Consider the following 113,649-nt stretch of genomic DNA (forward strand, 5'->3'; position numbering starts at 1 on the left):
GATGGGGTTGTCGTCGCTCATTCTGTCCTCCTGATGACTGCACTATACCCTGTGCAGCTATGGAGGGGGTCACTTCACCAACCCACTCACCCGCATCACACGCCGCTGCGCCGCGTCCATCAGTTGTCCGCGGCCGGTTTCCACCAGCGTCAGCCAGTGGCGGGCGCGGGTGATGCCGGTGTAGACCAGCTCTCGGGTGAGAATGGGGTTCGGCGCGTCGGGCAGCACCAGGGCGGCGTGGGTGAACTCCGAGCCCTGGGATTTGTGCACGGTCATGGCGAAGACGGTTTCTACGGCTTGCAGACGCGAGGGCAGTACCCACTTGATGCGGTCGGTGCCGTCGCCGGCGGGGAAGGCCACCCGCAGCAGGCGGGGGTTATTATCACTTGTCTCGGGGCCTGGGCGCGGCATATCCAGGGTGATGCCGATATCGCCGTTCATCAGCCCGAGGCCGTAGTCGTTCTTCGTCACCAGCACCGGGCGGCCGGGGTACCAGCGCTGGCGGCCGTCCTGGCTGTCGATCAGCTTTTCCCGCTCCAATGCCTGTCGCACCCGCTCGTTCAGGCCTTCCACGCCCCAGGGGCCGCGGCGCAGCGCGCACAGCAGCTGGAAGTCGCCGTGGGCCGCCAGCACCGCTCGGGCCCAATTATCGAAGTGTTCCTGCTCCGCGTCGTCGGCCGGGCGCCGCTCGGCCATCACGCTCAGGAAGTGGCGATAGCCCACCGGCGGCGCGTCGGCGTTGTGGGCTCCGGGAAAGCGCTCGGGGCAGCCGGTCACCGCCAGGCGGGCCAGGCCGCGCTCGTCGTCGGCGGAAAGCTTGTGGTGCGAGAGGTCCGCGAAGCCGGCGCCCAGCGCGTCACCGATCGCTTTGCACTTGGCGGCGGGCTCGGCCTCCAGGTTGATCGCCGCGGCCAGTTGGCCGATGCCGCTGTCGGCGGTGAAGCGGTGGCTGACGCGCAGCATGGCGATGGCCTGGTCGAGGGGCTGGCCGTCGGCGTCCCGCGTCTCCGCGGGCAGCGGCTGGCCGGTGGCCTCAGCCAGCCACTCGGCGGTGGCCGGGGTGTAGTGGCCGCCCTCGGCCCGGGCGCACAGGTTGCCGAGCACCGAGCCGGCCTCCACCGAGGCGAGCTGGTCCTTGTCGCCGAGCAGCACTAGTCGCGCCCGGGGCGGCAATGCCTCGAGCATCGCGGCCATCATGCCCACGTCCACCATCGAGGCCTCGTCCACTACCAGCACGTCCAGCGGCAGCGGGTGGTGGCGGTCGTGGCGGAAGCGGCGGGTGTCGGGGCGCGAGCCCAGCAATCTATGTAGCGTCGAGACGTCCTTGGGGATCATGTTGCGCAGCCGCTCGGGATCGTCGGCCAGGCCGTCGAGGGCGAGCTTCGCCACCTGGCCGGCGATGGACTCGTTGAGCCGGGCGGCGGCCTTGCCGGTGGGGGCGGCCAGCCGGATGCGTAGGGCGTCTGTGCCTTCACCGAGTGCCTGAGCCTGGAGCAGGGCGAGCAGGCGCACCACGGTGGTGGTCTTGCCGGTGCCGGGGCCGCCGGTGATCACCGCGAAGCGCGAGCGACCGGCCAGGGCGCAGGCGGCCTTCTGCCAGTCGATAGTCGCGGTCTGGGGGGGGCCATCCAGAGCTGCGGTCGCCTTCGGGTTTGGAAAAAGCGCGTCGAGGATCGGGCGCAGGCGGGCCGCGTCCGGGGCGTCGTCGCTATCCGTTCCACCGAGCCGCGCGACGATCCGGCTGTGGATATCCTGCTCGTGCTGCCAGTAGCGGCGCAGGTAGAGCCGGGGGCGTTCGGCGGTGCCGGCGAGCACTAGCGGGGTGCTGCCGGGGCCGTCGGCCACCAGTCCGGGCTCGGCCAGGGCGGCGCGCCAGGCGTCGAGGTCGAGCGCGGCCATCACCCGGCTGGGTAGCGGCGGCGGGTCTTCCAGACTGTCGCCCTCCGGCGGCAGCGAGAGTGCGAGGTCCGGGGTGGCCAGCGTCTGGGCCAGGTCCAGGCAGACGTGGCCGCGGCCGAGCTGGTGGCTGGCCAGTGCCGCCGCCAGCAACAGCAGGGGTGAGGCCTCACTTACCTCGATCTCCATATTCTCCTGGCTTTCCCGGCTCGCCTCGCGATGCAGGAAGGCGGCGAAGGCGCGGTCCAGCGAGCGCAGCCAGCCGCGGTCGACCCAGCGGTCGAGCAGGGCGAACAGTGCACCGGTATCGCTCAGCGCGGTTTCCGGGGCGGCGTCGGTATCGACGGGGTGAGCACCGAAGGGGGCGGCGTTGGATGATGTCGGGGTCATGGGTTGGCCTCCTCGGCGCGGAACAGGGCATCGAGCGCGAGGATCAGCTCGCTCGGCGGGCGCTCGGCGTGCACGCCGCGGGAGGGCGCGCGGGTGCCGCGCAGGAATACGTAGAGCGCCCCGCCCAGGTGGCGCTCAAGGTCGTAGTCCGGTAGCCGGGCCTCGAGCAGCCGGTGCAGGGCCAGCAGGTAGAGGCAGTACTGCACGTCGTAGCGCTTCTCGAGCACGGCCTCGGCCATCGCCGCCTCGGTGTAGGCGGCGTCGTCCGCGCCCAGGTGGTTGGACTTCCAGTCGAGCACGTAGAAGCGCCCCTGGTGCTCCACCACCAGGTCGATGAAGCCCTTGAGCATGCCGTTGAGGGTGTCGGGCTCGAGCGCCGGCCGGGGCCGACCGCCGAGTGTGTGAGCGCTTACGAGGGCGTCCAGTTTGCGTGTGTTGACCTTGTGCGCGGCGAACCAGAATTCCAGCTCGATGCGGTAGTCACTCAGGGCATCGAGGCGCAGCGGCGCGGTCTCGCCATCACCCGCATCCGGCACCGGCAGCGGCGTGGTCAGCAGTTCCGGCAGCCACTGTTCCAGGGCGGCGATCTGGCCCTCCCAGCCGCGGCGGTTGGCGCGCCGGGCCAAGGTGTCGGTGCGCAGCTCGGCGTCCTCCGCCACCCGGGCGAAGCCTTCCTCGCCGGCCCATTCCAGCAGGCCGTGCAGGAAGGTGCCCGCCGAGGGGCCGCGGGGGAAGCGGTGAAGCGAGCCTTCGCTCACCGTGGCGGTGGCGGCATCGAAGGGCTCGTCGATCACCTCCATCGCCGTGGCCTCGTCGGCGGTGGTGGGCTCGGGCGACGGCTCGGCCTCGGTCGTCGATGCAGCCTCGTCATCCGGGGTGGCGCCGGTGCGCAGCGCCGAGTAGCTGGCGATCCACCAGTGCTCGCGGATCGCCCGGGTGGGCGCGCGGGCCTCGCCCAGCGGCGTGTCCTCGCTGGCGAGCTCCACCGGCGTGGCCTCGGCCTCGGGGGCGTCCTGCACCGTGACGCGGCTGGCGTTCTCGTCGGCCAGTGCCTCGAGTGCCGGGCGCAGGTTGTCGGGCGTCAGTGCCTCGCCGCCCTTGATCAGGTGGCCGACGGCGCTGCGTTCCATGGCCTCCAACGGCGCCAGGCCGAGCCAGGTGGCGTGGCGGGCGCGGGTCAGGGCGACGTAGAGCTTGCGCAGGTCCTCGCCCAGGCGCTCGTGGTCGGCGCGGGCGAGTGTCGCCTCGTCGACGTTCAGGCTCAGGCGCAGATGGCCGTCATCGTCGTGCCAGCGCAGCGGCAGGTCGCCGTCCTTCACGGGGCGGAAGGCGGCGATGAAGGGCAGGAACACCAGGGGGTATTCCAGGCCCTTGGACTTGTGGATGGTCACCACCTGCACCAGGTCGGCGTCGCTCTCCAGGCGCAGGCGGTGGGTGTCGGACTGCGCCTGGGGATGCGCGCGAGACTCGGCCAGGAAGCGCAGCAGGGCGTGCTCGCCGTCGATCTCGGCGCTGGCCTCCTGGAGCAGCTCGCCCAGATGAAGCAGGTCGGTGAGTCGTCGCTCGCCCTCCGGCACGGCCAGTAACCGGCCGGGCACGGCGAAGTCGGCCAGCAGCCGGTGCAGCATGGGCAGCACGCCGCGGCGCTGCCATTGGCGGTGGTAGTCGCGGAACTGCATCACCCGCGCTTCCCAGGCCAGCTCGTCCTGCTGGGGGCCGCCATTCAGGGCGTCGAGCTCGGCGAGGCTCAGGCCCAGGCTCGGCGTGGCCAGGGCGGCGCGCAGGCAGCGCTCGTCGTCCGGCGCGGCGCAGGCGGCCAGCCACACCTCCAGCTCGGCGGCGGCCTCGGTCTCGAACACGCCTTCCTTGTCGGAGAGGTAGACGCTGCGGATGCCGCGGGCCAGCAGGGCGGCGCGGATGGCGCGGGCCTCGCCGGCGTTGTTGACCAGCACGGCCAGGTCCGACGGCGCCAGCGGGCGCAGCTCTCCATCTTGTGTGAAACCTGTCTGTCCGGCCTGGCCCTCGCGCAGCAGGGCAGCCATCTCGGTGGCGCAGCGCCCGGCCAGCTCGCTGAGGTAGGCGCCCTTGGGCAGGGTATCGTCGCTGGCCAGGTGCCAGAGGGTCAGCGCAGGCTGGGGTGCGCCGTTTCGCGTGAGGGCATCCTTACGGCCGTTGGCATCCACCGGTGCAAAGGGGACCGGGTTGTCGTTCCCGCGGCGGAACAGGAAAGCGCCGGATTCGCTCCGCTCGGCGTGGGCGAAGACGCGGTTCACGGCCTCGACCATGGGCGCGGCGGAGCGGAAGTTGGTGCCGAGCGTGACGTGGCGCCCGGCGGTGTCGCGCCGGGCCTGGAGGTAGGTGTGGATATCGGCGCCGCGGAAGGCGTAGATCGCCTGCTTGGGATCGCCGATCAGCAAGACTGCGCTATCGTCTCTATTTTCTTCCAGCGCATAGACCCGGTCGAACAGCCGGTACTGTACCGGGTCGGTGTCCTGGAACTCGTCGACCAGTGCCACCGGGAACTGCTCGCGGATGCGCGCGGCCAGTGTCTTGCCGGCCTCGCCCGCGAAGGCGGCGTCCAGCCGGTGCAATAGGTCGTCGGGGCCCAGCTCGGCGCGGCGGCGCTGCACGGTCTCGCGGCGCGCGGCCATCCAGTGCACGGCGTGGGCGAGCAGGTCGGCGAACGGGTCGGGCAGCTCGGCGAGACGCTCCGGCAGCGCTTCCAGGGCCTCCAGCGCTGGCAGATTCGGTACTGGGTCTTCCTTCCAGATCTCGGCGATGCCCTCCGGCGTCAGGCGCTTCCAGGCGTTATCGGTCAACTTCGGCTCGGCAAGCTCTGGGTCATTGGTCCAGTCGCGAAGATCACTGATCCATTTTGCGCGATTTTTGGCATTGAGTTTGCGGGCGTCGAAGGCCTTGCGCGCGTTCGCTTCTTCGAGCAGCGCTTCCAGCTCGTCGAGCCAGGCGGGCCAGGGCGCCTTGAGCTCGGCCAGCGCCGCGGCGCGCTGCTCGCGGTAGTTGGCCAGCGCCTCGGCCGGCGGCGGGGCCGCGGGCAGGGCGCTAGCGTGGGTGCGCAGCCGGGCGGTGGTGTCGTTGAGGGTGTCCGGCGTGGTCCAGTAGCGGGCAATGATCGCCAGCGCCTCGGGGTCGAGGTCGTAGTAGAAGCTGCGCCAGTAGTCCCGGGCGATCTCCAGGTCCATCTCCGACTGGTCCAGCGACATCTCCAGGGCGAACAGGCTGCCGCTGTCGAAGGCGTGCTCGCGCAGCATGCGGTGGCACCAGGCGTGGATGGTGGAGACCGCAGCCTCGTCCATCCATTCGGCGGCCAGTCGCAGCCGCCGGGCGCAGGTCGGCCAGCTCTCGCGGGGGTAGCTATCGCGCAGGGCGATCAGCGGGTCGCTGCTGGGCGTCTCATCGTCCGGTGCTGGCTTATCCACAACCGGTTCGGCGAAGAGATCGCCTGTCAGGGACGGGGCGTGCCCCGGCGCCCCTTCGGGGTTTCCGCCGCCTGTCTCCATCGTGCTGGTGCCTGGTTGAAAGGCCTCGGCGGCCTCCACCAGCCGGGCGCGGATGCGGTCGCGCAGCTCCTGGGTGGCGGCGTTGGTGAAGGTGACCACCAGGATCTCCGGTGGGGTCAGCGGCCGGGGGAAGCTGGCCGCGTCCGCTTCATCGCGGGGGCCGAGCACCAGGCGCAGGTAGAGCAGGGCGATGGTGAAGGTCTTGCCGGTGCCGGCGCTGGCCTCGATCAGCCGGCTGCCGGTGAGCGGTAGCGCTACGGGATCAAGCCGAGGCGTCTCGGCCGCTTGCATGGCTTCCGTCATCGTCATGCCTTGCCTCCCTGGCCCTTGCTGCCTTTCTTTTTATCGCCGCCGCCCTTGGTCTTCACCACATCGTGCAGTGGGGCATAGAGCGCCGCGGTCAATTCGGTGAAGCGTCGGCCGGCGGCCTGGTGGCGCACCAGGCTCTCCAGGTCGCGCCACTGGCGGGCCAGGTAGGGATCGCGGTCGCGCTCGCCGGGGGTGTAGTCGTTGCCCTCGAACACCTGGACGGCGGCCTTCCAGGCCTTGAGATCGGCTTCCTCCGCTTTTGCCTCATCGCCGAAGACGCGGGCCAGGGCGTGTTCGTCGCCTCCCTTCTCGTGCCAGGCGAAGGCGGTGTCGCGGGCCAGCGGCAGCGGTGCGGTCATGCCGGCGCGCCAGGCCTTGGCGATGGCTTCCAGATGGGTGCGGGCGGTGGCCGCGTCCAGCGGCGCCAGGGTGCCGCCGCCGGCGCGGGAGATCAGCTCGGTGGTCATGGGGCCGAGGGCGAGCTGGCCGGCCAGGTGGGCGACCCAGGGGGCCAGCCAGTGCTTCCAGTGGTACTTGCCCTTGTTGATCAGGCTGCTGGTCATCAGCACCAGCCGGCAGCGTTCGCCCGCTTCGTTCTCGCGCAGGCCGTCCAGCCAGTCCTCGATGTAAAGCGGTTCGTCGTTCGTGGCGAGCTCCAGCGACACGGCGGCCGACGTCTCCCAGGCGTGGGGCCAGGCCTCGAGCAGCTCGGCGTAGTCGCCGAGCACCTTGTCCAGCGGCTCGACCAGATGCTCGCGCATCAGCTCGGCGAAGCCGCCCATGGCCAGTCGGCCCTCGCGCTCCAGCCGTTCCAGGGTGTCGTGGACGGCGGGCGTCGGCGATTCGCCCTCGTCCACGGCGAGGCGCCCGGCCTCGATCAACGCCTGCTGGAGCTGCCAGTGGTCCAGGCCGTCCAGGGCGAAGGGCTCGTGGTCGGGGCTCTCCAGCGCCTCGCGCTCGAGATAGACGCCGAGCCGGGTGGTGAAGAAGGCCTTGACCGGGTCCTTGAAGAAACCACTGAGACGCGCCAGGGGGAGGGCGTTATCCAGCGCCATCGGCGGCAGCTCGCCATCCGCGACGCCTTGCGCTGTTGGCAGGTTGGCGTGCACCGCCCGCCATTCATGGGCGTAGGTGAAGAGTGGGCTATCTGTCTCAAAGTACTCGCGGCTAAAGGGCTGCAACGGGTGCTCGGTGGTCAGGGCGTCGACCAGCGCCTGGCCGGCGTCGTTTTCCTCTTCTGTGCCTGCGAGCTTCCAGCCGGCGGCGAGGTGGTCGCGGAGCTGGCCGAGCAGTACCGAGGGCGGCTGGGTGGCATTGTCGTGGATGCTGCGGCCGACCCAACTGATCATCAGGCAGTCGCGGGCCGAGAGCAGCGCCTCGAGGAACAGGTAGCGGTCGTCTTCGCGACGCGAGCGGTCGCCGGGGCGGTAGTCGTGGCCCATCAGGTCGATGTCCAACGGGCGCTGGGTGCGCGGGTAGTCGCCGTCGTTCATGCCCAGCAGGCAGACGTGGCGAAACGGGATGGCGCGCATCGGCATCAGGGTGGCGACGTTCACCGCGCCGGCCAGGAAGCGCTGGGAGAGGTTGGCCTCGTCGAGCTGGCCGAGCCAGTGCTCGCGCACCACCGAGAGCGGTAGGGCCTCGGTCAGGCCGGCGTCCTCGGTGGTCTCCTGCCAGTCCTCGAGCAGCTCCCCCAGGCGATTGAGGGTGGCGAGGTCGGCCTCGTCCTCGGCGGCGAAGCACTCGGCCAGCAGCCCGCGCAGGCGGCGGCACCAGGTCGGCACGTCGGCGGGCTCGCTGAGCGCGCGCCACTGGGCCTCGAGCACGTCGAGCAGGTCCATCAGCGGGCCGGCCAAGGCCGCCTCCAGGCCGCCGATGTCGCCATAGGGCTCGATGTCGTGCCAGGGGCCATCCGCGGTGTCACCGACGGCGTAGCCCAGCATCAGCCGGCGCAGGCCGAAGGCCCAGGTGTTGGCGGTGAGCCCGCCGGGCAGGTCGAGCCGGGCACGCTGCTCGGCGTCGAGCCCCCAGCGGATGCCGGCGCCCTCGATCCAGCGGCGCAGCACCGGTAGCGCCTCGGCGTCCAGGCCGAAGCGACCACGTAGGGCGGGCACCTCCAGCAGGTCGAGCAGGTCGCTCACCGTGAGCCGCGACTCCGGCAGGTGCAGCAGCGCCTCGAGCGCCACCAGCAGCGGCTGGCGGTGGCGGCTGGTCTGGTCGGAGAGCGTGAAGGGGATGTGGCGCGGATCGTCCGGCGGCAGTCGGCCGAACACCGCCTGCACGGCGGCGGCGTAGGTGTCGATGTCCGGCACCATTACCAGCACGTCGCGCGGGCGCAGGGTGGGGTCGGCGTCGAAGGCGGCCAGCAACTGGTCGTGAAGGACCTCCACCTCACGCAGGGCGCTGTGGGCGACGTGGAAGCGCAGGCTGGGGTCGCGAGCCGGGTCCACCGCCGGCCAGGCCTCGCGGGTCTCCTGGGGCGGGCGCAGCTCGAGGATGTCGTCCTGCAATTGCTGCAGCAGCCCCGGGGCCTCGGCCTGCTCCAGCGGCGAATCGAACAGGTCGATGCGCATCGACTCGGCGTCGAACAGCGCCCGGTAGGCGTCCTGGTCATCGAACTCGTCGAGCAGGCGTAGGTAGTCGCGGCCCTGCTTGCCCCAGGCGGCCAGCAGCGGCTGGGCGTGGAGGTGCAGCTGGGTGTCGTCGAGCTCCAGCGGCATGCCGGGGCGCTGGCGCTGGCGCCGGCGGGCGGCCCGCAGCAGGTCCTTGTGCTCGATGATGTCCGCCCAGTAGTGGCGGCAGGGATTGTGCACGCAGAGCAGCACCTGGGTGACCCTGGATACGGCGGCGAGCGCCTCCAGGGTCTGGCGGGGCAGCGAGGAGATGCCGAACACCACCACCCGGCGCGGCAGGCCGGCCGGCCTCGTTTCTGGGGTGAGCTCGCGGCAGGCCTCGAGGAAGCGGGTGTGCACCCAGGCGCGGCTGGTAGCGAGGCCGTCTTCTCCGATGTCGTCGCGCAGGCGCCGCCACAGCGCCGGCTGCCAGCGCTGGTCCTCGGCCAGCGGCTTGGCCTGGCCGCGGGCATCGATCAGCTCGTCGCGGCCATCGGCCCAGGCGGACAGCCAGTCGGCACGATAGACCTGGTACTGGTCGAAGAGGTCGGCCAGGCGCTCGGCGAGCTGGTGGCGCTTGCGCAGGTCATCATCGTCGGCCAGAAAGCGCGCCAGGGGCGCGAAGGTGGCGTCATCCAAGAGTTCCGGCAGCAGGCGCATCAGCCGCCAGATCAGCCGCGGCTTGTCCAGCGGCGAAGCCGGCGGTACGGCCTCGGACCCCAGCACGGCCCGGTAGGCCTGCCACAGATAGCGTGCCGGCAGGGTGACGTCCACCGCCGCGGCGATGCCGGCGCCCGCGGGCGGATCGGCGGCCAGCGCCAGCTTCAGCCACTGGCTGATGCCGTTGCTCTGCACCAGGATGACCTCATCCTCGAGCGGCCCCAGCGGATGATGGCGCAGCCACTCCACCGCCAGGTCGCGCAGCAGATCCTCCAGGCGGTTGCCGTGGATCACCATAAAGCCGGGCGTCAGGGCGGTCTCTGCGGTGGCGAGCATGGCGAATCCTTCGCGGCGGTGAAAGGGGACTTCATGGTGCCGCAAATCGCTGGGGGCATGAAGCCGGCTTCTGCCTAGGCAATGTCTGAAAACTGTCTGCGCTCGGCTATACGGCGTTAAAAATCAGCTCAAAATGCTCATTTACAGCTCGTAAACTCCGCTTTTTCACTGATTTTTGCCTTGTCTATCCTTCGCTCGTCGACTTTTCAGAAAAGCCTAGGGGAGTAGGAGAGTCGTATGGGAGACGCTGATCCCGGCGGCGAGTGGCAGGGTATCAGTCATCGCGGGAACCCCGACGCTCGCGTTATCGGCATGTCGAGGATTCAACCGGCAAAGGCGTCCGAGATCGCCTCCGTGACAACCCGGACCCGTGCGGTGCGCGCCAGATCCTGGTGCAGGACTAGCCAAGCCTCGTACGGTCTGGCCCGATGGTGGTCGGGCCAGACCCTCACCAGATTGTGATCACGCTGGGCGATGTAATCGGGCAGTTCTCCCAACGCCAGGCCGGCGCGTACGAAGGTTGCCAGCATCAAGCTCGAGTCGAGCTCGGCGACCACGCGCCCCTGTTTTCTGGGCTCTCCCGTCAGGGTGTCGTCCTGCCGCCCCGTTACCCCTTCCTGATACAGCGCGATGTCGTGGCCGGCGAAGCCGTCGCCGCGCTGTGGCTCGCCATGCCGTTCCAGATATCCCTTGGTCGCGTACAGCCCTACCTCCCAGCAACCCAGCCGTCGAACGATCAGGTCGGGCTGTTCGGGTCGAAGCGTGCGTACGGCAACATCCGCTTCGCGTCTTGCCAGGTCGAGCAGTCGCGTCGTGGTACTCAGGATGACGCTGATGTCGGGATGCGTCGTGCGTAGGCGTTCGATCGCGGGTACCACGAAGTCCATCGCCAGCGCATCGGTGGTGGTCACGCGAACCTCGCCGGCCATACGGTTGTCGGCACCTTCGCTGCGACGTTCGAAGGAAACGGCCAGTCGCTCCATGCCCTCGGCCTTGGGCAATGCTTGCCGGCCGCTATCGGTGAGCGTCCATCCCCCCGTGGTACGCAGAAACAGCCGGCTGCCCAGCGACCGTTCCAAGCCGGTCAAGCGCCGTCCCACCGTGGTCTGGTCGATGCCCAGACGCTGCGCCGCCCCGCGCAGGGTGCCGGCGCGATGCACCGCCAGGAAAAGTTGCACGTCGTCCCAGTTCATTCGCTTCCCTTGATGCATTTGTGCAGGGATAAGATGCATTTCAATGCATTTTTGCACCATGCTTCTCTTCGTACAATGGCATCCGTTCCCCATGCACATTCGATGAGCGGCCGACATGCCGGCCGCCGGGAGATGCTATGCCGCGCGTATCGTTCATCCTGACCGTCGCCATGCTCAGCGCCTTCGGCCTGATCGCGTCGGACGTTTATCTACCCGCCATGCCCACCATGACGGCTGAATTTGGTGTCGCCGACTGGCAGATGCCGCAGACCGTCTCCTTCTATCTGCTGGCACTGGCGATGGCACAACTGTTCTATGGACCCTTGTCGGACCGCTATGGGCGCAAGTCTCTGCTGCTGACTGGCATCGCGCTTTACATGATCGGTTCGCTGGGGTGTGCCGTCTCGGGGAGCTACGCTGGATTTCTGGCGTGGCGCCTCCTCGAGGCCGTGGGCGCCGCGGCGGGCTTGGTCATTGGGCGTGCCTTGATCGCCGATACTTGCGACAAGCGCACCTCAGCCAAGGTCTATGCGGTGGTCTATCCACTGGTGTCGTTGTCGCCGGCCCTGGCGCCGGCCATCGGCGGACACCTGGCCGCCGTGTTTGGATGGCGGGCTGACTTCCTGTTTGTGGCCGCTTTTGGTGCCGTGGCACTGTTGATAGTGCTGACGCTACTACCGGAAACGCTTCCCAACGCGGCCCGCACCCGGACGTCGCCATTCGCTGGATTCGGCCATGTCGTTCGCGATCGACATTTCCGTCGCTACACACTAGTGGTTTGCGCCATCTACTGCGCCTGGTTCGTCTATCTGACCCAATCGCCCTTTCTGTTCGCACGCCAGGGAGTGAGCGAAGAGCAAAGTGGCTGGCTGTACCTGCCGCTGACGGCCGGCATCATCGGTGCCAATTTGCTGGCCAAGCGGCTGCTCGACCGTTGGCCTTATGATCGCATCGTCGCCGCAGGTATCGCCTGCTTCGTGCTCGGCGGCATGGCCTTCCTGGGCGTGGTGGCTCTGGAGAGGCAAAGTGCGGCGACCGTGGTGCTTCCGATGTGCCTGGTCAGCCTGGCCAATGGTTCGTCATTGTCGCTGGCCGTATCCGGGGCCATCGCCAGTGAACACGGACATGCCGCCACGGCATCGGGTCTGGTCGGATTCTGTCAGATTGGCAGTGCCGCGCTCGTCGCGATGGGGCTGAGTGCAACCTTCGGCACTGGGTTCAACGTGCTCGGAGGGGCCGTGCTGGCACTCGGCCTGCTTGCATTATCCACGTGTCTGCCGTGGTCCGGTCGTCGGGCGAAGCGGGCCTGATCCCCTTTACCTCTGGCAATACAAGCCTGCGAGTTCACCCATATATCCGGATATCGGCCAAGCTGCGCTTTCCTACAACCAGTAGTTCGGCCAGCGACGCTCGCTACCCAGGTTGTTGATCAGCAGGGCGACCAGCACCAGACTCACCGACCCCGCCAGCACCGGCATCAACAGGAAGTCATAGCCGACGGCGCCGGACATCATCACCACCAGCGGATTGGCACCTGCCGGCGGGTGCACCACGCGCAGCGCCTGCATGGCGGCGATGGCCACGCCGACGCCGATCGCCATGGCCAGCGGTCCGGTGCCCAGTAGCTGCATGACGACCAGGCCGACCAGCGCCGAGACCAGATGGCCGCCGATCACGTTACGCGGCTGGGCCAGCGGCGCCCCCGGCGCGGCGAACAGTAGCACGCAGGTGGCGCCGAAGGGGGCCATCAGCAGCGGTACCTCGGTGAGCCGGGTCAGCCAGGCCACCAGGCCGATGCCAGTGATGCCGCCCATCAAGCCGGTGAGGATCTGCAGGGTGTCGGGACGCGCCGGCAGGGTGCCGCCGCCCTTCATCTTGTGGAGCATAGACGTCGCCTCGTCAGAGTTGTGTACAGACAGGTCTGTACAGTAGTAGCATGCATGCATCGATGCAAGACTCCTGATGATGAGGAGGTATGTTCATGGCCAAGCGCGACGACATCCTGGCGACGGCGACCCGACTGTTCGGGGAATACGGCTATCACGCCGTCGGTGTGGACTGGATCCGGGACGAGGCCGGGGTCTCGAAGATGACGCTCTACCACCATTTCCCCGGTAAGGAGGCGCTGGTGGAGGCGGTGCTGGCACAGCGCCACGAGCGCTTCATGGCGTCCCTCAGGGAAACCGTGGCCGCCCGGACGACACCTCGGGAGCGCCTTCGCGCCGTCTTCGACTGGCATGCACGCTGGTTCGCCTCAGAGGACTTCCACGGCTGCATGTTCCTCAAGGCGACCGAGGAATATGCCCGGGAGCCGGCTTCCCTGCTGGCCCTCTCGCGGCGCCACAAGGCTGAGGTGAAGGCATTGGTCGAGGAGATCATCGCTGGGCAGGAAGGCGTGTCCGCACCGCAGCTGGCGCGCCTCGTTCAGGTGACGCTGGACGGCATGATCGTCAACGCCTATCTGTTCGGCCCCGAGACCGTGGACGACGCCTGGGCAGCACTGGCGCCGCTATTGGCGCTGGACACCTGGCCATTGGACCGCGAAGGCGCGGCGGACTGGACACAACCGTGAGCGCTCAAACGGGCGGTTCAGCGGCTCTTGCCGATCGTCGCCTGCTCGAAGGCGGCGGCTTCGTTCAGCAGCCAGTCGATGAAGCGTGCGACGGCGGGCGGGGCTTCGCCGCTCGGAGGCGTCAGCAGGTCGTAGGTCATGGGCGAGGCGAGCACATGGCACTCGCCGAAGGGGCGCACGAGTACGCCGCTTTCCAGTCGGTCCATGGCGACGGTGTGAGTGGCCAGCATGATGCCGCGCCCGGCGATGGCCTGATCCATGGCCAGGCCATATAGCGAGTAACGACGCTGCGGCGGCGCGACTCGATCGGCGATGCCGACGGCTTCGAGCCATGCCTGCCAGCCGGGGAAGGTGGCGCCCTGCGTAGAACACCAGCCGACTTCGAGCAGGGTATGGTGGGCCAGGTCGGCAGGCTCCATCGGGCGGTCATTCCGCTCCAGCAAGGACGGGGCACAGACGGGAAACAGCTCGTCGCCGAACAGGCGGTGATTCGTCACGTCCGGCCAGGGGCCACGGCCGTAGCGGATCGCCAGGCGGGCCCCGTCGCCTTGCCAGGCCGGTATCGTCAATGACTGGGTGGCCTCCAGGGAGATGTCGATGCCGCCCACATTGGCGTCGAAATCCGCCAGCCGCGGCAACAGCCACAGCTGCATGAAGGAAGGCGGGGCGCTGAGCGTCAGCATGGGCGCGCGCCGCGCGCTCTCCTGGGCGGCCATGACCCCGGCGGCGATGCGTTCGAGGCCGCTGTCGATGTCCTTGGCCAGCTGTCGCCCGGCCGCGTTCAACTGCACGCCGTTGGCATGCCGGGCGAAGAGCGATATGCCGAGCCGGTCTTCGAGCTGCTTGATCTGGCGGCTGACCGCACCGGGGGTCACGCCCAGCCGGCTGGCGGCGTGCTTGAAGCTTTCCGTACGCGCCGCCTCGGCAAATGCCCGCAGCGCATTCAGGGGGAGGCGTTCGATCTTCATAGGATGATTTTTCCTGAGCCTTGGCCTCCAGATTAATCGTTTGGCGCCTGCGACCTCAAATGCTCCACTTGGCCTCTATTACGGCCAAGGGGGCGACATGCAAGAGTCCAAGCAGTTGAGCAATGCTATGGCACCGGCCGGCGTCGGCTCGGCACGACGGCACCTGGACATGCAGGCCAGTGCGCTGATGGTGCTGTTCTGCCTGGCGCTGGGGTTTCAGCAGGTGGCCATCAAGATGGTCGCGGCGGATATCGCGCCGCTGGCCCAGATTGCGTTGCGCTCATCCCTGGCGGCGCTGCTGGTGGCGGCGCTGGCCTATCGGCAAGGCATTCGAGTCGGCGATCTTCGCGCCCATCTCGGCCCGGGCATCCTGGTGGGGCTGGGGTTTGCCGCGGAGTTCGTGTTCGTGGCCTGGGGGTTGAACTACACGCTGGCCTCGCACATGTCGGTGTTTCTCTATACGGCGCCGGTGTTCGCGGCCCTGGGCCTGCACCTGCTGGTGCCGGGGGAGCAACTGACGCGTCGCCAGTGGATGGGCGTCGGGCTGGCCTTCGCCGGCATGGTGCTCGCCATGGCCCCCGCGACCGATATCGACAATGCCGGCGACATCCTGCGGGGCGATATTCTGGGGCTGCTGGCCGGTCTCGCCTGGGCCGCCACGACCCTGGTGATACGCCGCTCCTCGCTGTCCGACGTGCCCCCGGTCCAGACGCTGTTCTATCAGCTCGCTTTCACCGGCCTGCTGTTGCTGCCCGTGACCGCGTGGCTCGGCGACCTCGGCCGCATCCAGGCGACCGGTGCGGTGGTCGCCAGCCTGTCCTTCCAGACGCTGGTCATCTCGCTGGCCGCGCTGCTGCTGTGGTTCTCGCTGCTGCGGCGCTATTTCGCCTCGCAGCTGGGGATCTTCTCGTTTCTGTCGCCGATGTTCGGCTTGCTGTTCGGCGCGCTGCTGCTCGGCGAGCCCCTGACGATCAACTTCCTCGCGGGCGGGGCGGCCTTGCTTATCGGCCTGCTGGTGGTGACGCGCTAGCGGCCTGGCCCTCTCGATCCTTGGGCGTCACCATGGGGATGTTTGCCTTACGGGAGTCGCGCATGAACACCGCGCTTTTCGAGCTCGATGCCCCGATCGGCGTGATCGCCGACACCCATGGCACGCTGCGCGACGAGGCGCTGGCGATGCTCGAGGGCTGCGGGCTGATCCTGCACCTCGGCGACGTGGGCAGCCGGGACCGGGACGAGGCGATCCTCGAGCGGCTGGGCGAGCTGGCACCGGTCTACACCGTGCGCGGTAATGTCGATACCGCCGAGTGGGCCGAGCGCCTGCCCTGGCATCAGGACCTCGCGGTCAACGGCTGGCAGTTGCACCTGGTGCACGATATCGCCGACTTCGATGGCGCCACTGCCTGCGATGCCGTGCTGCACGGCCACTCCCACAAGGCACGCAACGAGTGGCGCGACGGCCGGCTGCTGTTCAATCCCGGCGGCGCCGCTTCACGCTACCACTGACCCTGGGCAAGCTGTGGGCCGACGAGACTGCCCTGCGCGGCGCCATCCTGCATCTGCCGGTGTAGGGCACGAAACGCCGGTATCACGCCCCGCTGTCAGCGAGCATCCTGTGCCCGAAAGGCCGCCTTGGCGGCGCTCATGGCGTTCATCGCCGCGGGGATGCCGGCATACACCGCCACCTGCAAGACGATCTCGACGATTTCCTCGCGCGTCACGCCGGTGTTGAGCGCCGCGCGCAGGTGGAACTCCAGCTGGCCCTGAGCCGTGCCCATGGCGCCGAGCATCGCCACCGTCAGCATCTCGCGGGTCCTGAGGTCGATGCCGTCGCGAGAGATGACGTCGGAGAAGGCGAAGCCGAGCAGGATCTCGACGGCGTCGGCGTGGAAGTCGTCGAGGTTGCGCGCGACCTTGGCTGGCGCTTCGGGTTCCAGGCGCGCCAGCAGGGCCAGGGCTTCATTGCGCCGACTCGGATGAACATCGCTCATGCGTTGACTCCCTTCATGCCCTCGGCGGTATAGCGCTCGCCGGTCACCGGGAGTCGCGCGGTGATCGTTTCCAGCCGCTGTCGTTCCTCGGTGGTCAGGGTGAGGCTGGCCGCCGCGGCGTTCTCCTCGAGATAGCGCAGCCGCTTGGTGCCTGGAATCGGCACGATGTCGGGGCCCTTGGCGAGCAGCCAGGCCAGCGACAGCTGGGCCGGCGTGCAGCCCTTCTCGGCCGCCAGTTCGGCGATGGTCTCGGCAATCCGCCGGTTGGCGGCCATCGCTTCCGGGGCGAAGCGTGGCAGGTTGGGGCGAAAATCCCCTTCCTCGAAGGCCGTTGCGTCCTGGTAGCGCCCGGTGAGGAAGCCGCGGCCCAGCGGCGAGTAGGGCACGAAGCCGATGCCGAGCTCCCGGCAGGTGGGCAGTACGGCGTCTTCCACATCACGCGTCCATAGCGAATACTCGGTCTGCACGGCGCTGATCGGGTGCACGGCGTGGGCCCGACGCAGGGTCTCGGCGCTGACCTCGCACAGGCCGATACGGGCGATCTTGCCTTCCTCGACGAGCCGCGCCAGCCCGTCGATGGTGTCCTCGATCGGTCGCTCGGGGTCGATGCGATGCACGTAGTAGAGGTCGATCCGCTCGACGCCGAGCCGGCGCAGCGAGGCCTCGCAGGCCTCGCGGGCATAGCGGGCGCTGTTGTCCAGGCGGCGCTGGTACTCGCCGGGGCGGCGCACGATGCCGAACTTGGTGGCGACCTTCACTTCTGCCCGCTGGCGGGACAGGAAATCGCCGATCAGGGTCTCGTTGTGGTGGGAGCCGTACATGTCGGCGGTGTCGAAGAAGTCCACGCCGAGTTCGACTGCCCTGGCCAACACGCGCCGGGATTCGTCATCATTGCGCGGACCGTAGAATTCGCTCATGCCCATGCAGCCGAGGCCGATGGCCGATACCGTCAGGTCCTGTCCGAGGGTGCGTCGTTGCATGCTGGAATCTCCTGTCGTGATGCGAAACGTATCGGCAGGCAGCGTCACACACACCAGGAACGAGCAACATGAACGAGTCTGGAAAGCGGATTGCCGGGAATGAAAAGCCGGCCTCGCGGCGGGTCAACTGGAACGATGCCCAGGCCTTCCTGGCCGTGGCGCGCCACGGCACCCTGAGCGGGGCGGCCGGCTCGCTCGGCGTGGGCATCGCGACCCTGGGTCGACGCATCGAGCGGCTGGAGGCCGCGATGCGGATTCCACTCTTCGTGCGCCTCCAGTCGGGTTATTCGCTGACCGCGGAGGGGCATGCCCTGGTGGCCAGGGCCGAGGCACTGGAGGCCGCCGCCCATGCCTTCGCCTCGGGCGTCGAGGCGGACGAGGCGTTGAGCGGGCGAGTCCGGCTGGCCACGGCCGAGAACCTGGCGACCCGTCTGATCCTGCCGGCCCTGCCGGCGTTTCGCGAGCGTCATCCGGGGATCGCCATCGACCTGGTCACGGACATCGCGACCGCCAACCTGCAGCGCCGGGACGCCGACCTGGCGATCCGCATGGTCAAGCCCGAGCGGGGCAATGTCTCGCTGCGGCGGCTGGGCACCCTGGGCTACGGGCTCTATGCCGGCGCCGACTATCTGGCGCGGCGTTGGGCCGACGACTATCGCGACGATGCCTTTATCACCTGGGGGGAGCGGCAGGCGCATCTGCCGGCCTCCCGCTGGGTGGAAGGTATTCTCGATGGCCGGGAGCCCGCCCTGACCACCACCTCGCTCGACGCCCAGGTGGCGGCGGCTTCGGCGGGGCTCGGGCTGGCGGTGCTGCCGCACCTGCTGGCGCGGGGGACCGACCTGGTCTGCCTCGAGGCGGATATCGGCGTCGCCCAGGCGATCTACTTGGTCATCCAGACCGACCTGTCGAGGGCGCCGCGCGTCCGGGCGCTGGCCGATTTCCTCGCCGAGCTGATCATCGAGCACCGCGCATGGCTGGAGGCGCCCGAGGCTTGAGGCCGAGGGAGTCGACAGCACGGACAGACGGGGCGTGAAGGGGCTCTCTCAACGGCGACGACACCGCCATCGCGGTGCCGTCGCCGTCATGGGACCGGTTCAGCGGTAGGTGGCGTCGAAGCGCTGGCGCAGCTCGTTCTTCTGCACCTTGCCCATGGTGTTGCGGGGAAGGGCGTCGACGAAGAAGACGCGCTTGGGCTGCTTGAACCTGGCCAGGCGGCCCTGGAGGTGCTCGAGCACGCTCGCTTCATCGAGGCTGGCGCCCGGTTCGCAGACTACCGCCGCCGTGACGCCTTCGCCGAAGTCCGGGTGGGGCAGGCCGATCACCGCCGATTCCCGTACTCCCTCGAGCTCGTCGATCACTTGCTCGACTTCCTTGGGATAGACGTTGTAGCCGCCGGAGATCACCAGGTCCTTGTCCCGGCCGACGATCTGCACATAGCCTCGTTCGTCGATCATGGCCAGGTCGCCGGTGATGAAGAAGCCATCCTCCAGCAGTTCCTCGCGGGTCTTCTCGGGCATCCGCCAGTAACCGATGAAGACGTTGGGGCCGCGTATCTGGAGCATGCCGATCTCACCTGCGGGGACGTCCTCGCCGGTCTCGCGGTCGGTGATGCGGATCTCCACGCCGGGCAACGGGTGCCCCACGGTGCCGGCGCGGCGTTCCCCGTCGTAGGGGTTGGAAAGGTTCATGTTGGTTTCGGTCATGCCGTAGCGCTCGAGGATGGCGTGACCGGTCCTGGCCTCGAAGGCCTCGTGGGTCTCGGCGGTGAGCGGCGCCGAGCCGGAGACGAAAAGGCGCATGTCGGCGGTGACGTCCGGGGTGAGGCGCTCGTCGGCCACCAGCCGGGTGTAGAAGGTCGGCACGCCCATCATCACCGTGCCGCGGGGCAATTCCTCGAAGATCACGTCGGCGTCGAACTTCGGCAGGAAGAGCATGCTGGAGCCGGCCATCAGGGTGACGTTGCAGGCCACGAACAGGCCGTGGGTATGGAAGATCGGCAGGGCATGGATCAGCCGGTCCTGCGCGTCGAAGTGCCAGGCATCCACGAGGGTCTCGGCGTTGGATGCGAGGTTGCGGTGGGTCAGCATGGCGCCCTTGGAACGCCCGGTGGTACCGGAGGTGTAGAGAATGGCGGCCAGGTCGTCGGCCTCTCGTGGCGTCACCTCGTCACGCGGTGTGGCGTTCGCAGCCTCGTCCAGCAGGCTGCCGTCGGCATCGGCTCCCAAGGTGACCACTGCGGGGCAGCCGGTCTCGGCGGCGATGGCGCTGGCCGTCTCGTGGACCTGGGGGCGGCAGACGAACAGGGCGGGTTCGGCGTCGGCGAGGAAGTAGCGGATCTCGTCGCCGGTATAGCCGGTGTTGAGGGGCAGATAGACACCGCCTACACGCAGGCACGCCAGATAGAGCAGGATGACCTCGGGACTCTTGTCGACCTGGACGGCGACCCGGTCGCCGGGCGACACGCCCAGCGCGCTCAGGGCGCCGGCCAGGCGTGCGCTTTCGGCAAGGGTGTCGGCGTAGGAGTAGCGTCGCCCCTCGCGGGTGGTGATGAAGTCGGCATCGCCGCGCTCCTGCATGCGGCTGGCGAATGTCTCGAAGAGGTTGTGGCTCATCTCGGCTCTCCCTTGGCCTGCTGTTTCCTGGCCTTGCGGGCGAGGTCGCGAACCTCGCTCGAGCAGGCCACGGTGGCGTTGGCGGTGTAGTTCTCGTGGTTGCGTTCGATGTCGTTGAGGACGTAGAGGTAATTGACCATCAGGCCGGCGGCCTGCTCGAGTCCCTTGGCGGAGACGTCGCCGAGCCAGTTGATGCGGTGGAGTTCGGCGCCGTTGCCGAGATGGAAACGAGCCACCGGATTGAGCGGCAGGCCCCGGTCGTTTTTCTCCTGCGCCAGGTAACGGGCCGCCATCGGCCGAACGACGGCCTTCAGGGCCTCGGCGCGCTCGGGGTCCCGATGCCAGCCCGGCTCGTCCATGGCATCGAGCGCCTCGCGCTGTGCCTCGGAGGTACTGTCATCGTCGCGTTGCGCTTCCAGCCATCGGGCGAAGCCCGGTACCGGCGAGAGGGTGACGAAGTGCTTGAGCTGGGGCAGCTCCTGCTTGAGCTCCTGTACCACCTGCTTGATCAGGAAGTTGCCGAAGGAAATGCCGCGCAGGCCGGTCTGGCAGTTGCTGATGCCGAAGAAGGCGGCGGTGTCGGCATCCTCGGGGCTCTCCACCTCGCTGTCTTCCCCTGCCAGGATCGGCTGGATGTGGTCCGGCAGGCCCTTGCACAGTGCCACTTCGACGAAGATCAGCGGTTCGTCGCCGATGGCGGGGTGGAAGAAGGCGAAGCAGCGTCGGTCGCGGGTATCGAGACGACGACGGAGGTCGTTCCAGTCATGGATTTCGTGCACCGCCTCGTAGTGAATGATGCGCTCGAGCAGCGAGGCCGGTGTATTCCAGTCGATGCGCTTGAGCATCAGGAAGCCGCGATTGAACCAGGAAGCGAAGAGGTGGGCGAAGTCGGCGTCGATGCCCGCCAGCTCGGGATGTTCTCGGCGCAGGGCGAGCAGGTCCTCGCGCATGCGGACCAGTTGGTAGGTGCCATCGCTGGCCAGGTTGAGCCGCCGGAACAGTTCCTGGCGCCGCGGTTCGCAGGCCGCGAACAGGGTGTTCAGGGTGGCGTTGTCGCGCGTCTCGCGATAGGTGGCGTAGGCCTGATCGATGCGCGTCGGGTCGGCGGCGAACTCCTCGGCGAGCCGGGCGAAGAAAAGTCGACGCTGGGTGCCATCCAGCCGTTCGTACATGGCCAGGGCGCGGCTGGCCAGGGCGATGCTCGAGGCCTCGCCATCGCTTTCCAGCAGGGCGCGGCAGGCGCCCACCAGATCGGCGTGGTCGGGGGTGGTGTTGTACCCGTGGCGCCGGCGCAGTAGCGCGTCGCGCTGGGTGATGTTGTTGAACATCTCCTGCAGGAAGGTCATGTTCATGACGTCGACTCCTTCAGCCCATGATCAGGTCGGGTAGCCACAGGGCAAGGCCCGGGAAGAAACACAGCAGGACGATCGCCAGCACCATGCACAGGGCGTAGGGCAGGCTGCCCATGAGGATATTGCGCAGCGAAATGTCTGGCGCGATGCCCTTGATGATGAAGAGGTTGAGGCCGACCGGCGGCGTGATCAGGCCGATCTCCAGGTTGATGGTCAGCACCACGGCGAACCAGTAAGGGTCGAAGTTGGCGGCCAGGATGATCGGTAGCAGGATCGGCGCGGTCATCACGATCACCGCCACCGGCGGCAGGAAGAAGCCGGCTACCAGCAGGAAGACATTGATGACGCCCATCAAGACCCAGCGATTGACCTCCAGGTCGGCGATGGCGCCGGCCACGGTCTGGGTGATGAACAACGAGGACAGCGCGTAGGCGAAGATCTCGGCACAGGCGATCACCAGCATGATCATCACGCTTTCGCGCAGGGAGTCGCGCATGATCAGCTTGATGGGGCCGATCTGCCACATGCGGTAGATGAGAATGGCCAGAGCCAGGCACAGGAAGGCGCCGACGCCGGCTGCCTCGGAGGGTGTCGCGACCCCGCCGTAGAGCGCGAACAGGATGCCCGCCACCACGGCCAGGAAGGGCAGAACCCGGATCAATGCCTTGATGTTGGTGTCGGCGTTGGCCTTGACGGTCGCCTTCAGCTTGTCGGCGCCCTGGGCCATCGGGTTGGCGTAGCCGCCGGCCAGCTTGCAGGCGATGATCGTCCAGGCCATGAACAGGCCCGCCAGCATGAAGCCCGGCACGATGCCGGCAATGAACAGCCGGCCGATGGAAGTCTCGCTGGCGATACCGTAGATGATCATGGTCACCGAGGGTGGAATCAGGATGCCCAGGGTACCCCCGGCGGCGATGCAGCCGGCGGCGACGCCGTCCGGGTAGCCGCGAGCGCGCATTTCGGGGATGCCCATCTTGCCGATGGCCGCACAGGTTGCCGGTGACGAGCCGGAGAGGGCGGCGAAGATCGAGCAGGCCCCGATATTGGAAACCGCCAGGCCCGCCGGCAGCCGGCCCATCCACAGGTCAAGCGAGCGATACAGATCGCGGCCGGTGGGCGAGGAGGCCACGGCCGCCCCCATCATGATGAACATGGGAATGGCCACGAAGCCGAAAACCGCGATGCTGTGATAGAAGGTTTCGCCGAAGTAGGTAAGCTCGGGCAGGCCGCGATCGTAGAGTAGCGCGAGCAGCGAGACGCCGCCCAGGGCGAAGGCGATGGGGGTGCCGATGGCCATCAAGGCGATGAGCGCGACGGCGACGATGATGCCAAGCGTCACTGGATCCATGTCAGGCCTCCCCACGCAGCAGTTCGGCGATGTACTGCAGAGTCAGCAGGCTGGTCCCTACGGCCGCCGGTACCAGGGCCGGCCAGAGGGGGGGATTCCATACCGTGCCGGTGGTCCACTGGCCATGCCAGGCCTCTGCCAGATAGATCCAGGAGCCGTAGCTCAGGGCCGCGCAGAAGCCCAGGCCGAACAGCGAAGCCACCCATTGCATGATCCTGCGGGTCACGCCGCCGACTAGGTCGGGCAGCAGGGTGATGGCGACGTGGCCGCCGGTCATCAGTACATAGGCGCTGCCCATCAGCATGGCGGCGGTGACGGAGAAGACGGTGAACTCCGTCTGCCAACTGGTACTCATGCCCAGCAAGTAGCGCACGAAGACCATGTGGCAGACCGATAACACGCCGGCGATGAACATCGCGGCGGCCAGGTAGGCCGCGTAGCGGGAGACGCTGTCCATCAGGCGAATGTAGAGATCGATGGGGGGCAGGCGTCTGGCGAAGGATGAAGAGTTGGCCATGGCCATGTCGTCCTCCCGGAGTCAGGGACACCGGCGCTGTCGAGCCGGTGTCGGTGGCGGAGAAGAACCGGATCAATCGACGGCCAGGGCGGCGTCGATGAGGGCCTGCCCATCGGGAACATTCTCGGCGAAGTTCTGGTAGGCGCTCTGCTTGGCGACCTCCAGCCAGGCGTTGTAATCCTCTTCGCTCATGCTGACGACCTCGACGCCATTCTCTTCGAAGACATCGACCATCTGCTGATCCAGGCCGGCCGCTTTTTCGGCGAAGAATTCCTCGGCGGCCTGGCCGGCTTCCGTCAGTGCCTGTTGCTGCGACTCGTCGAGCTCCTGCCAGCTCTGCTCGGAGATCAGGATTGGCTCGTACATGAACCACAGGGCGTGCTCGCCGGGTTCGGTCAGACACTCGACCTGCTCGTAGATGCGGTAGGAGACGAAGGACATCGACGAGGTGTTGGCGGCATCCAGCACGCCGGTCTGCATGGCGGTGTAGATATCCGAGGAGGGCATGGACGTGATCGATGCCCCCGCGGCTTCGAGCATCTGCTCGAAGGCCGGGCCGGCGGCACGGAAGTTCTGGCCGTCGACGGTATCCGGCGAGGTGATGCAACGATCGCTGGAGGCGAAACCGCCGGCCAGCCAGGCATCGGCCAGCACTCGGGCGCCGCCTTCCTGGATGACGTCCTTGATCATGCCCATGAACTCGGAGTCGTTCAGACGTTGGGCATGCTCGTGGTTGCGCACCAGGCCGGGCATCAGGGTGGCGGAGAACTCCGGGTGGCGGCCGCTGGCGTAGTCGAGCGGCAGCGCGGTGATGTCGAGCCGGCCGCGGGTCAGGGCGGACCACTGTTCGCGTGCCTTGAACAGCGATTGCCCGGGATAGACCTCGACCTCCAGGCCCACATCGGCGTCGGCGACCTTCTCGGCCATCAACTGGACCATCTCGTCGCGCACGTCGCCTTGTCCCCCGGGAAACTGGTGGGAGGCGCGAAGTACCGTCTGGGCGGACACGGAGGAACTGGCGGCGAGGGTGGCGAGGGCCAGGCCGGCCACCAGGGGAGGCATGTATGAACGTTTCATGGCGTCTCTCCATCGAGATTGTTCTTGTATGAAGTGTGTATCAGCTACGCTGATGTATACTTCAATAGACGTATTGAAATACCAGTGTCAAATTTAGGACATTAGACCAAGGGGTGAGGCAAGCGCGTGACGGGAGGAGCCCAGGCCATGAAACGGTCGAATACGCAGCGACTTCGCGATGCACTGGAAGACGACATCATCAATGGACGGCGCGCCCCGGGGGAGCGCCTGGACCCGGAGGCCTTGGGTCGCGAGTTCGAGGTCTCGAGAACGCCGGTTCGCGAGGCGATCCAGCAATTGGTGGCCAGCGGACTGGTCACGGTCTCACCGAAGAAGGGAACCTTCGTGGCCAAGGTGGGCATCGATCAATTGATCGAGATGTTCGAGGTCATGGCCGAGCTGGAGGGCATGTGCGGTCGACTGGCCGCGCGGCGGATCAGCGACGAGGAATTGACGACACTGCGCGAGGCCCTGGCGCGATGCGAGGCGGCGGCCCGAGCGGGCGATCCCGACGAGTACTATTACGAGAACGCGGCCTTTCACGACTGCATCTATCGGGCCAGCCACAACGGCTTCCTGGACAGCGAGGCGCGCCAGTTGAAGCAACGGCTCAAGCCCTATCGGCGCCTGCAGCTGCAGGTGCGCCAGCGCATGGGCAGCTCGCTGGACGAACATCGCGAGATCGTCGATGCCATCGAAGCGGGGGATGCCGAGCGGGCCGAGCACGCGCTACGCGATCACGTGCTCATCCAGGGGGAACGGTTCAGCGATTTCGTCGCCAGCGTGCGCCGGCTCGGCGCTCTTCGGGAAGAAACCGTCTGAGGGAAGCCAGTGCCTCTCCCTTCAGGCCAGCTGAAAGGGTACCTCGCCAGCCTCATGGGCCAGCAGCCACTGCTTGCGGCCGATGCCGCCAGCATAGCCGGTGAGCCGGCCGTCGCTGCCGATGACGCGATGGCAGGGCACGACGATGGCGATGGGGTTCTTGCCATTGGCGGCGCCCACCGCGCGCTGCCCGCCCTTGCAGCGGAGCTGCTCGGCGATCTCGGCGTAGTTGCGCGTCTGCCCGTAGGGAATGGTGGTGAGCGCCTCCCAGACGCGCCGCTGGAAGTCGGTGCCCTCGGGGGCGAGCGGCAGGTCGAAGGCCTGGCGGGTGCCGGCGAAGTATTCGGCGAGCTGGGCCCGGGCCTGCTCGGTGTGGGCATTGGGTCGAGACGGTTCGTCCTCTTCCAGGACGAAAGCAATCTCCGTGAGGCCCGAGGCCGTGGCGCTCAGTCGCAGCAGGCCGAGGGCATCGCTTTCCGGTGGCTGGTAGTAGTCGAGGGCATCGGTCATCGGGTCGCCTCCATGACGTTCGGTTCCAGGTTGTCGGGTGCCGGTTCCTGAGACCATAGCTGAAGGGTCAGGTAGCTGCGCCAGGGCGCGGCGCTGGCCGGATCGACACCACCCAGGCGGCCGAGGGCTCGCCGTACCCCGGCGTCGCCGTCCAGCCAGATATCGGGGTGTCCGGTGCCGCGCATGGCGGCATAGTTCGCCGTCCAGGGACCGATGCCCTTGAGGGCCGTCCACTGGAGCGGGTCATCGCCCGACTCGGCACCAGCGTACCAGCTCGCGAAGCGTTGCAGGGTTGCCTTGCGGGCACCGGGCATGCGCAGGAAGTCGAGCTCGCTGGCGGCAACGTCCTCGGGGGTGGGGAAATGATGGCCGGTCTCGGTCGGCTCGCCCAGTCGGGCGACCAGGGTGCCGACCAGCCGGCGGGCGGCGACAATGGAGACCTGCTGGCCGAGGATCGCCCTCACGCCGGCTTCGAACGGTGACCAGACGCCGGGCAGGCGCAGCCCTTCGGTCAGCGGTAGCCCCGGAATGACACGATCGAGATGGGCCTCGATGGTCTCGGTGTCGGCATCCAGGTCGAGGCATCGGCGAATCCGCCGCACAACGGGTGCCAGGACGGCGAGATCGTCCAGTGCCAGCCGGACCCTGAAAGCGTGGCGCGCGGGATCATGTTCGGCGGTGAACCAGCCTCTGGCATGCCCCCAGTAAATGTGTCGTCCGTAATGATGTTCGCCGACCCACTCCAGGCCGTCGATGGCCCGTTGTCGGTGGAAGTCGTGCAAGGGACGCCAGGCATAGGGGGGACGATAGGCAAGCATCAGTGTCAGACCATCGACGCCATCGTCACCGTGGCGGCGCAATTCCCGGGGAGCCAGGCCGATGTGACGGCGAAAGGCATCGTTGAAACGTCTCAGGCTGCGAAAGCCGCTGGCATAGGCAACCTCGGTGATCGGCAGCGTCGTCTGGTGCAGCAACTGCTTGGCGAACAGGCATTGGCGATGCAGGGCATAGGCCTTGGGGGAAACGCCGAGGCGTTGCTGGAACAGCTGGCGCAGGTAGCGCTCGCCGACCCCGAGCCGGTCGCACAGCGCCCCGAGCGAGCCGTCGCGCAGGACGCCCTCGTCGATCAGCCGCAGGGCCCGCTCGAAGGTGGTGTGCGTGCCTCGCCAGGCGGGCGAATCCGGCGCGCTGTCCGGCCGGCATCGCAGCCAAGGGCGGAAGCCGTCCTGCGAGGCGGCCAGGGCGCTGTCGAAGTAGCGCACGTTGCGTTCATGGGGCGGCGTCGCCGGGCAGATCGGACGACAGTAGATACCGGTGGTGGTCACGGCGACCACGAAACGGCCGTCGAAGCGGGCGTCCCGGGCCAGGCGGGCCTGGCGGCACTGGGCGGGGTCCAGCATGGCGGCGTATCTCACTTCCTCTACCCTGTGATGCATCCAAGGATCATGCCACGAGTGTATCGCGGCGTGACGAGGAAACTAGCCGGAATCGGAAGTGAATGCGTCAGTCCGTTCTCAGCGGCCCGTTGGTCTTGAGGGTGTCCATGGCCACCTGGGTGGCGATGTCGTGGATGCCTTCCAGGGGGCTGACGACCTCGGCGAGGAAGTTCGACAGGGCGCCGAGGCTTTCAACCACTACCTTGATGATGAAGTCGTGATTGCCGGTGACGGTATGGCATTCGATGACCTCGTCCCTTTCCAATAGTCCGGCCACGGCGCTCTGTGGGTCATTCATGCGACGCTTGTCCATGGAGAGGAAGATGAATGCGGTGACCTGCAGGCCCAGTGCATGAGGGGAGACGCGTAGCGAATATCCCTGGATCACGCCCTCGCGCTCCAGTCGTGCAATGCGTCGCGAACACTGACTGGTGGAGAGATTCACCCGCTCGGAGAGTTGTCCCAGCGTCAGGCGAGCATCGCGCTGCAGAATATGCAGCAGTTTCAGGTCGAAACGATCGAGTGATGTCATTTCTCTTTATGAGGCAGGTTTTTGCAATAATATTGCATGAACGGTGGTCCAGACCGTGTAAAAACGCAACCCCTCATCATCCATCTGCTCCTAGAATGCCCCGCAGCGATTCCCTTTTCCCTACCCGGAGACTCGACATGAGCGTGAGCCTGGACCATGCGCGTGAGCTCGACCGTCAGGATCCCCTGGCGGGTTTCAAGTCACACTTCACTCTGCCGGAGGGCGTGCTCTACCTAGATGGCAACTCTCTGGGCGCCCAGCCGACCGCCGCCCGGGAAGCCGTCGCCGAGACCATGGACCAGTGGCGTGATGAACTGATCAAGGGTTGGAACCAGGGCTGGTTCGACGCCCCCGAGCGGCTCGGCAACCTGCTCGCCCCGGTACTGGGGGCGCGCGAGGGGGAAGTGGTGGTCACCGACAACATCACGCTCAATATCTTCAAGCTGCTGGGCTATATCACCGGCCAGCGGACCGATGGGCGCCGTGTGGTGCTGAGCGAGGACGGCAATTTTCCGACCGACGGCTACATCGCCCAGGGCTTCTGCCGCTTCGGCGACTTCGAGCACCGCTTTCTGCCCGAGGGAGCCGAGCTGGCCGACCACCTGGACGGCGTGGCTGTGGTGGTGCTGAGTCAGGTCAATTACCGCACCGGTCGGCTGCGCGACATGGCGGCCATTACCCGCCAGGTGCATGAGCATGGCGCCGAGGTCATCTGGGACCTGGCCCACTCGGCCGGCGCGCTACCGGTGGACCTGAACGGTTGCGGTGCCCGCTATGCCGTGGGCTGCACCTACAAGTACCTCAACGGTGGCCCCGGTGCCCCGGCCTTCCTGTATGTCCACCGCGATCACCAGGACAGTGGCTGGCAGCCGCTGTCCGGCTGGCACGGGCATGCTGCGCCCTTCGCTTTCGAGGCGGACTATGCGCCGGCCGGCGATATCACCCGCTTTCGTACCGGTACTCACTCGGCGCTGATCTACAGCGCTCTGGAGGCTTCGCTGGAAATGTGGGCCGAGGTCGACATGCAGGCGCTGCGCGACAAGAGTCTGGCGATGAGCGAACTGTTCCGTGACTGCCTGGCCGACTTGCTTGATCCCTTTGGTATCGCCGATATCACCCCGGTAGCCGGGGAGCGGGGCAGTCAGGTGTCGCTGTTGGATACCCGGAACGGCTTCGCCATCGTCCAGGCATTGATCGCCCGTGGGGTGATCGGCGACTACCGCGAGCCCGGACTGATGCGCTTTGGTTTCACACCGCTTTACCTGAGTTTCGAGGACGTCTGGCAGGCGGCCCGTCACTTCCGCGAGGTGCTGGAGAGCGGTGAGTACCGGGATCCGCAGTTTCATGTCCGCTCCGCGGTGACCTGACGGCAGGGAAAGACAAGGGAGCGGATGCCATGACCGATGAGGCGCGGGACCATGCCTACTCGCCGAGCCGTTTCGCCCGGGACGACGAGGCCACTCTGGCCCGGCAAGCCGCTGAAGGGGCCGAACTGGTGATACGTCACCGGCCCCGCCGGCTGGACGATGGTGAGGAACCAGCGGCCCAGCTGAACCTGTTCGTCCCAGAGGGTGCGGGACCCTGGCCGCTGATGGCGTTCATCCACGGCGGCTACTGGCAGGCGTTGGACCACACCGCCACCGACTTCCTGGCCGAGCGCTATCTGGCCCGGGGCATGGCCTTCGCTTCCCTGGGCTATGGGCTGGCGCCGGAGACGTCGATCGAGACCATGAGCGAGCAGTGCGCACGGGGGCTGGCAGTGGCGCTCGCGGCGCTCGGCGAGTACGGCGGCGCCGGCTTCGTGACCCTGGGCGGCCATAGTGCCGGCGCCCAACTGGCCTGCCGGGTGGCCGCCGAGGGTGGCACGCGCCTCGACGGGTTGCTGCTGGTCAGCGGCGTCTATGACCTGACCCCGCTGGTCGACACCTACGTCAATGCACCGCTGGGGCTGGACCGAGCGCGGGCTCGGGCATTGAGTCCGCTGTTCGGCGAACTGGCCGAATTGCCGCCGAGCCGGGTGATGATCGCCGAGCACGACCCGCCGGCCTTCCGGGCCCAGGGGCGCGACTTCGTGGCCGCGCTGCATGCCGCCGGTCGTGAGGCTTTACTCGTCGACCTGCCGGGCTGTGATCATTTCGACGTTCTCGACCATCTCTAGGCCGCCGAGGCGGCCACCACAACAACGATAGCGGAGTCGCGCAGCGACTCCCCATGGATTCTTTCGTCATGAACACGACAAGAGCGCAGTTTTCTTCTCGCTTTGGCTTTCTGATGGCTGCGGCCGGTGCCGCCGTAGGCCTGGGCAACGTCTGGAGCTTTCCGTCCATGGCCGCCAACAATGGCGGTGGTGCCTTTTTGCTGCTGTATCTGGTGATGGCTTTCATCCTCGCCTATCCGGCGTTGATGGCCGAGCTGACCCTGGGGCGCTACGCCCAGAGCGGGGTCATCCAGGCCATGTCGCGCGTCGGTGGGCCCGGCACTGCCGGTCGGCTGGGCGCCGCCATCGGCGTCCTGGCCATCCTCACGGCCTGCCTGGGTCAGGCTTTTTACGCCATCGTCACCGGCTGGTTGATCGGTGACACCCTGGTGCCCCTGCTCGACCTGCTGGGGCTGGAGGCCTGGGCAGTGCGTCTCGACGAAGTCGGCTTCTGGAAGGATTGGTGGCTGGCCAGCCTGGCCATGCTGGTGACCGTCGGCGTGGTGCTGGCCGGGGTCAACAAGGGTATCGAGCGCTGGTCCAAGCGGTTGATGCCGTTGTTGATCGTGCTGATGCTGGCGTTGATCCTGGTGGTCATGACCCTGCCCGGCGCCACCGCCGGGCTCGCCGCCTACCTGGTGCCGGATGTCTCCCGGGTCTCCGGCCAACTGGTGGTAGACGCCATGGGCCAGGCCTTCTTCTCGCTGTCCATCGGCGTCGGTGCCATGGTGATCTATGGCTCCTACCTGAGCCGCGAGGCCAGCTTGCCCAGGACCGGCGCCCAGGTGATGTTCATCGACATGGGCGTGGCCTTTATCGCCGGGTTGCTGATCGTGCCCTCGATGTTCGTGGCCGACGAGCTGGGGGTGGACATCTTCGACGCCAACGGGCAATTGCAGAGCTCCTCGACGCTGCTGTTCGACGTGATGCCGGCGATGTTCGCCCAGCTTGGCGGACTGGGCGCCGGACTCGAGGTGCTGTTCTTCGCTCTGCTGGCGATCGCCGCCCTGACCTCCATGTTTCCCGTGCTGGAGGTGCCGGTGGCGACCCTCGTCGAGACCGGTCGAGTCTCGCGGCGCTGGGCGACCCTGCTGATGGGCGTGGTGATCTTCGCGATATCCACCTTGATCCTGATGCATTTCGATCCGCTGTTCGGCTGGGCGATCACCGTCACCATCACCTACAACATGCCGCTGATCGGTGCCCTTGTGTGTCTCTACGTGGGCTGGCTGCTGTCGCGCAATGCCAAGCTGAAGGAGCTGCGCCGGGGGGCGCCCGAGATCGAGAACACACTTTTCTGGAAGCTCTGGCCCTGGTACATCCGCTTCGTCTGCCCGGTATTGCCCCTGGTGGTCCTGTTCAATGGCTTGTCCGACTAGCCGGGCTTGCCTGTGGGCAGTGGGCTTGCTTGACTGATACGGGGCCGCGTCGGCGGCCTTCGTCGATCATCGGGAGATGTCACATGCCACAACCCCTGACACGCCATAACCGCCCCCGCCAGGTGCTGGACGCGATCGCCGCCGCCAATGCCGGGCTGTCCGAGGCGGATCGCGAAGCCAAGTACGCCAAGCTGGCCGAGTCGCCGTACCGCTTTTTCCGGGGCACCAACCACCTCTACTGGGATGATGTCTGGCATGATTGGCGCTTCGCCCTCTATGGCGGTTTGCCCGAGACCCAGACCTGGCTGCAGGGCGACGCCCATGCCTACAACTTCGGCGCATACGGGCATCGCGACGATACCGTGCGGTACGGCATGGATGATTTTGACGATGCCATGATCGGCGATTACCAATACGATCTGTGGCGGCTGGCGATCAGCCTGGTGCTTGATGCCCGCGAGAACGTCGGTCTGTCACGCAAGGCGATCGACAAGGCTCTGGCGACGCTGACCGAGAGTTATCACGATGAACTGGCCGGCCACCTGAATGGGGAAGCCCCCGACGGTGTGACCCTGGAGACCGCCAAGGGGCCTGTCGCGCCCTTTCTCGAGAAGGTCGCCGCCAAGCGCAGCCGCGCCAGGATGCTGGACAAGTGGACCCGCATGAGCGATGAAGGACGCCGCTTCGCTGAGCGCCCGGACAAGCTCGCTCGCCTGCCGGCGCATTTGGCCAGCCAGTTGCGCAAGGCCATCGAGGGGGAATACCGCGAGACGCTGCGCAGCGAGCGTGCCGAGGCCGAGGAGGATCACTTCAGGGTCAAGGATCTGGCGCGGCGCCTGGATGCCGGCACCGGCTCGCTGGGCCTGGAACGTTACTATGCGCTGATCGAGGGCGGGCGCGATCACGAGCACGACGATGTGATCCTCGACATCAAGCAGCAGACAACGCCGGAGGGCTGGCGGTTGATGAATGCCGCCGAGAAACGGGCCTGGCGTCGTGCCTTTCCCCATGAAGGGGCACGCCATGCCGCCGCCTTCCATGCCATCGCCGAACATCCCGATCCGTATCTGGGGTGGCTGCACATCGGGGACACCGTGTACTCGGTGCGCGAGCGCTCGCCCTTCAAGGATGACTTTCCGACCCACAAGCTGGATGACGGCAAGTCCTACCGCAAGCTGGTCAAGCGTTGGGGGCGTATCCTTGCCCGGGAGCACCTGCGCGGTGCCCGGGCCCTGTATCCGGAGGATCCTGGCAGTTTCGCACGCAGCGTCTGTGCACGGCTCGAGGGGCGAATGGATCACTTCACCGACATGGTCACCACCCTGGCGGTCAGCTATGCCGAATGCGTCGCTCAGGACTATCGCACCTTCGTCGCCAGCCGTGTCGAACAGGCCGAGGAAATGTCGGCGCAGGAGGCATGATCTTCACCGTGTTCGGGAATGTTGGCCAGCATCGCCTGTCCTTGTAGTGTGAGGGAAAAACTGCATAAATGCCTGCGCATGCAAATCGCTGCGTTACGCGGTGCTCAAAAGCTCGCCTAACTCTTCGTTATGTCTCGCTTTCTGTGCTCCGGGCGCCTTGCGCTTCACGATGCTCGGCAATTTATTCAGCATTTCCTGAGAGGCCCACTGTACAGGAGGCGTCATGTTCCCGAGCTTTTCCCTGCGCTATGTGCGCCTGCCCGAGCGGTTGCGCGCCGAATGCCTGCCCACGCCGGTCGAACGCCCCCGGCTGGTGGCCTTCAACCGGGAGCTCGCCGACGAGCTGGGCTTCGATCTCGGCGCCTTCGATGCCGACGAGGCCGCCGAGGCGTTCGCCGGCAACACGGTGCCCGAGGGTGCCGAGCCGTTGGCTATGGCCTACGCTGGCCACCAGTTCGGCAACTTCGTGCCACAGCTCGGCGATGGCCGAGCGCTTCTGCTGGGCGAAGTGATCGATCGCCAGGGGCGGCCGCGCGATATCCAGCTCAAGGGCAGTGGCCGCACGCCTTTCTCGCGGGGCGGGGACGGGCGGGCACCGCTCGGTCCGGTACTGCGCGAATACCTGGTCAGCGAGGCCATGCAGGCCCTGGGCATTCCGACGACCCGGGCGCTGGCCGCCGTGACGACCGGCGAGCGCGTCTTCCGCCGCATTCCCGAGCCCGGCGCGGTGTTGACGCGGGTGGCATCCAGCCACCTTCGCGTGGGGACGTTCCAGTACTTCGCCGCGCGGGGAGATACCGAGGCGGTGCGCCTGCTGGCCGACGAGGCCATCGCCCGTCACTATCCGCATCTCGCCGACCGCACCGATGACGGCGAGCGTTACCTGGCGCTGCTCGATGCCGTGGCGGAGCGTCAGGCCGAGCTGGTGGCACGCTGGATGGGCGTCGGCTTCATCCATGGCGTCATGAACACCGACAACACTGCCATCTCGGGCGAGACCATCGATTATGGTCCCTGTGCCTTCATGGACACCTTTGATCCGCGCACGGTGTACAGCTCCATCGATGAGCAGGGGCGCTATGCCTACGTCAATCAGCCGGTGATCATCCAGTGGAATCTCGCACGCTTCGCCGAGACGCTGGTGCCGCTGATCGACAGCGATGGTGAGCGTGCCGTCGAGCGCGCCACGCCGATCATCCGTGATGTCTCGGAACGCTTCGAAGCGCGCTGGCGTGAGGTGATGCGTGCCAAGCTTGGCTTGGCCACCGAGGAGGACGGTGATGGCGAGCTCGCCCAGGCGCTGCTGGATGCCATGCGTACCGGGCGCGCCGACTTCCACCTGGCCTTTCGCCATCTGGCCGATGCCGTCGAGTCGCTGGCCGAGGCGCCACGCCTGTGGGAAATCTTCGAGACGACCGACGAGCTCGAGACATGGCTGCCGCGCTGGCACGAACGCCTGGGCCGGGAGAGCGTGTCGAACGACGAGATCGTGACACGCCTGAACGCCGCCAATCCGGCGGTAGTGCCCCGCAACCATCGCGTCGCCGAGGCCATTGCCGCCGCCGAGCAGGGCGACTTCGGGCCCTTCGAGGCCTTGCTGGCAGTGATCACCGATCCCTATACGACGCCGGACACCGAGGTCGATTACACCCGGCCGCCGCGCGATGCGGAGAAAGTCTTGCGAACCTTCTGCGGTACCTGAGGTCTCGAGCTCGATGACTCATGGTCTCTTTCCGGGACGTGCCAGCAACGGTGTCCCTCATTCTTTGCTGCAAACGGAGGCATCCCATGTCCCAGCAGCCCATCGTCCAGGTCTTCTTCGACGAGCCCACCAATACCTTCAGTTACGTGGTACAGGATCCCGCCAGCAAGGCGTGTGCGATCCTCGACTCGGTGCTCGATTTCGATTACGCCGCCGGTCGTACCGATGTCCGCTCCGCCGACGAGATCATTGCCTTCGTGCGCGATAATGGCCTGGAGGTGGCGTGGATTCTCGAGACCCATGTTCACGCCGACCATCTCTCGGCGGCGCCTTATCTGCACGAGAGGTTGGGCGGGCAGACCGGCATCGGCGCCAATATCACCGTGGTGCAGGAGGTCTTCGGCAAGGTGTTCAATGTGGGTAGCGAGTTGGCGCGCGACGGTAGCCAGTTCGATCGCCTCTTCGAGGAGGCTGACACCTTTGCCATCGGCAACCTGGAAGGTCGCGTGCTGCACACGCCGGGACACACGCCGGCCTGCCTGACCTACGTGATCGGCGATGCGGCCTTCGTCGGCGATACGCTGTTCATGCCCGATTATGGCACTGCACGCTGTGACTTCCCCGGAGGTGATGCCCGCGCGTTGTACCGGTCCATCCAGAAGGTGCTGGCGCTGCCCGGCGAGACGCGCCTGTTCCTGTGCCACGACTACAAGGCGCCGGAGCGCGAGGAATATTGCCACGAGACCACGGTGGCCGAAGAGCGCGCTCACAACGTTCATGTGCATGAGGGGGTCGGCGAGGAGGCGTTCGTCAAGATGCGCACCGAGCGCGACGCGACCCTGGGCATGCCGCGGCTGATCATCCCAGCGGTGCAGGTCAACATGCGCGCCGGCGAGATGCCTCCCGCCGAGGAGAATGGCCAGGTCTACCTCAAGGTACCCATCGACGCGTTCTGAGTCGCCATCGATGCCGAGCCTCGACGGGAACCCGGTCTTGCCATTGGCGAGACCATCAAGCCGAAGTAAAGCCGCGCCGGCCCGGGGCCGACGCGGCTTCTTTAGTGCCTCTGCGCGAGGCAGGACGGTTCAGGCGAGGTCGAAGCGGTCCGCGTCCATCACCTTGTTCCAGGCTGCGACAAAGTCCTTGATGAATTTTTCTTCGGCGTCGTTCTGGGCATAGACCTCGGTCAGGGCGCGCAGTTGCGCATTGGCGCCGAAGAGCAGGTCCACGCGGGTGGCGGTCCACTTCAGGTTGCCGGTCTTGCGGTCGCGTCCCTCGTAGAGGTCTTCCTCGGACGAGACCGGCTGCCAGTCGGTGCCCATGTCCACCAGGTTGACGAAGAAGTCGTTGGTGAGCGTGCCGGGGCGGTCGGTGAGGATGCCATGCGCCACATCGCCATGGTTGGCGCCCAGGGCCCTCATGCCGCCGACCAGTACGGTCATCTCCGGCGCGGAGAGTCCCAGCAGCTGGGCACGGTCGACCAGCAGTTCCTCGTCGGGAACGGTGAATCGGGTGCGACGGTAGTTGCGGAAGCCGTCGGCCTCGGGGCGGAGCACCTCGAAGGAGTCGGCGTCGGTCTGCTCGTCCGTGGCATCGGTACGACCCGGCGAGAAGGGCACTTCGATGGCGTGTCCGGCGTCCTTGGCGGCCTTCTCGATCGCGGCGGCACCGCCGAGCACGATGAGGTCGGCCAGGGACACTCGCTTGTTGCCTGACTGGGCGGCATTGAAGTCGTCCTGAATGCCTTCCAGCGTTTCGAGCACCTTGGCCAGGCGTTCGGGCTGGTTGGCTTCCCAGTCTTTCTGCGGTGCCAGGCGGATGCGGGCGCCGTTGGCGCCGCCACGCATGTCGGAGCCGCGGAAGGTGCTGGCGGAGGCCCAGGCGGTGAATACCAGCTCGGAAACCGTGAGGCCGGAGCCGAGCAGTTTGCGCTTGAGCTCGACGATGTCCTGGGCATCGATCAGCTCGTGATCCACCGGCGGTACCGGGTCCTGCCAGATCAGGTCCTCGTCGGGCACTTCCGGGCCGAGATAGCGGGCTTTCGGGCCCATGTCGCGGTGGGTCAGCTTGAACCAGGCGCGGGCGAAGGCATCGGCGAATGCTTCCGGATTCTCGTAGAAGCGGCGCGAAATCTTCTCGTAGGACGGGTCATAGCGCAGTGACAGGTCGGTGACCAGCATCATCGGAGGACGACGCTTCGAGCTGCCCTCCGGCCCCGGGATTTCATCGCCTTGGGCGTCCTTGGCGACGAACTGCCAGGCGCCGGCCGGGCTCTTGGTCAGTTCCCATTCATAGCCGAACAGGTTCTCGAAGAAGTAGTTGCTCCATTGAGTGGGCGTCTGGGTCCAGATCACCTCCGGGCCGCCGCCCATGGTGTCTTCGCCCATGCCCTTGCCGTAGCTGCTCTTCCAGCCGAGGCCCATCATCTCGATGGGGGCCGCTTCCGGCTCGGGGCCAACCTGCTCTTCCGTCCCGGCGCCGTGCGTCTTGCCGAAGGTGTGGCCGCCGGCGATCAGTGCCACGGTTTCCTCGTCGTTCATCGCCATGCGGGCGAAGGTTTCGCGGATGTCGTGGGCCGCCTTGACCGGGTCCGGTTCGCCCTCGGGCCCTTCCGGGTTCACGTAGATGAGACCCATGTGGGTCGCGCCCAGCGGGTCTTCCAGCTCCCGGTTTTGCTTGTCGACGATGCGTTCGTCACTGCCGAGCCATTCCTTCTCGGCGCCCCAGTAGATATCTTCCTCCGGCTCCCAGGTATCTTCGCGTCCGCCGGCGAAGCCGAAGGTCTTGAAGCCCATGGACTCCAGCGCCACGTTGCCGGCCAGCACGTAGAGGTCGGCCCAGGACAGCTTGTTGCCGTATTTCTGCTTGATCGGCCACAGCAGGCGGCGGGCCTTGTCCAGGTTGACGTTGTCCGGCCAACTGTTGAGCGGCGCGAAGCGTTGTTGGCCGCCCCCGGCGCCGCCGCGGCCGTCGCCCATGCGATAGGTACCGGCGCTGTGCCAGGCCATGCGGATCATCAGGCCGCCGTAGTGTCCGAAATCGGCCGGCCACCAGTCCTGAGAGTCGGTCATCAGATCGGTGAGGTCCTGCTTGACCGCCGGCAGGTCGAGTTTCTTGAATTCCTCGGCATAGTTGAACCCCTCACCCATGGGATTCGACCTGGTGGTGTGCTGATGGAGGATCCCCAGGTTGAGCTGGTTGGGCCACCAGTCACGGTTTTCCGTGCCCTGGCCGCGCATGTTGGTATTGCTGCCGTGCATCACAGGGCACTGGCCAGCCGCCTTGCCATTCTGTTGTTCGCCCATGGTTTTCTCCCCCGATCAATAAGCGTCTTGGGTGGAACTACAACGTGTGGGACTCGCCCCTTCGTGGATGTCGATTCCGTTTCGAAACGAGGCAGCATTCGGGGCGTGTCCTGCCATCTTCAAGCTACTCCTTGCGGTCAGGGTGTTGCCAAATGCCTTTTCCAACCATAGTGATAGCATCATTCAATAGGGACTGTGACGGGCGATGCATATCGTGTTTCCGGTTCAGCCGGGGGGCCGGGGGACCGTCAGCTCGCAGCCCTCGCCCATCAGGAAGTCGCGATTGATCGCCAGGGCATCGCGCAGGAATTCCCAGAGCAAGCGTACCCGGGCGAGACGGCGCTGTTCCTGGCGCGCGGTGATCCAGAATTGCCGCACGATATCCACATCATCGGTCAGCAGACTGGATAGCTCCCGTGTGGTGGATGCCATGAAGCAGGGTAGCACGGCGAGTCCGGCACCGTGCAGGCAGGCGCTGTGCTGGGTCGTGACGCTGGTGCCGCGCATGGTGAAATGGGGGCCGGGATGTCCGACCACGGCCGGGTCGAGCAAGGGGTCGAGGTAACTGAGCTGCTCGCTGAAGATCAGGTCGTCGACGTAGCCGATCAGCTGGTGTCGGCTCAGGTCGGCGAGCCGTCCGGGGCTGCCGTGGCGGGTCAGGTAGTCCTGGCTGCCATAGAGGCGCAGGCGATAGTCGCAGAGTCGCGAAATCACCAGGCCCGGGCTAGACGGGCGTTCGATGGTGATCGCCAGGTCGGCCTCGTGACGACTCAGGTTGACCACGCGGGGCAGGGCCAGCAGGTCCAGGGTGACGCCCGGGTGGCGCTCACAGAAGGCGGTGAGCAACGGCGCGATCACCCAGGTGCCGAAGCCTTCGGTGACACCGAGGCGAATCTGGCCGCTGATCCGATGGTTCTGGTCGGTGAGGCCTTCGCCGGCCTCGAAGGCATGGCGCGCCATTTCCTCGGCGTGAGCCAGCAGGCGGTGGCCGGCCTCGGTGAGGTGATAACCGTGAGTGCTGCGTTCGAAGAGCTGCGTATTGAGGCGTTGTTCGAAGCGGCGTGTGCGGCGCGACAGGGTAGAGTGGTCGAGCCCCAGGCGTCGGGCGGCGTCGGCGAGGCGTTGGCTGCGTGCTACCTCCAGGAATATCTGGATGTCCTGCCAGTCGAGCATGGGGGAACTCCGGGGCATCGATGGTTGTGCGTGAATGCACAAGCAATGTGCCTGTGTGCGCGTTGTTTCGCCATCCGACGTCTGGCTAGACTCGAACCCTTCGGGTGCCTTGCCGATATGCACACGACACCACAATCATAATCGTCACAGGAGCATGCCCCCATGTCCGTTCGCGAGATTCCACTGTACATCGATGGCCAGGCTGTCCCCTCACGGAGTCAGGAGGTGCGCGACGTGGTCAATCCGGCGACCCAGGAGGTGGTCGCCCGCGTTCCCTTCTGTACCGAGGAAGAAGTCGATCGCGCCGTGGCCAGTGCCAAGGAGGCCTTCAGGAGCTGGCGCAAGGTGCCGCTGGGCAAGCGGCAGCGCATCATGCTCAAGCTGCAGGCGCTGATCCGCGAGCACACCGAGGAACTGGCGGCGCTGATCACCGAAGAACATGGCAAGACGCTGCCGGACGCCGCCGGCGAGGTGGGGCGCGGCCTGGAAGTCGTGGAGCACGCCTGCTCGATCACCTCGTTGCAACTTGGCGAGCTGGCCGAGAATGCTGCCAGCGAGGTGGATGTCTACACCCTCAACCAGCCGCTTGGCGTGGGCGCCGGCATCACGGCCTTCAACTTTCCGATCATGCTGCCCTGCTTCATGTTTCCGCTGGCCATCGCCACTGGCAACACCTTCGTGCTCAAGCCGTCCGAGCAGGACCCCAGCTCGACCATGAGGCTGGTGGAGCTGGCCCATGAAGCCGGCGTGCCGGCCGGGGTGCTCAACGTGGTGCATGGCGGGCCGGACGTAGCCAACCGGATCGCCGATCACACCGATATCAAGGCGCTGTCCTTCATCGGCTCCAGCCATGTCGGCTCGCTGCTTTACAACCGCGCCGCGGCCGCCGGCAAGCGGATGCAGTCGATGATGGGCGCCAAGAACCATTGCGTGGTCATGCCCGATGCCAATCGCAGCCAGGCGATCAACAACCTGCTGGGCTCGGCCTTCGGCGCCGCCGGCCAGCGCTGCATGGCCAACTCCGTGGTGGTGCTGGTCGGCGAGGCGCGGTCATGGCTGGACGATATTGTCGAGGGGGCACGCAACATGAAGGTCGGCCCCGGCACCCAGCGTGATGCTGACCTCGGCCCGCTGGTGTCGCCGGCCGCCAAGGCGCGGGTGGAAGACTTGATCGCTACCGGCGAGCGGGAAGGTGCCAGGCTGCTGGTCGATGGTCGAGGCCATCAGGTGGAGGGCTACCCCGACGGCAACTTTGTGGGGCCGACCCTGTTCAGTGACGTGACCACCGAGATGACCATCTATCGCGAGGAGATCTTCGGGCCGGTGCTGTGCGTGGTGGGGGTCGAGACCCTGGATGAGGCCATCGATTTCATCAATGCCAACCCCAACGGCAACGGTACCTCCATCTTCACCAACTCCGGTTGGGTGGCGCGACGCTTCGAGACCGACATCGATGTCGGCCAGGTGGGCATCAACGTGCCGATCCCGGTGCCGGTGGCCTACTTCAGCTTCACTGGCTCCCGAGCCTCCAAGCTCGGCGATCTGGGCCCCAACGGCAAGCAGGCGATCGCCTTCTGGACCCAGACCAAGACGGTCACCGCCCGCTGGTTCGAGCCGGAAAACGTCTCCAGCGGCATCAACAGCACGATTTCGCTGAGTTGACCCGCCGCGACGATGACGATGCGAACGGCCCCGCCTCTCGCGAGACGGGGCCGTCGTCGTCCTCGATGGGAGGCGCCACTTATCCTTTGGAGGATGCCGTGGAAGCCGTCAGGTCGGCGTCGGGCGCCTCCTCCATGCGACGTCGTTCCTGGTCGAGGATGGCCAGCGCTTGCTCGGAGGTGGTACGCGGGGCCCGGGTCAGCAAGCTGACGAGCACGCCGCCGCCGATCGCCAGCAGCACCGAGGGAATGCTGGGGTTGCCCCAGAAGTCGTTCCAGCCGGCATTGGCGGTGATGGCCAGGGAGGTGGCCGAGGCGGTGACCAGCGAGGCCACTGCGCCCTGCCAGTTGTAGCGCGGCCAGAATCGGCCCAGCAGCCCGCACACGAACATGCCGGCCAGCACCGTCGAGATCATCGTGGTGATGTAGTCGATGACATTGTCCGAGGCCAGCGCGAAGGTCAGGGCCAGGCCGATGGTGACGACCAGTGCGAGGCGTGAGTAGAGCACCACGTGACGGGCCGAGGGTGTTCTGCCGGTGAACAGCACATAGAGGTCACGCATCAGCGTCGAGACCCCGGCGATGGCGTCGGAGCTGGCGCTGGACATGGTCGCCGAGAGACCGGCGACCAGAAGCAGCAGGCCGAGTCCCATCGGCAGCACTTCGGTGGCCAGGAAGGGGAAGGCGAAGTTGCTGTTGTCCAGCGACGGGTTCAGCAAAATCCGCGTGAACCCTCGCCCACTCGGGCAGGGATACAAGCGGGAAGTGCGGTAGCACTGCTGGGTTTGCGGCATTGGGCACGGCGGTATACGCTGAACATACATCCAGTTGTTAATGACGTTCCATGCTGAAGGCCACCAAGATACGTATCTACCCCACGGTCGAGCAGGTGGCGTTTCTGAACCGCCAGTTCGGCGCGGTGCGTTTCTGCTACAACACCGGCCTTCGTATCATGTCCCATCGCTACATGCGCCATGGTCAGTCGTTGAGTGCAAAGCACGACATCAAAAAGCTGCTGCCGGTGGCCAAGAAGTCCCGCAAGTATGGCTGGCTGAAAGAAGCGGATTCCATGGCTCTCCAGCAGTCGTGCATCAATCTCGATCAAGCCTTCCAGCGCTTCTTCGACCCCAAGCAGAAGGCCGGTTATCCGCGCTTCAAGAGCAAGCGGGGCAAGCAGTCCAGCTATCACTGCGTCGGCGTCAATGCCGGCGATAGCTGGATCAAGGTGCCCAAGCTCGGGCCGATCAAGGCCAGGATGCATCGCCAGGTCGAAGGCAGGCTGAAAAGCATCACTCTGACCCGAACGGTCACCGGCAAGCACTACGCCTCGCTGCTCTACGAAACACAACAGGTCGCCCCGGCACTCCTGAAGGATATAGACGCTGCCGGTGTCGTCGGCCTCGACATGGGGTTGTCGCATCTGGCCATTGACTCCACCGGCCGCAAGATCGCCAACCCGCGATTCCTCAGGCAGGCGCAGAAAAACCTCAAGCGCAAACAGCAGGCGCTGTCACGCACGAAGAAGGGCAGTGCCCGCCGGGGCCGGGCACGATTACTCGTCGCCAAGGCGCATGAGCGGGTCGCCAATGCCCGCAACGACTTTCAGCACAAACTCTCTCGACAGATCGTTGACGACAACCAAGCGGTGATCGTTGAGACGCTGAAGGTCCGCAACATGATGAAGAACGCCAAGCTCGCCAAACACATCGGCGATGCGTCATGGCATGCCTTGACTGCCAAGCTGGATTACAAGGCCAGAGAGCAGGGCAAGCATCTGGTCAAGATCGACCCGTGGTTTGCCAGCTCCAGGACTTGCCATGTCTGCCAGCACAAGATGGACGCTATGCCGCTGAGTCTCCGGTCGTGGGAGTGCCCCGCCTGCCACACACAGCACGACCGGGACATCAACGCGGCGCTGAACATCAAGCATCAAGGCATCGTGAAGTTGAAGGCGGAAGGGCTGTCCGTCTCTGCCCACGGAGGCTTGCGTAAGTCCGGCATGTCGCCGGCTGCTGCCTGAGAAGTGGGAAGCCTCGCCTGTGGCGCGTCAGCGCTTAGGGCGGGGAGCAGTCACTCCCCCAGTGGCTGGCGGTTGTCGCCGCCACGATGGGCATCGAGGGTGATCTTGAGCCGGCGCAGCTTGTCGCGGCTTCGATCCTGATGTCGCAGGGCGAGCTCGAGAGCCAGCACATCGATGGCGGCGAGCACGGCATAGCGCGATGCCGAGGGGTGATAGATGAAGTCGGTCTCGCGGGCGGCCACCGGCAGAATCACATCGGCGGTTTCGGCCAGGGGTGAGCCGTTGGCGGTGATCGCCACGACCCGCGCGCCGTACTGGCGGGCGATCTGTGCCGACTCGACGATCTCGGGCGTATAGCCGCTCACCGAGAGAGTGACCACCACATCGTCGGGCTCCAGGGTCGAGGCCACCATGCGTGGCAGCAGCGACTGCGGATAGGCGCTGATGGCATACCCCAGCCTGACCAGACGGAACTGCAGTTCCTGGGCCAGCATGGTGGAGCCGCCGCCGGCGCCGAACACCAGAATCTGGCGGGCGCCGTCGAGCAGTTCGATGGCACCGGCGACGTCGGCCTGTTCCATCAGTTCGCGATTGACGTCGAGTGTCTGGGTCGCGATGTCGTAGACGGCACCGAGTCCGTCGGTATCGCCGGCATCCTGGATGAAGCGTCGACCGGCCGCCAGGGCGTGCGTCAGTCGCCGCTTGAGATCGCGTACATTCTGGCACCCCACCGCCCGGGCGAAGCGGGTCACGCTGGCATCGCTGACGTCGGCGCGTTCGGCGATGGCGCCGATGCTGGCCTCGCTGACGAAATCGATATCGGCGAAGATCAATTCGGCGACCTTCTTTTCGGCGTCACGCAAGCCGGCGAAATCGCTGGTGATGCGTGACAGGATGTCGATGTCCTGAGTCACCGCTGTCTCCTGGCGTGTGATGAATGGCCTTGAGAGGTGTCGTCGTGGTTGCCTGTCGAACAAGGTATGGTATTTTCTAACAAGAAATCAATATCTGTGAAAGTTTTTATCAAGAGGGGTCGTCGGCAAGACGGTGGCTCAAGGCCGAGGCCCCAGGACGAGGAGTGGCGAAATGCGCGAGACGGCATCGAAAATGGGCGACAAGGGAACCCCGGAGGGCGGGCATTCACTGCTGGGGGGTGTGAGCCTGCCGGCGGCGGCGATACAGGCGGCACCACTGGCGCATAACTTGACGTGGATGCAGCGTTTCGCCGAGTCGCATGGTGCCCAGCTGGCGCCGCACGGCAAGACCACCATGACGCCCGCGCTGTTCCGTCGCCAGCTCGAGGCCGGCGCCTGGGGCATCACCCTGGCCACCGCGCCGCAGTGTCGCGCGGCCTTCGCCAGTGGCGTCGTGCGAGTGCTGATGGCCAACCAGTTGGTGGGCCATGCCAACATGGCGATCATCGCCGAATTGCTCGAGGCGGGCGCCGATTTCTTCTGTGTGGTCGATAGTGAGGTCAACGCGCGGGATCTGGGGCATTTCTTCGCCGAACGTGGCTTGACGCTCAAGGTGCTGATCGAACTGGGCGTCGAGGGCGGTCGTACCGGCTGCCGCTCCGTGGAGGCGGTCAGGGAACTGGCGCGGGTCGTCGATGCTGAGCCGGGCCTGGCATTGGCCGGCATGGAAGGCTACGAGGGCGTGGTGCATGCCGAGGATCCGGTGCCGGCGATTCGCGATTATGCCTCTCAGCTGGTCGAGGCGGCCCGCTGCCTGGATGACGAGGGTCGGCTCGCCGTGGACATGCCGATCATCACCGCGTCGGGGTCGGCCTGGTACGACCTGATCGCCGAGGCCTTCGATACGGCCGAGCTGCGTCGACGCTTCACGCCGGTGATTCGTCCTGGCTGCTATGTGGTGCACGATCACGGCATCTACCGCCAGGCCCAGCGCGGCGTGCTGTCGCGGCGTCCCGATCTGCATGAAGGATTGCGGCCGGCGCTCGAGGTCTTCGCCCAGGTGCAGTCATTGCCGGAACCTGGATTGGCGATCGTCGCGCTCGGCAAGCGCGATATCGGCTTCGACCATCTTCCCGAGCCGCTGCGGCGCTATCGGGAAGGCGGTTCGGTGGATGAGGTGCTGAGCGTCGAGGGCTGGGAGATCACCAAGTTGATGGACCAGCATGCCTTCATCCGCCTGCCCGAAGACGCCGACGATGTGCGGATCGGCGATGTGGTGGCCTTCGGTGCCTCGCATCCCTGCCTGACCTTCGACAAGTGGCGGCGGATCTGTCTGGTCGATGAGCGGCTGACCGTGACCGAGATGCTCGAAACGGCATTTTAGGGTCTGTACGAAAATTGCCAGCGCTCGCCGACTTCCAGGACAAGGTCCAGGCGCCCCGGGGCTATCGCCGTTGGATCTGGCGAGGGGCGCCGGGGACAGGTCGAAGAGGGGGTCCGATGCCATGGATGGCATCGGTAGCGCCCAGGGAGGGGTTCACAGCGCCCCCTCGCAGGCCTGTCGACGGATCAGCCCCGAGCGACAAAGCGTAACTGCGATAACCCTGCTAAGCGCCCCGGGGCATTCGTCTTCCGGCGACGAGTATGGCATGCTGTCGGGCGGCCTTTTCGGGCTGCCGTGGAAACGTCGCGTTCGGCGCCGTTTCCCTCACAATTCATCCACTGTCGCCAGGGGAGTCTCGTCATCGACGGGACTGAGAGAGCGCGTGACGCTGACCCTGGAACCTGATCCGGTTCATGCCGGCGGAGGAAGCGCGACATGCCTTACCTGACGTCAGCCGTGCTTGGCGCGGCGCTGCTGTGTTTTGCCTACCTGGGCCTGCGGGCCCGCCGGGCCGATGGCCCCCTCGATGACTATGTGACCGCTAGGAACTCCCAGGGCGCTCAGTCGATCGGTCTTTCCTTCCTGGCCTCGAGCATGGGGGCCTGGATTCTCTTTGCGCCGCCGGAAATCGGCGCCTTCGTGGGACCGGTGGCGCTGGCCGGCTATGCCGTCGGTTCGGCGCTGCCCTTCGTCGTGCTGGGGCTGTATGGCCCGGTGATTCGTCGGCACCTGCCCGAGGGGCGCAGTATCGGCGAGTTCGCCGAGGCGTGCTATGGCGTCGGCGTGCGACGCTGGGTTGCGCTGGTCTCGATTCTCTACATGGCGTGTTTCCTGGCCGCCGAGCTGACGGCCATCGGTGCGATCGCGTCCTTGCTGTCCGAGGTGCCGCCGTCGCTGGTGGTGATCGGCGTGGCCGTCGTCACCCTGGTGTATACGGTACTGGGCGGTTTGCGTGCCAGCCTGGCAACGGATCGCTGGCAGGCCTGGCTGCTGCTCGGGTTGTTGGTGCTGGTTGCCGGTGTGTCCGTATGGCGCCTGCCGCCATTGCCGGCGGAGGCGACGATGCCTTCCACGTCCACCGGCGGGGCGCTATCGGTGGCGTTGACCCTGGTCATCGCGGTGACGGCGGCCAACCTCTTCCACCAGGGCTACTGGCAACGCATCTGGGCGGCCGAGACGAGCCAGGCATTGGGACGAGGCGCCCTGCTGGGCTGTGGCAGTGTTCTGGTGGTGATCATGGCGATCGGTGGCCTCGGCATGCTGGCCGCCATGCAAGGGTTGCCATTGGGTGAGCCGCCGATTCCCTTTTTCGCCCTGCTGACCGAGGCGCCGAGCTGGCTCGGCGTGCCGGCACTGGTGCTGGCCGTCACCCTGGTGGCGTCGAGTGTGGATACCCTGCAGAACGCCATCGCCTCGCTGGTGGTGGCGGGGTCCGGCCGTCGCGGGTTGTCCATCGGCACCGCACGGCTGGTCACCGTGGCCTTGATGGTTCCGGTGGTGGTGATCGCCCTGCAGGGGCTGTCCGTGTTGCGCCTGTTCCTGGTCGCCGACCTGCTGTGCGCGGCCATCGTGGTGCCGGTACTGCTGGGGCTGTGGCGTCGCATGAGCCCGCTGGCTGCGGTGGCCGGCGGGGTCGCCGGCCTGCTGGGCGCGGTGCTGCCGGGCTGGGTGAGCCAGGGTGAGCCGGTGGCTGGCCTCCTGGCGGCGAGTTTCCCGGGGGGCGTGCCGACACTGCCGCCGTTCCTCGGTGCCCTGGTGGCTTCCACCCTGGTCAGCCTGCTGGTTGCCGGCTTTCGGCCCACCACACGCCACCCCCTGACAAGTGAAGGAGACACGCCATGACATCGCGCACCAACTGGCAGACATGGGCCGCCGGCCGGGAAGCGCCCCGCATCACCGACTGGCTGCGCGAGATCAGCGAGCCCGACTGGTCCGCGACCGTGCAACACCCGCTGTTCGATGACCTGGCCTCCGGACGTCTGGAGGGCGCGCGCTTCGCCGCCTACATGGTGCAGGATTACGGGTTCGTGGATCCCTTCACCGCCTTGATCGGCCATGCCATCGGTCATGCGCCGAACATGGAGGACCGCGTGGTGCTGGGGCAGTTCATGGGCATGCTGACCAGTGACGAGAACAGCACCTTCCAGCGGACCTTCGAGGCTTTCGGGGTGTCGGCCCGGACCGAGTACCTGCCGGCGACCCGCGACTTCCGGAAGCTGCTGCGCGATACCGGCACGGGACGCGCGCCTTCCGGCGAAGGGCGCTATGCCGAGATGCTGGCGGTCCTGGTGGTCACCGAATGGCTCTATCTGGATTGGGCGACCCGGATTTCCCGCGCCGAGGGCCTGCATCCGCTGATGGACGAGTGGATCGACCTGCATGACAACCCGGACTTCCGGGCCTTCGTCGACTGGCTGCGCCGTCGTCTGGACGAAGAGGCGGCCGGGCTCGATGACGCCGACTTCTCGCGGATGGCCGAACGCTTCCGCGAGACGGTGGCCAAGGAGCTGGCGTTCCACGACGCCGTCCATCCTCGTCGCTGATCCGGACATCGGCTCGACCGGGTTGCCATGGCGGGCGCGGCCAGCCACCCTCTGAAGGTCAGACTAGCGACCCGAGGAGAGCCCGCATGAGCGATACACCCAGTGACTCACGTCGCCGATATTCCGCCCCGGTGGTGGATGGCATCGGCAAGTCGGCCAGCCGCGCCATGTTGCGCGCGGTCGGTTTTTCCGATGACGACTTCAGCAAGCCGCAGGTGGGCATCGCCTCGACCTGGAGCCAGGTCACGCCCTGCAACAGCCATCTCGCCGAGCTGGCCGACCGGGCCAGTGCCGGCGCCGATGCGGCCGGTGGCAAGGGAGTGGTCTTCAACACCATCACCATTTCCGATGGCATCGCCAACGGTACCGAAGGCATGAAGTATTCGCTGGTGTCGCGAGAGGTGATCGCCGACTCCATCGAGACGGTGGCCGGCTGCGAGGGCTTCGACGGCCTGGTGGCGCTGGGCGGCTGCGACAAGAACATGCCGGGATGCCTGATGGGGCTGGCCCGTCTGAATCGTCCCAGCGTCTTTGTCTATGGCGGGACCATCATGCCCGGCGCCGACCATACCGATCTGGTCTCGGTGTTCGAGGCCATGGGCGCCCACAGTCGTGGCGATCTCGACCTCATCGACGTGAAACGCATCGAGGAAACGGCGATTCCCGGCCCCGGCGCCTGCGGTGGCATGTACACCGCCAACACCATGGCTTCGGCCATCGAGGCGCTGGGCATGAGCCTGCCGGGCAGCTCCGCTCAGAACGCCGTGTCAGACGAGAAACGCGGCGATAGCCAGGCGGCGGGGGAGGCGGTGCTCAAGCTGCTCGAGCACGACATCAAGCCCTCGGACATCATGACCCGCGAGGCCTTCGAGAATGCCATCACGGTGGTGATCGCGCTGGGTGGCTCGACCAATGCCGTGCTGCACCTGATTGCCATGGCGGACACCATCGGCGTGTCGTTGAGCCTCGATGACTTCACCGCCATCGGCCGTCGAGTGCCGGTGCTCGCCGACCTGCGTCCCAGCGGCCATTACATGATGAGCGAGCTGGTCGCCATCGGCGGCATCCTGCCGTTGATGAAGACCCTGCTCGATGCCGGCCTGCTGCATGGCGACTGCCTGACGGTGACGGGCAAGACGCTGGCCGAGAACTTGGCCGAGGTGGCGCCTTATCCCGATGGACAGTCGATCATTGCCCCGCTGGAGGCCCCGCTCAAGGACGAGAGCCACCTGCGCATTCTCTACGGCAATCTGGCGCCGGAAGGCGCGGTGGCCAAGATCACCGGCAAGGAGGGGACGCACTTTACCGGCACGGCGCGGGTATTCGGTTCGGAAGAAGAAGCCCAGGCGCGTATCAACGATGGCGTCGTGGTGGCCGGCGACGTGGTGGTCATTCGTTACGAAGGGCCTCGCGGCGGGCCGGGCATGCGCGAGATGCTGACGCCGACCTCGGCGATCATGGGGCGGGGCCTCGGCGATCAGGTCGCCTTGATCACCGATGGGCGCTTCTCCGGCGGCAGTCACGGTTTCGTGGTCGGCCACGTCACGCCCGAGGCCTTCGACGGCGGCCCGCTGGCACTGCTGGAGGATGGCGACCGCATCACCATCGACGCCGAGGCCAACACCATCGACGTGGCCCTGGACGATGATGAGCTGGCGCGTCGGCGCGCCGCCTGGCAGCGTCCCGAGCCACGTTATACCCGTGGTGCCCTGGCCAAGTACGCCCGAGTCGTCAGCTCGGCCTCGATGGGCGCGGTGACCGATCGCCTGGAGTGACTCGCGTCACTCCGAGACGGCCGAACGCATCATGTCCTCGAAGGTCTTGGCGTTCTCGGGCAACTCGAAGATATCCGGCGCCGGGGAGGCGTCGGATAGCTCGGCCAGCTGGAAGCGGTCACCGAAGCGCAGCATGCCAAGTCCGCGTTCTTCCAGCGTCGTGGCAATGGGGTCGGGTTCACCGGTCATGGTGCGCTGATACTCGTGGAAGGCCGACATCAGTTCCCGCACCTGGGCGTCATCGCTGAGCACGATTTCGTCATCGTGCGAGGTGCCACTCTTGTCGGTCCACTGGAGCCGGTAGACCTCGCCCTCGAGGCCGGCGATGGATTCGCTGTCGCCCGTGGATTCGAGGGCGTCGACCTGGCTGGCCTGCTGGCCGGTCATGGTCTCGACCTCACCCCCGCCCATGTTTTCGGCCATGTCCTTCAGCTTGGCCATGTCCATGACCATTGTCTGCCCCTGCATCTGGCTGACCATGTAGCCCTTGCCGTCGCGCAGCAGCATGAAGCCGGCCTGTGACTGGTCGGGGAAATCCATCCGCAGGTTATCGCCGGCCCAGCGGACGTCCATGGTGACGCCGCCCTGGTCCGACTGGGCTTCCAGCTTGGCACTGCCATCGGCCATCGCGGAGGACGAAGCGGCCATGACAAGCCCGGTGGCCAGCAGGCCGGTAGCGAGGTATCGCATGGGGCACTCCCAGTATCGCTGATCGTTGAAGGCTGGCTGTCCGGGACAGCCTGGTTGTGGAGGTTGCGAAAGCGGGCGGCGGCGGCACGCACAACAAGCCGCCGCCGCGTATGCGTCGTCAGGACGTGAGTTCGGGGTCGATGGTCCGCCGCAGGCTTTGCAGCTCGTCGAGCGTCAGCTGCTCCAGGCGCCCGGCGAGGAGGTCGCTGATCTTCTGCATCGGCAGGCCGGCTCGACGGGCGATATCGCGGCTGCCGAGATCCGATACGGCGATCAGCCGTGTGATGATGCGCATGAGGCGCGTGCGTTGTTCAAGGTCCCTGACGTCGAGGTCAGGGCATCTTCGTGGAGGAGGATCGCTGGGATCCGTCTCGCAGGTATGGCTTGCCGTGCTCATGATGCTCCAATGGGACGGGTCGACCGCTACAGGATGCAACCTTTTTCCCACTTTCGCCAGTGTCTCGCAAGCCCGATTTGGAAGGACGTCGAGGGGAGGCCGGCCGACAGGGCGAAGGGACGGATCCGGCGGCACGTTTCTACGACAAAAGAGGCAGGCGATGCACGACTTCATCATCATCGGCGGCGGCATTCTCGGTATGTCCACCGCCATGCAGCTCAAGCAGGCCTATCCGGATCGGCGCATGCTGCTCGTGGAAAAGGAAGCGGCGCCGGCGCGTCACCAGACAGGCCACAACAGCGGCGTGATCCATGCCGGCGTCTATTACACGCCGGGCAGTCTCAAGGCGCGCTTTTGTCTGGCAGGCAACCGGGCCACCAAGGCCTTCTGCGACGGCCACGACATCCCTTACGAGAGCTGCGGCAAGCTGCTGGTGGCCACCAGCGAGCTGGAAAAGCAGCGCATGGAGGCGCTCTGGGAACGCACCGCGGCCAATGGGCTGGAGCGCGAGTGGCTGAGCGGCGAGGCGCTGCGCGAGCGCGAACCCAATATCACCGGCCTCGGTGGCATCTTCGTGCCATCCAGCGGTATCGTCGACTACGCCGCCGTGACGCGTGCCATGGCCGCCGAGTTCGAGCGGCTGGGTGGCGAGATTCGCTATGACGCCGAGGTGACCGCCCTGGCGGAGCGTCGCCGGGAGGTGGTGGTAACGACCTCGCAGGGTGAGTTCATCGGTCGCTACCTGGTGACCTGCTCCGGGCTGATGGCCGACCGGGTGGTGCGTATGCTGGGCCAGGACCCGGGCTTCACCATCTGCCCCTTTCGCGGCGAGTACTATCAGTTACCCGAACGCCACAATGACATCGTCCATCATCTGATCTATCCGATTCCGGACCCCTCGATGCCGTTTCTCGGCGTGCACCTGACCCGCATGATCGACGGCTCGGTCACCGTGGGGCCCAATGCCGTGCTGGCCTTCAAGCGCGAGGGCTATCGGCGACGGGACGTCTCGCTGCGCGACCTCGCCGGCATGGCCGCCGATTCCGGCGTTCTCAGGGTGCTGGGCAGGAACCTGCGGCCAGGACTCGTCGAGATGAAGAATTCGCTGCACAAGCGGGGGTATCTGGAACTGGTGCGCAAGTACTGCCCGAGCCTGACCCTGAATGACCTGGGGCAATATCCGGCCGGCGTGAGGGCCCAGGCGGTGACCCGGGACGGCAAGCTGGTCGACGACTTCCTGTTCGTCAGTACGCCACGCACGCTCAATGTGGGCAATGCCCCGTCGCCGGCGGCCACCTCGGCGCTGCCCATCGGCGGCCATATCGTCGAGAAGCTCAAGCAGCAGGTGGCCGACTGATTGAGCCGCGACGAGCGACTACGACCTTGGGAGACTTGTCTCCTGGACGCAGAAGCGTGGAAATGGTGGCTGGCCCCTCCGCCGGGGGGCTGCTAGCGTTTCTCGGGGCGGCCGATGCCGCCGATCACGACAACGAGGTTCGAATCGCAACGGAGGTTATTCATGCGCGCTCTCAAATATGCTCTGGCGGCTTCGCTGCTGGTGGCTGCGCCCGCTGCGGTGGCGCAGCAGCAGCTGTCCATCGCCACCGGCGGTACCGGCGGTACTTATTATCCCTACGGCGGTGGCTTGGCCGAGCTGATCAAGGAACATGTCGATGGCTATGATGCCGTGGCCGAGGTAACGGGCGCATCGGTAGAGAACATGGGGCTGGTCTGGCGTGGCGATTCCGACATGGCGCTGGCCCTGGCCGATACCGTCTATCAGGCCTATACCGGAACCGGTGATTTCGAGGACCGCCAGCTCGAGAACATTCGGGCCCTGGCCTCCGTGTATCCCAATGCCGTGCAGATCGTGACCATGGCGGATTCCGGCATCGAGTCCCTGGCGGATCTCGAGGGCAAGATCGTCTCGGTGGGAGCGCCGGGAAGTGGCACCGAGCTCAATGCCCGGGCCTTGCTGGAGTCCAACGGCATCAGTTACGACGATTTCGAAGCGCGCCGCCTCAACTTCAACGAGACTGCCGATGCCATCCGCGACGGCGATATCGATGCCGGCTTCTGGAGCGTAGGGCCGCCCACCAGCTCGATCATGAACCTGGCCACCACTCGCGACATCCGCCTGATCGGCCTGAGCGACGAGCAAGTCGCCAACGCCCGGGAAGAGGTCCCGGTGTTCGCGCCCTATGAACTGCGCGCCGATCTCTACGAAGGCATGGAGGAACCGGTGCAGACGATCGGCATTCCCAACATTCTGGCGACCAATGCCGAAATGGACGAGGAACTGGCCTACCAGGTCACCAAGACGCTGTTCGAGCACACCGACCAGTTGATCGCCATCCATCCGGCGGCCAATGACACCACCGTGAAATTCAGCGTCGACTCCACGCCCATTGCCTTCCATCCGGGGGCATTGCGCTACTACGAGGAGCAAGGGGTCGAGATCGAGGATCGTCAACGTCCGTGATGACGTCTCGATCGTTGCGCTTGATACTGGGGCGGGCTCGAGGGTCCGCCCTGTTGCTGTGGCTGGCATGGATGCTGGTGCCGTTGCCGGCGCTGGCCGGTTGCCCGGACCATGGGTTGCGGGTAACCGACGCCGATGGGCGGGCACTGGTGAACCTGCCGATGCCGGAAGGGGCCGGCTGGTGCCTGGCCTGGAATCATTCGGTGGAAGGCTTCGCCGTGCACGATTGCTACCGCAATGAGGGTGGTCATATGGTGCTGGAGCGTAGCCATCTGCCGGACTTCGCCGCCGGGCTCGACCACATTCCCGGCCGAGGACGCCAGGTTTCCGACGGCCGGGGCGGTTACTGGATCGAGGACATCGATGAGCCGGTTCCCGGCGATCGCTACCGACTGCGCGTCGGTGCCATGCGTGTCGACCATCGACTGGTGCGCCATGGCGAGCCGAGCCTGCGCACCCTGCTCGAGCGAGCGAGGGAGCAGGGCTGCGGCTTCGGTGGCGCTATCCCCGTCAGTGACGATGCGGTCGTGATCAGCCTCAGTGAACTCGCCGCCAACGAAGGCGTGACCATCAGCCTGACGACCAACCCGTGACATCACCGCATCGCGCCGAGGGATCGGGCGATGCATCATCCGTCGTTGCGAGAGACTCTTTCATGAGCGATTCGGGTAATTCCCCCGTCATTCCCGGCAGCCAGGCCAGGCATTCGCGGCCCGTGCTCTGGCTGATCAGCCTGGTGGCCGTGGTGCTGTCGCTGTTCCAGCTCTATTCCGCCGGTATCGAACCGCTGGGGCTCTTCTACCAGCGCAGCATTCACCTGGCGCTGATCATGATGCTGGCCTTTCTGATGTTTCCTGTGTTCGGCTCCAAGCGGCCCCGAGGCGTGGTCGGGGGCCTGGTCGACCTGGTGTTCTTCGCCGGCGCGGTGATCACCGGGGGGTATCTGGTGCTGTATCTCGACGAGATCATCAATCGGGCCGGGTTCTGGACCCAGACCGATATCGTGATCGGCTGCATCGCCACCATCACCGTGCTCGAGGCGAGTCGTCGTGCCGTGGGAGCCGGCATGACGGTGATCGGCATGATCGCCATTCTCTACGCTTTCGCCGGGTCGCGCGGTGAACTGCCCTGGCTCGGCGAGTGGTTGCCCGGCATCCTCGAACACCGTGGCTATAGCCTGGATCGCCTGGTCGGGCAGCTCTATCTGGGGCAGGAAGGCATCTTCGGCCTGCCCATGGGGGTGGCGGCCACCTACATCTTCATCTTCGTGCTTTTCGGTGCCTTTCTCGAGATTACCGGTGCCGGCAAGTTCTTCATCGATCTGGCCTACGCCGCCACTGGTCGGCAGCGTGGCGGTCCGGCCAAGGCGGCGGTCATCGCCTCGGCCGGCATGGGCTCGATCTCGGGCAGCGCCATCGCCAATGTGGTCACCACCGGCGCCTTCACCATTCCGCTGATGAAGCGTCTGGGCTATCGGCCACACCAGGCCGGTGGTATCGAGGCGGCGGCGTCCACCGGTGGGCAGATCATGCCGCCGCTGATGGGGGCGGGGGCTTTCCTGATTGCCGAATATACCCGCATGCCGTATCTGGATGTGGTCAAGGTCAGCATCCTGCCGGCGGTCATGTACTTCGCCACTGTCTACCTGTTCGTGCATATCATCGCCTTGAAGCAAGGCATGCAGGGCATGAGCAAGGACGAACTTCCGCAGATGCGCGACGTGATGGGAGCCGGGTGGCACTTCCTGCTGCCGCTGGCGGTCCTGGTGTGGCTGCTGGTGATGAACCTGTCGCCGATGCGGGTCGGCTATTACGCCATCCTGACCATGCTGACGGTGGCAGCCCTGCGCTTTTTCATCTGGATGGTCTTCGTGGCGCCGAAGCAGGGGCAGCCGGTCACGGCGAGCGCCCTGAAACTCGCTGTGCGCAATGGGGCGCTCAAGGTACTCGAGGGGCTCGAACTCGGTGCCCGCAATGCCGTGGCGGTGTCCATGGCCTGTGCCGTGGCTGGAATCATCGTTGGCGTGGTCGGGCTTACCGGCCTGGGCCTGAAATTCTCGGCAATGATGATGGCCTTCTCCAATGGTCACTTGCTGCTGGCACTGGTCATGGTGCTGCTGGCCAGCCTCGTCCTGGGCATGGGGCTACCGGTGACCGCCAGCTATATCGTGCTGATCGTACTGGTGGGACCGGCGTTGACTGCCGAGTTCGGTGTGCCGCTGTTGATCGCGCATCTGGTGGTGTTCTGGTATTCCCAGGATTCCAACGTCACGCCTCCCATTGCCCTGGCCGGTTTTGCCGGTGCGGCGATTGCGGGCAGCAAGCCGATGGATACGGGCTTTCAGGCCTGGAAGTTCGCCAAGGGGCTCTATCTGATCCCGCTGTTCATGGTCTATAACCCGGAGATCATCATGGGCGGGCCGCTGCCGTTGCTGATATGGACGGCGCTGACCGGTTTCCTGGCGCTGGGCGCCTTTGCTGCGGCGTTGGAAGGTTTCCTGTTCACGCGCATGTCGATGCCGGTGCGCCTGGTGCTGGTCCCGGCGATGATCGCCGTCTTCTATCCGAACCTGATGGCCGAGGTCATCGGGGCGGTGGTGATGGTCGTGGCGATCACGGGTAACTGGCTGGCGAGTCGGCGCCAGGCGGCCGTCACAGGGTAGCGGTTTTCGGGGCTCCGAGAATGACAAGGCCCCGCTCGAGCGGGGCCTTGTCATGGTGCCGTGGTGCGGCAGCTTGCAGGGTTACTGCCCGGACCCGCTCTCCGGAGCGGGCTCCTGCATGTCGGTGGCCTGCTCGTTGACCTCGTCCAGTGAGCCGGCGGTGCCGCCCTGGGCATCGGTATTTTCCGCTTCTTCCTTCAGCATGTCCTGCTGGGCTTCCTGCAGGCTGGCGCCGTCCGGAGTGGTATTCACTGGTTCCAGAACCAGAGTGACCGGACCCTGCTTGGCGTCGGGGCCGACCTCGACGGTGTGACGGGAGGTCGTGGTCCAGAGCAGTTCTCCCTCGTCACCATGCAGGGCCGCGCGCAGACCATGTGTGTGCTCGGGATTCACGTCGGCGGTGTCGTAATCGAGCCGGAACTCTACCGGGGCCTCGTTGCCGGGGGTGACGCGGGTCTCGGCGATGGTGGTCGCGGGGGCATCGGCCCGGGAAACGTCGCGCAGGCTGATCATGACGTCGGCCCCGTCCGGGAGCGGCACGTCGGTTGCAGAGAACTCCAGCACGCCCTCGAGGGTACGGGCGACGGATGCCTCGCTCTGGGCTTCCTGGTTCGAGGCATCGGCCTGCTCGGTCTGGGTGCTCTCGGCGTTATCCTGCCCGGCCTCCTTGGCGTCGTCGCAACCGGCCAGGATCAGGGTCCCTGTCAGGGCGGCGATCAATAGCAGGGGACGTTTCATGGGTATGCTCCGTAACGGGGAAGAGTGGGTTGCTGGGGCCGACTTTGTGACTTGATATTAACCATCAAGTTCGCATGCAGCGTGAAATCCGCTGTCGCTCCGTGGTGACAACGCCGCTTCCCGGTACCCGACGAAACGGGGAGAGGTAGGCGCGGTGCGGCTCTGTTAGAATGGTTAACTTCCACTTTTCCATGTGTCGAATGGCTTCGCCATTCGGCGTGTCATTGTTTTGTGAATGGGGTCTGTGAACGCCCCGTTTGTTGCGAGGAGCCCTGGATGCCAGCAAACGAGTCGCCGCGTGTCGGCGTAATCATGGGGTCGCAGTCCGACTGGCCCGTCATGGAACATGCCGTCGAGATGCTCGAGCGCCTGGGGGTAGCCTGCGAGACCCGAGTGGTCTCGGCCCACCGTACCCCCGACCTGTTGTTCGATTATGCCAAGTCCGCCGCCGAGCGTGGTCTTCAGGTGATCATCGCCGGTGCCGGAGGCGCGGCCCATCTGCCAGGCATGGTGGCCTCCCAGACGGCACTGCCGGTGCTGGGCGTGCCGGTGGAGTCCAAGTCGCTGAAGGGGCTGGATTCTCTGTTGTCGATCGTGCAGATGCCCGGTGGTGTTTCCGTGGGCACCCTGGCGATCGGCAAGGCCGGCGCCACCAATGCGGGGCTGATGGCCGCACAGATCGTCGGCTTGCAGGAAGCTCCGGTGCGCGAGGCAGTAGAGGCTTTCCGCGCCGAACAGACTCGCAAGGTGCTGGATAACCCCGATCCGCGTCCCGATTCACAGTGAGGCAAACCATGAATATCGGTGTACTGGGAGCCGGCCAACTGGGCCGGATGCTGGCCCTGGCGGGGTATCCGCTGGCCAATCGTTTTACCTTCCTCGACACCACCGGCCACCCCAGCGCCGGCATTGGTGATGTCATGGTGGATACCGACCAGAAGCATCTGGCCGACTTCCTGGCCAAGGTCGACCTGGTGACCTACGAGTTCGAGCATCTGCCGGTGCCGCTGGTTCAGGCGATCGAGGAGCACAAGCCGGTTCATCCCTCCAGCGAGGCAATCCGGATTTGCCAGCATCGCGCCGAGGAGAAGGCGTTGTTCGACCGTCTGGGAATTCCCACGCCGGCCTATCGTCTGGTGGAGAGCGCCGAGGAACTGGAGGACGCGGTACGCGAGCTGGGAACGCCGGTCGTCGCCAAGTCGGTGACCGAAGGCTACGACGGCAAGGGTCAGGCGGTGATCAAGTCGCCGTCCGAGGCCGCCGAGGCCTGGCGATCCATCCATCATCCTCGGCTGATCGTCGAGGCCTTCGTCGACTTCGTGCGCGAAGTATCGATCATCGCCGTGCGGGGGCGCGACGGTCAGGTGGTCTTCTATCCAATGGCCGAGAACCTTCACGTGGACGGCATTCTGCGCTACTCGCTGGCGCCCATGCCGGACCTCGATGCTGGCATTCAGGATACCGCCGATGGCTATATCCGGGCGTTGCTCGATGAGCTCGATTACGTCGGGGTACTGACCCTGGAGCTTTTCCAGATGCCGGACGGCGGGCTGCTGGCTAACGAGATGGCGCCCCGGGTGCACAATTCCGGCCACTGGACCATGGACGGCGCGGTGACCAGCCAGTTCGAGAACCACCTGCGAGCCATCCAGGGGTTGCCGCTCGGTGACACCGCTGCCCGGATGCCGTCCTGCATGGTCAACATCATCGCCCAGGAAGGCGAGCCGGCGCGTTTGCTCGAGATCGAGGATGCCCACCTGCATCGCTACGACAAGAGCGAGCGCCCCGGCCGCAAGCTGGGACACGTCAACCTGGTGGCACCGACCCACGAGGCCCTGGTGGAAAAGGTACGGGCCTGCGCGGCTCTGTTGCCCGGCGCACCGGCGCCGCGTTTCAGTTTCGAGTAAGCCAAGGCGTCTTCGATACGCATGACGAAGCCGCGCCCCGAGCGCGGCTTCGTGCTATCTCCTTACGTCCATCTCCTCAGGCCTATCGCTTTCCTCTTCCTTCTTCACTCTTCTTTCTTTGATCTCTTCAACCCATCAGCAGGCTGCTGGCCAGCCACCCCCCGCCGATCAACAGTAAAAACAGGGTCAGTGCCAGAATGAAGGGGCGGACGCCCAGGGCACGCAACTTCTCCAGCCGTGTCTCGAAGCCCAGGGCGGCCATGGCCATGGTCAGCGCGACCTGGCCGGCCAGCACCAGGCCATCGTGCAGGGGCGCCGGCAGGGCGACCAGGCTGTTGAACACCACCATGGCCATGAAGCCGAAGGCGAACCAGGGAATCACCAGGCCACCGCCTGTCTTGCCCTCGGCGGGAGCATGGCGTCGCAGCCACCACTGACCGACGATCAGCAGGAAGGGCACCAGCAGCATGACCCTGACCAGCTTGACGATCACCGCATTGGCCAGCGCCTCGGGGCCCACCGCTTCGCCGGCGGCCACGACCTGGGCGACCTCGTGAACGGTGGCACCGATATAGATGCCGAAGAGGCCCTCGTCCATGCCCATCAGCGGATATAACAGCGGGTAGACGAGCATCGCCAGCGAACCGAACAGCACCACGGTGGCGACCGCCATGGCCGTGGCGGCCGGACGCGAGCGAATGGTGGACTCGGTGGCCAGCACGGCGGCGGCACCGCAGATGGCGCTACCGGCACTGGTCAGCAGCGTCGTTTCGCGGTCCATGCCCAGCACGCGAGTGCCGATCACGTAACCTGCCGTCAGTACGCTGGCAATCACCAGCATGTCCAGCAACAGGACCTTGGGGCCCAGGGCGACGACCTGCTGCAGGGTCAGCGACAGGCCGAACAGCACGATGCCGCCGCGCAGCAGCCAGCGAGTGGCGAAGGCAAGGCCGGGGCCAGCGTGTGCAACCCGGCGCGCCAGGGGCAGGTTGCCTGCCAGGATGCCGAGCAGCAATGAAGCCACCAGGGGACTGATGCCACTTTCGGCCAGGCCGGGGAGTCGTACCAGACTGAATCCGGCGATGGTCAGCGTGATGCATATCAACAGGCCTTGCCGCATGCTGGGATCCTCGTCGACGTTGTGTCTGTCGAGCATCCTATGCGCTAATAGCTCATCTGGTTATCAACTAATAACGAAACCTCTCTTCGGAAAAACCGATATGACGACCTCGGTCAGCTTTCGGCAATTGCAAGTCTTCGTCACGGTGGCGCGGCTGGGCACGGTGAGTGCGGCGGCAGAGTCGCTGAGCCTGTCGCCGTCGGCGACCAGCCAGGCACTGTCCGATCTCGAGCGCCACCTCGGGGTGACGTTGTTCGAGCGCCCGGGGCGTCGCCTACTGCTCAATGAACTGGGCCGTCGGATGATGCCGCGGGCGGAAGAGCTGCTCGAGGGCGTCGCGGATTTCGTGGCGACCGCCCGGGAGCCCGAGGGAGAGCTTCACGGGGCGCTCAGCGTATCCGCCAGCGCCACTGTGGGCACCTACCTGCTGCCCGGGCTGGCCGGGCGCTTCAGCGAACACCACCCGGCAGTGGATCTGCGTCTCAAGTTGCGCAATACGTTCGAGGTCATCACCGATGTACTGCGCCTCGAAGCGGACCTGGGGCTGATCGAGGGGGAGTGCCGAGAGCCGCGCCTGGCCAGCGAGGCCTGGTGCGAGGACCGACTGGTCATCGTCGCCGCACCGAGCCATCCGTTGTCGGCGCGGGCATGGCTCGATGACGACACCCTCGCCGAAGCGGACTGGATCCTGCGCGAGTCGGGCTCTGGCACCCGGTCGGTCTTCGAGCGGGCGATGCAAGCCCGTAGTCTGCCCCCCAAGGGGCGAATGGAGCTGGGACAGCATGAGGCCATCAAGCAGGCCGTGCGTGCCGGCCTGGGGCTAGGCTGCCTGTCCCGGCTGAGCGTGGCTGGCGAACTCGAGCGAGGTGAACTGGTGGCGCTCGACAGCGAGCTGTCGCTGCGCCGGACCTTTTCGCTGGTGTGGCATCCCGAGCGTTATCGCAGCCCGCTGTGGCAGGCCTTCAAGGTGTTCCTCGTCGAATCGATACCGTCGTGACGCGCCCGGCGCGTGTCGCCATGGCATGCTGTGGGTCGGCCAGGACAAGGGAGACAGGGGATGCGAAACGGCTTCGGGTTTGACCTGCGCAGCATGGAAATCTTCGTCGAGACGCTGGAGCGCGGCAGCCAGAGTGCCGCTGCGGATTATCTCGGCATCAAGCAGTCCTCGGTGTCGCAGAGCCTGGCCAATCTCGAAGAGGCGCTGGGCGTGGCCTTGTTCGATCGTCGTTCGCGGCCGCTGGAGGCAACCAGCGCCGGGCGTTTCTTTCATGATCGTGCCAAGCGATTGCTCAAGGAGGCGCGTGTGACGCGCCGCGAGCTGGTTTCCGGTGGTTTCGGCCAGTTGCATCAGGTTCGCCTGGCCCTGGTCGACTCGCTGGCCACCGCCGTGGGCAAGCCGCTGATCGAGGTAATCCGTCGTCATACTCGCGACCATACCCTGACCACCGGCTTGTCACATATGCATGCCCATTCACTGCTGACGCGGCATGTGGACGTGATCATCTCCGATGACCCCTTGCAGGATTACGATGGCCTGGAGCGTCATTCCATACTACGCGAGCCCTTCGTGCTGGTGCTGCCCGGTAGCTGGAGCGGGCCGGTCAACAACCTGCGTTGGCTATCGCGACAGCTGGATTTCGCTCGTTATGTACCGCACTCGCTGATCGGCCAGACCATCGAGCGCTATCTGCGCCTCGAGGGACTGGAATTGCCGCCACGTCTGCATCTCGACAACACCTGCGCCCTGATGCGGCTGGTCAGCCATGGCGTGGGATGGACCATCACCACACCACTGTGCCTGTTCCAGGCGGGGCTCGATACGCTCGACCTGCGTATCGAACCTCTGCCTGTTTCGTCGCTGAGCCGGGAACTGACCCTGGTCGCCCGACGTGACGAGCTCGGCGATCTGCCGGCGCAACTGGCCAGCGATGCACGTCGCCTGCTCGATGGCGAGTTTCGACAGGCGTTGCAGGCACGCCATGCGTGGCTGGAGGCATCCCTGGGGCGGTTTTCCTGAGACGGCTCCCCCGGGACCGATTTCAACACCGTATCACCGAGTGCAGGCGCTTTTCGTACAGACCCTGATATCGGTTTTACCTATAGCTCGGGCGTCATCCAGACCGATGCATGTGGCGCGGTTGACACCCCGCATCCAAGCTTTGTTGCAGCATCGCTTCGGGGAGACGGGGAAACGCCATGCCGAGACCGATACGCCTCTACGTTCACTACGTGGACCGCTTCAATCGCCGCGTCGGGCGCCTGGTGATGTATCTGATCTTCATCATGATCGGGGTGCTGCTCTATGCCTCGATCTCGCGGACCCTGTTTGACAGCCCGTTGATATGGGGTGTCGAGGTGTCGCAGTTCCTGATGGTGTCCTATTACCTGCTCGGTGGCGCCTACTCGATGCAGCTCGGCGAACACGTGCGCATGGATCTGTTCTACTCGCGTTGGTCGGTGCGCACCCGGGCCCTGGTCGATGGACTCACCATCCTGCTGTTGATCGTCTTTCTGGTGGTGTTGTTGCTCGGCGGCATCTCCAGCACGAGCTATGCCGTCCAGTATGGCGAAACCAACTACTCTTCATGGGCACCGCCCCTGGCGCCCATCAAGGCGCTGATGACGTTCGGCATTCTGCTGATGTTGCTGCAGAGCCTCTCGACGCTGTTCAAGGACGTGGCCTGTCTGCGTGGGGAGGCGCTGTCATGAGCTACGCGATGATCGCCCTGACCATGTTCTCGTCGATGATGCTGTTGCTGCTGACCGGCCAGCGTGTGTTCGGCGTGATCGGCTTCGTCGGTGCCGCCTCGGCACTGCTGTTATGGGGAGACGGCGGCGTCGAGATGCCGTTCAGTGCCAGCATTCAGTTGATGAACTGGTATCCGCTGCTCACCTTGCCGTTGTTCATCTACATGGGCTACATGCTGTCGGAATCCGGTATCGCCAGCGAGCTCTACGAGATGTTTCACGTCTGGATGGGCTCGCTCAAGGGCGGCCTGGCGGTGGGCACGATCGGCCTGATGGTCGTGGTATCGGCGATGAACGGCTTGAGCGTGGCGGGCATGGCGATCGGGGCGACCATCGCGTTGCCCGAGCTGCTGCGGCGGGGCTACGACAAGATCATGGTGACCGGCGTGATCCAGGCCGGCAGCTCCCTCGGCATTCTGGTGCCGCCCAGTGTGGTGCTGGTGCTGTATGGCATGATCGCGCGCCAGCCCGTCAGTCAGTTGTGGCTCGCCGGGGCCATCCCCGGCCTGATCCTGGCGACGATGTTCGTGCTCTACATCGTCATTCGTTGTCGCCTGCAACCGAGTCTCGGTCCGGCGCTTCCCGAAGAGGAACGGCGGATGCCGCTGCGTGACAAGTTGGCCCTGCTGCGCGCCGGCATTGTGCCCCTGGCGATTTTCTTCGCCATGACCGGCCTGTTCCTGATGGGTGTGACAAGCCTGGTCGAGAGCGCCGCCGTGGGGGCTCTGGCCGCCACCCTGGCGGCCCTGCTCAAGGGGCGCCTGAACATGACGGTCATCGAGGGCACCGTGCGCAAGACCCTCGGCATCACCTGCATGTTCATGTGGATCATCCTCGCGGCACTGTGCTTCGGCGCCGTCTTTGATGGCCTCGGCGCGGTGCGGGCGATCGAGTCGATATTCCTCGACAACATGGGACTGAGCCCCTGGCAGATTCTCGTGATGATGCAGCTGTCCTACATCCTGCTGGGCATGTTCCTGGATGACACCGCCATGCTGGTGATCGTGGCGCCCCTCTACGTGCCGCTGGTCATCACGCTCGGCTATGACCCGATCTGGTACGGCGTGCTCTATACCATCACCGTGCAGATCGCCTACATGACGCCGCCCTTCGGCTACAACCTGTTCCTGATGCGTGCCATGGCGCCACCGGAGGTGTCGCTCTCCGACATCTATCGCAGTGTCTGGCCGTTCGTCGGCATCATGCTGCTGGGACTGGCGTTGATCACCATCTTCCCGCAACTGGCGCTTTGGCTGCCTGAGCTGGTGCGTGGCTACTGAGGCGACTTCGGGAGGTACGCCAAGCGCAACTATAAAGGTGTTACCCATGGCCTCGGTGCATGCCGGGCCGCTCGACAACAACAACGTAGTGAAGGAGATGAGGTCATGACCAATAATCGTCGCGACTTTCTGAAGAAGGCTGGAATGGCCGGTGCCGCTTCGGTCGGCGCCGCCGCCTTTCCCGCGCCCTATGTCCATGCCCAGTCGAAAAACCCGATCCGTTGGCGCCTGCAGACCTATGCGGGACCGGCACTGGCGGAACACGTCATCAAGCCTTCCATCGATGCCTTCAATCGGGCCGCCAACGGCGAGATGGAGATCGAGCTGTACTTCTCCGATCAACTGGTTCCCACCGGCGAGCTGTTCCGGGCCATGCAGAGAGGAACCATCGATGCAGTGCAGAGCGACGATGACTCGATCAATGCACCGGTCGATGTGTCGGTGTTTGGTGGCTATTTCCCGTTCGCTTCCCGATACAGTCTCGATGTGCCCACCCTGTTCAACCATTACGGACTGAAGGAGATCTGGGAAGAGGCCTACAACGAGATCGAGAACGTGACCTGGCTCGGTTCGGGATCCTGGGACCCGTGCAATTTCGTGACGCGCGAACCGATTCGCAGTATCGCTGACCTCGAAGGCAAGCGCGTGTTCACCTTTCCCACCGCCGGACGCTTCCTGAGCCGTTTCGGGGTTGTGCCGGTGACCCTGCCGTGGGAAGACATCGAAGTGGCGATGCAGACCCGAGAACTCGATGGCATCGCCTGGGCCGGCATCACCGAGGCCTACACCGTCGGTTGGGCCGATGTCAGCAAGTACTACCTGACCAACAATATCTCCGGTGCCTGGGCGGGTTCCTACTTCGCCAACAGCGAGCGCTGGGAAGCGCTGCCCGAACATCTCAAGACGCTGTTCCGGCTGTGCATGGATAGCTCCCATTACTATCGCCAGCATTGGTATTGGTGGGGCGAGGCCCACTATCGCACCCAGGGCGGCAAGCTCGAGCTGACCTCGATCCCCGAGTCCGAATGGCAGACGATAGAGGACGAGGCGCTGACATTCTGGGACGAGATTGCCGAGCAGAGCGAGCGCAATGCTCGGGTCGTGAAGATTCTCAAGGAGTATCGCCAGATCATGCAGCAGGCCGGCCCTCCCTACCGCTATGCCTGAATCGAAACTCCGGCTCGGTGCGGGGAACTCCGCCCCGCCCGGCCGGAAAACGCGATCGAGGTCGTGACAACCGGTAGGGAGAAGGCTGGATGAGCGAGATGCAAGCGAGAGACATCAGGACGACGGAAGACGCCAGGCGCATCGTCGAGGAACGTGGCCTGAGCCACGTCAAGGTGGGCATGTTCGATATCGACGGCGTGATGCTTGGCAAGTACATGCAGCGCGACAAGTTCTTCTCCGCCCTGGAAGACGGTTTTGCCTTCTGCGACGTGGTGCTGGGGTGGGACAGCAAGGATGAGCTCTATGACAATGTTCGCTTCACCGGCTGGCATACCGGCTATCCTGATGCCCCCCTGAGGGTCGTCGTCGACAGCTGTCGCGAGATGCCGAGCGAGGGCGACGGGATGCTGCTGTTCCTGGCCGAATTCGTCGGTCCCGCCAGCGATATCTGTCCGCGCGGCCTGCTCGGTCGGGTCCTGGAGCACGGGCGAGACATGGGCTACGCAGCCAGTGGCTCCCTGGAATATGAGTTCTTTCTCTTTCAGGAGACGCCCGAGTCGGTGCGCGAGAAGGGATTCCGCAATCTCAAGCCTCTGACACCGGACATGATGGGCTACTCGATGCTGCGAAGTTCGGTGCATAGCGAGCTCTACCATGAGCTCCTGGCGCTCTCGCAGGACATGGACTTTCCCATCGAGGGGCTACACACCGAAACCGGCCCCGGCGTGCTCGAGGCGGCCATCGCGGTGGACGACGCCATGGCCGCCGGCGACAAGGGCGCGTTGTTCAAGACCTTCACCAAGGTCTGGGCCCAGCGTCGCGGACTGATGGCCACCTTCATGGCCAAGTGGTCGCCTGACTATCCGGGACAGAGCGGGCATATCCACCTGTCGCTGCGGCATGGAGAAAGCGGCGAGTCGGCATTCTTCGATGCCGACAAGCCCCACCACATGAGTGATGTGCAGCGCCATTTCGTGGCTGGCCAGCAGAAGCTGATGCCGGAGTTGCTGGCCATGTTCGCGCCCACCATCAATAGCTATACCCGGTTGATTCCCGGTTTCTGGGCGCCTACCGAGGCCACCTGGGGCGTGGAGAATCGCACCACCGCATTGCGGGTGATCCCCGGCACCCAAAAGTCCCAGCGGGTCGAGTACCGCCTGGGCAGCGCCGATGCCAACCCGTATCTGGCACTGGCCGCCGCCATCGGCGCTGGCCTCTACGGCATCGAACACCGCCTGGAGCCCGACGAGCCGGTCGAGGGTAACGCCTATGAGCTGGACCACCCGCCCCACCAGGCACTGCCCGCCACTCTCTGGGAAGCGGCCCAGCGGCTCAGGGCCTCGGAAGCGGCGCGGGCACTGTTCGGCGACGCCTTCGTCGACCACTTCGCGGCGACCCGGGAGTGGGAGGAGCGGGAGTTCCGGAAGCATATTACGGATTGGGAGTTGGATCGCTACTTCGAAATTATTTAGTGGAAAGGCCGGCTGCACGACACCAAAGCTGTGTTGGAGCGCCTCGAAATCTGCTCATTGACGACAGTCAACTCCGCGATTTCTCGTTGCTCCGCCTTGCCTTGGTGCCGTTCACTCGGCCCTGGACCACGGGAATTACTATGCGGATCGTTCGATACCACGTCATGAGGTGCAAACGACAGATGGCAATACAACAGACGATTTCGCCGGTGGACGGTTCGGTGTATGTCGAGCGCGAGCTGGCCGATGCGGCGCGGGTGGAGGCGGTTCTGGAACGGGCAGTGGTGGCGCAACGGGCCTGGCGTGCGACGTCGATCGCCGAACGTGCCGGTTTCTGTTCGGCGATGGTCGATGCCTTCGTTGCCCGTCGTGACGAGCTGGCCGAGGAATTGACATGGCAGATGGGGCGGCCGATTTCCGCCGGAGGCGGGGAGATCGGCGGCTTCGAGGAGCGGGCGCGTGGCATGATCGCTCTGGCCGAGGAGGCGCTGGCACCGATCACACTGCCCGACAAGCCGGGATTCACCCGCTATATCACGCGTGAGCCGCTGGGCGTGTCGTTCATCGTCGCCCCCTGGAACTTTCCGTTCATGACCGCGGTGAATGCCATCGTGCCATCGCTCATGGCCGGCAATGCGGTGATCCTCAAGCATTCGGCCCAGACGCCTCTGTGTGCCGAGCGTCTTCAGGAGGCCTTCGCGGCGGCCGGCCTGCCCGAGGGCGTCTTCCAGCATCTTCACCTTTCCCATCCGGCGACCGAGGCATTGATTCGCGATCCGCGTATCGACCATGTTTCCTTCACCGGGTCGGTCGGTGGCGGTGAGATGGTGGAGCGCAATGCGGCGGGGCGTTTCATTGCCACCGGCCTGGAACTGGGTGGCAAGGATCCTGCCTATGTGCGCGCCGATGCTGATCTCGATGCGGCCGTACCGGGCGTGATGGATGGTGCCTTCTTCAATGCCGGCCAGAGCTGCTGCGGCATCGAGCGAATCTATGTGCATCGCGAACTGCATGATGCCTTCGTCGAGCGGGCCGTGGCCTGGGTGCAGCAGCTCAGGCTGGGCAATCCCTCCGACCCGACGACCACCCTGGGGCCCCTGGTCAAGCCGGCGGCGGCGGATTTCGTGAGGGCGCAGGTGGAAGAAGCGGTGAGTACCGGAGCAAAGGCCTGGATCGATCCCGGTGATTACCCGTTATCCGAGCCGGGCAGTGCCTATCTGGCGCCCCAGGTGCTGACGGATGTCGACCATTCCATGCGTGTGATGCGCGAGGAGAGTTTCGGCCCGGTGGTGGGCATCATGTCGGTGGATTCCGACGATGAGGCCATCGAGCTGATGAACGACAGCGACTTTGGCCTGACCGCTGCGATCTTTACCCGTGACATTGCCGTCGGCGAGCAACTGGCCCGTCGCCTGGAGGCGGGGACCGTCTTCACCAATCGCTGCGACTACCTGGATCCCGAGCTCGCCTGGACCGGCGTCAAGCAATCTGGTCGCGGTTGCTCGCTGTCGCGCTTGGGTTACGAGACGTTGACCCGACCCAAGTCCTTTCATCTGAAGCATGCTTGAACCCGGCTTCGCCGGGAGCTGTAAGCCGTAAGCTGTAAGCGGTAAGTCCCCTTGACCCCATGACATCGGGGGCACGCTGGCTTCGAGCTTCGAGCTTCGAGCTTCGAGCTTCGAGCTTCGAGCTTCGAGCTTCGGGCGACGAGCGACGAGCAGGGAGTTGCCGCTCTGGAGGTGGTTGTCGGGGTTCGGATCTCGTATCTCGCTGCTCGTATGCTTCGGGTTTCGAGCTTCGAATGTCATGCCGCCGATATTGGAGACTGAGGATATGAAGAGCAAAGACGACATGAGTCAGTTCACTGCTACCTGGAACTATCCAGCCCGAATTCTTGCCGGGGCAGGGCGGGTGCGGGAGCTGCCAGAGGCATGCCGGTCGCTGGGTATGCACTCGCCCTTGCTGGTGACCGACCCCGGTCTGGCGGGGCTGCCGATGGTGCACGATCTGGTACAGCGCTGTGCGGATGAAGGCCTGAGAGTCACCGTGTTCAGCGAGATCAAGGGCAACCCTACCGGGGCCAATGTCGAGGCCGGGGTAGCGGCCTATCGGGCGGGAGGCCACGATGGCGTCATTGCCTTCGGTGGCGGCTCGGGGCTGGATGCTGCCAAGGCCGTGGCCTTGATGGCGGGGCAGCGCGATGAATTGTCCATCTGGGAGCTGGAAGATATCGGCGATTACTGGCAGCGCGCCGATGGTGATGCCGTGGCACCGGTGGTCGCCGTACCGACGACCGCCGGCACAGGATCCGAGGTGGGGCGTGCTTCGGTCATCACCAACGAGAAGGAGCACGTCAAGCGCATCATCTTTCATCCGCGAATGGTGCCGGCGACGGTGATCCTCGACCCGGAGCTGACCCTCGGTCTGCCGGCATCGATCACCGCCGCCACGGGAATGGATGCGCTTTCCCATTGCCTGGAGGCCTGGTGTTCGCCCAACTACCACCCCATGGCCGAGGGGATCGCCGTGGAGGGCATGCGGCGGATTCGCGATCACCTGCCCCGTGTCCATGCCGATGGCCGAGACCTCGAGTCACGCCAGCACATGCTGGTGGCCTCGATGATGGGCGCAACCGCTTTCCAGCGAGGACTGGGTGCCATGCATGCCCTGGCCCATCCCCTCGGCGCCCTGTACGACGCCCACCACGGGACCCTCAACGCGGTACTGATGCCTTATGTGCTGCGGGCCAACGAGCGGGCCATTGGTGAGCCCATGGTGCGCCTGGGACGCTACCTCGACCTGCGGCAGCCGGGTACCGGAGCGGTGATCGACTGGGTGCTCGATCTGCGCGAACGCCTGGGAATCCCGCCGACGTTGTCGGCGCTGGACATCGATACCGAGCAGGCGGAGAAGGTCGGCCGGATGGCCGTCGCCGATCCGTCATCTGCTTCCAATCCCATCGCCTTCGAGCCCGAGCGATATCGCGACATTTTCGTCGATGCGGTCGAGGGCCGCCTTTAGGCGCATGCCGAGCGGGGGAAGCATCACGACGGGATCAACGGGGGGATAAGGCGATGCACATAGGCCTTTTGCAGTGTGACGACGTGGCGCCGGAGCTGCAGGAGCGGCATGGCAATTATCCGGAAATGTTCGAGAAGCTGTTCACTTCGGTGGATCCGACACTGACCTTTCAGGTATGGCGATGCCTGGATGGAGAGCTGCCGGATGATACCGGGGCGGTGGACGCCTGGCTGACGACCGGTTCCAAGTTCGGGGTCAATGACGGCCTGCCGTGGATCGAGGAACTCTGCGATTTCGTCCGACGACTATGGCAGGCCGACAGGCCCCTGGTCGGCATTTGTTTCGGTCATCAGCTGATCGCCAAGGCGTTGGGAGGAAAGGTCATCAAGAGTGCCCGGGGCTGGGGAGTTGGCATGTCCTTCAATGACGTGACGGGGCGGGCCGACTGGATGGACGCACGGCAGGACAGGCTCGACCTGGTGGTCAGCCACCAGGACCAGGTGGAACTACCGCCACCGCATGCCAGGGTTCTGGCGGGAAGCGACTTCTGCCCCCTGTATCTGATGCAAGTCGGTCAAAGCTTTCTCGGCGTGCAGGGACACCCCGAGTTTTCCAAGGCCTACTCGGCGGACCTGATGCGGCTGCGCGCCGACCTGATCGGCGCCGAACGGGTCGACCGTGGGCTGGCCTCGCTGGACGCCCCGGTCGATGACCGTTTGATGGTGTGCTGGATACTCAAGTTCATGCGCCGGTGTCTCTAAGGAACCGCTGAATAAATCGCCGAGCATAGTGAAGGCTAGGCCCGTTCCCGACGGGCCATCGCTTTTCCCACATCCTTGTGGGTCACGCAAGGCTCACGGGGCACAGAAAGCGAGGCATAACTGGCAGTTAGGCGAGCTTTCGACCGGGCTGGCGTACCAGCACCGCGCACAAATTCGCCAGGAGAGAATTTGAGCCGTCTTTAGACGGGCCCGCAGGGTAGCCGCCATGGATGGCAGCTATAGCGACGCGATTTGCATGCGTAGGCATTTAAGCAGCGTTTCCCTAAGCCGGGCTTTGTCCCACCACGAAACGAAGTCGCCGTTCGGAGCCGTTCATTCGGGCCGATGGCGCAGCAGGCGCAGTCCGTTGCCGATGACCAGCAGGCTGGCGCCCAGGTCGGCAAACACCGCCATCCACAGGGTAGCCTGGCCGGCGAAGGCCAAGATCATGAAGACGGCCTTGATGCCGAGAGCCAGCACGATGTTCTGAATCAGGATGCTGTGCGTGGCACGGGACAGGCGCAGGAAGGTCGGTAACTTGCCGAGATCGTCGTCCATCAGCGCCACGTCAGCGGTCTCGATGGCCACGTCACTGCCGGCCGCCCCCATGGAGAAGCCGATATCGGCGCGGGCCAGCGCCGGCGCATCGTTGATGCCGTCGCCGACCATGCCGGTCACGCCGTGGCGACTGCTTTCCTCGATGATGGCGAGCTTGTCCTCGGGGAGTAATTCTCCTCGGGCGCTGTCGATGCCGGCTTCGCCGGCGATGGCCGTTACGGCGTGCCGGTTGTCGCCGGAGAGCATCAGGGTCTTCACGCCGAGCCCGTGAAGGGCCTTGATGGCTGCCAGGCTGGTGGGCTTGAGCGGATCGCGTACGGCGAACAGCGCCAGGACCCGGTCGCTGGCTCCCAGCGCTACGACACTGGCGCCGCGCCGCTCCAGTGACTCGATGCGCTCGGCGAGCGTCGCGTCGATCAGGCCTTGCGCATCGGCCAGCCGGCGGTTGCCGAGCCAGAGTGCCTGTCCATCCACTCGACCTTCGACGCCCTGGCCGGGGCGTTCGCGGAAGTCGTCCACGTTGCCTTCATTCGGGGGCGAGGCGAGGGCGCGCTGAATGGCGGCGGAGACAGGATGGGTCGAGCGTCCGGCGAGCAGCGAGGCTTGCCGCGCCAGGTCCTGGAGGCTTTCTTCCGAGGATACGTCGAGCGCTTCCCAATGTTCGAGTGTCGGCTCGCCCCGGGTCAGGGTGCCGGTCTTGTCCAGGGCCAGCCAGGTCAGGTGCCGGCCCTGCTCCAGGAAGCGGCCGCCCTTGATCAGGATGCCGGCTCGGGCGGCGGCGGAAAGGCCACTGACGATGGTTACCGGCGTGGAAATGACCAGCGCGCAGGGGCAGGCGATCACCAGCAGCACCAGGGCACGATAGATACCGTCCAGCCAGGCGCCGCCGACGACCCAGGGCCAGGCCAGGGCCGTGAGCATGGCCAGGGCGAAGACCGCGGGCGTGTAGACGGCGGCGAAGCGGTCGATGAAACGCTGGGTGGGGGCCTGGCTGGCCTGGGCCTGCTCGACGGCGTGAATGATGCGCGCCAGGGTCGTGTCGCTGGCCTCTCGGGTGGTGCGGATGTCGAAGTCACCGTCGTGATTGATGGCGCCGGCGAAGACGCTATCGCCTGGTGCCTTGTCGACGGGCAGGCTCTCGCCGGTGATCGGCGACTCGTCGAGGCTGGGGTGGCCGCGGACAACCTCGCCGTCCAGCGGTAGGCGCTCGCCGGGGAGTACTCGAATGATTTCGTCGATGGCCACGTCTTCGGCGGCCACGGTCTCCCATTCGCCTGCTTCCGCGCGCCGCCGGGCCTGGCGGGGTGCGCTGTCGAGCAGGTCGCGGATGGCGCGGCGGGCGCGTTCCAGGGACCCCGCCTCGATGCGTTCCGCCAAGGTGAACAGCACCATCACCATGGCGGCCTCCGACCAGTGACCGATCAGCAGGGCGCCGGTCACTGCCACACTCATCAGGGCGTTGATGTTGAGGGTGCGGTGACGAATCGCCACCCAGCCCTTGCGCCATGTCGGCAGGCCCACCAGGGCGATGGCCAGCAGGGCGAGCAGCGGGGAGAGCCAGGTGGTCCAGGGCCAGGGCGTCCAGCCGGCGATCTCCGCCGCCAGCGCCAGGACGCCGGCCAGTATCAGACGGCCCCAACGGGGTTCGCCGCTTGCCGGGGCATCATCGGCGCTGTCGTCCCCGTCGTCCAGGGCGCGAGGCGTCATGCCCAGGCCGCGCACGCGTGCCTGTAGCGCCTCGGGGTCGGCGTCGTAATGATGAATGCTCAGAATTCGACCCATCAGGTCGAACTCCAGGGCGGCGACGCCGGGCGCTGTGGCCAGGGCCCTGCGCAGCAGGGCTTCCTCGGTGGGGCAGTCCATCTCCTGGATACGAAGACGCAGGGTTGCGCTGTCGGCCGGGGCGGTCACGGCCTCGCGAGCATGAGGCTGGTGGCCGCCGCAGCAGCCATGTTCCTGAGGCATGTCATCGGACATCTCGGGCTCCGTTCGTGATATCTTGCCGACATCACACACCCTATAGTCTATATAGGGTCAAGCCCTGATGCTGAGTGAGTGGAGGTCGATGATGAAAATCGGAGAACTGGCGACTCGAACGGGATGCCGGGTCGTGACCATTCGCTATTACGAACGGGAAGGTCTGCTGCCCGAGCCGGCGCGAAGCGAGGCCAATTACCGCCTCTATGGCGAGGTGCACGCCGAGCGCCTGGCCTTCATCCGGCATTGTCGTGCGCTGGACATGACCCTGGACGAGATCCGCGCCTTGCTGGCATGCCATGACGATCCGGAGGGGACCTGCCATCAGGCCGACATCCTGATCGACGAGCACCTGATGCATGTGAAAGCGCGTATTGCCCAGCTTCAGGAACTGGAGGACGCCCTGGTGGTGCTGCGAGCCCGTTGCCAGGGGCAGCGTCCGGCCGCCGAGTGCGGCATTCTCGATGCACTGTCCCGACCGCCGCAGGAGGTGCCCTCGAGTGAAGACGCCGAACATGTGCCGGGCACGCATCCTCGGGTGTGAGAAGGGCTCGAGGGACTCAAGTCACTGAAAAGCATTCTGGACATGAACCGTCTTTAGACGGGCCCACCGGGTAGCCGCCAAGGATGGCAACGATAGCGAAGCGATTTTCATGCGCAGGCATTTGAGCCGTGTTGCCTTGAGACTGCCTTTCGGTGCCGGGAGAGATGATACGGCACCACCGAGTGATGAAAGTTCATGTTTTGTCGCATATGGACTCATAACGTTCGTATTCAGTGCCAGTACCGGTTCGGCTTTGTGAGAGCGTCTTAAAGACTTTGCCAACCAAGGGAATCTGGAATGAAAAAAACAATGCTGGCGATGAGCGTCTCCCTGGCACTGATGGCGACTGCTTCGCAGGCCTGGTCGGATGCCCGGACACTGAAGTTTCACAGCGGGCTGGCCGAGTCTCGGCCTGAAGCGGCGTATCTTGAGCGCTTCTCCGAACTGGTCGACGAGTATTCCGAGGGCCAGCTTCAGGTCGATGTTTACCACGCGGGCTCGCTCGGCCTGAAGGAAGCCGACATGCTGCGCATCATGCAGCGCGGCATGGTCGACATGGCACTGATGTACGGGGAGTACTACAACCGCGATGCTCCTGAAATGGCTTCGGTCTATGCCCAGGGCGCGATCACTGAAGCGGAACAGCATCTCGACATCCTGCCCACCTTGCGAGAACTGTATCGGGAGGGCTATGCCGACTGGGGAGTCCATACGGTTGGTGGTGTTGTTGCGCCGGTATTCGATGTGGGCCTGCACTGCAAGGAGCCGGTCAACACCCTCGAGGGCCTTAGTGACAAGAAGGTTCGGGTCTGGTCGGGCCATCTCGTCGAGACGTTCGATCGTCTCGGCATATCGGCCCAGGTGATTCCCCAGAACGACATGTATCTGGCTCTGCAGACAGGCGTCGTGGACTGTGCCTATTACCTGTCGACCGTGGCCAAGACGGTTTCGCTGCAGGAAGTGACCGACTACGAAGCCTACCTCCATCCCTGGGCAGCCTCTCCTTGGATGTTCGGGGTCAGTGATCGCACCTGGAACAGTCTGGACGAGCAGCAGCAGCAAATCCTGACCCGTGCCGGCGAGGAGATCTGGCAGGAAACCCGCGACAAGGCGGTGGATCCGGAGCGCGAGGCCGAGGCACGCGAGGAGCGTGAGGCCATGGGTATCACCATGCTGCCGGCGTTCTCTGACGAGGATGTGCAGACCTTCGTGGATGCGGCCTGGGAGGCCTGGCATGAGATGGCCAGCAAGGCCGGCGACGAGGGCATTCGCTATTACGACACCGTGACCGGTGAACTCCAGAGCGATTCCCAATAAGCCGTCATCTAGAGAGGCCTTTGATGAGAGTCTTGTCTACCTGGTTGGACAGACTGGTATATGGGGTATTCCTGATAGGCGTGTGTGGAGGGGTGTTCATGACCGGCCTCGTGCTGGTCAGCACCCTGATGAGATATCTGGCCGGGAGCCCCATCGGGTTTTCCGATGAGCTCTCCGGCTTGCTGTTTCTCTCCCTCTCGTTCTTGTCGCTTCCTCACGTACTGAATACCAGTCAGCACATTCGCATCGACCTGTTGGTGCGTACCCTTTCCCGTCGTCTGGCCGTGGCGGCTGACATCTTCGCCAATGCGATCTTCGTCGCCTTCGCCATGGTCTTCGCCTACCAGGCTTGGGACTTCATGGTGTTCTCGCTGCAGATCGGTGCGCGCTCCGAAATCAGCGGGGTGCTGCTGTGGCCCTGGATGGCGCTGATGCCGCTGTCGATGGGGCTGTGCATGCTGATCATCGTGAGAAACGGGCTGCGGGGGCTATTTGGCCAAAATGTGTCATCATCCGGGGAGGGCCTGTCATGAGTTGGGCGATTCTGAGCGCCGGCCTGCTGGTCTTTCTGGGCAGCGGTGCGGTTCTGGGAGCGGCTCTGGGGCTGACCGGCTTCATCCTGCTGCACTTCCAGGCGGGTGGCGCGTCGGCGCTGGCGATCAATTCGGCGTGGAATCTGCTGACCGAGTTCACGCTCAGTGCTGTGCCGTTGTTCATCTTCCTCGGCGATATCCTGCTGGCCAGCGGCGTCTCCACCCGGGTCTACAACGGGCTGACGCCGCTTTTCCGACGGGTTCCTGGTCAGCTGCTGCATACCAATATCGCTGTCTGCACATTGTTCGGGGCAGTGAGTGGGTCGAGCACTTCCACCGCGGCGGCGATTGGTTCAGTCGGCTATCCCGAGTTGAGCCAGCGTGGCTATTCGCCGCGCATGATCGTGGGCACGCTGGCGGCTGGCGGCACGCTCGGGCTGTTGATTCCTCCCAGTTTGGCGCTGCTTATCTACGGAGCGACCCAGAACGTCTCGATCGGCAAGCTGTTCCTGGCGGGCATGCTGCCGGGCCTGATGATCGCTCTGGCGTTCTTCGGTTGGATCATGGTGCGCTCTAGCCTCGGTTCGTCGGTCGCGCCTCCACGTGAGGAAAAGATGGACTGGGGCGCCGTGGGTCGCGGTTTGCTGGAAGTCTGGCCACTGCCGATCCTGATCTTCTTCGTGCTAGGCACCATCTACATGGGCATCGCGACGCCCACCGAGGCGGCGGCCCTGGGGGTGACGGCCAGCATTGTACTGGGCCTGACCTGGGGCGATCTCGACGTGCCGAAGTTGTGGGGAGCCTTCAAGCACGCGTCGATGATGTTCGGGGCCATCGCCATGATCTTGATCGGCACCGTGATCTTGTCCCAGGCGGTGAGCCTGCTCGGTCTCCCCCGGGCCGCGGTCGATGCCATCGCGGGGCTGGGGCTGGACCGCTACGGCATCCTGCTGATGATCGTGCTCGTCTATCTGCTGCTCGGTTGCTTCTTCGACGGCATCTCCTTGCTGTTGATGACCCTGCCCATCACTTTCCCGATGGTCACCAGCCTGGGGTTCGACCCCGTCTGGTTTGGCGTCATCGTGACGCTGCTGATGGAAATCGGCATGATCACGCCGCCGGTGGGGCTCAACCTGTTCGTGCTCTGCTCGATTACCCACAATGAGGTGACGCTGCCCGATGCTGCCTGGGCCTCGTTGCCTTATTGGCTGATCCTGTTGGGTGCGGTGGGCACCTTTACGGCCTTCCCGGAGCTGATCCTCTGGCTCCCCAATCTGATATAGCCCGACGCTCTCGGCGGTCGCGCCGAGGGTCTTTCCAGGGGCTCGGGGTGCGTCGACACACCTCGTGCCCCCACCCGGCGTTACTCGGGGCGTTATATACCGGCCTAGCCGGCCAACCTTCCAGAACCCTCTCAATCAGGTTCGGTCGAGATGACAATGCTCACCGGTCACAGACATGGCGCAAAGTGCCCGATTCGATAGTCCCCTGATCAGCAAGAACCGGGCTTTCATCGAGGTGGGGGCCGGAGAGCCTCCGATCGTCGGCCGTCGGCGAATTGCCTTTGTCCTGTTCGAGCATTTCTCCTTGATGGCCTTTACCGGGGCCATGGATGCCCTGGTGACGGCCAATCTGGTCAAGGCGCCAGTGGCGTACCAGGTCATGGTCGTGAGCATCGATGGTCGCCGGGCCATGAGCGACCTGGGTATCGAAGTCGCCGTCGACGGCTCTCTGGAGGACCTCCGGGAAGAGACGCTCGATTATCTCATACTGTGCGGTGGCTACCGCCTCGAGATGCATGCGTTTCCCTCGCTCAGGGTCAAGCTGCGGGCCGCCGACTACGCGGGATGCGCGCTGGGAGGGCTGTGGAATGGTGCTTACTTCATTGCCGAAGCCGGTTTGCTGGATGGGTACGAGTGTGCCTTCCATCCCGACGGGCGGGCCATGATGTCGGAAGAGTTCCCCGCAGTGACGGTCTCTTCGCAGAGCCATGTCGTGGACCGTGACCGGGCCAGCTGCGCCGGCGCCAACAGCTCTCTGGATATGATGTTGTCGATCATTAGCCGCGACTGCGATATGGCCTGCATCAGCGCTATCGAGGAGGTGCTGAGCTGTGACAAGACCGAGGAGGCAATCGACACTTCCGTGATCAGCATCGACCGGGACTTATCGTTGCCACAGTCGCTAAAGAATGCGCTGGAGCTGATGCGCCACAATATCGACGAGCCGTTGTCGATCGGTGAACTGGCGGCTTGTGTCGGTGTCTCGAGGCGTCAACTGGAGCGCCTGTTCGGCCGCTGCCTGGAGACGACACCGGCGCGCTATTACCTGGAACTGCGCTTGACCCGGGCGAGACAGCTATTGCAGCAGACTAACAAGGATCTCGCCGATATCGCCGTGGCGGCGGGGTTTGTCAGCATTTCCCACTTTCGTCGCTGCTTCAGTCAACTGTTCGGCATTTCACCCGGGCGCTTCCGAAAGCGTCGAGCCAGGACCAATGACGGTCGATCAGGCTGACTCGCACGAGAAGGTCAAACGAATGCGGCCCCTGTCTCCAGGGGCCGCAAAGCATGGCGAATGCACGAGGTGCGTCAAGCGCCGCAGGGCTTATTCACTGAAGTACTTGGCTTCGATTTCGTCGTAGGTGCCGTTTTCCTTCAGGGTAGCGAGGGCCTCGTTGAAGGCTTCGGCCAGCGCTTCGTCGCGCTGACGAAAGGCGATGCCGAACCCTTCGCCGAAGTACTCCTTGGGTTCGGTGATCTTCTCGCCCACGGTCTGGTAGTCGCCGGCCTCGCTGTCGAGCAGGGTGGACTTGCCGATCGGGAAGTCGAGGAAGACGATGTCCAGGCGACCGGAGTCCATGTCCAGCACCATGTCGTCGGCCGTGGCGTAACGGTTGACGTCGGCCACGTCGCCGTACAGGTCGGTCACGTAGTTGTCCTGCAGGGTGCCGCGCTGCACGCCGATGGTCTTGCCTTCGAGGCTTTCCTCGCTCGGTGTTTCGATGTCGGTATCGGTCGGCGCGAACCAGGCGGAGGGCGGGGTAATGTAGGGGTCGGAGAACAGTACCTGTTCACGACGCTGATCGTTGATGGTCATGGATGACATGATGGCGTCGTACTTGCGTGCCTGGAGGCCGGGGATGATGCCATCCCAGCCTTGGACGACCCACTCGCACTGGATACCGATCTCTTCGCACATGGCATTGCCGAGTTCGATGTCGAAGCCGGTCAATTCGCCATCGGGGGTGCGGTATTCCATGGGCTCGTAGGGGACATCGACGCCGATGCGGATATCGCGGACCTCGGCGTTGGCGACGCCGGCGATCATGCTGGCGCCGAGTACGCCGATGCTCAGTAGTTTGTTGAGTTTCATGAATCATTTCCCTTTTTGTTGATGGCTTCACCGCAAGGCCGGGTTCGTATGTTGAACGGCGCCCAAGGGTGGCGACTCGTCCACGATAGCCGAAGGCGGGACGGGTCGAAAGGCCGTGAACGAACGTTGTGAACCAACGTTCGTTCGACGGTCGTCAGCCGCTTGCCGGCTTGAGGTGGGCGAGCAGCCGCTTCTCCAGGTGACGGAAGAAGTAGATGATCGTGAACGTCAGGCAGAGGTAGATCGCCGCGACGAACAGGAAGGCGTCGAAGGGCGCGTAAAAGCGGGCATAGACGAAGCGGGCCGCTCCGGTCAGGTCCATGATGGTCACCACGCTGGCGATGGCGCTGGCATGAAGCATGAAGATCACCTCGTTGCCATAGGCCGGCAGGGCGCGGCGAAAGGCGCTGGGCAGCACGATGCGGCGCAGCATCAGAGACCAGGACATGCCGTAGGCCCGGGCTGCCTCGATCTCGCCCTTGGGGGTTGCCTTGATGGCGCCGCGGAAGATCTCGGTGGTGTAGGCACCGGTATTCAGCGTGAAGGCGATCAGGGCTGGTACGAACGGCTTCTCGAGGATGACCCACAGCCAGGTGTCCTGAATGCCCTCGACGAAGACCACGCCGTAGTAGATCAGGTAGAGCTGGACCAGCAACGGTGTGCCACGAAACACGTAGCAATAGAAGAAGATCGGCAGGCGAATCCAGGCATGCCTGGAGCCGCGGCCGATGGCAAGCGGCACGGCCAGCACGAGGCCAATGATCAGCGAGAGGAAGACCAGTTGGACGGTGGTCACCAGGCCCTCGCCATAGTAGGAGAGGGTCTGCAGGGTGAAGATGCTGTTGTCGGCCAGTTGGGTCTGCAGCCAGTTCATCAGGCTTTCCATCAGTCCGCCTCCCCGTAGCCGATGTCATAGCGTTTCTGTAGTCGTGCGAAGCCCCACTCGGAGACGCTGGCGATCAACAGGTAGATGACGGCAACGATGATCATGAAGGTGAAGGGCTCGCGGGTCGCCTTGGAGGCCTCGGCGGCCACCTTGACCATGTCGGACAGACCGATCACCGACACCAGGGCGGTGGTCTTGAGCAGCACCATCCAGTTGTTGGATAGCCCTGGCAAGGCGTGACGCATCATCTGCGGGAAGCGGATGCGTCGAAACACCAGCCAGTGGGACATGCCATAGGCGCGCCCGGCCTCGATCTGGCCATTATCCACGGCAAGGAAGGCGCCGCGGAACGTTTCGCCCATGTAGGCTCCGAAGATCAGGCCGATGGTCACTACGCCGGCGACGAATTCGTTGATATTGATGAAGATATCGATGTCGAACCGGTTGTAGAGCCAGTCGGTAAACATGTTGACGCCGATCTGGCCGCCGAAGAACAGCAGCATCATCAACACCAGATCGGGCACGCCCCGGATCAGGGTGGTATAGAGGGTGCCCAGGCGATGCAGCACCCAGTTGCGCGACATCTTGGCACTGGCGGTCGCCAGGCCCAGCACGATGGCGAGTATCAGCGACAGAACCGCCAGTTCGATGGTGACCAGGGCGCCTTCCGCGAGGCGCGGGCCGTAGCCGTGCAGGTCGATCATGGGAGTCTCCTCATCCAGGCCGCGTCAGTGCTTGGGCGCCAGGAATTGCTTGAGCCGCTCGGAGTTCGGGTTGCCGAGGACCTGATCGGGAGGTCCCGCTTCCTCGACCTGGCCCTGATGCAGGTAGATCACCTGGGTGGAAACGTCGCGGGCGAAGGCCATCTCGTGGGTCACGACGATCATGGTGCGGCCTTCTTCGGCGAGGTCTCGCATGACCTTGAGCACATCGCCGACCAGTTCCGGGTCGAGGGCCGAGGTCGGCTCGTCGAACAGCATCACTTCAGGGTCCATGGCCAGTGCCCTGGCAATGGCGCCACGCTGTTGCTGGCCGCCGGAGAGCTGAGCCGGATAGTAGTCGGCGCGTTCACCGAGGCCGACGCGCTCGAGCAGCTGGCGGGCATGCTCGGTGGCCTCGCGCTTCGACTTGCCGAGCACATGGACCGGTGCCTCGATGACGTTCTCGAGCAGTGTCATGTGGGCCCAGAGGTTGAAGCTCTGGAAGACCATGGACAGCTTGGCCCGCATGTTGACGACCTGCTTCCAGTCAGCCGGTTCACGACCGTGCCTTGTCTCCTTGAAGAGGATCGACTCGCCGTGGACGATCAGCTCGCCTTCGTTGGGTTGCTCCAGGAGGTTCATGCAGCGCAGGAAGGTGCTCTTGCCGGAGCCGGAGGCTCCGATGAGGGTGATGACATCACCCTTGTGGGCTTTCAGGGAGAGGCCCTTGAGGACTTCTGTATCGCCGAAGCGCTTGGTGATATTGCGCACTTCCAGCGGAATCGGTGTATCGGCCATGAAACGGGCTCCAGTTCGGGAAAGGTCGCCTGGGTCGGGACCGGACAGCGTGTGGGCCGGCGCGAAAAAGGTGGGCGATTCTAACAGGCCAGACGGCCATCGGCAGGCCATGTCGCGGCATCAGGAATGCGACCTTGGTCTATGGAGGCAGTGACTCTGAACATGAAATAACTCCAACTTGTTGTTATTTTGCAGTTTTATTCACCGTTAGTGAAGCGTGTAAGGCGTCGTTATTCCGCTGCGGTACTCCGGGCTGGGGTCACCAGCAGCGCCGCCCGAGCGCCAAGCTCGACCCTGGCGTTGGGAAAGACCACGCGCAGGGGGGTATCGCCGACCGTGAAGGGGCCTGCTTCGGCATCTTCCGATAGCCGCGTACCGGGGGCGAATTCGGTGAAATTCGGGGTGTCATCGGGAAAGCATAGCCGGAAGGTCTCGGCATGGCGGATCAGTTCGTGCTCAACCCGAAAGAAAGCCAGACGAGAGGGGCTGGCCGATGCGGGTTCGCGTGCTTCGAGCAGTGCATCGAGCAGCCGGCCCATGGGTGCCAGGGGCTCGAGGTCATTGGCGCCGAAGGGAAGGGCTCGGCCGAGCTCCAGGGTAAAGGCCTGGGCGCCATGGTAATGCTTGCTGTAGTGAGAGAAGGTCCAGCTGTGGTCGTGCTGGTGAAGCACTGCCTGAATATCGGCACCGGCCAACCATTGCCACTGTTCGGGCGTGGTGGCGGTGTCGGCGTAGGGCTCGACCGCGAAGCGCGGGTACTGACTGTCGCGTATTGCCGTGTGCAGGTCGTAGTGCAACCGGCGGCGGTCTGGGTGGCGCTCATAGAAAGCATCGACCGCTGCCATCAAGGTGCGGGCTCGCTCCGGTTCCATGCCGTCTTCTGACAGGTCGCGTCGGAACAGGCGATTGAGATTGGTGTTGACGAAGCGGGTCCCGGCGCGGATGGCCTCGAGGTTGCCCAGGATAACCAGGACGGGGCCGCCCAGGCGCAGCATGCCGGCTTCCAGTCGAGCCAGGCTGGCACCGAGCAGCTCGATGGGAGCCGTTTCATTGCCGTGGATGCCGGTCGACAGCACGACCGCAGGCGCCTGCGTTTCGTTGGTATTTGGCGTGAGTTCCAACAGCCCCGGACCCAGCAGCCTGAATCTTCCTCCCGGTATGTCGCCGCATTCGGGACTCGAGGTCGATCCGTCCAGACTTCGTTCCAGCCAGTCAGCCAGCATGGTGATTATCCCGGCAGGGCGTGAAGGCGTTCTCGACGCTGGCGCGTCGGAGGCACGGCGAAGTGATCATGTCGCTCCCGGTCGTGGTTTCGTTATTGGCCCCGTTACCATCATCACTGTCGGGTGAGGGCTCAATACCCGGCGTCGACTTGATGAAAGAGGCGGGTGCGATAATGAAAAGCCATGCCGTGGGGGATGGCTGCCCCGCATGATCGATATAGGCATCATCGCCCGAGTCGGTGATGGTCAAACCGCCGCTATTCTGGGCGATGATACCCTTGGCGCATTGAGTGGCTGGCGACCCTCGGCGCCATGGGTAACGGGAACGGCGGAAAGGGAGAGAAAAGAGAATGACGAACGGTGGCCGTGGTGGAGAAAGCTGTAATGGATGGGGGCAGGCAGGCCCGTCCCGGGATGCCGAGCGGTTGGCCCGGCACTATGCCGGCGCCGACGGAGCAGAAGGTGGAAATCGCGACACCTTGGTCGGCCGGTTGCGTCGGGCCTTTGTCGCCAGCGGACGTAACCCGGACCGGCTGTCTCTCGATGACATTGCCGGTATTGATCAACTGCACCTGGGGGGGCGGCGTGCCAGCCGCTCACTGGCGAGGCTCGGTGCGCTCTCGCCGGGTGACAGGGTGCTGGACGTCGGGTGCGGGACCGGCGGCGCCAGTCGGTTGCTTGCCGAGGAGCATGGCGTCGAGGTGGTCGGGATCGATATCACCGCCGCTTTCATCGAAGTGGCCGGCTGGCTGAGTCGTGCCACGGGCCTGTCATCACGTACTCGGTTCAGTTGTGCCGATGCCGCTCGGACGCCGTTGCCGGATGCCTGTGCGGAGGTCATCTGGTGCCAGCATGCGTTGATGAACATGCCCGACGTGGAAGCGGTGCTGGCGGAGTGGCGTCGTCTGCTGGCGCCCGGGGGGCGGGTGCTGTTGCATGAAGTGGTGGCCGGTGACAATCCGGCCGCCTTGACGCTGCCGGTGCCCTGGGCCAGGGAGCGAGCCACTAGCCACCTGCAGACGCGGAGGTGCCTGGAGCAGCGGCTGGAAACGGCGGGCTTCCAGCCGGTCGATGTCACTGATGTCACCGCCGAGGCACTGGCCTGGCGCCGCAAGCACGGTCGTCAGGCATCGGGTCACCAGTCATCGGCCGCACTGCCCGGGCCGGCCGATCTCTTCGGTGACATCTTCAGCGAGATGGGGCGCAACCTGCTCGACAACCTGGCCGACGACAGGGTGCGCATCATTGAGGGAGCCTGGGTGACGACATGAGTATCAAGTGTCGGAGGTGATTCCCCAGGCGAAAGGATCCGTCTCGTCGACAAGCAGAGAAGCTTCCGCGCTGATATGGGCTCTACCGCGCAAGTAAGGGCGAATCCGGTCGTTCTCTGGTTCGTAATGGGCCACGAACTCGCTGCCGGTGATACTGGCCTGACGCCAGGGCTGGCCGGGAGCCAGCTTGCCGTCGGCAGCCAGGCAGGCCAACTTTGCGCTGGTACCGGTGCCGCAGGGTGAGCGGTCATAGGCCTTGCCGGGGCAAAGCACGAAGTTGCGGCTATCGGCGCGAGGGTCCTCGGTGAACAGCTCGATATGATCGATCTCCCCTCCGTCTTCACCGGTGATGCCCTGTGCCTCGAGTGCCTGGCGGACCGCCCAGGTGAAGTCGGTCAGGGCATCGACGTTGTCCAGCGTCAGGCGTCGATCGTGATCGCTGATCAGGAAGAACCAGTTGCCGCCCCAGGCGATGTCGCCATGCACTCGACCATGGCCGGGCACTTCCAGGGGCACCGACTGACGATAGCGATAGGCCGGCACATTGCGCACCGTCACGTCTCCCTCGTCATGCAGTGTGGCCTCGACACTCCCCACCGGCGTATCGATCCAGTGTCGGCCCGGCATTAGCCGGCCCTGATGAGCCAGCGAGGCCACCAGGCCGATGGTGCCGTGGCCACACATGCCTAGATAGCCGCTGTTATTGAAAAAGATGACTCCACAGGTGGCTTCCGGCGTCTCTGGCTCGCAAAGCAGGGCGCCGACCAGGACGTCATGCCCCCGTGGTTCCAGCATGCAGGCGGTGCGCCAGCGATCATGCTTGCCACGCAGCCGTTCGAGCTTCTCACACAAGCTCCCTTTGCCGAGATCGGGAAAACCTTCCATCACCAGCCGCGTGGGTTCTCCACCGGTATGGGAATCGATCACCTGGATGCGTTTCATGCATCGTCCTCTCGTTGTGGGGTGGGGATGACCGGGTGGTTCGATCCTGGTCGACCAGGGTTGCCAAGATAGATTATATATTTTATACATTCAACGGAACGCATCTCAGGCGCCCATCAAGTGAGTAGAACGATCATGACCCAGGCGAGCCCCGATCCGAAGGCTTTCTCGCAAGTTCGATCCACGGCGAATACTGCCGTTGACGATGCTGACATCGCGGTAGTCGGTGCCGGCGTGGTCGGTACTGCCTGTGCCCTGGAGCTGGCTCGCCAGGGCCTACGAGTGCGGGTGCTGGACCGCGGCGAGCCGGGCATGGGGGCCTCTTTCGGCAATGCCGGTCACCTGGCCACCGAGCAGGTCTTCCCCATCGCCGATGCCTCTCTGCTGAAGCGTATCCCCGGGATGCTGATGGATCCACTGGGACCGCTGCGGCTGGACTGGCGGTACCTGCCGAAGGCCACTCCCTGGCTGGTGCGACTGCTGTGGAACCTGCGCCCCTCCCCCTATCGGCATAGCGTGGCAGGTATCCGGGCACTCAATGAAGCGAGTCTGGCGGCCTGGCGGGAGCTGCTGGCGTCCATCGGACGTTCCGGTCTGCTCTGTGGGCACGGTTCTCTGCTGGTGCACGAGAGGGCCGAGACAGCGGATGCCCTGGCAGCGTCGGCGGCACGTTTCGCTGGCCAGGGCGTCGCGCAGGAGTGGTTGAACGGTGAGGAAGTCCGTCGTCGGGTTCCCGAACTGTCGGAGCGTATCCGCGGAGGCCTCTTCTTTCCCGAGACCGGTCATGTGATCGACCCCCACTGGGTGGTAACGGAACTGGTGAGGGCCGCCAGGGCCGCCGGAGTGCGTTTTTCTCGGGCCACCGTGAAAAGCGCTCGGGCCGATGCCCGTGGCGTCCGCCTGGAGACGAGCCAAGGCAGCCTGGCAGTGCCTAAGGTGCTGGTCGCCGCCGGTGCCCACTCGGCGCCTCTGGTTGCCGAACTGACGGGGGTACGGGTTCCGCTGGATACCGAGCGTGGCTACCACCTGATGTTGCCACGGGAGGGGGAGCGGATCTCCATGGCGGTCACCTCTCTGGAGCGGCGTTTCATCATGACGCCCATGGCAGAGGGATTGCGCCTGGCCGGCACCGTGGAGTTCGCCGGCCTCGAGCGACCGCCGCACATGGAGCGTGCCTGGCGGCTCCGCGAGCTGGCACGAGGTTTGTTCTCTCGCCCGCTGGACGAGGCGGATGCGACTTCCTGGATGGGGTTCCGACCGTCCTTGCCGGATTCACTGCCGATCATCGACCGGGCCGGCCCCGAGGGGCGGGTCTGGCTCGCCTTCGGACATCACCATCTCGGGCTGACCCAGGCGGCAGTCACTGCTCGTCTGGTCAGCCAGTTCATTTCTCCCGAGAGGGAGTCGACGGAGTCGGCACTGCCGTCGCTGGCCCCCTACCGGCTGGCACGCTTTGCCAGATAGCCAGGCCGGCGCTGGCCGGCATCAAGCCAATCAACATTGCGACAACAACAAGTGGAGTGAGTCATGAACGAGCAGCAAGCGGGGGGCCGCCTGCCTTCCTTGGGTGAAGTGGGTGCTGTGATGGTGGGGTTTATCGCCATCATGTTCCTGTTCATCAACGTCTTCGAATTGCCGATCCAGTTGGCGCTGTTCACGTCCTGGTTCCTGGTAATGGGGCTCGGGGTGAAGCTCAAGCTTTCCTATGACGCCATGCAGAAAGGGCTGATCGACGGTATCCATAATGGCATGGAGGCCGTGCTGGTGCTGACGACCGTGGGGGCATTGATCGGCACCTGGATCGCCGGTGGCATCGTGCCCAGCATCATCTACTACGGCCTGTCGGTGATGAATCCGCAGATCTTCCTGTGTGCGGCCTTCATCATCTGTGCCGTCACTTCCCTGTCCACGGGAACGTCGTTCGGCACGGCAGGAACCGCCGGGGTCGCCATGATCGGCATCGGTCATAGCTTTGGCATTCCATTGCCTTTGGTGGCGGGGGCAGTGATTTCCGGTGCCTATGTGGGCGACAAGATGTCACCGCTGTCCGATACCACCGTGATGACAGCGTCGCTGTGCCGGGTCGGATTGGTGGACCATATCCGTTCCATGTCGTTGGTCAGCGGCCCCGCCGCCCTGATCGCCGCCCTGCTGTTCCTGGTGGTGGGCTTCTTCTATGTCGGCGAGGGCGTCGATACGCAACGCGCGGACATGGCCATGCAGGCCCTGCAGTCACATTTCACCATCAATGGATGGCTGTTGCTGCCGGCCGTTGTCGTCATCGGCCTGCTGATTCGTCGCTATCCCGCCATCCCGGTGATCACCTTCGGGGCCGTGATGGGGATCCTCTGCGCCTGGCTGGCCCAGGATGTGGCACCGCTCGATGCGATGCGGACTGCCTATGTCGGCAATGCCATGCAGTCCGATGTGGACTTCCTCAACACGCTGCTCAACCGGGGTGGCATCGAATCCATGCTCGGGGTCATCGCGTTGATCCTGTTCGCCCTGGGGCTTGGCGGGTTGATGGAGCGCGTCGGTGTGCTGCAGACGATCAGCAACGGCTTCCTGCGCTGGGCCGACAATCCCGGTCGTCTGACGATCTCCACCATGCTGGGGGGCTTCTTCGGCAACTTCTTCGGCGGAGCGGCCTATGTCTCGCTGATCACTGCCAGCACCATTACCGAGAAGAACTACGACAAGCAAGGTATCGATCGTCGCGTGCTGTCCCGCAACGCCGAGGCCGGTGGCACCATCACCACGCCCATGGTGCCCTGGACGGATGGCGGTGTCTTCATGGCCATGACGCTGGGTGTCTCCACGCTCTCCTATCTGCCGTTTCTCTGGTACCACATGCTGGTGCTGCTGATCACCATCTTCTACGGCTACGCCAATATCGCCATCTGGCGGACCGGTGAGTCGCAGGAGGACACCGCTGTCCCGGGTGTCGCCACGAACGCCTGAGCAACGTGTTCTGACCATGCCGTGGGTACCTCGGCATGGTCTCCACCAACGGCCGGATCACTGACAGGGGCGCCTGGCTGTTGGTAGGGCGGCTGGGTGCCTGACATGATCGTGGGGTTCTAGGCCGTGCATTCTTGATGGGACATCTCGGGAGGAGACTGACCTGCTAAAAGAGTTGAATTAATGAACGCGGATGATAGATCGTAATACAGTGCGCTATTGCGCACTGCCGAGAATAAACGACAAGAAGGATGAAGCATGACATCTTGCATGAAGCAAAAGACGGCAGTTGGCCCCCTGCTTGGCGGCGTGTTGCTGGCTTCGGTCGCGGTGCCGGCCAGTGCTGCCGAGATCAAGAACGTGATTCTGATGATCGGGGACGGCATGGGACCCCAGCAGGTGGGGTTGCTGGAGACCTATGCCAACCAGGCCCCCGATTCCATCTACGATGGCGAGTCGACGGCGTTCCACCAACTGGCCAAGGAAGGTGTCGTCGGTTTCTCCCTGACGCATCCCGAGGATGCTGTTGTCGTGGATTCCGCCTGCTCCGCCACGCAATTATCGACCGGTGTCTTTTCCGGTAGCGAGGTAATCGGTATCGATGCAGAGGGCAATCCTGTCGAGACGGTACTCGAGCTGGCCCAGGCCCAGGGCAAGGCGACCGGTCTGGTCTCGGATACTCGCCTGACCCATGCCACACCTGCGGCCTTTGCCGCCCACCAGCCCCATCGTTCGCTGGAGAACGAGATTGCCGAAGACATGCTCGAGGTGGGGCCCGATGTCATGCTCTCGGGCGGGCTGCGCCATTGGGTTCCGCAATCGGCGAGCGAGGATGCCGAGGTCGCGAGCCTGATGGATGGCGCTTATGAGCCGGTCTCCAAGCGCCAGGACGATCGAAACCTGCTCGCGGAAGCCGCCGAAAAGGGCTATGGCCTGGCGTTCAACCGCGAGCAACTCGAGGCCAGCCAGAGCGACAAGCTGCTGGGCCTGTTCGCCAACTCCGGCATGGCCGATGGTATCGAGTATCGCAATACCAAGGGCGATGCCGAGCGCCTCGAGCCGACCCTGCACGAGATGACGCAGACGGCACTGAACAGGCTCGAGCAGGACGAAGACGGTTTCTTCCTGATGGTCGAAGGTGGCCAGATAGACTGGGCCGGACACTCGAATGATGCCGGTACCATGCTCAACGAGATGGTCAAGTTCGAGGAAGCGGTTCAGGGCGTCTACGAATGGGCTGAAGGACGCGACGACACCGTGATTCTGGTCACGGCGGATCATGAAACGGGTGCGTTCGGGCTCAGCTACTCATCGGCCAACCTGCCGGAACCGCAGGAGAGGTCGGGGCCCGCCTTTGCGGAGCGGGACTATGCGCCCAACTTCAACTTTGGCGACTTCTCGATTCTCGATTCCCTCTACCAGCAGAAGGCTAGCTTCGCGACGCTGCTGAGCGAGTTCGGGACGCTTGAAGAGGAGCAGAGAACGCCGGCTCGCCTGATGGAAATGGTCAATGCCAACAGCGACTTCCAGATCGACGAGGCGCAGGCGGAAGCGGTTCTTGCCGACAAGCCGAACCCCTACCACGTGGAAGGGCACAGTTACCTCGATGCCGAGGAGGTCCCGGCCATCCAGGACTTCGATGCGTTCTACCCCTATAACGACCGAGGCGATGTCCTGGGACGTGTCCTGGGGACCGAGCAGAACGTTGTCTGGGGCACCGGCACCCATACCCATACCCCGGTGAATGTCTTTGCCTGGGGGCCGGCCGAGACCATTCTGCCGGTATCCTCGATCCAGCATCACTCCGAGGTTGGCCAATACCTCAAGTCAGTGGTCGCATCCGACTAAGCGCCTGTCGGAGCGGGGGGCCCTACTGGCAGGATGTGGCCGGGAGGGCCGCCTCGTAATTGCTACTTCTGACGTTCCAGGTGGGGGGTGTCGGGCGTCTGGCTGGCTTGGACCCGCCCCTCCAGCACGGCGACGATCCCCTCGCAGGCTTCCAGAATATGCCGCTCCAACAGTTCGCAGGCGGCGTCGGCCTTGCCTTGCCTGGAGAATTCGAGCAGATCGTGGTGTTCTCGCTCGGCCTTCTCGATCTCTCGGGTATACAGCAGCTGCATGCGGATATAGCGGTCCGATTTGGTATTGAGCTGCGATACCAGGTTCATGGCCTCGGGGAGGTCGGCGGGGCGGTAGAGCGCCTCGTGGAAAGCGAAGTTGTAGTCGCTCCAATTGTCGATCTGGCTGCCGCTGTCGAGGGCGGCATCATATTCCAGGAGAATCTGTCCGGCCTTTTGCAGGGCAGGCTCGGTCATCCGGGGAATGGCTTGTCGCAGCAGGTGCCCCTCCAGCAGTACCCGCAAGTCGAAGAGTTCGCGGATCTTGGACACCGAGAGTTCGGTAGTGAAGGCGCCTCGGTGCGGGTAAAACTCGACCAGGCCCTCGGCTTCGAGGGTGAGCAGTGCCTCGCGCACCGGGATCCGGCTCACGTCATAGTCCGCCGCCAGGGCATCCTGGCGTAACTGGGTACCCCCGGGGAACTCGCCGCTCAGGATACGGTGGCGGATATCATCGGCAACGAACTGGGCGCGGGTCTTGTAGGCCATGGTGGGGTCGGCGGCTCGAAAAGGAAGTTTTATACAGTATACATGAGCCGTTGGTCATTCTGGAAAGTCGCCATACGGCGCTCGATGAGGCCGCGTTGTCCAGCGTGGGGAAAGAGGCGTCCCGGCAATGGCCATCTTTTTGGTCAGGATGGCTTCAAAAATCTTTTTGAAGATTGTATAAAATATAAAAAGAACGACAACCCATGCACTGGACTGGTCCGAGAAACCTCAGAGGAAGCAACGATGAGCGACAATATTTTTACTGGCTGTATTCCTGCCCTGATGACGCCCTGCACACCAGAGCGGAAACCGGATTACGACGCGCTCGTCGCCAAGGGACGAGAACTCATCGAGACTGGCATGAGCGCCGTGGTGTATTGCGGATCGATGGGTGACTGGCCGCTGTTGACCGAGGCAGAGCGCCAGGAGGGCGTGGCACGACTGGTTGCTGCCGGGGTGCCGACGATCGTGGGCACTGGTGCAGTGAACTCCAAGGAGGCCGTGTCCCACGCGGCTCATGCCGCCAGAGTCGGCGCCCAAGGGTTGATGGTGATTCCCCGCGTGTTGTCGCGCGGCACCTCGGTGGTAGCCCAGAAGGCGCATTTTTCCGCCATCCTGAAGGCGGCGCCCAACCTCCCGGCGGTGATCTACAACAGCCCCTACTATGGCTTTGCCACTCGTGCCGACCTGTTCTTCGCGTTGCGTGAAGAGCACCCGAACCTGATCGGTTTCAAGGAGTTCGGTGGTGCCGACGATCTGCGCTACGCGGCGGAAAACATCACCTCTCTGAGCGATGACGTCACTCTGATGGTCGGTGTCGACACCACGGTGTTCCATGGATTCGTCAACTGTGGGGCGACCGGTGCGATCACTGGCATCGGCAACGCGCTACCGCGGGAGGTTCTGCACCTCGTCTCGTTGAGCAAGCAGGCCGCTCGGGGCGACGTCAAGGCGCGCCGCCAGGCTCAGGAACTCGAAACGGCCCTGGGTGTGTTGTCTTCCTTCGATGAGGGGCCTGACCTGGTGCTGTATTACAAGCACCTCATGGTGCTGAACGGCGAGCGCGAATACGCGTTGCACTTCAATGAAACCGATGCCCTCAGCGATGCACAACGCCACTATGTGGAGGCGCAGTACGCGCTGTTCCGCGAGTGGTATGCGCAGTGGTCCGTTTCCATCCGCGAGTCATGAAACGGCGGTTGGGTCGAAGCGAGGTTACGTTCGCGTCCTGGGTCCTCTGTGTGTCCAGAGGGAAAGGACAGGCATCAAGGAGACGAACATGATATTGGAAGGCAAGTTGCTGATTGGCCAGCAGGCCATCGAAGGCCGTCGTGAGGCCATCCAGGCCATCAATCCGGCCACCGACGAGCGCCTCGATCCGACGTATCCCGGGGGGACCCGGGCCGACGTCGAGCGTGCCTGCGAACTGGCCTGGACGGCGTTCGATGGTTACCGCGAAACGTCGCTGGAGACACGTGCCGCGTTTCTCGAGACCGTGGCCGATGAGATCGAGTCGATAGGTGATGCCTTGATCGAGCGTGCGGTGTCCGAAACCGGCTTGCCGCGGGCGCGAATCCAGGGCGAGCGGGGGCGGACTTGCGGGCAACTGCGGTTGTTCGCCAGGACCGTGCGTGCCGGTGAGTGGCTCGATGTGCGCATTGACCCTGCTTTGCCGGATCGCCAGCCTCTGCCGCGCGCCGATCTGCGTCAGCGTCATGTTGCTCTCGGTCCGGTGGTCGTGTTCGGCGCGAGCAACTTTCCGCTGGCCTTCTCTGTTGCCGGTGGCGACACGGCGTCCGCTCTGGCCGCCGGTTGCCCGGTGATCGTCAAGGCGCATTCCGCACACCCCGGTACCAGCGAGCTGGTCGGTCGTGCGATTCAGGCCGCGGTCAAGAAGTGCGACCTGCCGGAAGGCGTGTTCTCCCTGCTGTTCGGCTCCGGCCGCGAAGTCGGCCAGGCGCTGGTCTCCAACCCGCGAATCAAGGCGGCCGGCTTCACCGGTTCGCGGCGCGGCGGCTTGGCGCTATGGCAGACTGCCCAGTTGCGTCCCGAGCCGATTCCCTTCTACGCCGAAATGAGTTCGATCAATCCGGTGTTCCTGCTGCCGGCGGCGCTCGAGGCGCGTGGCAAGGCGCTGGGTGAAGCCTTCGTCGGCTCACTCAACATGGGAGCCGGCCAGTTCTGTACCAACCCGGGGCTGGTGATCGCGATCAAGAGCCAGGGGCTCGATGACTTCTTGGCAGCCGCCGGAGACGCCGTCGAGGACAGCGCCGCCCAGACCATGCTGACCCCGGGCATCTTCGAGGCCTACGAAGGTGGCGTTGCTGCGCTGGCGAGCAGTGGCCGGGTTCGCGAAATCGCCCGTGGCCGGAAAGGCGAGGGCCCCAACCAGTGCCGAACCGGCCTGTTCGCGACCTCGGCATCGGATTTCCTTGCCAGCGAGGCGTTGCAAGCGGAAGTCTTCGGCGCCGCTTCGCTGGTGGTCGAATGCGCGGATGCCGAGGAGCTCGTCAGGCTGGCCGAGCATCTGGAAGGCCAGCTCACTGCCACGCTGCAGATGGACGATGCCGATCTGGATGCCGCTCGTACGCTACTGCCGACACTCGAGCGCAAGGCGGGACGGATTCTGGTCAACGGCTGGCCGACCGGCGTCGAAGTGTGCGATGCGATGGTCCATGGAGGTCCTTTCCCGGCGACGTCGGATTCGCGCACCACGTCCGTGGGCACCGCGGCGATCTTCCGTTTCCTGCGCCCGGTCTGCTATCAGGACATGCCGGATGCGCTGCTGCCGGATGCCCTCAAAGGGCATAACCCGCAGGGCCTCGGCCGGCTCGTCGATGGTCAGCGGGAAGGCTGATCTTACCGGCCACGGTTGACCCGAGCGACGGGTCCCTTTCAGGGATAGTGGCTCGGGTCGGGACGCAAGGCCGACCAGCGATGCGGGGCTTCACGCACGATCCTTGTGCGTCTCTCGATCAGCTCGCTATCCGTTCGGCGATGGCCTGGCCAAGGGCCTCAGTCGAGCCTTGGCCGCCGAGGTCCGGTGTCAGTAGACGTTCGTTACCCTCGTCGAGCACCGCTTCGATGGCGGTGAGCATGGCGCGGCCGGCTTCGGGATAGCCGAGATGCTCGAGCATCATGGCGCCAGACCAGATCTGGCCGATGGGGTTGGCGATGCCGCGACCCGCGATGTCGGGCGCGCTGCCGTGCACCGGCTCGAACAGGCTCGGGAAGCGTCCTTCCGGGTTGATGTTGGCCGAAGGCGCCACGCCGATGGTGCCGGTACAGGCCGGGCCCAGATCGGAGAGGATGTCGCCGAACAGGTTGCTGGCTACCACCACGTCGAACCAGTCGGGATGCAGCACGAAGTTGGCGGTCAGGATGTCGATGTGGAACTGGTCGACCGAGACTTGCGGATAGTGCTCGCCCATCGCCGCCACGCGCGTGTCCCACCAGGGCATGGTGATGGCGATGCCGTTGGACTTGGTGGCCGAGGTGAGCTTCTTGCGGGGACGACTGGCGGCCAGGTCGAAGGCGTATTTCAGGACCCGGTCGACGCCGGTGCGGGTCATCACCGTTTCCTGGATGACCACCTCGCGCTCGGTGCCCTCGAACATGGTGCCGCCGACGCTGGAGTATTCGCCCTCGGTATTCTCGCGTACCACATAGAAGTCGATGTCGCCGGGGCGTCGGCCGGCCAGCGGGCTCTTGATGCCGGGCAGCAGGCGGCAGGGGCGCAGGTTGACGTACTGGTCGAATTCACGTCGAAACTGCAGCAATGACCCCCACAGCGAGATATGGTCCGGAACCTTTTCCGGCCACCCCACCGCGCCGAAGAACAGGGCATCGAACTCGCCGAGGGTCTGGCGCCAGTCCTCGGGCATCATGCGGCCATGTTCGAGGTAATAGTCGCAGCTGGCGAAGTCGAACGTCTCGAAGTCGAGCGCGATATCGAAGCGTCGGGCGGCGGCTACCAGGGCGCGTCGGCCCTCCGGTGCCACCTCGGTGCCGATGCCGTCGCCGGGAATGACGGCGATACGATGGGTCATGATGTCGCTCCTCTTGAGGTTCCACAGTGTCTGGTCGGGCGCCGAGTGCCCGGATCAGGGACAGCCTACGCCCTGGGCTCGAAAAGATAATCCGCCTAGAATGAAAGGTATTATTGCGCATGAGTGGAGAATGCCTTGACCCAACTCGATGATCTGGCCTTCTTCCAGCGCCTGGCTCAAGCCGGCAGCCTGACTGCCACGGCCCGTGAACTGGGGCTCTCGCTCTCGGCGGTCAGTAAGCGGCTCAAGCAGCTGGAGGCGCGCCTGGGCGTATCCCTGGCCAGCCGCACGACTCGGCGATTGACGCTGACCGCCGAGGGCGAGCTCTACCTGGGGCGAGGGGCGGCGATCCTCGACGAGCTCGACGAGCTGGAAGAAACGCTGGGCGATCATCGCGCCGAGTTGTCCGGCCCGTTGCGCATCAATGCCACCTTCGGGTTCGGTCGGCAGCATGTGGCGCCGTTGTTCTCGTCCTTCTGCGCCCGGCATCCGCGTATCGAAGGTAGCCTCGAGCTGACCAACTTTCCTGCCAGCCTGTTCGATCAGGGGTTCGATATCGGCATCCGGGTCGGCGAGCCGCCGGATTCCCGCCTGGTGGCGCGTCGCATTCTCGCCAGCCGGCGCGTGCTGTGCGCCGCCCCGGCCTATGTGGAAACGATGCCGCCGCTGCGGGACCCCCGCGACCTGTCGTCGCATCCCTGTCTGGTGATCCGCGAGAACGGCAGCGACTACGCCGTGTGGCGGTTCCAGCATCGTGACAGCCCGAGCGAGGAACGCGCGGTGAAGGTCGCGGGTCCCATGGCCAGTAACGATGGCGAGGTGATCCGCCGGTTGGCCCGCGACGGCCATGGCGTGGCACTGCGTTCCTGGTGGGATGTGCACGATGATCTGGCCGCCGGACAACTGGTCGAGCTGCTGCCGGAGTGGCGGGGCGTGCGTGCTGACTTCCATGCCGTGTATCATCAGCGCCGCCATGTGCCCTTGAGGATTCGCGCCTTCATTGCCTATCTGGAGCGGGAGATGGCAGGACGCGTGCCATCGCGCGTGCTTCCCCGACGAGTTCTGACAGGAGAGTCGCCCCAGTGAATGTGCTGATGTTCACCAACACCTATCAACCGATCGTCGGTGGGGTCAGCGAGTCGGTACAGCGGCTCAAGCGTCAGCTGTGCATGGCTGGCCATCGCGTGCTGGTGGTGGCGCCGCGCCTGGAGGGACAACCCGAGGACGAGACGGATGTGGTCAGGGTAGCGGCGGTGCAGCACTTCAACGGCAGCGATTTTTCCCTGCCGGTACCAATGCCCGGGCAACTCTACGAGGCCATCGAGGACTTCGAGCCGGATATCGTCCACTCCCACCATCCCTTCCTGCTGGGCGATACCGCTGCGCGTGCCGCCGAGACCTACGGTCTGCCATTGGTGTTCACCCACCACACGCTCTATGAACACTATACCCATTATGTGCCCGGGGATTCGCCACGCATGCAGCGCTTCGCCATCGCGCTTGCCACTCAGTACAGCTGGTTGTGCGACAGCGTCATCGCGCCCAGCGAAAGCATTCGCGACCTGCTGCTCGAACGCGAGGCCAATTCGGCGATCCGGGTCGTCCCGAGCGGCGTCGACACGACGCACTTTGCGCTCGGCAATGGTGAAGACTGTCGGCATCGGCTGGGTATTCCTGCCGATGCCTATGTCATTGGCCACCTGGGACGGCTGGCCCGGGAGAAGAACCTGCCGTTCCTGGCCGAGGCGGTGTCACTGGCGCTGCTCGAGCGGCCAGAGGCGCATTTCCTGGTCGTCGGGGATGGCGATGCCGCGGAGGCAATGCAGGAAATCGCCGAGGAGCGGGGCGTGGCGGCGCGCTTCCACTTCACCGGGCGTCTGCAAGGGCGGGCCTTGATCGACGCCTACCATGCGATGGATGTCTTCGCCTTCGCGTCGCATAGCGAGACTCAGGGCATGGTGGTGGCCGAGGCGATGGCGGCGGGATTGCCGGTCGTGGCAGTTGCCGCGCCGGGCGTCGTCGAGGTCGTGGAGGATGGCAAAAACGGCCGCCTGCTGCCGGAAGACGATGCCGAGGCGCTGGCGCGCGCACTGGACGAACTGGCCGATCCGCGATGTCGCGAACCGTTGCGCCAGCATGCCCTGGAGACGGCGGCCGATTACGACGAGCGTCGCTGTGCCGAGCGTTGCCTGCTGGTCTACCGCGAGGTCATCGCCCGCGGGGGACCCTTCACCCACGCCGACGATGGTGGCTGGGACCGGGTGCGGGGCCGTCTTGGCGCCGAGTGGCAGATGCTGCGCTACCGGGGCCGGCTGCTGCGTCACCTGGTCCAGGAAGAATGGGAACAGGAGCGCCCTTCCTGGTGGCCGGGTGGGCGACATGGGGAATCCAGCGTTCCCTGAGCGCCTTCAGCGGCGACGACGTCGCTCCGCCCAGCGCTTGAGGCCGTAGAGGACCCCGATACCCGCCAGCAGCCCGATCAGGGCCAGGACCACTTCCCGAGCACTCTGTGCCGTGACCAGATCGCCCAGTTGGCTGCCCAGCAGGGTGACGCCCGCCAACCCCGGCACGATCCCCAGGGTCGAGCCGATCATGTAGTCGCGAAAGCGCAGGTGAAAGGCGCCGGCCATCATGTTGGTCAGGGTGAAGGGCGCCAGTGGCAATAGGTTGACCACCGTCATGGTGCGGATACCGCGACCCGAGAGGTAGCGCGAGAGTCCCTTGAGATGCTTGCCGCCGTGGCGCATCAGGGCATCGCGTCCCAGTCGTCGGCCGATCCACCAGGTCAGGACAGAGGCTGCCAGCGTGCCGGCCAGTGCGTAGGCGAATCCCCACCAGGGGCCGAACAGCAGGCCGGTCAGGGCGACCAGCAGGCTCAGTGGAAACATCACCAGCGAGGCAGCGGCATAGACGGCGATCACCACCAGCACCGCCCAGTTGGCGTCACGCCAGGCGACCGAGCCCTTGGCCAGGGTCATCAGGTGGTCCACGGTGAGCAGATCCTGCATGGCCAGCCATTGCCACAGCAGGCCGAGGGAGGCAAGGGCGAGCAGGATGATGAAGAGAATGCTGAGTGGGCGGGACATGAGGCGAACGGTTTCCTGGTGAACGTCTCGCCACAGGATACGGTAGAGAACCCGATGGCCAAAGCGGCCATCGGGCACTATCACGTCGGGCGGTGCGATATCGTCTTATTCGTCAGAGCCCTGGTCGAAGGAGCCCTTGACCGCTGGCCAGGCCGGGTCACCATCATGCGTCGTCACGCCTTCCAGCATGGCCTGGACGCGCTCGGGATGCTCGCTCAGCCACTGTCGGGCCACGGCCTCGACGCCTCGCTCCTTCTGGCCGAACTCGCGAATCATCCAGCTCTGCTCTTCGGCGGAGAAGGTGAAGTCGGCAAAGAAGTCGACCAGGTTGGGATGCGCCTCGGCGTAGTCGCTTCGGGCCACGGTCAGCACCTGGCTGGCGCCGTTGTTTTCGCCGAACAGGTCCTTCGGGTCGTCGAGATAGCGCATGTTCAGGTCGAGGTTCATCCAGTGGGGCGTCCAGCCGACCCAGACGATGGGTTTCTCGCGGGAGATGGCGTCGCGGGCGGCAGTGAGCATGCCGACCACGCTGGTATCCACCAGTTGCCAGTCGCCCAGGCCCCAGGCGTCGTTGTCGATGGCCTCGTTGAGGATCTCGCTGGCCGCGGAGCCGGCGCCGAAGCCGAATATCTTGCCCTCGAAACGCTCCCGATTGGCGTCCAGGTCGGCGAAGCTCTGAATGCCCTGTTCATAGAGGTACTCGGGGACGGCCAGGGTCATGCGTGCGCCGTCGACGTTGTTGGCCAGCGAGGTGATGGCGCCGCTTTCTTCGAGCGGTGTGTAGATGCTGTCCTGGGCCGGCAACCAGCCGCCGAGGAAAACATCCAGGTCCCCGCTGTCGAGCCCCTGGTAGACGACCTGCATACCGAGTTCCTCGGAACGCGTCTCATAGCCGAGGGGTTGCAGCAACTGCGCGGCGATCTCGGTCTTGACGGTGATGCCGGGCCAGGCCGGCACGCCGAAGTCCAGGGTGGCATCGTCGGCCACCGCCGGTGCGGCAAGGCCGAGGGCCAGCGGCAGGCTCAACAGGGCGGATGTCGAACAGACTCGCATATTATTATCTCCTGATAGCCGAATCGTGAAGACGCGGCAATGGGTTCATGGCGAAAGGAAAGGGCCTCAGGCGGAACGCGCGAGGACCCGCAGACGCGACTCGAGCAGGTCGAGATCGAGATAGGTGCCTTGCAGATGACGGCGCCCGCTATTGGGGTCGAAGGCGTTGCGCCCATGGAGCACGCGGCGATTGTCGAAGGCGATCATCTGGCCGGGCAGCAGGGAGAACTCAAGGCGCTGGCGCGGGTCGTGCACCAGATCCCAGAATTCGCGATAGGCGCGGTACCAGGCGTCGGCCTGTTCCAGGGAAAGGCGCAAGGAGTCGCGGATCCAGTTGTTGAAGCGCACTTCGAGCAACTGGCCGTCATGGCCCAGCGTGATGATGGGCGCGCGCCAGGCGATGTCATGGCCATCGTCCTGAAAGCGGAAATCGATGGGCGTTTCGCTGAGCAGCCGGAAGGCCTCCGGGGAGCGCTCGCGCAGCGCCTCGGCGGCGGCGAAGCCGTCGGTGAAGGTCGATTCGCCGCCCGCGGCGTCGTTTTCCAGGCAGTACAGCAACTGGATGTCCGGCGGCTGGCGCCAGTTGGGCAGATCGGTGTGCAACGGCAGGCCGATCGCCGTGTAGGCGGCGTTGTTGGGGTTGGGCTTGGAGCGCACGTCGAAACGGGCACCGAAGTTGGTGGCACGCAAGGGACCGATGCGTTCGGCCAGGCGGCTGACTTCCTCGTCGGCCAGGGGGCCGTCTTCGAGCAACACCAGGCCGTCGCGCAGCAGGGCGGTCAGCCATTCGCGCTCGCCTGCGGCACTGCCCACGAAGTCGGCGTGGGCGACACGGGCCGGCTGGAAGCCTTCGGCCCAAGGGCGACGCGCGGGAATACGGTCGCCGCTCTCCTGGCCGGGGCGACGCTGCCGGAGCCAGCCGGCATCGAAACGGCTGGTATGGCCGTCGGCCCAGGTCAGCTCGAGATTGCCGTCTTCGAGGCGAGCCTCGGGGGCTGAGTCGGGCAGCTCGAGCGGAATGTACAGACGCTCTCGGGTCGTGGTGTGGCGGCATGCCGTGCAGGGGCAGTGGTCGCGCAGCCAGCTCAGCGGGAAATGCGCCTGTTGACGGTCTTCCCAGGTCAACGTCACCCGAGCGCCGCTGGTCAGGGCGTCGACGAGAGCGTAGCCGACGCTGTGGTCGGCCAACTCGCCCATCGGCCAGATGGCGCGGCTCTGACGGGGGGCGGGCGGAGTGGCAGTCGTCATGGTTGCCTCCTGTGATTCGTGTGGTGCACAGGGTGGCGATTGCCCGAGGCACTGACAAACGATTAATCTGGCCCCTTTGGCCAAGCTCAGCTTATGTGTGACTTTTTCATGATGAGGTATGCTCCATGACAGGATTACCTCCCCTGGGATGGCTTCAGGCCTTCGAGGCGGCGGCACGCACCCTCAGCTTCACCGCCGCCGGCCACGAGCTCGGGGTGACGCAGGCGGCGATCAGCCAGCGCATCCGCCTGCTCGAGGACCGGCTCGGGCAAAAGCTGTTCGTGCGCCACCCCCGTAGCCTGAGCCTGACGCCGGTGGGCCAGGCCTGGCTGCCTTCCATTCAGGATGCCTTCCTGCGCCTCGGCGAGGGAACCAGCGAGGTGTTCGGCGGATCAGGCGGCGACGCCCAGGTGACGTTGCGCACGACGCCGGTGATTCAGCAGAACTGGCTGGCGCCCCGCCTGCCGGCCTTCCAGCGTGCGCATCCGGAGATTGCCGTACGCCTGGTCAGCGCCATCTGGCCCGACGATTTCGGCCCCGAGGGCGCGGATATCGAGATTCGCTACGGACGTGGCGACTGGCAGGGAGTGGAAGCGGTGTCGTTGGGCGAGGAGTCGATGCTGCCGGCGTGTTCACCCGCGCTGGCCCGGGATATCACCGAACCCTCGGACCTGGCGGGCCATACCCTGTTGCATGCGGTCGGCTTCGTCGTGGGCTGGCCGACCTGGCTGGAACAGGCCGGGCAACCGGGCCTGGAAGCGCAGTGTCCGTCATTGACCTGCGACAGTCAGGTCATGACTCTGGCACTGACCGCCCAGGGTGGGGGCGTGGCCCTGACGCATCGCCGCCTGCTCGAGGGGCGAGACGACCTGGTGGCGCCGCTCGCCCTGGCAGTGCCCAGCGATGAAGGGTTCTGGCTGGTACGGCCGGCGCGGCGACGGCCCCGTGAAGAAGCGGCCCGGCTGTGGGAATGGCTGGTGGCTGGATTGCCGGCCGAGAGTGATCGTCAGGCTCCTGACCAGTCGATGGGGCCCTGACGAAAGTAGCGTGACAGCAGGTCGTAGAGGGCCGGATAGGCCTCGTACAGTATGCGGGGCGCGGTGAAGAAATATTCGCAGGCGACCGCGAAGCATTCGCCGGGGTGACTGGCGGCGTAGTCGTCGATGGGCGTGGCCTCGCCGTGTTCGAGCCTCGCCTGAAGGTCGTCCCAGACGGCGGTGAAGACGCGGTGCCACTCCCGGGGATCCATATCGCCCGAGAGTGGTGGAAAACCGTCGGCATCCAGCGAGTTGCCCATGTCCAGCTTGTGGGCCAGCTCGTGGATCAACACATTGAAGCCGTCCAGGCCACCACTGGCCATCAGGTCTGGATAGGCAACCACCACCGGCCCCTGGTGCGAGGTCTCGCCGGCGCGTTCGTCGTCGTATTCATGCATCACGCCGAATTCATCCATCTCTTCGACCCGACGGTGAAACGCCTCGGGCAGGATCAGGATTTCGTGCACACCGGCGAGGGCATCGTGATGGTCGCGCTCGCTCCAGCCCAGGGTTAGCAGGCAGGCCTGGGCGGCCAGGGCCAGGCGCGCAGGGCCGTCGAACGCGACATTCTCCGCCACCAGGTCGGGGTGCAGGCTCAGGCGCTTGTCGTGCGCGAAGCGCCAGGCCCGGTGACCGAGCCGGGTGGCCGTGGCATCGGGCAGGGCGGAGAGCAACGGCAGCCTCGCCCGGGCATCTCGCCAATCGTTTTCGGGAAAGGGGTGGCGTGCCTCGAAACGTGCGGCACGCCAGCGCTGCAGGCGTCGAAGCACGGTATCAGCCTTCCTCCACGTCACGGCCCCCGGACTTCCAGGACCAGTCGCGCAGGCGCAGGTCGAAGAGGTCCTGACGGCGGTCCTTGAGGTTGGTCACCGAGCCCTCGTTGCGCACCACCTTGAGGCGGTTCAGGTCCAGATCCGAGAACATGATCATCTCGGTGTTGGGCGTTGTCTCGGCGAGCACCGCATCGTGGGGGAAGGAAAAGTCCGAGGGCGAGAACACCGAGGACTGGGCGTACTGGATGTCGAGGTTCTCGATCGACGGCACGTTGCCCACGCTGCCGCACAGCACGACATAGCACTCGTTCTCGATGGCCCGCGCCTGGGCGCAATGGCGCACGCGCAGATAGCCGTTCTTGGTGTCGGTCCAGAAGGGCACGAACAGGATGTCCATGTCCTGGTCGGCGAGCAGGCGCGAGAGTTCGGGGAATTCCACGTCATAGCAGATCTGGATGCCGACTCGACCGGCGTCGGTCTCGAAGACCTGCAATTCGTCGCCGCCCTCGATCACCCAGTCGCGACGCTCCTGGGGGGTGATGTGCAGCTTGGCCTGGCGCTCGACGGTGCCGTCGCGATGGCAGAGGTAGGAAACATTGTAGAGGTGGTCGTTCTCGCCGACCTCGATCATCGAGCCGGCCACGATGTTGATGTTGTAGGAGACCGCCATGCGCGACAGTTCGGTCTTGAAACGCTCGGTGAAGCCGGCGAGGAAACGGATGGCGGCCAGCTGGTCCTGCTGGGCGGCGCGATCCTGCAGGCCCATCAGCGGGGCGTTGAACAGTTCGGGAAAGACCGCGAAATCGCTCTGGTAGTCGGCCAGGGCATCGACGAAGTACTCCACCTGCTGAAGGACCGCTTCCACCGAGGCGAATTCACGCATCTGCCACTGTACCGCGCCGACGCGCACCTGGGTGCGGCGCGTTTCCAGCACCCGTTCCGCCGGTTCAAAGAGGATGTTGTTCCACTCCAGCAGGGTGGCGTAGCCCTGGGATTTCTCGTCCTCGGGCAGGTACTTGCGCAGCAGCCGTTTGACCTGAAAGTCGTTGGCCAGCTGGAACGACAGGATGGGGTCGTGGATCTCCTTGCGGGCCACCTTGTCGATGTATTCGGTGGGCGAGAGCTCCTCGGCGTACTGGTGATACTGGGGAATGCGACCGCCGGCGAGGATCGCGCGCAGGTTCATCGAGCGGCACAGTTCCTTGCGCGCCTCGTAGAGCCGCCGGCCCAGCCGATAGCCACGATAGGCCGGATGGATCAGCACGTCGAGGCCGTACATGGCATCGCCCTCGGCATCGTTGAGGATGATCTCGCGCTGGCCGATCAGGTCGTCGTACTGGTGAGGGTTGGAGAAGTCGTCGTAGTCCACCCGTACCGTCAGGGCGACGCCGACCAGTCGCTCGTCGTCCTCGATGCCGATCTGGCCGTCCGGAAACTCCTCGATCAGGCGCTCCATGGTGTGTTCCGGCCAGGCGCCGCCGATATCGTCATAGACGGCGTCCATCAACGTCTTGAGCTGGGGATAGTCATCCGGCGTCAGGTTGCGCAGGTTGAGGTGGAGATCGTCGAGAGACATGGCGCGTCCTTTCTCCTGTCGAGGCAGCGAAAGGGCAGTCTAGCATGCCTGGCTGGCCGCGCCGCCAGCGTCATGGCCGGCGCCGTGACGTACCGGCCGGGATCAGTGAGCTCCGGCTCAAGGGAGCTGTCCATGTCTGGGCCATGATGACGCCGGCGAGCACCAGGGCGCCGCCGAAAACGTGGTAGGCGGCGAGGCGTTCGCCCAGGGCGGCCATCGCGATCACGGCGCTGAACAGCGGCATCAGGTTGATGAAGATACTGGCTCGACTGGCGCCGATGCGGCGGATGGCGAGCATCCACAGGTAGGTCGTGACAATGGAGGCGGGAATGCCGGCATAGAGGATCAGGCCGACATTGCCCGAATGGACCGGCGTCATGGGGCCGAGCAGATAAGGAGGAAACAGGATCAGCACGGCGCAGATCACCTGCCCGTAGAGCAGCACCCAGGGCGGCAGGTCGAAGGACCAGCGCTTGAGCATCACGCCGTACAGGGCATAGCAGGTGGCGGCGACCAGCATCAGGGCGTCGCCACTGGCGATCTCGAGGTCGAGTAGTGACAGTGGGTTACCGCTTCCCAGCAGAAGGGCGACGCCGATGAGAGCGAACAGCCCGCCAACGATACCGCCGATGCTGGGCGGCTCCCGCAGTATCAAGGCACTGAGCAGCACGGTGAGCAGTGGCACCATGGCGGCGAGGATACCCATGTTGGTGGCCGAGGTCGTCTCGGCAGCCACATAGGCGAGCCCCTGCCAGAGCCCCATGCCGAGCAGACCGAGGACGGCCAGCCTGGGCCACTCTCGACACAGGGTCGCGCGGTAACGCCAGGCCACGGGAGCCACGAAGGGAGTGAGGACGGCGAGTGCCAGCAACCAGCGCAGAAAGGCGATGCTGCTCGGCGCGATGGCACCCACGGTGAGCTGATTGATGGTCATGTTGCCCGACCAGATCAGCACGGCGCCGAGTGGTGGGAGGAAAGCGAGCAGGGGCATAGCGACCTCGAAAAAACGCGAGCCCCGTCATGAGGCGGGGCTCGCGGCCATTACACAGAAGGGGCCTATCATACCCGGAGACGTGAGAAGGAGGCGACAGGCGTTCAGCGCAGCTGGCTGTCCTTGCTGCCCCGTCGGTTGAAACCGCCGGCGGGGCTTCCCTTTCTGTCGCGTTCGGCCTGGCAGTCGATACACAGGCGCACGCCGGGAATCGCTTCCCGACGCGCACGAGGAATCGGCTCATCGCACTCATGACAGAAATGCGCACTGTCTCCCTGTGGGAGGGCTCGTCTGGCGCGCTCGAGCTCGTCGCGCACACTGTCGTCGATCTGCTGCTGTACATCGCCATCCTTCGACCAGCCGCCGGCCATGCCTGCCCTCCGAGCGTCATCGCTGCTGTCTATCCTGCCAGCTTAACGATTCGCTCGAGCGTCGACCAGCGACTCACCGCATGGCGGCGATGCCGGATTTCGCCACCTGGGCATCCTGGTCGGCCTTGACGCCGGAGACGCCGACCGCCCCGATCACCCGGCCGTCGACGACTACCGGTACACCGCCTTCGAGCAGCCCCTCCAGCGGCGCGGAGAGAAAGGCGGTTCGGCCCTCGTTGATCATGTTCTCGAAGACCTGGGTTTCCTTGTGGCTGAGGGCGGCGGTGCGCGCCTTTTGTGCGCTGATCATGGCCGTCATCGGCGCGGCACCATCGAGCCGGCGCAGGCCGAGCAGTTCGCCGCTGTCGTCGGTCACGGCCACGGTAATGGTCCACTGGTTGGCTTCGGCCTCGCGCTGAGCGGCGTCGAGAACGGCGTTGACCTCGGCGAGGCCGAGAATGGCTTTGGTCTTCATGAATGACTCCTTGTGGTTGTAGTGGCTTCGAGCTTCGAGCTTCGAGCTTCGAGCTTCGAACTACGGGCTGCTCGTGGGCCGCAGCTCGTCGCTCGTCGCTGGGGTTAAGGCGTCGTCGACGAGTTCGATCCAGTGGCGAACCGGGGTGCGGTCGGCGCCGGCGAGGTGGCTCTGGCACCCGATGTTCGCGGTGGCGATGACGTCCGGTCGACCTTCCTCCAGGGCGTCGAGCTTGTTGTCGCGCAGTTGGGTGGCAAGCGCCGGCTGGGTGATGGAATAGGTGCCCGCCGAGCCGCAGCAGAGGTGGGCGTCGCGTACCGGGGTCAACTGAAAACCGAGGCGTTTGAGCAGGTCCTCGGCGTGGCCTCCGAGTCGCTGGGCATGCTGGAGGGTACAGGGGCAGTGAAAGGCGAGGCGCTCGCCGTTCTCCAGGGCCAGGCCGTCGAGCGATTCACCCTCCATGACCTCCACCAGGTCCTTGGCCAGGGCGCTGACTTGGGCGGCCTTGTCGGCATAGGCCGGGTCGTCGGCGAGGATGTCGCCATATTCCTTGACGAAGGCGCCGCAGCCGCTGGCGGTCTGGACGATGGCCTCGCAGCCGGCCTCGCCCTCTTTCTCAAGCTCTTTCTCGAGATATGGCCACCAGGCGTCGATATTGGCCCGCGCCCGGTCGCGACCGGCGTCCTGGGCATCGAGGTGGAAGTCGACGGCACCGCAGCAGCCGGCCTCGGGGGCCGAGGTCAGGCCGATGCCGAGCCGGTCCAGTACGCGAGCGGTGGCGGCATTGGTGTTGGGTGACAGGCTGGGCTGGACGCACCCTTCGAGGATCAACATCTGGCGCTCATGGTCCCGCCCCTCGGGGCGGACACCGGCGTCCACCGGCTCAGGCGGCAGCTTGGCCTTGAGCGGGCCGGGCACCAGGGGGCGAAAGGTCAGGCCCAGCTTGAGCAGGGCCTTGAAGCGGCGTGGATCGACCAGTGCCTTGCGCAGGGCAAAGCGGAAGGCCCGTTCGGGGGCCTTGCGCGGCACGCGGCGCTCGATCTCGGCGCGACCGATGTCGAGCAGCTTGTGATATTCCACGCCGGAAGGGCAGGTGGTCTCGCAGTTGCGGCAACTGAGGCAGCGATCCAGGTGCAGCCGTGTCTCCTCGGTAGCCTGGTTATCGTCGTCGCGACTCTCCAGTAGGGTCTTCATCAGATAGATGCGGCCACGCGGGCCATCGCGCTCGTCGCCCAGCAACTGGTAGGTGGGGCAGGTGGCGTTGCAGAAGCCGCAGTGCACGCAGGTGCGCAGGACCCGCTCCGCCTCGCGGAGGTGCGGCTGTTCCAGGTCTCGCTCGGTGAAATGGGTCTGCATGTCAAAGCTCCGCGTAAAGTCGCCCGGGATTGAAGATGCCGTTGGGGTCGAGCTCGGTCTTGAGTCGCCGGTGATACTTGGCGAGGACGGGAGATAGCGGCGTGAAAGGCGTCTGTTCGCCAGGGGTCCAGCGGGTGGCGTGGCCCCCCAGGCGGCATGCCTCGGCATGCACCGCCTCGTCGGGAGCGGTGCTGCGCAGCCAGCGTTGGGCGCCGGCCCAGTCGTGAAGCATGGCGGTCTCGTCGACGTCTTCCAGATCGGGCGCGGGCGCCTGCTGGGGAAGCGAGAGTCGCCACAGCGGTCGCGCGTCGTCCTCCCGGGTGAAGAAGGCCAGTTGCTGTTCTCGCAGGGCCGGCCAGAAGGTCGCGCCCAGCGGCTCGCCGCCGAGGCGTCGGCCCGTAGCATCGACCGAACCGGGGCCACCTTCCAGGCGGATATGGAGGGCGCCGTCGAACCAGGTGGCGGCGGTGATCGGCAGCGGCTCTTGTCCCCATTCGACGAGGCGACGGCGGGCTTCGGCGAGGGGCATCTCGAGGCGCAGGCTGCGCTGTGCCGAGGGCTTGGGCAGTACCTTGAGCGAGACGTCGGTAAGCAGGCCGAGGCAGCCCTGGGCGCCGACCATCAATCGCGACAGGTCGTAACCGGCCACGTTTTTCATGACTTCGCCACCGAAGCGCAGGGAGGCGCCGTGTCGGTCGATCAGGCGAACACCGAGCACGAAATCGCGCACGGCACCGGCCCAGGGGCGTCGCGGCCCGGAGAGACCGGTGGCGACCATGCCGCCGACGGTAGCGGCGTCGCCGAAGTGGGGCGGCTCGAAGGGGAGCCGCTGGCCCTGCTCGTCGAGGCGAGCCTCCAGCTCGGCCAGGGGCGTGCCGGCGCGTACCGAGACGATCAGTTCCACTGGATCATAACGAGGGATGCCGCGGTGCTCGCGGGTGGAGAGTGGCTCGCCGTCGACGGTGTTGCCGAGGAAGGCCTTGGTGTCGCCACCGACGATGCGCAGCGGCGTCCCCTCGGCATCGGCACGGCGGATGCGCTCGCCGAGCGTCTCGCTGATGTCCCGGTCCGGGAGAGAGCCTTGATGTGGCGCCATGATATCTCCTCAGAAACGGGGTAGCTCGGGGTGTGGCAGCTCGCCGTGGTGCACGTGCATGGCACCGAACTCGGCGCAGCGGGCCAGGGTGGGAATGTTCTTGCCCGGGTTGAGCAGGCCCACCGGATCGAAGGCGGCCTTCACGGCGTGGAAGGTGGTCAGCTCGCCGGTGGGGAACTGGACGCACATCTGGTTGATCTTCTCGCGCCCCACACCATGCTCGCCGGTGATCGAGCCGCCGGCCGCCACGCAGGCTTCCAGGATGCGCCCCCCAAGGGCCTCGGCACGTTCGAGCTCGCCTTCGCGGTTGGCGTCGAACAGGATCAGCGGGTGCATGTTGCCGTCGCCGGCGTGGAAAACATTGGCGACCCGCAGGTCATATTCGGCCGAGAGCGAGGCGATGGTGCCGAGGACCTCGGGCAGGGCGCGTCGTGGAATGGTGCCGTCCATGCAGTAATAGTCCGGCGATAGGCGGCCCACCGCCGGGAAGGCGTTCTTGCGTCCGGACCAGAAGCGCGCGCGCTCGGTCTCGTCCCGGGCGAGCCGGATATCGGTGGCGCCGGCGTTCTCGAGCACGCCGCGTACCGTGTCGACGTCGTCGTCCACGTCGGCTGCCACGCCGTCCAGCTCGCAGAGCAGGATCGCCTCCGCGTCCACTGGATAGCCGGCGTGGATGAAGTCCTCGGCGGCGCGGATCGCCAGGTTATCCATCATCTCCAGGCCGCCGGGGACGATGCCGGCGGCGATGATGTCGCCCACCGCCTGGCCGGCCTTGCCGACGTCGTCGAAACTGGCCATCAGCACCTTGGCGGTCTCCGGGATCGGCAGCAGCTTGACGGTGACCTCGGTCACCACGCCAAGCATGCCCTCCGAACCGTTGAACAGGGCGAGCAGGTCGAAGCCCGGGGCGTCCAGGGCCTCGCCGCCGAGTCGCATCCGCTCGCCCTCGAGGGTGATGACCTCCAGGGCCAGCACGTTGTGTACCGTCAGGCCGTACTTCAGGCAGTGCACGCCGCCGGCGTTCTCGGCCACGTTGCCGCCGATGGAGCAGGCGATCTGCGACGAGGGGTCGGGGGCGTAGTAGAGGCCGTGGGGGGCCGCCGCCTCGCTGATCGCCAGGTTGCGGACGCCGGGCTGGACGCGGGCAGTGCGAGCCTCGGGGTCCAGTTCCAGGATGCGCTGGAAGCGCGACATCACCAGCAGCACGCCGCGTTCCAGCGGCAGGGCGCCGCCGGACAACCCGGTGCCGGCGCCACGCGTGACCACGGGAACGCCGAGCTCATGGCAGCATCGCATCAGGGTCGCGACCTGTTCGAGATCGTCGGGCAGGGCCACCAGCATGGGCAGCACGCGATAGGCGGCCAGGCCGTCACACTCGAAGGGACGCAAATCCTCTTCGCGATGCAGCAGTGTCAGGGTCGGCAAGGCAGCTTGCAGCTCGGCGAGCACGTCTGCCTTGTCGCGGTGGGGCAGTTCGCCGTCGAGTCGCTCGTCGAAGAGGAGGTTCATGGCGGCTCCGGTGTCACGGAATGGCATCCACTGATCTCGATGCTAGGGAAAAGCGCATCATAAATCTATGGAATTATTTTCCGTTTTTTGTGGTCGGTGGAGTGGATATCACGACGACCGGCATCGACTGGGTCGTCAAACGGTCCTGGCATGTCTGGACCGGTATACCGGGACCCCTACCACGATAGGCGCTGGTGGTAGCCATGGCGATTCAGGAACATTGGTTTGACCAATCAAGATGACGAGGAAGACACTTCTCTCTAGATGGACTTGTCCGGCCATTCAATGGGTTGGCGATGAGGGGGAGCTTGGTCAGGGCGTCGTGGTGCACGAATGGCTATACCAATGGACAAGATCCGGGACGGTTGCCTGCGTCGTCGTTCGGGCTGATCCATCGACGACCCTTTCGTCTTGTCACCGATGCGCCTCGTCAGGCTCGGTGGCGGATTGCGCCGAGTCAGCCCCGAGCGCATTGGCGATAGAAGAGAACTGCTGGCACTATCGGGCCTTACCTTTCCCTGACCGAATGCGAGGAGTCGGCATGACACGGGTGCTCTACGATCTCTGTGGTATCGACGAAGCGCTACGCTTCTCTCCCTACTGCTGGCGGATTCGCTACGCCCTGGCCCACAAGGGACTCGACGTCGAGACGCGTCCCTGGCGCTTCAGCGAGAAACAGGCCCTGGCCTTCGCCAACCATGACAAGGTCCCGGTGCTCGTCGATGGCGAGACGGTGGTGGCCGACAGCTACGAGATCCTGCGCTATCTGGATCGAACCTACCCGGAGGCGCCGCTGCTGGGTGACAGCATGGCGGATGCTCGCGGGCGCTTCATGGCGCACTATGCCGAACGTTCCCTGGCGCCGGCGATGCTCCACATCATCATCATGGATCTGCTCAATGCCATTCATCCGGATGATCGGGCGTATTTCCGCGAAACGCGCGAGAAGCGTTTCGGCCGCAGCCTGGAGGAAGTGCATTCGCCGGTGAGAGGGCTGTCGCAGCTCGATACCGCCCTGGGGCCGTTGCGTGGGCGCCTCGAGGAAGCCCCCTTCCTCGACGGCGAGGCGCCGGGTGGGGCCGACTACATCGTTTTCGGCAAGTTCATGTGGGCACGTTGCGTCTCCAGTGCCGACCTGGTGTCCAATGCCGACCCTGTGTACGCCTGGCTCGAGCGCATGCTCGACCTTTACGGTGGGCTCGGGCGTCAGGCGACGCGAGTTACGGATATCGAGGGCGCTTACCGCTGACGCTGAAGGTGTTGCCGAATGGCGAGTCTGTCTTTACCCGGGCTCGTTTCCCAGAAGACGAATCACCTCATCGTCGTCGACCGGCGAAAAGTCGGCGTAGAACTGACCGACGGCACGAAAGTGCGCCGGTGCCTCGGGACAAACGACCTCGTCGGCGAGGCGCTCCAGCCGTGCCAGGGTCTCAGGCGGTGCGACCCCCAGGGCGGCAATCAGGCGGGCGGGCCCGCGGGGCCTCAGGCTTTCCAGGGCCGTCGTCATGGTCGCGCCGGTGGCACTGCCGTCATCCACGACGACGACGAAACGCTCGGCGGGATCGATGGGGGAACGCACCGGGGTATAGTGCCGGCGTCGTTCCGTGATCAGGGCGCGCTGTCGTTCGATTTCCCGAGTTATCGCGGCCTCGCCGAAGTGGTTGGCGGTGTCTTCCAGCCAGATTCGGTCTCCCTCGCCGACCGCACCGATGGCGAACTCCGGGTTGCCCGGCGCGCCGAGTTTGCGTACCAGCACGACATCCAGCTCGCCTTCCAGGATATCGGCGATGCGTCGACCCATGGGCACGCCACCCCGGGGGATGGCGAGAATCAACGGATTCTGGCCCTTCAGGTGGGCGAGCCGCCGGGCCAGCGACTCGGCGGCTTCCAGTCGGTGACGGAACATCGCGTTTTCCTCAAATGCCGCTTGCCGTTCCGTCAGTATAGTGGTCCTGAGCCGAGCCTTCAGGCGGCCCGGTCGTGTAGACGGAAGGCCGCGATCCGGTTGATCTGTTCGATCGCGGTACGGCGTTCCTCGGCGAGGTCGTTCTGCAAACGGACTTCGAAGGCATCCAGGATGGCGTGGCGGTCACTACCCTTGACGGCCATCACGAAGGGGAAGCCGAAACGCGCCTTATAGGCCTCGTTCAGACGCTCGAAGCGGGCCATTTCCTCCGGTGTGCACTGATCGAGGCCGGCGCCGGCTTGTTCCCGGGTAGAGTCATCGGTGAGATCGCCGGCGACCGCGGCCTTGCCGGCCAGGTCGGGGTGGGCGCGAATGACGTCCAACTGACGTTCGGCGTCGGCCGACGCGAGCACTTCGCCCATGGCGGTGGCGAGCCCTTCCGGCGTGTCCTGTGCTGTCTCCAGGCCACGCTCCCAGGCGAGTTCGGCCACCCAGGGTGAGTGCTCGTAAATGTCGCCATACTGGTCGATGAAAGCGGCCCGATCCAGTGTGCTGGGACGGGGAGAGAGCAGCTTGTCACTCATGACGGGAGTCTCCTTGCGGGTCGGGTAACAGGTTCGCGTTATCGTGTCTCGATAAACTGTATACAAAAAATGTTTTGAAATGTACCCTTATTGGTACTAAAAGTGTCTTCAAGAGCAGCGTGCCTGTCGTGAGGCGAAGACTGGCAGACCACGGGCACGTCAGTTCCATCGACTGGAGGAGAAACACATGGGATACCTGACGACACATGTGCTGGATACGGCATCGGGGCTTCCGGGAAAGGGCATTCGTATTGAGGTCTATCGCCTCGAGGGCAATGAGCGGACCCGGCTGAGCGAGGTTGTCACCAACGATGATGGTCGTTGCGATTCGCCCATCCTGGAAGGCGAGGCCTTCAGTGTCGGTGAATACGAGCTGGTCTTCCATGCGGGTGAGTATCTGGATCGACAGGGCGTGGCCGGCGATGCCCCGCGCTTTCTGGATGTGATTCCCCTGCGGTTCGGGGTGGCCGATGCGTCTCAGCATTATCATGTGCCGCTGCTGCTGTCGCCTTACAGCTATTCCACCTATCGAGGAAGCTGACGTAACACGGATTCATTGCTGAGCTCGACGTCCGGCCGCGCCTTGCCCGCGACATCGATCAGCAATGCTCACCCTGCCCGACATCGAGACAACAATCGCATAATTCCAACGAGGCCTGACCGATGGAAGCCTACTTACTGGATTTCGCCAACCTCCTGTTGAGGTGGCTGCATGTCATCGCCGCCATTGCCTGGATCGGCGAGTCGATCTATTTCGTGATGCTGGATAACGGCCTGCGTTCTCCCAAGGCGGACGAGGACAAGAAGAAGGGCGTGTTCGGCGAGATGTGGGCCGTGCACGGCGGCGGCTTCTATCATAACCAGAAGTACGCCAGCGCGCCGGAAAAGCTGCCCGAGGACCTGCATTGGTCGTTCTGGAAATCCTATGCCACCTGGCTGTCCGGTTTCGGGCTGTTCGTGTTGCTGTACATGGCCAATCCAAGCTTCTATCTGGTCAATCCGGGTAGCGACTGGGCGTGGGCCGCCAACCTGACCGGCTGGCAGGCCAATGTGGTGGCACTGCTGTTCCTGCTCGGTGGCTGGGTGGTCTATAACGAGCTGTGCAAGCGCATCAGCCCCAACATGGACCGCGATGGCATCCTGAGTCTCGCCGTGGCCGTGATGATGGTGGTGGTCGCCTACCTGAGCACCCAGATCTTCTCCGGTCGGGCCGCCTTCCTGTTGACTGGTGCGGTCATGGCCACTGCCATGTCGGCGAACGTCTTCTTCTGGATCATCCCTGGCCAGAGCCGCATGGTGAAGGCGATGAAGGCTGGTGAGACGCCGAATCCGCTCGATGGCAAACGCGGCAAGCAGCGTTCGGTGCACAACACCTACTTCACGCTGCCGGTGGTATTGCTGATGATCAGCAACCATTACTCCTTCGCATATTCCCATGACCTGGCCTGGGTGATCATGACGCTGTTCATCTTCGCCGGGGCCCTGATCCGTCAGTTCTTCGTGCTGATGCATGCCGGACAGATCAAGCCGGCCTATCCGGCCGCCGGGGTCGTCCTGATCCTGGTGGCGGTTTGGGTCGGTGCGCCGTCCGTCAGTGGCGGCAACGATGCCAAGATCGCTTCCGCCGAGTCGTCCAGCGCCGTATCGGAGGCCGCAACGTCCGGCGCCGACGCTTCCGGCAAGGACGCGTCCGTGGCGGATTCAGGTGCCGAAGCGGCGGGGCACGCCGAACAGATCATCATCGATCGCTGCGCGCAATGTCATGCCGAGAATCCGTCCCACGAGGGGTTCACGGCAGCGCCGGCCGGTGTGGCGCTGGAGACGCCCGAACAGGTGCTGAGACAGGTCAGTCAGATCAAGCAGGTGGTAGCGAGTGGCTACATGCCGCTCGGCAACGTCACCCAGATGACCGATGAAGAGCGCACCGAGATCGCCAACTGGTCGCCCTGAACCGGACAGAGCCCCTCATGTCGCGACATGCCGCCCGCCGATTTCGGCGGGCGGCTGTCGTGTTGACGACCAGAATACGTATACAATGGACGGCATATCGGGTTTTCAGGGAGATGAACGATCCATGAACCAGCGTCGGGCCGCAACCGAGCGAAAGGCCAACGAAAGCGCGGGTCGCCCCGGCAAGAATGGGGATGGCCCCGAGCGTCATGAGTCGATCTATCATTCCATCAGCGATGCCATCATCGAGCATCGCCTGAAACCTGGTGCCAGGTTGCGCGAGGACGCGCTGTCCGAGGTGTTCGGCGTCAGCCGCACCGGCATTCGCAAGATCCTGCAGCGCTTGGCCCTCGAGCAACTGGTGACGCTCACGCCTCGTCGGGGCGCGAGTGTCACGCGGCCCACCGCCGATGAAGCCAAGGACGTCTTCGATGCTCGCCAGATGATCGAATGCGGCCTGATGCCGGAAGTCGCCCGGCGCATGACCCCCGAGGCAGCCCAGGAGTTGCGCGACATGGCGCGCCGCGAACGCGAAGCGCTGAAGGGCGGCGAGCAGAGTGCCGCCATCAAGCTTTCCGCCGCCTTCCACGGCCGCCTGGCGCGGCTTTCGGGCAATGCCACCCTGGCCGACTTCGTCGAGCGACTCTGCTCGCGCTCCTCGTTGATCCTCGCCGTCTATGGCAATGCCGGCCATCTGGGTTGCGAATCCCATGATCACGATGACCTGCTGAGCTTTCTCGAGCAGGGTAACGGCGAACGTGCTCAGGCCTTCATGAGCCGACATCTCAAGGCCATCGAGGCGTCCCTCTCCATCCACGAGGAAGAAGAGGAAACGCCGGACCTTTACCAGATCTTCTCGGCCTGAAGGCAGCCCCTTCCTTCGACACCGCCTTTGGCAACTGAGCGCTACTGTTTATAAGGCAATCAACACGATCTTCCTGATCCCGTTGATTGTCGCCCGCTCCACGCTGGCGCAGATGTGGGAGTCTGCTGGCGTGGGCGGGCTCGCACCGGTCTGCCGTCCGGCGGCGGCACGCCCTTGTGCCGCGATACGCTATTCGGTAACGGGCTGGGGTTGCCCTCGCATCAGCAGGTAATGGAAGAGCCCGCCCAGGGCGGCGCCGATCAGCCAGGCATAACCGCCCAGTGCCTCGAGGGCCGGTACCCAGACCGATGACACCGAAAACAGCGCGGCCATCGCGAAGGCGATCAGGGCACGGTGGTTCCAGCCCTTGACGTAGTGATAGGCGCCGTCCGGGTCGGCGGAGAAAATATCCTGAATGTTCAGGCGCTGACGCTTCAGCAGGTAGTAGTCGACCACGATGATGCCGTAGAAGGGCGCGA

Annotated in this window: 99 protein-coding genes and 1 riboswitch (1 of these 100 only partly in view); of the genes, 51 read left to right on the forward strand and 48 right to left on the reverse strand. The window is 65.1% G+C overall.

Annotated features, from left to right (window positions below; all coding sequences use genetic code 11):
• Window positions 1-69 precede the first annotated feature (69 nt).
• The 4 genes from recD to RSO41_RS08010 all read right to left on the reverse strand — a co-directional run bounded on the left by recD (window position 70) and on the right by RSO41_RS08010 (window position 10,914).
• The gene (recD, locus tag RSO41_RS07995) at window positions 70-2,286 is read right to left on the reverse strand and encodes an exodeoxyribonuclease V subunit alpha (RefSeq protein ID WP_315618583.1); all 2,217 of its coding nucleotides are present in this window, start codon (window positions 2,284-2,286) and stop codon (window positions 70-72) included.
• A complete protein-coding gene (gene recB, locus RSO41_RS08000; protein WP_315618584.1) occupies window positions 2,283-6,113 on the reverse strand; it encodes an exodeoxyribonuclease V subunit beta in 3,831 nt (1,276 codons plus the stop codon). The genes recD and recB overlap by 4 nt, the downstream gene beginning before the upstream one ends.
• A complete protein-coding gene (gene recC, locus RSO41_RS08005) occupies window positions 6,110-9,721 on the reverse strand; it encodes an exodeoxyribonuclease V subunit gamma (RefSeq protein ID WP_315618585.1) in 3,612 nt (1,203 codons plus the stop codon). The genes recB and recC overlap by 4 nt, the downstream gene beginning before the upstream one ends.
• A 323-nt stretch (window positions 9,722-10,044) precedes the next feature.
• Entirely contained in the window at window positions 10,045-10,914 is an 870-nt protein-coding gene (locus tag RSO41_RS08010; protein WP_315618586.1) for a LysR family transcriptional regulator, read from the reverse strand.
• A 137-nt stretch (window positions 10,915-11,051) separates the two neighbouring features.
• Here RSO41_RS08010 and RSO41_RS08015 point away from each other — a divergent pair, with 137 nt between their 5' ends.
• Window positions 11,052-12,224 (forward strand): multidrug effflux MFS transporter, encoded by a 1,173-nt coding sequence (locus RSO41_RS08015; protein ID WP_315618587.1) that lies wholly within the window; start codon window positions 11,052-11,054, stop codon window positions 12,222-12,224.
• A gap of 72 nt (window positions 12,225-12,296) precedes the next feature.
• On the opposite strand, the gene RSO41_RS08020 is transcribed toward RSO41_RS08015, so the two are convergent.
• A complete protein-coding gene (locus RSO41_RS08020; protein ID WP_315618588.1) occupies window positions 12,297-12,800 on the reverse strand; it encodes an HPP family protein in 504 nt (167 codons plus the stop codon).
• 95 nt (window positions 12,801-12,895) lie between these two features.
• On the opposite strand from RSO41_RS08020, the gene RSO41_RS08025 reads away from it, so the two are divergent.
• Window positions 12,896-13,486 carry a TetR/AcrR family transcriptional regulator gene (locus tag RSO41_RS08025; protein ID WP_315618589.1) on the forward strand — a complete coding sequence of 197 codons (591 nt, stop codon included), beginning with the start codon at window positions 12,896-12,898 and terminating at the stop codon, window positions 13,484-13,486.
• Window positions 13,487-13,503: 17 nt separating this feature from the next.
• Here RSO41_RS08025 and RSO41_RS08030 read toward each other — a convergent pair whose 3' ends face one another.
• Window positions 13,504-14,454, reverse strand: a complete 951-nt coding sequence (locus RSO41_RS08030) for a LysR substrate-binding domain-containing protein (protein ID WP_315618590.1) — start codon at window positions 14,452-14,454, stop codon at window positions 13,504-13,506.
• Window positions 14,455-14,551: 97 nt separating this feature from the next.
• Here RSO41_RS08030 and RSO41_RS08035 point away from each other — a divergent pair, with 97 nt between their 5' ends.
• On the forward strand, window positions 14,552-15,484 hold the full coding sequence (locus tag RSO41_RS08035) for a DMT family transporter (protein ID WP_315618591.1): 933 nt from the start codon (window positions 14,552-14,554) through the stop codon (window positions 15,482-15,484).
• A 62-nt stretch (window positions 15,485-15,546) separates the two neighbouring features.
• Entirely contained in the window at window positions 15,547-15,960 is a 414-nt protein-coding gene (locus RSO41_RS08040; RefSeq protein WP_315618592.1) for a metallophosphoesterase family protein, read from the forward strand.
• A gap of 95 nt (window positions 15,961-16,055) precedes the next feature.
• Here the strand turns inward: RSO41_RS08040 and RSO41_RS08045 are convergent, their stop codons facing one another.
• Complete coding sequence (locus RSO41_RS08045) at window positions 16,056-16,445, reverse strand: carboxymuconolactone decarboxylase family protein (RefSeq protein WP_315618593.1); 390 nt, start codon at window positions 16,443-16,445, stop codon at window positions 16,056-16,058.
• A complete protein-coding gene (locus tag RSO41_RS08050) occupies window positions 16,442-17,425 on the reverse strand; it encodes an aldo/keto reductase (RefSeq protein WP_315618594.1) in 984 nt (327 codons plus the stop codon). The genes RSO41_RS08045 and RSO41_RS08050 overlap by 4 nt, the downstream gene beginning before the upstream one ends.
• 68 nt (window positions 17,426-17,493) lie before the next feature.
• Here RSO41_RS08050 and RSO41_RS08055 point away from each other — a divergent pair, with 68 nt between their 5' ends.
• Window positions 17,494-18,423, forward strand: a complete 930-nt coding sequence (locus RSO41_RS08055) for a LysR family transcriptional regulator (RefSeq protein WP_315618595.1) — start codon at window positions 17,494-17,496, stop codon at window positions 18,421-18,423.
• 99 nt (window positions 18,424-18,522) lie between these two features.
• Here RSO41_RS08055 and RSO41_RS08060 read toward each other — a convergent pair whose 3' ends face one another.
• From RSO41_RS08060 to dctP, 5 genes are all read right to left on the reverse strand, one after another.
• Window positions 18,523-20,040 carry a malonyl-CoA synthase gene (locus tag RSO41_RS08060; RefSeq protein ID WP_315618596.1) on the reverse strand — a complete coding sequence of 506 codons (1,518 nt, stop codon included), beginning with the start codon at window positions 20,038-20,040 and terminating at the stop codon, window positions 18,523-18,525.
• Window positions 20,037-21,392, reverse strand: a complete 1,356-nt coding sequence (locus tag RSO41_RS08065) for a malonyl-CoA decarboxylase (protein ID WP_315618597.1) — start codon at window positions 21,390-21,392, stop codon at window positions 20,037-20,039. The genes RSO41_RS08060 and RSO41_RS08065 overlap by 4 nt, the downstream gene beginning before the upstream one ends.
• Window positions 21,393-21,405: 13 nt before the next feature.
• Entirely contained in the window at window positions 21,406-22,740 is a 1,335-nt protein-coding gene (locus RSO41_RS08070) for a TRAP transporter large permease (RefSeq protein ID WP_315618598.1), read from the reverse strand.
• Between the two features lies 1 nt (window position 22,741).
• Complete coding sequence (locus RSO41_RS08075) at window positions 22,742-23,263, reverse strand: TRAP transporter small permease (protein ID WP_315618599.1); 522 nt, start codon at window positions 23,261-23,263, stop codon at window positions 22,742-22,744.
• A gap of 66 nt (window positions 23,264-23,329) precedes the next feature.
• Entirely contained in the window at window positions 23,330-24,334 is a 1,005-nt protein-coding gene (gene dctP, locus RSO41_RS08080; RefSeq protein ID WP_315618600.1) for a TRAP transporter substrate-binding protein DctP, read from the reverse strand.
• Between the two features lie 147 nt (window positions 24,335-24,481).
• Between dctP and RSO41_RS08085 the strand changes: the two genes are divergently transcribed.
• A complete protein-coding gene (locus RSO41_RS08085) occupies window positions 24,482-25,156 on the forward strand; it encodes a GntR family transcriptional regulator (RefSeq protein WP_315618601.1) in 675 nt (224 codons plus the stop codon).
• 21 nt (window positions 25,157-25,177) lie between these two features.
• On the opposite strand, the gene RSO41_RS08090 is transcribed toward RSO41_RS08085, so the two are convergent.
• The 3 genes from RSO41_RS08090 to RSO41_RS08100 form a co-directional block, all read right to left on the reverse strand.
• The gene (locus RSO41_RS08090) at window positions 25,178-25,666 is read right to left on the reverse strand and encodes a methylated-DNA--[protein]-cysteine S-methyltransferase (RefSeq protein ID WP_275285859.1); all 489 of its coding nucleotides are present in this window, start codon (window positions 25,664-25,666) and stop codon (window positions 25,178-25,180) included.
• Entirely contained in the window at window positions 25,663-27,066 is a 1,404-nt protein-coding gene (locus tag RSO41_RS08095) for a DNA-3-methyladenine glycosylase 2 family protein (protein WP_315618602.1), read from the reverse strand. Before RSO41_RS08095 ends, RSO41_RS08090 begins: the two co-directional genes overlap by 4 nt.
• Before the next feature lie 103 nt (window positions 27,067-27,169).
• Window positions 27,170-27,634: an Lrp/AsnC family transcriptional regulator gene (locus tag RSO41_RS08100; protein ID WP_315618604.1), complete on the reverse strand. Its 465-nt coding sequence runs from the start codon at window positions 27,632-27,634 to the stop codon at window positions 27,170-27,172.
• 137 nt (window positions 27,635-27,771) lie between these two features.
• Here RSO41_RS08100 and kynU point away from each other — a divergent pair, with 137 nt between their 5' ends.
• The 6 genes from kynU (at window position 27,772) to RSO41_RS08130 (ending at window position 35,289) form a co-directional block, all read left to right on the forward strand.
• Window positions 27,772-29,001, forward strand: coding sequence for a kynureninase (gene kynU / locus RSO41_RS08105; RefSeq protein WP_315618605.1), 1,230 nt, complete (start codon window positions 27,772-27,774; stop codon window positions 28,999-29,001).
• A 29-nt stretch (window positions 29,002-29,030) separates the two neighbouring features.
• Window positions 29,031-29,792, forward strand: coding sequence for an alpha/beta hydrolase (locus RSO41_RS08110; RefSeq protein WP_315618606.1), 762 nt, complete (start codon window positions 29,031-29,033; stop codon window positions 29,790-29,792).
• A gap of 68 nt (window positions 29,793-29,860) precedes the next feature.
• Window positions 29,861-31,210 (forward strand): sodium-dependent transporter, encoded by a 1,350-nt coding sequence (locus tag RSO41_RS08115; RefSeq protein ID WP_315618607.1) that lies wholly within the window; start codon window positions 29,861-29,863, stop codon window positions 31,208-31,210.
• A gap of 83 nt (window positions 31,211-31,293) precedes the next feature.
• Window positions 31,294-32,631, forward strand: coding sequence for a DUF2252 domain-containing protein (locus tag RSO41_RS08120; RefSeq protein WP_315618608.1), 1,338 nt, complete (start codon window positions 31,294-31,296; stop codon window positions 32,629-32,631).
• 223 nt (window positions 32,632-32,854) lie between these two features.
• Complete coding sequence (locus tag RSO41_RS08125; protein ID WP_315618609.1) at window positions 32,855-34,333, forward strand: protein adenylyltransferase SelO; 1,479 nt, start codon at window positions 32,855-32,857, stop codon at window positions 34,331-34,333.
• A gap of 86 nt (window positions 34,334-34,419) precedes the next feature.
• Window positions 34,420-35,289, forward strand: coding sequence for an MBL fold metallo-hydrolase (locus RSO41_RS08130; protein ID WP_315618610.1), 870 nt, complete (start codon window positions 34,420-34,422; stop codon window positions 35,287-35,289).
• 129 nt (window positions 35,290-35,418) lie between these two features.
• Here the strand turns inward: RSO41_RS08130 and katG are convergent, their stop codons facing one another.
• Together katG and RSO41_RS08140 are read right to left on the reverse strand one after the other, a co-directional pair.
• A complete protein-coding gene (katG, locus tag RSO41_RS08135) occupies window positions 35,419-37,638 on the reverse strand; it encodes a catalase/peroxidase HPI (protein WP_315618612.1) in 2,220 nt (739 codons plus the stop codon).
• A 225-nt stretch (window positions 37,639-37,863) separates the two neighbouring features.
• Window positions 37,864-38,811: a LysR family transcriptional regulator gene (locus RSO41_RS08140; protein WP_315618613.1), complete on the reverse strand. Its 948-nt coding sequence runs from the start codon at window positions 38,809-38,811 to the stop codon at window positions 37,864-37,866.
• 162 nt (window positions 38,812-38,973) lie between these two features.
• Here RSO41_RS08140 and RSO41_RS08145 point away from each other — a divergent pair, with 162 nt between their 5' ends.
• The gene (locus RSO41_RS08145) at window positions 38,974-40,473 is read left to right on the forward strand and encodes a CoA-acylating methylmalonate-semialdehyde dehydrogenase (protein ID WP_315618614.1); all 1,500 of its coding nucleotides are present in this window, start codon (window positions 38,974-38,976) and stop codon (window positions 40,471-40,473) included.
• Between the two features lie 79 nt (window positions 40,474-40,552).
• On the opposite strand, the gene RSO41_RS08150 is transcribed toward RSO41_RS08145, so the two are convergent.
• The gene (locus RSO41_RS08150; RefSeq protein WP_315618616.1) at window positions 40,553-41,191 is read right to left on the reverse strand and encodes a sodium:solute symporter family transporter; all 639 of its coding nucleotides are present in this window, start codon (window positions 41,189-41,191) and stop codon (window positions 40,553-40,555) included.
• 125 nt (window positions 41,192-41,316) lie between these two features.
• Here RSO41_RS08150 and RSO41_RS08155 point away from each other — a divergent pair, with 125 nt between their 5' ends.
• On the forward strand, window positions 41,317-42,492 hold the full coding sequence (locus tag RSO41_RS08155) for an RNA-guided endonuclease TnpB family protein (protein ID WP_315618617.1): 1,176 nt from the start codon (window positions 41,317-41,319) through the stop codon (window positions 42,490-42,492).
• Window positions 42,493-42,542: 50 nt separating this feature from the next.
• Here RSO41_RS08155 and RSO41_RS08160 read toward each other — a convergent pair whose 3' ends face one another.
• Entirely contained in the window at window positions 42,543-43,406 is an 864-nt protein-coding gene (locus RSO41_RS08160; RefSeq protein WP_315618619.1) for a MurR/RpiR family transcriptional regulator, read from the reverse strand.
• Window positions 43,407-43,578: 172 nt separating this feature from the next.
• On the opposite strand from RSO41_RS08160, the gene RSO41_RS08165 reads away from it, so the two are divergent.
• From RSO41_RS08165 to ilvD, 4 genes are all read left to right on the forward strand, one after another.
• Window positions 43,579-44,790, forward strand: coding sequence for an amino acid deaminase (locus RSO41_RS08165; protein ID WP_315618620.1), 1,212 nt, complete (start codon window positions 43,579-43,581; stop codon window positions 44,788-44,790).
• Window positions 44,791-45,126: 336 nt separating this feature from the next.
• Window positions 45,127-45,236, forward strand: a riboswitch (TPP riboswitch).
• Window positions 45,226-46,632: a sodium:solute symporter family transporter gene (locus RSO41_RS08170; RefSeq protein WP_315618621.1), complete on the forward strand. Its 1,407-nt coding sequence runs from the start codon at window positions 45,226-45,228 to the stop codon at window positions 46,630-46,632. It overlaps the preceding riboswitch by 11 nt.
• On the forward strand, window positions 46,629-47,333 hold the full coding sequence (locus RSO41_RS08175; RefSeq protein WP_315618622.1) for a TenA family protein: 705 nt from the start codon (window positions 46,629-46,631) through the stop codon (window positions 47,331-47,333). The genes RSO41_RS08170 and RSO41_RS08175 overlap by 4 nt, the downstream gene beginning before the upstream one ends.
• 86 nt (window positions 47,334-47,419) lie before the next feature.
• On the forward strand, window positions 47,420-49,108 hold the full coding sequence (gene ilvD, locus RSO41_RS08180; protein ID WP_275285829.1) for a dihydroxy-acid dehydratase: 1,689 nt from the start codon (window positions 47,420-47,422) through the stop codon (window positions 49,106-49,108).
• A 6-nt stretch (window positions 49,109-49,114) separates the two neighbouring features.
• Here the strand turns inward: ilvD and RSO41_RS08185 are convergent, their stop codons facing one another.
• Window positions 49,115-49,798, reverse strand: a complete 684-nt coding sequence (locus RSO41_RS08185) for a hypothetical protein (RefSeq protein WP_315618623.1) — start codon at window positions 49,796-49,798, stop codon at window positions 49,115-49,117.
• A gap of 118 nt (window positions 49,799-49,916) precedes the next feature.
• Window positions 49,917-50,408 (reverse strand): XRE family transcriptional regulator, encoded by a 492-nt coding sequence (locus RSO41_RS08190; protein WP_315618624.1) that lies wholly within the window; start codon window positions 50,406-50,408, stop codon window positions 49,917-49,919.
• Between RSO41_RS08190 and lhgO the strand changes: the two genes are divergently transcribed.
• From lhgO to RSO41_RS08210, 4 genes are all read left to right on the forward strand, one after another.
• Window positions 50,356-51,552, forward strand: coding sequence for an L-2-hydroxyglutarate oxidase (lhgO, locus tag RSO41_RS08195; protein WP_315618625.1), 1,197 nt, complete (start codon window positions 50,356-50,358; stop codon window positions 51,550-51,552). The genes RSO41_RS08190 and lhgO overlap by 53 nt on opposite strands.
• Before the next feature lie 162 nt (window positions 51,553-51,714).
• Window positions 51,715-52,677, forward strand: coding sequence for a TAXI family TRAP transporter solute-binding subunit (locus RSO41_RS08200; protein WP_315618626.1), 963 nt, complete (start codon window positions 51,715-51,717; stop codon window positions 52,675-52,677).
• Window positions 52,677-53,270, forward strand: a complete 594-nt coding sequence (locus tag RSO41_RS08205) for a DUF1850 domain-containing protein (RefSeq protein WP_315618740.1) — start codon at window positions 52,677-52,679, stop codon at window positions 53,268-53,270. Before RSO41_RS08200 ends, RSO41_RS08205 begins: the two co-directional genes overlap by 1 nt.
• A 62-nt stretch (window positions 53,271-53,332) precedes the next feature.
• Entirely contained in the window at window positions 53,333-55,339 is a 2,007-nt protein-coding gene (locus RSO41_RS08210) for a TRAP transporter permease (RefSeq protein WP_315618627.1), read from the forward strand.
• Between the two features lie 81 nt (window positions 55,340-55,420).
• On the opposite strand, the gene RSO41_RS08215 is transcribed toward RSO41_RS08210, so the two are convergent.
• Entirely contained in the window at window positions 55,421-56,077 is a 657-nt protein-coding gene (locus RSO41_RS08215) for a YbaY family lipoprotein (RefSeq protein WP_315618628.1), read from the reverse strand.
• Window positions 56,078-56,353: 276 nt separating this feature from the next.
• On the opposite strand from RSO41_RS08215, the gene purE reads away from it, so the two are divergent.
• On the forward strand, window positions 56,354-56,863 hold the full coding sequence (gene purE, locus RSO41_RS08220) for a 5-(carboxyamino)imidazole ribonucleotide mutase (protein ID WP_315618629.1): 510 nt from the start codon (window positions 56,354-56,356) through the stop codon (window positions 56,861-56,863).
• Between the two features lie 8 nt (window positions 56,864-56,871).
• Window positions 56,872-57,984 (forward strand): 5-(carboxyamino)imidazole ribonucleotide synthase, encoded by a 1,113-nt coding sequence (locus RSO41_RS08225; RefSeq protein ID WP_315618630.1) that lies wholly within the window; start codon window positions 56,872-56,874, stop codon window positions 57,982-57,984.
• Window positions 57,985-58,111: 127 nt separating this feature from the next.
• Here the strand turns inward: RSO41_RS08225 and RSO41_RS08230 are convergent, their stop codons facing one another.
• Window positions 58,112-59,104, reverse strand: coding sequence for a YeiH family protein (locus RSO41_RS08230; RefSeq protein ID WP_315618631.1), 993 nt, complete (start codon window positions 59,102-59,104; stop codon window positions 58,112-58,114).
• A 100-nt stretch (window positions 59,105-59,204) separates the two neighbouring features.
• Between RSO41_RS08230 and RSO41_RS08235 the strand changes: the two genes are divergently transcribed.
• From RSO41_RS08235 to RSO41_RS08275, 9 genes are all read left to right on the forward strand, one after another.
• Window positions 59,205-60,101: a LysR substrate-binding domain-containing protein gene (locus tag RSO41_RS08235; RefSeq protein WP_315618633.1), complete on the forward strand. Its 897-nt coding sequence runs from the start codon at window positions 59,205-59,207 to the stop codon at window positions 60,099-60,101.
• A gap of 60 nt (window positions 60,102-60,161) precedes the next feature.
• Window positions 60,162-61,121, forward strand: a complete 960-nt coding sequence (locus RSO41_RS08240; protein ID WP_315618634.1) for a LysR family transcriptional regulator — start codon at window positions 60,162-60,164, stop codon at window positions 61,119-61,121.
• 179 nt (window positions 61,122-61,300) lie between these two features.
• The gene (locus RSO41_RS08245; protein WP_315618635.1) at window positions 61,301-61,813 is read left to right on the forward strand and encodes a TRAP transporter small permease subunit; all 513 of its coding nucleotides are present in this window, start codon (window positions 61,301-61,303) and stop codon (window positions 61,811-61,813) included.
• Window positions 61,810-63,132, forward strand: a complete 1,323-nt coding sequence (locus tag RSO41_RS08250; RefSeq protein WP_315618636.1) for a TRAP transporter large permease subunit — start codon at window positions 61,810-61,812, stop codon at window positions 63,130-63,132. Before RSO41_RS08245 ends, RSO41_RS08250 begins: the two co-directional genes overlap by 4 nt.
• Window positions 63,133-63,237: 105 nt before the next feature.
• Complete coding sequence (locus RSO41_RS08255) at window positions 63,238-64,299, forward strand: TRAP transporter substrate-binding protein (RefSeq protein WP_315618637.1); 1,062 nt, start codon at window positions 63,238-63,240, stop codon at window positions 64,297-64,299.
• Window positions 64,300-64,388: 89 nt separating this feature from the next.
• Window positions 64,389-65,771: a glutamine synthetase gene (locus tag RSO41_RS08260; RefSeq protein WP_315618638.1), complete on the forward strand. Its 1,383-nt coding sequence runs from the start codon at window positions 64,389-64,391 to the stop codon at window positions 65,769-65,771.
• Window positions 65,772-65,953: 182 nt separating this feature from the next.
• On the forward strand, window positions 65,954-67,339 hold the full coding sequence (locus tag RSO41_RS08265) for an aldehyde dehydrogenase family protein (protein ID WP_315618639.1): 1,386 nt from the start codon (window positions 65,954-65,956) through the stop codon (window positions 67,337-67,339).
• 265 nt (window positions 67,340-67,604) lie between these two features.
• Window positions 67,605-68,792, forward strand: a complete 1,188-nt coding sequence (locus RSO41_RS08270) for an iron-containing alcohol dehydrogenase (protein WP_315618640.1) — start codon at window positions 67,605-67,607, stop codon at window positions 68,790-68,792.
• 53 nt (window positions 68,793-68,845) lie between these two features.
• A complete protein-coding gene (locus tag RSO41_RS08275; RefSeq protein WP_315618641.1) occupies window positions 68,846-69,553 on the forward strand; it encodes a glutamine amidotransferase-related protein in 708 nt (235 codons plus the stop codon).
• A 333-nt stretch (window positions 69,554-69,886) separates the two neighbouring features.
• Here RSO41_RS08275 and RSO41_RS08280 read toward each other — a convergent pair whose 3' ends face one another.
• On the reverse strand, window positions 69,887-72,088 hold the full coding sequence (locus RSO41_RS08280) for a cation-translocating P-type ATPase (protein WP_315618643.1): 2,202 nt from the start codon (window positions 72,086-72,088) through the stop codon (window positions 69,887-69,889).
• Window positions 72,089-72,179: 91 nt separating this feature from the next.
• Here RSO41_RS08280 and cadR point away from each other — a divergent pair, with 91 nt between their 5' ends.
• The 5 genes from cadR (at window position 72,180) to RSO41_RS08305 (ending at window position 76,999) form a co-directional block, all read left to right on the forward strand.
• On the forward strand, window positions 72,180-72,632 hold the full coding sequence (cadR, locus tag RSO41_RS08285) for a Cd(II)/Pb(II)-responsive transcriptional regulator (protein ID WP_315618644.1): 453 nt from the start codon (window positions 72,180-72,182) through the stop codon (window positions 72,630-72,632).
• A gap of 297 nt (window positions 72,633-72,929) precedes the next feature.
• A complete protein-coding gene (locus RSO41_RS08290; protein ID WP_315618645.1) occupies window positions 72,930-73,949 on the forward strand; it encodes a TRAP transporter substrate-binding protein in 1,020 nt (339 codons plus the stop codon).
• A 98-nt stretch (window positions 73,950-74,047) separates the two neighbouring features.
• Window positions 74,048-74,482 carry a TRAP transporter small permease gene (locus RSO41_RS08295; RefSeq protein WP_315618646.1) on the forward strand — a complete coding sequence of 145 codons (435 nt, stop codon included), beginning with the start codon at window positions 74,048-74,050 and terminating at the stop codon, window positions 74,480-74,482.
• Window positions 74,479-75,765: a TRAP transporter large permease subunit gene (locus tag RSO41_RS08300; RefSeq protein WP_315618647.1), complete on the forward strand. Its 1,287-nt coding sequence runs from the start codon at window positions 74,479-74,481 to the stop codon at window positions 75,763-75,765. The genes RSO41_RS08295 and RSO41_RS08300 overlap by 4 nt, the downstream gene beginning before the upstream one ends.
• 175 nt (window positions 75,766-75,940) lie before the next feature.
• Window positions 75,941-76,999: a GlxA family transcriptional regulator gene (locus tag RSO41_RS08305; protein ID WP_315618648.1), complete on the forward strand. Its 1,059-nt coding sequence runs from the start codon at window positions 75,941-75,943 to the stop codon at window positions 76,997-76,999.
• Window positions 77,000-77,089: 90 nt separating this feature from the next.
• On the opposite strand, the gene RSO41_RS08310 is transcribed toward RSO41_RS08305, so the two are convergent.
• The 6 genes from RSO41_RS08310 to RSO41_RS08335 all read right to left on the reverse strand — a co-directional run bounded on the left by RSO41_RS08310 (window position 77,090) and on the right by RSO41_RS08335 (window position 81,715).
• Complete coding sequence (locus tag RSO41_RS08310; RefSeq protein WP_315618649.1) at window positions 77,090-77,857, reverse strand: ABC transporter substrate-binding protein; 768 nt, start codon at window positions 77,855-77,857, stop codon at window positions 77,090-77,092.
• A gap of 154 nt (window positions 77,858-78,011) precedes the next feature.
• A complete protein-coding gene (locus RSO41_RS08315) occupies window positions 78,012-78,743 on the reverse strand; it encodes an ABC transporter permease (RefSeq protein WP_315618650.1) in 732 nt (243 codons plus the stop codon).
• Complete coding sequence (locus tag RSO41_RS08320; RefSeq protein WP_315618651.1) at window positions 78,743-79,447, reverse strand: ABC transporter permease; 705 nt, start codon at window positions 79,445-79,447, stop codon at window positions 78,743-78,745. The genes RSO41_RS08315 and RSO41_RS08320 overlap by 1 nt, the downstream gene beginning before the upstream one ends.
• 24 nt (window positions 79,448-79,471) lie before the next feature.
• Window positions 79,472-80,242 carry an ABC transporter ATP-binding protein gene (locus RSO41_RS08325; RefSeq protein WP_315618652.1) on the reverse strand — a complete coding sequence of 257 codons (771 nt, stop codon included), beginning with the start codon at window positions 80,240-80,242 and terminating at the stop codon, window positions 79,472-79,474.
• A 230-nt stretch (window positions 80,243-80,472) separates the two neighbouring features.
• On the reverse strand, window positions 80,473-81,465 hold the full coding sequence (locus tag RSO41_RS08330; RefSeq protein ID WP_315618653.1) for a succinylglutamate desuccinylase: 993 nt from the start codon (window positions 81,463-81,465) through the stop codon (window positions 80,473-80,475).
• Window positions 81,455-81,715 carry a hypothetical protein gene (locus RSO41_RS08335; protein ID WP_315618654.1) on the reverse strand — a complete coding sequence of 87 codons (261 nt, stop codon included), beginning with the start codon at window positions 81,713-81,715 and terminating at the stop codon, window positions 81,455-81,457. Before RSO41_RS08335 ends, RSO41_RS08330 begins: the two co-directional genes overlap by 11 nt.
• A gap of 100 nt (window positions 81,716-81,815) precedes the next feature.
• On the opposite strand from RSO41_RS08335, the gene RSO41_RS08340 reads away from it, so the two are divergent.
• The gene (locus RSO41_RS08340; RefSeq protein ID WP_315618655.1) at window positions 81,816-82,736 is read left to right on the forward strand and encodes a class I SAM-dependent methyltransferase; all 921 of its coding nucleotides are present in this window, start codon (window positions 81,816-81,818) and stop codon (window positions 82,734-82,736) included.
• A gap of 3 nt (window positions 82,737-82,739) precedes the next feature.
• Here the strand turns inward: RSO41_RS08340 and RSO41_RS08345 are convergent, their stop codons facing one another.
• A complete protein-coding gene (locus RSO41_RS08345; protein ID WP_315618656.1) occupies window positions 82,740-83,678 on the reverse strand; it encodes a 4-hydroxyproline epimerase in 939 nt (312 codons plus the stop codon).
• Between the two features lie 120 nt (window positions 83,679-83,798).
• Here RSO41_RS08345 and RSO41_RS08350 point away from each other — a divergent pair, with 120 nt between their 5' ends.
• The 3 genes from RSO41_RS08350 to RSO41_RS08360 all read left to right on the forward strand — a co-directional run bounded on the left by RSO41_RS08350 (window position 83,799) and on the right by RSO41_RS08360 (window position 88,487).
• On the forward strand, window positions 83,799-85,142 hold the full coding sequence (locus RSO41_RS08350) for an FAD-dependent oxidoreductase (RefSeq protein ID WP_315618657.1): 1,344 nt from the start codon (window positions 83,799-83,801) through the stop codon (window positions 85,140-85,142).
• A 63-nt stretch (window positions 85,143-85,205) separates the two neighbouring features.
• A complete protein-coding gene (nhaC, locus tag RSO41_RS08355; RefSeq protein WP_315618658.1) occupies window positions 85,206-86,639 on the forward strand; it encodes a Na+/H+ antiporter NhaC in 1,434 nt (477 codons plus the stop codon).
• 270 nt (window positions 86,640-86,909) lie between these two features.
• Window positions 86,910-88,487: an alkaline phosphatase gene (locus RSO41_RS08360; protein WP_315618659.1), complete on the forward strand. Its 1,578-nt coding sequence runs from the start codon at window positions 86,910-86,912 to the stop codon at window positions 88,485-88,487.
• A gap of 62 nt (window positions 88,488-88,549) precedes the next feature.
• On the opposite strand, the gene RSO41_RS08365 is transcribed toward RSO41_RS08360, so the two are convergent.
• A complete protein-coding gene (locus tag RSO41_RS08365) occupies window positions 88,550-89,245 on the reverse strand; it encodes a GntR family transcriptional regulator (protein WP_315618660.1) in 696 nt (231 codons plus the stop codon).
• 243 nt (window positions 89,246-89,488) lie between these two features.
• On the opposite strand from RSO41_RS08365, the gene RSO41_RS08370 reads away from it, so the two are divergent.
• Entirely contained in the window at window positions 89,489-90,436 is a 948-nt protein-coding gene (locus tag RSO41_RS08370) for a dihydrodipicolinate synthase family protein (RefSeq protein ID WP_315618661.1), read from the forward strand.
• A gap of 88 nt (window positions 90,437-90,524) precedes the next feature.
• Window positions 90,525-92,102 carry an aldehyde dehydrogenase (NADP(+)) gene (locus RSO41_RS08375; protein ID WP_315618662.1) on the forward strand — a complete coding sequence of 526 codons (1,578 nt, stop codon included), beginning with the start codon at window positions 90,525-90,527 and terminating at the stop codon, window positions 92,100-92,102.
• 118 nt (window positions 92,103-92,220) lie between these two features.
• Here RSO41_RS08375 and RSO41_RS08380 read toward each other — a convergent pair whose 3' ends face one another.
• Window positions 92,221-93,294, reverse strand: a complete 1,074-nt coding sequence (locus tag RSO41_RS08380) for a tartrate dehydrogenase (protein WP_315618663.1) — start codon at window positions 93,292-93,294, stop codon at window positions 92,221-92,223.
• Between the two features lie 135 nt (window positions 93,295-93,429).
• Between RSO41_RS08380 and RSO41_RS08385 the strand changes: the two genes are divergently transcribed.
• Both RSO41_RS08385 and RSO41_RS08390 read left to right on the forward strand, forming a co-directional pair.
• The gene (locus tag RSO41_RS08385; protein WP_315618664.1) at window positions 93,430-94,380 is read left to right on the forward strand and encodes a LysR family transcriptional regulator; all 951 of its coding nucleotides are present in this window, start codon (window positions 93,430-93,432) and stop codon (window positions 94,378-94,380) included.
• Window positions 94,377-95,696, forward strand: coding sequence for a glycosyltransferase (locus RSO41_RS08390; protein ID WP_315618665.1), 1,320 nt, complete (start codon window positions 94,377-94,379; stop codon window positions 95,694-95,696). Before RSO41_RS08385 ends, RSO41_RS08390 begins: the two co-directional genes overlap by 4 nt.
• A 6-nt stretch (window positions 95,697-95,702) precedes the next feature.
• Here RSO41_RS08390 and RSO41_RS08395 read toward each other — a convergent pair whose 3' ends face one another.
• From RSO41_RS08395 to RSO41_RS08405, 3 genes are all read right to left on the reverse strand, one after another.
• Window positions 95,703-96,380: a TVP38/TMEM64 family protein gene (locus tag RSO41_RS08395; RefSeq protein WP_315618666.1), complete on the reverse strand. Its 678-nt coding sequence runs from the start codon at window positions 96,378-96,380 to the stop codon at window positions 95,703-95,705.
• A 105-nt stretch (window positions 96,381-96,485) separates the two neighbouring features.
• A complete protein-coding gene (locus tag RSO41_RS08400) occupies window positions 96,486-97,433 on the reverse strand; it encodes an ABC transporter substrate-binding protein (RefSeq protein WP_315618667.1) in 948 nt (315 codons plus the stop codon).
• A 66-nt stretch (window positions 97,434-97,499) separates the two neighbouring features.
• Window positions 97,500-98,681, reverse strand: coding sequence for a TauD/TfdA family dioxygenase (locus tag RSO41_RS08405; protein WP_315618668.1), 1,182 nt, complete (start codon window positions 98,679-98,681; stop codon window positions 97,500-97,502).
• Between the two features lie 125 nt (window positions 98,682-98,806).
• On the opposite strand from RSO41_RS08405, the gene RSO41_RS08410 reads away from it, so the two are divergent.
• Window positions 98,807-99,718, forward strand: coding sequence for a LysR substrate-binding domain-containing protein (locus RSO41_RS08410; protein WP_315618669.1), 912 nt, complete (start codon window positions 98,807-98,809; stop codon window positions 99,716-99,718).
• Here the strand turns inward: RSO41_RS08410 and RSO41_RS08415 are convergent.
• From RSO41_RS08415 to glcD, 8 genes are all read right to left on the reverse strand, one after another.
• On the reverse strand, window positions 99,688-100,488 hold the full coding sequence (locus RSO41_RS08415; protein ID WP_315618670.1) for a zinc-dependent peptidase: 801 nt from the start codon (window positions 100,486-100,488) through the stop codon (window positions 99,688-99,690). The two genes, RSO41_RS08410 and RSO41_RS08415, sit on opposite strands and share 31 nt — an antisense overlap.
• Before the next feature lie 4 nt (window positions 100,489-100,492).
• Window positions 100,493-102,067 carry a bifunctional GNAT family N-acetyltransferase/carbon-nitrogen hydrolase family protein gene (locus RSO41_RS08420; protein WP_315618671.1) on the reverse strand — a complete coding sequence of 525 codons (1,575 nt, stop codon included), beginning with the start codon at window positions 102,065-102,067 and terminating at the stop codon, window positions 100,493-100,495.
• A gap of 70 nt (window positions 102,068-102,137) precedes the next feature.
• A complete protein-coding gene (locus RSO41_RS08425) occupies window positions 102,138-103,058 on the reverse strand; it encodes a DMT family transporter (RefSeq protein WP_315618672.1) in 921 nt (306 codons plus the stop codon).
• Between the two features lie 104 nt (window positions 103,059-103,162).
• Window positions 103,163-103,429: a DksA/TraR family C4-type zinc finger protein gene (locus RSO41_RS08430; protein ID WP_315618673.1), complete on the reverse strand. Its 267-nt coding sequence runs from the start codon at window positions 103,427-103,429 to the stop codon at window positions 103,163-103,165.
• 73 nt (window positions 103,430-103,502) lie between these two features.
• Window positions 103,503-103,904: a heme-binding protein gene (locus RSO41_RS08435; RefSeq protein ID WP_275285775.1), complete on the reverse strand. Its 402-nt coding sequence runs from the start codon at window positions 103,902-103,904 to the stop codon at window positions 103,503-103,505.
• Between the two features lie 60 nt (window positions 103,905-103,964).
• Window positions 103,965-105,260, reverse strand: a complete 1,296-nt coding sequence (gene glcF / locus RSO41_RS08440; RefSeq protein WP_315618674.1) for a glycolate oxidase subunit GlcF — start codon at window positions 105,258-105,260, stop codon at window positions 103,965-103,967.
• Between the two features lies 1 nt (window position 105,261).
• Window positions 105,262-106,356: a glycolate oxidase subunit GlcE gene (gene glcE / locus RSO41_RS08445; protein WP_315618675.1), complete on the reverse strand. Its 1,095-nt coding sequence runs from the start codon at window positions 106,354-106,356 to the stop codon at window positions 105,262-105,264.
• 9 nt (window positions 106,357-106,365) lie between these two features.
• On the reverse strand, window positions 106,366-107,865 hold the full coding sequence (glcD, locus tag RSO41_RS08450; RefSeq protein ID WP_315618676.1) for a glycolate oxidase subunit GlcD: 1,500 nt from the start codon (window positions 107,863-107,865) through the stop codon (window positions 106,366-106,368).
• A 541-nt stretch (window positions 107,866-108,406) separates the two neighbouring features.
• Here glcD and RSO41_RS08455 point away from each other — a divergent pair.
• Complete coding sequence (locus tag RSO41_RS08455) at window positions 108,407-109,114, forward strand: glutathione S-transferase N-terminal domain-containing protein (RefSeq protein ID WP_315618677.1); 708 nt, start codon at window positions 108,407-108,409, stop codon at window positions 109,112-109,114.
• A 33-nt stretch (window positions 109,115-109,147) separates the two neighbouring features.
• Here RSO41_RS08455 and RSO41_RS08460 read toward each other — a convergent pair whose 3' ends face one another.
• Window positions 109,148-109,771 carry a phosphoribosyltransferase gene (locus tag RSO41_RS08460; protein ID WP_315618678.1) on the reverse strand — a complete coding sequence of 208 codons (624 nt, stop codon included), beginning with the start codon at window positions 109,769-109,771 and terminating at the stop codon, window positions 109,148-109,150.
• 59 nt (window positions 109,772-109,830) lie between these two features.
• The gene (gene uraD / locus RSO41_RS08465; protein ID WP_315618679.1) at window positions 109,831-110,355 is read right to left on the reverse strand and encodes a 2-oxo-4-hydroxy-4-carboxy-5-ureidoimidazoline decarboxylase; all 525 of its coding nucleotides are present in this window, start codon (window positions 110,353-110,355) and stop codon (window positions 109,831-109,833) included.
• A gap of 187 nt (window positions 110,356-110,542) precedes the next feature.
• On the opposite strand from uraD, the gene uraH reads away from it, so the two are divergent.
• The 3 genes from uraH (at window position 110,543) to RSO41_RS08480 (ending at window position 113,170) form a co-directional block, all read left to right on the forward strand.
• Window positions 110,543-110,896, forward strand: a complete 354-nt coding sequence (gene uraH, locus RSO41_RS08470) for a hydroxyisourate hydrolase (RefSeq protein ID WP_315618680.1) — start codon at window positions 110,543-110,545, stop codon at window positions 110,894-110,896.
• 122 nt (window positions 110,897-111,018) lie between these two features.
• Window positions 111,019-112,305, forward strand: a complete 1,287-nt coding sequence (locus tag RSO41_RS08475) for a urate hydroxylase PuuD (RefSeq protein WP_315618681.1) — start codon at window positions 111,019-111,021, stop codon at window positions 112,303-112,305.
• A gap of 124 nt (window positions 112,306-112,429) precedes the next feature.
• The gene (locus RSO41_RS08480) at window positions 112,430-113,170 is read left to right on the forward strand and encodes a GntR family transcriptional regulator (protein ID WP_315618682.1); all 741 of its coding nucleotides are present in this window, start codon (window positions 112,430-112,432) and stop codon (window positions 113,168-113,170) included.
• A 189-nt stretch (window positions 113,171-113,359) separates the two neighbouring features.
• Here RSO41_RS08480 and RSO41_RS08485 read toward each other — a convergent pair whose 3' ends face one another.
• On the reverse strand, window positions 113,360-113,649 hold the final stretch of the coding sequence (locus RSO41_RS08485; protein WP_315618683.1) for an NCS1 family nucleobase:cation symporter-1. It continues 1,156 nt past the right edge of the window; 290 of the gene's 1,446 nt are visible here — the last part of the coding sequence; the start codon falls outside the window, past its right edge; its stop codon occupies window positions 113,360-113,362.

It is taken from the genome of Halomonas sp. I1, assembly GCF_032334135.1.
Lineage (GTDB): Bacteria > Pseudomonadota > Gammaproteobacteria > Pseudomonadales > Halomonadaceae > Halomonas.

Excerpts from the sequence above, each read along its gene's own strand:
- RSO41_RS08225 (WP_315618630.1), top strand. The coding sequence starts at position 56,872 with ATGAATATCGGTGTACTGGGAGCCGGCCAACTGGGCCGGATGCTGGCC.
- RSO41_RS08060 (WP_315618596.1), bottom strand. The coding sequence starts at position 20,040 with ATGAGCCACAACCTCTTCGAGACATTCGCCAGCCGCATGCAGGAGCGC.
- RSO41_RS08130 (WP_315618610.1), top strand. The coding sequence starts at position 34,420 with ATGTCCCAGCAGCCCATCGTCCAGGTCTTCTTCGACGAGCCCACCAAT.
- RSO41_RS08395 (WP_315618666.1), bottom strand. The coding sequence starts at position 96,380 with ATGTCCCGCCCACTCAGCATTCTCTTCATCATCCTGCTCGCCCTTGCC.
- RSO41_RS08310 (WP_315618649.1), bottom strand. The coding sequence starts at position 77,857 with ATGAAACTCAACAAACTACTGAGCATCGGCGTACTCGGCGCCAGCATG.
- RSO41_RS08340 (WP_315618655.1), top strand. The coding sequence starts at position 81,816 with ATGACGAACGGTGGCCGTGGTGGAGAAAGCTGTAATGGATGGGGGCAG.
- RSO41_RS08275 (WP_315618641.1), top strand. The coding sequence starts at position 68,846 with ATGCACATAGGCCTTTTGCAGTGTGACGACGTGGCGCCGGAGCTGCAG.
- cadR (WP_315618644.1), top strand. The coding sequence starts at position 72,180 with ATGAAAATCGGAGAACTGGCGACTCGAACGGGATGCCGGGTCGTGACC.
- RSO41_RS08280 (WP_315618643.1), bottom strand. The coding sequence starts at position 72,088 with ATGTCCGATGACATGCCTCAGGAACATGGCTGCTGCGGCGGCCACCAG.
- RSO41_RS08095 (WP_315618602.1), bottom strand. The coding sequence starts at position 27,066 with ATGCTGGACCCCGCCCAGTGCCGCCAGGCCCGCCTGGCCCGGGACGCC.
- RSO41_RS08040 (WP_315618592.1), top strand. The coding sequence starts at position 15,547 with ATGAACACCGCGCTTTTCGAGCTCGATGCCCCGATCGGCGTGATCGCC.
- RSO41_RS08100 (WP_315618604.1), bottom strand. The coding sequence starts at position 27,634 with ATGACATCACTCGATCGTTTCGACCTGAAACTGCTGCATATTCTGCAG.
- RSO41_RS08145 (WP_315618614.1), top strand. The coding sequence starts at position 38,974 with ATGTCCGTTCGCGAGATTCCACTGTACATCGATGGCCAGGCTGTCCCC.
- RSO41_RS08370 (WP_315618661.1), top strand. The coding sequence starts at position 89,489 with ATGAGCGACAATATTTTTACTGGCTGTATTCCTGCCCTGATGACGCCC.
- RSO41_RS08035 (WP_315618591.1), top strand. The coding sequence starts at position 14,552 with ATGCAAGAGTCCAAGCAGTTGAGCAATGCTATGGCACCGGCCGGCGTC.
- katG (WP_315618612.1), bottom strand. The coding sequence starts at position 37,638 with ATGGGCGAACAACAGAATGGCAAGGCGGCTGGCCAGTGCCCTGTGATG.
- RSO41_RS08380 (WP_315618663.1), bottom strand. The coding sequence starts at position 93,294 with ATGACCCATCGTATCGCCGTCATTCCCGGCGACGGCATCGGCACCGAG.
- RSO41_RS08460 (WP_315618678.1), bottom strand. The coding sequence starts at position 109,771 with ATGTTCCGTCACCGACTGGAAGCCGCCGAGTCGCTGGCCCGGCGGCTC.
- RSO41_RS08245 (WP_315618635.1), top strand. The coding sequence starts at position 61,301 with ATGCCGAGACCGATACGCCTCTACGTTCACTACGTGGACCGCTTCAAT.
- RSO41_RS08120 (WP_315618608.1), top strand. The coding sequence starts at position 31,294 with ATGCCACAACCCCTGACACGCCATAACCGCCCCCGCCAGGTGCTGGAC.
- RSO41_RS08365 (WP_315618660.1), bottom strand. The coding sequence starts at position 89,245 with ATGGCCTACAAGACCCGCGCCCAGTTCGTTGCCGATGATATCCGCCAC.
- glcF (WP_315618674.1), bottom strand. The coding sequence starts at position 105,260 with ATGCAGACCCATTTCACCGAGCGAGACCTGGAACAGCCGCACCTCCGC.
- RSO41_RS08290 (WP_315618645.1), top strand. The coding sequence starts at position 72,930 with ATGAAAAAAACAATGCTGGCGATGAGCGTCTCCCTGGCACTGATGGCG.
- RSO41_RS08020 (WP_315618588.1), bottom strand. The coding sequence starts at position 12,800 with ATGCTCCACAAGATGAAGGGCGGCGGCACCCTGCCGGCGCGTCCCGAC.
- RSO41_RS08205 (WP_315618740.1), top strand. The coding sequence starts at position 52,677 with ATGACGTCTCGATCGTTGCGCTTGATACTGGGGCGGGCTCGAGGGTCC.
- RSO41_RS08430 (WP_315618673.1), bottom strand. The coding sequence starts at position 103,429 with ATGGCCGGCGGCTGGTCGAAGGATGGCGATGTACAGCAGCAGATCGAC.
- RSO41_RS08090 (WP_275285859.1), bottom strand. The coding sequence starts at position 25,666 with ATGACCGATGCCCTCGACTACTACCAGCCACCGGAAAGCGATGCCCTC.
- RSO41_RS08155 (WP_315618617.1), top strand. The coding sequence starts at position 41,317 with ATGCTGAAGGCCACCAAGATACGTATCTACCCCACGGTCGAGCAGGTG.
- RSO41_RS08480 (WP_315618682.1), top strand. The coding sequence starts at position 112,430 with ATGAACCAGCGTCGGGCCGCAACCGAGCGAAAGGCCAACGAAAGCGCG.
- ilvD (WP_275285829.1), top strand. The coding sequence starts at position 47,420 with ATGAGCGATACACCCAGTGACTCACGTCGCCGATATTCCGCCCCGGTG.
- uraD (WP_315618679.1), bottom strand. The coding sequence starts at position 110,355 with ATGAGTGACAAGCTGCTCTCTCCCCGTCCCAGCACACTGGATCGGGCC.
- RSO41_RS08050 (WP_315618594.1), bottom strand. The coding sequence starts at position 17,425 with ATGCAACGACGCACCCTCGGACAGGACCTGACGGTATCGGCCATCGGC.
- RSO41_RS08250 (WP_315618636.1), top strand. The coding sequence starts at position 61,810 with ATGAGCTACGCGATGATCGCCCTGACCATGTTCTCGTCGATGATGCTG.
- kynU (WP_315618605.1), top strand. The coding sequence starts at position 27,772 with ATGAGCGTGAGCCTGGACCATGCGCGTGAGCTCGACCGTCAGGATCCC.
- recB (WP_315618584.1), bottom strand. The coding sequence starts at position 6,113 with ATGACGATGACGGAAGCCATGCAAGCGGCCGAGACGCCTCGGCTTGAT.
- RSO41_RS08200 (WP_315618626.1), top strand. The coding sequence starts at position 51,715 with ATGCGCGCTCTCAAATATGCTCTGGCGGCTTCGCTGCTGGTGGCTGCG.
- RSO41_RS08170 (WP_315618621.1), top strand. The coding sequence starts at position 45,226 with ATGCCTTACCTGACGTCAGCCGTGCTTGGCGCGGCGCTGCTGTGTTTT.
- RSO41_RS08025 (WP_315618589.1), top strand. The coding sequence starts at position 12,896 with ATGGCCAAGCGCGACGACATCCTGGCGACGGCGACCCGACTGTTCGGG.
- RSO41_RS08185 (WP_315618623.1), bottom strand. The coding sequence starts at position 49,798 with ATGCGATACCTCGCTACCGGCCTGCTGGCCACCGGGCTTGTCATGGCC.
- glcD (WP_315618676.1), bottom strand. The coding sequence starts at position 107,865 with ATGAACCTCCTCTTCGACGAGCGACTCGACGGCGAACTGCCCCACCGC.
- RSO41_RS08190 (WP_315618624.1), bottom strand. The coding sequence starts at position 50,408 with ATGGCGGTGGACATACCGAGAATGCCGCCGCCGATGATGATGAAGTCG.
- RSO41_RS08360 (WP_315618659.1), top strand. The coding sequence starts at position 86,910 with ATGAAGCAAAAGACGGCAGTTGGCCCCCTGCTTGGCGGCGTGTTGCTG.
- RSO41_RS08230 (WP_315618631.1), bottom strand. The coding sequence starts at position 59,104 with ATGCGGCAAGGCCTGTTGATATGCATCACGCTGACCATCGCCGGATTC.
- glcE (WP_315618675.1), bottom strand. The coding sequence starts at position 106,356 with ATGGCGCCACATCAAGGCTCTCTCCCGGACCGGGACATCAGCGAGACG.
- RSO41_RS08345 (WP_315618656.1), bottom strand. The coding sequence starts at position 83,678 with ATGAAACGCATCCAGGTGATCGATTCCCATACCGGTGGAGAACCCACG.
- RSO41_RS08270 (WP_315618640.1), top strand. The coding sequence starts at position 67,605 with ATGAAGAGCAAAGACGACATGAGTCAGTTCACTGCTACCTGGAACTAT.
- RSO41_RS08375 (WP_315618662.1), top strand. The coding sequence starts at position 90,525 with ATGATATTGGAAGGCAAGTTGCTGATTGGCCAGCAGGCCATCGAAGGC.
- RSO41_RS08045 (WP_315618593.1), bottom strand. The coding sequence starts at position 16,445 with ATGAGCGATGTTCATCCGAGTCGGCGCAATGAAGCCCTGGCCCTGCTG.
- uraH (WP_315618680.1), top strand. The coding sequence starts at position 110,543 with ATGGGATACCTGACGACACATGTGCTGGATACGGCATCGGGGCTTCCG.
- RSO41_RS08455 (WP_315618677.1), top strand. The coding sequence starts at position 108,407 with ATGACACGGGTGCTCTACGATCTCTGTGGTATCGACGAAGCGCTACGC.
- RSO41_RS08295 (WP_315618646.1), top strand. The coding sequence starts at position 74,048 with ATGACCGGCCTCGTGCTGGTCAGCACCCTGATGAGATATCTGGCCGGG.
- RSO41_RS08325 (WP_315618652.1), bottom strand. The coding sequence starts at position 80,242 with ATGGCCGATACACCGATTCCGCTGGAAGTGCGCAATATCACCAAGCGC.
- lhgO (WP_315618625.1), top strand. The coding sequence starts at position 50,356 with ATGCACGACTTCATCATCATCGGCGGCGGCATTCTCGGTATGTCCACC.
- recC (WP_315618585.1), bottom strand. The coding sequence starts at position 9,721 with ATGCTCGCCACCGCAGAGACCGCCCTGACGCCCGGCTTTATGGTGATC.
- RSO41_RS08055 (WP_315618595.1), top strand. The coding sequence starts at position 17,494 with ATGAACGAGTCTGGAAAGCGGATTGCCGGGAATGAAAAGCCGGCCTCG.
- RSO41_RS08405 (WP_315618668.1), bottom strand. The coding sequence starts at position 98,681 with ATGACGACTGCCACTCCGCCCGCCCCCCGTCAGAGCCGCGCCATCTGG.
- RSO41_RS08330 (WP_315618653.1), bottom strand. The coding sequence starts at position 81,465 with ATGCTGGCTGACTGGCTGGAACGAAGTCTGGACGGATCGACCTCGAGT.
- RSO41_RS08475 (WP_315618681.1), top strand. The coding sequence starts at position 111,019 with ATGGAAGCCTACTTACTGGATTTCGCCAACCTCCTGTTGAGGTGGCTG.
- RSO41_RS08175 (WP_315618622.1), top strand. The coding sequence starts at position 46,629 with ATGACATCGCGCACCAACTGGCAGACATGGGCCGCCGGCCGGGAAGCG.
- RSO41_RS08075 (WP_315618599.1), bottom strand. The coding sequence starts at position 23,263 with ATGGCCATGGCCAACTCTTCATCCTTCGCCAGACGCCTGCCCCCCATC.
- RSO41_RS08210 (WP_315618627.1), top strand. The coding sequence starts at position 53,333 with ATGAGCGATTCGGGTAATTCCCCCGTCATTCCCGGCAGCCAGGCCAGG.
- RSO41_RS08010 (WP_315618586.1), bottom strand. The coding sequence starts at position 10,914 with ATGAACTGGGACGACGTGCAACTTTTCCTGGCGGTGCATCGCGCCGGC.
- RSO41_RS08165 (WP_315618620.1), top strand. The coding sequence starts at position 43,579 with ATGCGCGAGACGGCATCGAAAATGGGCGACAAGGGAACCCCGGAGGGC.
- RSO41_RS08425 (WP_315618672.1), bottom strand. The coding sequence starts at position 103,058 with ATGCCCCTGCTCGCTTTCCTCCCACCACTCGGCGCCGTGCTGATCTGG.
- RSO41_RS08070 (WP_315618598.1), bottom strand. The coding sequence starts at position 22,740 with ATGGATCCAGTGACGCTTGGCATCATCGTCGCCGTCGCGCTCATCGCC.
- nhaC (WP_315618658.1), top strand. The coding sequence starts at position 85,206 with ATGAACGAGCAGCAAGCGGGGGGCCGCCTGCCTTCCTTGGGTGAAGTG.
- recD (WP_315618583.1), bottom strand. The coding sequence starts at position 2,286 with ATGACCCCGACATCATCCAACGCCGCCCCCTTCGGTGCTCACCCCGTC.
- RSO41_RS08085 (WP_315618601.1), top strand. The coding sequence starts at position 24,482 with ATGAAACGGTCGAATACGCAGCGACTTCGCGATGCACTGGAAGACGAC.
- RSO41_RS08300 (WP_315618647.1), top strand. The coding sequence starts at position 74,479 with ATGAGTTGGGCGATTCTGAGCGCCGGCCTGCTGGTCTTTCTGGGCAGC.
- RSO41_RS08265 (WP_315618639.1), top strand. The coding sequence starts at position 65,954 with ATGGCAATACAACAGACGATTTCGCCGGTGGACGGTTCGGTGTATGTC.
- purE (WP_315618629.1), top strand. The coding sequence starts at position 56,354 with ATGCCAGCAAACGAGTCGCCGCGTGTCGGCGTAATCATGGGGTCGCAG.
- RSO41_RS08320 (WP_315618651.1), bottom strand. The coding sequence starts at position 79,447 with ATGATCGACCTGCACGGCTACGGCCCGCGCCTCGCGGAAGGCGCCCTG.
- RSO41_RS08140 (WP_315618613.1), bottom strand. The coding sequence starts at position 38,811 with ATGCTCGACTGGCAGGACATCCAGATATTCCTGGAGGTAGCACGCAGC.
- RSO41_RS08125 (WP_315618609.1), top strand. The coding sequence starts at position 32,855 with ATGTTCCCGAGCTTTTCCCTGCGCTATGTGCGCCTGCCCGAGCGGTTG.
- RSO41_RS08015 (WP_315618587.1), top strand. The coding sequence starts at position 11,052 with ATGCCGCGCGTATCGTTCATCCTGACCGTCGCCATGCTCAGCGCCTTC.
- RSO41_RS08420 (WP_315618671.1), bottom strand. The coding sequence starts at position 102,067 with ATGTCTCTCGACGATCTCCACCTCAACCTGCGCAACCTGACGCCGGAT.
- RSO41_RS08030 (WP_315618590.1), bottom strand. The coding sequence starts at position 14,454 with ATGAAGATCGAACGCCTCCCCCTGAATGCGCTGCGGGCATTTGCCGAG.
- RSO41_RS08215 (WP_315618628.1), bottom strand. The coding sequence starts at position 56,077 with ATGAAACGTCCCCTGCTATTGATCGCCGCCCTGACAGGGACCCTGATC.
- RSO41_RS08410 (WP_315618669.1), top strand. The coding sequence starts at position 98,807 with ATGACAGGATTACCTCCCCTGGGATGGCTTCAGGCCTTCGAGGCGGCG.
- RSO41_RS08115 (WP_315618607.1), top strand. The coding sequence starts at position 29,861 with ATGAACACGACAAGAGCGCAGTTTTCTTCTCGCTTTGGCTTTCTGATG.
- RSO41_RS08065 (WP_315618597.1), bottom strand. The coding sequence starts at position 21,392 with ATGAACATGACCTTCCTGCAGGAGATGTTCAACAACATCACCCAGCGC.
- RSO41_RS08110 (WP_315618606.1), top strand. The coding sequence starts at position 29,031 with ATGACCGATGAGGCGCGGGACCATGCCTACTCGCCGAGCCGTTTCGCC.
- RSO41_RS08305 (WP_315618648.1), top strand. The coding sequence starts at position 75,941 with ATGGCGCAAAGTGCCCGATTCGATAGTCCCCTGATCAGCAAGAACCGG.
- RSO41_RS08260 (WP_315618638.1), top strand. The coding sequence starts at position 64,389 with ATGAGCGAGATGCAAGCGAGAGACATCAGGACGACGGAAGACGCCAGG.
- RSO41_RS08400 (WP_315618667.1), bottom strand. The coding sequence starts at position 97,433 with ATGCGAGTCTGTTCGACATCCGCCCTGTTGAGCCTGCCGCTGGCCCTC.
- RSO41_RS08235 (WP_315618633.1), top strand. The coding sequence starts at position 59,205 with ATGACGACCTCGGTCAGCTTTCGGCAATTGCAAGTCTTCGTCACGGTG.
- dctP (WP_315618600.1), bottom strand. The coding sequence starts at position 24,334 with ATGAAACGTTCATACATGCCTCCCCTGGTGGCCGGCCTGGCCCTCGCC.
- RSO41_RS08435 (WP_275285775.1), bottom strand. The coding sequence starts at position 103,904 with ATGAAGACCAAAGCCATTCTCGGCCTCGCCGAGGTCAACGCCGTTCTC.
- RSO41_RS08315 (WP_315618650.1), bottom strand. The coding sequence starts at position 78,743 with ATGGAAAGCCTGATGAACTGGCTGCAGACCCAACTGGCCGACAACAGC.
- RSO41_RS08240 (WP_315618634.1), top strand. The coding sequence starts at position 60,162 with ATGCGAAACGGCTTCGGGTTTGACCTGCGCAGCATGGAAATCTTCGTC.
- RSO41_RS08255 (WP_315618637.1), top strand. The coding sequence starts at position 63,238 with ATGACCAATAATCGTCGCGACTTTCTGAAGAAGGCTGGAATGGCCGGT.